We start from the raw sequence: 95,190 nt of genomic DNA, 5'->3' as shown, positions 1-95,190 counted from the left end.
GTCACCGACCGGTCCGCACCGGGCTGGACCACCGGACGGGTGGAGGCGACGACGCCGACGGTGACGGTGCCGGCGCGTAGACCGTGCCCTCTCCGCAGAGCTGGTAGTACCGCGAGGCGCAGAAGACGACCCGGTATCCGGTCGGCTGGAGCCCGGCGTTCTGCGGAGGCTCAGTCACCGTCAGTTGTGTCCCGGCCGTCACGGAGTCCGGCAGCGTGGCACGGGTCTGCACCGGGCGCAGCCCGCCCACCGTGGAGCCGTCCCCGCAGAAGTTGGACGTGCTGTCCGCGCAGGCCACCACGGTCACGCTCACCGTCGAGCCGAACGCGGCACCGGTGACCCAGGAGCCGTTCCCGCCGAAGGACACGAGGCCGCCGCCGTTGACCGAGTAGGCGTAGTGGTCGATCGATCCGTTGGGGCTCGGCTGGGCGCGCGGGTTCCGGATGCGGATCGCGTACGTGCCGTCGTCCTCGCTGAACCGCTCGACGCCGATGTCGGCCGACGCGGTCCCCGGAGCGGAGTACCCCTGCACGGTCGCCGCACGGCTCGGCGTGCAGAACAGACCGTTGTCGGCAAGCGCGACGTACTGGAAGTTGCCGTTCGAGTTCAGCGTGTCGTTGGCGCTCCCGCCGTCCCAGCGCTTGTCCGAGCCGGTGGTCGAGCAACCGCTCGGAATGTTCACCCCGGGCGGGTACCGCACGATCGTGAGCGTTCGACCGCCCCCGGCCCAGTCGTTCTCGGCCGCACTGAGCGACACGTTGGTCCGCCCGGGCGACACGTCGCGCGACGCGTTCAGCGTCGGGACGCCCGGCGTCCCGACGGCACTGCCGGTGGCGAACGCGGAGTTCCACTGCACGACGGTGCCGTTGCGGTCGGCGTCGTTGCGAGCGGACACGGTGACCTTGTACTGGGCAGCGCTCTGGGCGCCGGTGAACGAGGTGTTCGTGGCGGTACCGGTGTGCCGCGTGGTCGACAGGCCCGGGCCCTCGATCGTGACGATGTAGTCGTCGACCGCGCTGCCGTTGTTCGGCGCGGACACCTTGCCCCACTTGACGTCGAGCTGGTTCGGTGTCGCCTTGCTCGGCGTGACCGTGATGCCCTTCGGGGGCGCCGGCACGAAGTCCGCACTCATCGGACCCGAACGGGACGAAGGCTTCGAGTCACCGATCGCGTTGGTCGCCACGACCTGGAACCGGTACGACGCCTTCGGGTCGAGTCCGGTCAGCGTGCACACCGTCGCGGTCCCGCAGTTCTTCGAGACGCCGTTGGTCCCGACGACCCGGTAGCCCGTGATGGGCGAGTTGTTGCCCTGCGGGGTCGACCACGTGAGCGTGACCTGACCGCCGTCGTAGGAACCGGTGCGGGTGGGCGCACCCGGAGCGTCCGGGACGTCCTGCACCGAGATTGTGACGTCGCCCCAGACGTACCGGTCGGGGTCGTTCGTCGCGTCCGCCACCTGGTACTGCAGGTGGGCGTCGCCGGGCTTCGCGGTGTCGGCGACCGAGACCTGCAGGCGCGTGCGGTCACCACTCGGTGTGACGGTGACGCCGCTCGGCAGCCCGCCGGACAGACCCCGGATGTTCACGACGCGCAACCGCTCACCCGGGAACGGGTTGGTCGGCTGGTCGTTCGTGAGCACGTCGATGGTGGTGGTCGCCCCGCGCTTCGTCACCGACCGGTCCGCACCGGGCTGGACCACCGGACGGGTGGAGGCGACGACGCCGACGGTGACGGTGCCGGCGCGACCGGTGTTGGCGTCGTCCGCGACACCGATCCCGATCGACGCGGTGGTGTTCTTCTTCGCGGTGTCGGCGACCGAGATCGTGAGCTGCTGCTTCGCGATCGACGCGGTCGTCCCCGCGGCGGGCCGGCCGACGATCGAGTACCGGAGCTCGGGCAGGTCCCTGGGGTACGGGTAGTCAGTCAGCTTCGTCAGGTCGATCTTGCGCGTTTCGCCCGGCTGCATCTCGACCGAGGATCCCGTGAACGCCGGCGGCTGGTTCGACCGGGGCGTGACCGTGATCGGGAGCACGAGGGTGGCGACGCGCCCCTTGCCGCCGTTCGCCGACGAGCCGTCGGTCACCTCGAACGAGATCGACGCCTTGCCGTAGTAGAGCTTCGACGACGTGAACTGCAGCGTCGACGAGTCCACCACCAGACTCTGCCCGTTGGCGTGGGTGGCCTTGACCGTGCCACGGTCGGTGATCTTCGCGGTCTCACCGTTCGCCGTCACGACGAAGTCCTGCAGCGGGATGCGGACGGTGGCCTCGCTCTTCACCGTGACCGCACCGGCGCTGCGGTTGATCTGCGGCAGGGCGTCGTCGAAGCCCGGCACGTTGATGAAGCCGTAGGAGACGATGTCCGGGTGGTCGGCCCGGGCGACCGAGAACGGGATCACCTGCGAGTCGTCGGTCAACCGGACCGTGATGCGGCCGTCGTCCGTGGGCGTCGCGGTGTCGCCGTAGCCGGGGACGACCCCGACCCGGAGGTCGGCCGCGGTGCCCTCGGCGAAGAAGACGTTGTCGAGCACGTCGACGGTCACGCTCTGCCGGTGCAGGATGTCCTGCAGGTCGAGGGTCGTGTCGTCGACCTCGGGCCGGAGCGGCTGGGCGTCGGGGTCGACGGTCACCGTGAGGAAGGCCGTGCTCGACCCCCCGCTGCTGTTCGCGACGGTGTAGAGCACCGCGAAGTCACCGCTCTTCGCCGACTCCGGAGGCGTGACGCGGATCTGCTGCTTCCGGAGGACCTTGGCGGTGACGTCCTCTGCCGTCGGCTCGGCCTGCGCGACGGTCAGCTGCCCGCCTTCGGGGTCGGAGTCGTTCTGCAGGACGCGCACCGTCACCGACCCACCGGGGCGGATCGTGACGTGGTCGGCCTCGGCCACGGGGTTCGAGGCCTGCTCGGCGCGGGGCGCGATGCCGACCCGCACGGTGCCGGTGGCGCGGGCCCCGAGGGCGTCGACGACGGTGTAGGTGAACTCGTCGGTGCCGGCCGAGTAGTCGCCCGCCTCGTAGGTCAGGGCGTCCGAGGCGACGTCCGAGACGGACCCCTTGTCGGGGTTGGAGCCCACGCCGACCAGCTGGACGGAGTCGCCGTCCGGGTCGATCCCGTTCAACGGCACGCTGACACGCACCGATGACCCGGCGACGACACGCGCGGTGACGGTCTGCGGGACGGGCGGGTTGTTCGTGGCGGCGTCGCGTTCGCGCACCGAGATCGACACCGCGGCGTCGGCGTACTGGCCGTCCGGGCCGGCGACCCGGTAGACGGCGGTGTAGTTGCCCGGCGTCTTCGGGGCGAGGTACCGCAGGTGGTCGCCGGAGACGAACAGCAGGCCGCCGTCACCGGGGACGTTCTGCACCAGTTCGGGCTGCAGCGTCAACGGCTCGCCCTCGGGCTGGGTGTCGTTGTCGAGCACGTCGACGTTCGCGACGTCGCCGACACGCACGGTGGCGCTGTCCGGCTGGGCGACCGGTGGCTGGATGCGGTCGGGCTTCGGGATCTCGACGACCGTGATCGTGCCGGGTGACGACGCCAGGCCGTTCGTCTCCGTGTACCCGAACGAGACCGGGCCGTCGAGGGGCGCCGTGAGCGTGACACGGACCGTGTGCTGGTCGAGGATGCTCGCCTGCACACCGCTGCCCCGTGGAGGTCCGTCGAGCCCCGTCACGAGCAGCACGCCGCCCGCCGGGTCGATGTCGGTCGCGGTGACGTCCGTGTCCTTGGTGGACAGGGTGTTCACGAACACCGTCTTCGGCGTGGTGATCGGCGCCGTCGAGGCGTCCGGTGGCGCGAGGACGGTCACCCGGACGATGCCGCTCGAGGTCTTCACGCCGTCGGTCACCGTGTACTCGAGCTGGTGGTCGCCCGCCCGCTCCCCCTGCACCCGGAATGTCCCGGCGTCGTAGCTCGGGGTGACGGTGAGCCCGGACGCCGACGACACGCTCGTCAGCGTCACGGTGCCGTTGCCACCGCGCACGTGGTCGAGCGGCTCGACCGTGAAGGCCTTGCCGGCGTACCCGGACACCGGGAACGGATCGGCGCGCAGCGGGACGGTGCCCTGCTTGGCGACCCGGACCGTCACGGCACCCCGACCGTCGGCGCGACCGTCGCTCACGACCAGCTGCACCGAGCGCTCACCGGTCCGGCCGCTGTCGTTCCGGAAGTCGAGCAGGCCGTCCGGTGTGGTGGACACCCGGTCACCGTTCGACGCGGTCGCCGACTCCAGGTACACCGGGTCGCCGTCCGGGTCGACCCAGTCGCCGAGGACGTTCGAGACGACGTGCCCGTTCTGGACGACGTCGGCCGAGGTGTCACGGACCTGCCGCGGCGCCTCGTTCTGACTGTCGGGGCGCACGCTGATCCGGACGGTCGCGGTGTCCGATCCGCCGTTGCCGTCGGTGATCGTGTACGGGAACGTCACGGTCCCGGTGGCGCGCGACGACAGCGTGACCTGCAGGCGTTGACCGTCGCCGACGATCGCGACGCGGCCGGCGGACTTCGAGATGGCGCCGACCTCGCTCACGATGATCGGGTCACCGTTCGGGTCGTAGTCGTTCAGCAGGACCGGGAGGCTCGTGGTGCGTCCCGGACGAGCGCCCAGTTCGTCGTCCACCGCCACCGGTGGCTTCTGGTCCTTGTCGACCTCGGGGTCGTCGTCGGAGACCTGCTCCTGCTGCTGGTCGTCGTCCTGCTTGATCAGGTCGGCCCAGTTGTCGATGAGCTGCCCGCTCCGGTCGATCGCCCAGGAACGGCCGCTCGTCGGGTCGTTGGCGACGACGGTGTCTCCGTTGTGCAGGATCTGCAGTTCGCTCGTGCCGCCGGTGCTCGCCAGCCGCTGCAGCGCGTTGCCGTCACACGTGTCGATCGCCTGCCCGCCCGCCCACGCCGCGTACGTGCAGGAGCCGTCGACGTAGGGCCGCGCGGCTCGTCCGGCCACCTGGAGCGCGGTGGCGTCCACGGTGCCGGAGGCGCTGACACGGACCAGGCCCGCCGTGCCCGCGACCGTGACCTGGGCCGTGCTGTCGGAGGACCGCTGGAGGGCCGGCGACGACCCGACCCGGTCGCCGAGTTCGACGGTGCGGCCGTCGACCGACAGGGCACCGCTCGTGCGGTCGAGCACGGCGAGGTGCCCGTCGAACGTGGCGACCTGGAAGTCGTCGCCCCGGTCCATGTCGACCTTCCACCGTTCGGCGACGGTGAGTGTCGTGCCGACGTCGACCAGCGACGCCGTCCCGGTCTTCGCGGAGTAGACCGCGACGTGGCCGTCGGAGGCGTCGAAGACGGTGTCGGCGCCCAGGGTCAGGTCTGCCTTGGCCGACGCGTCGAACTCGGCGAGGTCGTTCGCGGGGGTCGCCCAGAGCTCGCCCGTGTCGGCGTTGCCGATGACCGCGGTGTCGCCCGCGAAGAAGACCTGCGGCGTCCCCGCCGGCAGCGTGATCGCATCACCCACGGTGGCGTCGGCGACGTCGACCCGGGCGACCGTGCCCTTGGTCTCGTCCACGCTGTAGACGGTGGAGCCGCGCTGCAGCACGGACAGGTCGTCGCTGGCCGTCTCGACGGCGGTGTTGAGTTGCAGGATGCCGGTGTTCGCCCGGCCGACCGCGCCGTACTCGGCCGAGGGCACCCAGACCGTGCCGTCGCCGAGGTCGACGCGTTGCGTGTGGTACCCGGTGGAGACGATGGCGGTGGTCGCGACGACGGCGGCGACGAGCACCGAGGCACCGGTCGTCACGGCGGCGGAGCGGTGCTTCGCGAGGAGGGCGCGGATCACCCGGCGCTCCCGATCGTCGCGCACTTCTGCGCGCTCGCGGCACCCGTCTTGCCGTCGCGGTTCACGGCGACGGCGATGCACTCCTCGTCGCCGCGCTCGCCCGAGACGACGAACGTCGTGCCGGTCTGCTGGCTCGACGACCCGTTGGACGAGATGACGTACGTGTCGCCGCTGCGCAGCCCCGGGTCGGACCAGCTGAAGGACACGGACTGCGGCGACGGCTCGGCACGGACCTCGGCCACGACCGGGATCGCCCCGGCGCCGAGCCGACCGACGACGACGACCGTGGCGATCGCCAGTGCGGCGACCACGACGACGGCCAGGGACGTCGCCCAGACCAGGGTCGAACGGGTCCGGCGCCGGGCACGCGTCACGGACCCGGTGCGGTGCACGGTGCCGACGCTGTGCGAACCGCCGGCCACGACCCCGCCCTGCACCGCACGGCGGGTCCGACGACGCCCGCCGACCCGGGTGGGTGGCTGCAGCTCACGGATCACGGTGCGCTCACCGTGCGGGGTCGGCGTCGAGATCGCCCAGGCCTCGACCGCGACGTCGGCGGACGTCTGCGGGATGCCGAGTTCGGCCTCGACCTGCTGGAACCCCCGGACGAGTTCGATCACCGTCGCGGGGCGGCCCTGCGGCTTGCGGGACAGCGCCGAGGCGAGCAGGCGCTCCAGCGAGGGCGGCACGTCGGTGCGACCGGTGGGCTTCACGCCGCCCTTGTCGATCCGGTGCATCAGGTCGTTCGCACCGTTCTTGCCGCCGCGGATCTCGAACGGGCTGCGCCCGGCGAGGAGCGAGTACACGGTCGCCGCGAGGGAGTACACCTCGGACTGGATCGTGCCGCGCGACTCGTCGATCAGGACCTCGGGCGCGGACCACGGGATCGACATGCCGATCGGCTCGTCGGGGTCGGTACCCCCGATCGTCGCGGCGATGCCGAAGTCGGAGAGCACGGGGTTGCCGTAGGCCGTCAGCAGGATGTTCGACGGCTTGATGTCGCGGTGCAGCACGCCCTCGCGGTGTGCGGTCTCGAGCGCCGACCCGATGCGGATGCCGATCGACAGCACCTCGGACACGGGGATCGGTTCGCGGCGGTAGCGCTCACTGAGGGACGAGGAGCAGAGCTCCATGACCAGGTACGGCCGACCGTCGGCGGCGACGCTGGCCTGGAGGACGGTGAGGATCGACGGGTGCGTGCTGAGCCGGGCCATCAGGTTGGCCTCGGCCTGGAACATCTGCCGGACGCGGTCGTCGACGACCTCGTCCAGCAGCACCTTCACCGCGACCTGTCGTCGGGGCATGTCCTGCTCGTAGAGGAAGACGTCGGCGAAGCCACCGGACCCGAGGACGTGCACGGGACTGAAACCGCCGATCACGGGCGGGTTGGACGGCAGGCGTCTCGCCATGGTCCTCTCCTCCCCCGGCCGAGCGGCCAGCTCTCTCGACGTGGCCATGTCATTGTACGAAGCGTGGGTGACCAACATTCCGCACGCCGATCCCCCACAGCTCGACGTGTTCCCCCAGTTCGGGGGCCAGCTAGTGGCGCGGCAGCGTGTCCTCGAGGTCGCCGTCGTCCGGTGCGGCATCGACCTGCAGCACCACCACGGTGACGTTGTCACGACCGCCGGCCACGACGGCGTCGCCGACGAGGCGCTCTGCCAGGTCCTGCGCGCCCGGCTCACGTGCCGCGATGCGCGCGATCCCGGCGTCGCCGAGCTCCTTGGTGAGCCCGTCGGAGCAGACGATGTAGCGGTCGCCGGCCCGCAGGGGCAGGGTCCACCAGTCCGGCGCCGGCGGTTCCCCGAAGCCGACCGCACGCGTGATGACGTTGCTGTCCGGGTGCTGCTCGGCGTCCTCGGCACGCAGCAGGCCGGCGTCCACCATCTCCTGCACCACCGAGTGGTCGACGGTGACGCGGCGGAGCACGCCGTCCTCGATGCGGTAGGTGCGGGAGTCGCCGACGTTGAACACGAGCGCCGCGGGCTGCCCGAGCGACGCCACGAGCGCGATCCCGGTGACGGTGGTGCCCGCGCCGATGGCGTTGCCACCGGCTGCACGCTCGATGTCGGCGGTCGCGAGGAGCAGCGCACGTTGGATGCCCTGACGCGTGGTGAACGGTTCGGCCGTCACCTGCTCGAGCCGACGCACGACCGCGTCACTGGCACGGTCGCCTGCGAGGTGTCCGCCCATGCCGTCGGCGACGACGAAGAACGGCGCGCCCACGATGTAGCTGTCCTCGTTGTGGTCACGCCGCCGACCGACGTCGGTCGCGGCTCCCCACGAGAGTGTCAGGGTGGCGCCGTCGGCACCGGGGACGTCGATGGCGTGCGCAGTGGCTGCTCGGCCGAGTTCGGTCACGTGTCAGGATCGCTCTCTGGTGGGTCGGGGCGTGCCGTGTGCTGTCTGATCGGAGGGCCACGGGGGAACCGGAGGCAGCCCCTCTGCCGTCGGTGCGACCCGGAGGTACGGCGAGAGGACCTCGATGGCGTTGCCGTCACCGATCTCGACTACCGTACCCGTCAGCGCGACGATCGACGCACCCGACGCCATGCGGTAGGCGGGTGCCCCGGCCGGGCGGACGACGGTCCCGTTGGTGGACCGGAGGTCCTGCACGACGACGGCTTCGCCCTCGGCGTGCATCCGGACGTGGGACGACGACACCTGCCCGTACGTCGACCGCACGGTCACGAGTTCGGGCTGCGGGCCACGGGTGACCCGCGGCAGTGACGGCCGTCGCCCGATGACCACCGGGTGGTCGAGCCGGAAGGTGCGGTCGCCGATGCGGATCGAGGGCACGCGTATCGTGGGAGCGGCGGGCACCGCCGGGACGGCCGGGAGGCCCGGGGCGGCACCCAGGAACGGGCTCGGCCCGGCACCGGGTCGCGCCGGCACCCGGACGACGGTGTCCTCCGGATCGACGTCGTCCACCGCTGCGGGGGGCTGGTCGGTTGCCCCGGCCGCGGGCCGGATGACCGTGTCACCGAGGACCCCGTCGTCGGAACCGGGGTCGGAGTCGGAGTCGGGACCGGCTCCCGGGACGACGGGACCTGCGCGCCGGATGACGGTGTCGTCGACGGCGTCCGCCGTCCGGTCGCCCAGCGATCGTCGGGGTCGCCGGATGACGGTGTCCTCGATGTCGTCGTCGTACAACCGGAGCCCTCCCAGTGTGGTCTCCCCCACCGTAGACGATCCGGTCGACCCCACGTCATCGACGCTCCCACGACGGCCCGCTGCCCGCGACGACCGAGCGCAGGACGAGCCCCGCGAGCGGGTCGTCCGCGCGGGTCTCGAGGGCGTACCGGGCACGCGTCTCCGCCCGGGCCCACGACCCGAGCGCCCACGCACACCAGGCGCCGAGCGACAGGGCGCCGGCAGCGCCCGACGATCCGTCGAACGGGCCGTCCTGCGCCCGCCACACGCGCCACGCATCGGCACACCGGTCACCGGCGAGCCGCACGCGGGCCCGATCGGGAGCCGGGCCGAAACCGTGGAGCGCCGGCGGTGTCGGATCCGCGAAGGGGTCGAACACCCGGATCGACCGGGGATCGGGTGTGCCCTGCGCCGCGATGAACGGCACCAGGGCCATCCGGGGCGCGAGTGCGCCGCACGCGGTCACCACGGCCGTCGCAGCGGCCGTCGACAGGTCGGCGCGACCGGGCGCGACCAGCGCGGCCGCCGCAGCGGGGAGGGTGACCGCCGCGGCGATCTCGCGAGGGAAACGGACTGCGGAGCCGGGGCCGGACTGTGCCGTGAGAGGGATCATGCACGCCATCGAAACGTGCTTGGAGCCTCCAGGCAGGGTCGCCCCGACCATCTGTGGACCGGAGCGAGCCCGCTCACGCCTGTGGAGGACGAGCCGACCCGGCACCCAACCCGGCACCCGCTCAGGCGACGACGGGCTCCAGGCTCTCGGCGACCAGGTCCCAGCCACCCTCGTTGCGCTCGACGACCACGCCGTTCGCGGCCGCCCAACCGACCAGGTCGTCCATGCTGCCGATGCTCGCGCCGGTGCGGGCGAGCAGCGCCACCAGGCGACCCTTCGCGGTCTTGTTCCAGTGGTTCAGCGCACGACGACGACCGGAGCCGTCGACGCTCACCACCCGTGGTGCCACTGCTCCGGACACGGGACCGAGCTGCCGGTACCCCTCGGACCGCAGGTCGAGCACCAGGCCGTCCGCACGGGTCAGCAGGGAACGGGTTGACACCGCGGGCCAGTGCGCGGCCAACCGGATCGAGCCGAGCCGGGAGTCGTGTGAGAGCCGGTACGCCGGGATCGGGTCACCGGCACCGATCGGACCGAACATCGCGGACTGCACGATCACGTGTTCCGCCCACCACGCACGGGTCGCCGCATCCGCGTCCTGCGCGCCCAACGGGTCGTAGAGGACCCCGGTGTACCGCTCGATCGCGGGCATGGTGCCCGAGGTGTCGAGCTCGAGGTTCCGGAGCCGCTCGGCGATCGACTTCGGACCGAGCTTGAGCGCCGTCCTGGCCGAGGACTCCTCGGAACTGACGAAGCGGGCCGCGGTGATCACCGCGGCCCGCTCATCGGCCAGTTCCGGGAACGAGAGCGCACGCAGATCGAGCGTGCGGCTCGTGTCCCCGCCCTCCCGCTTCGTCTCCGAAGGCGGGAGCAGGACGGTCAGTCCGGTCAGGACGCCAGCGCGGCCTGCCGCGCGACGATCGTCACCGTGTCGTGCTCGACCGACAGGAAGCCGTCCTCGGCGTCGACCGCGACGGTCGACCCGTCGGCCCGCGTGATGCGGACCTGACCCTGCGCCAGGATCGCGAGCATCGGCTCGTGTCCGGCGAGGATGCCGATCTGGCCCTCTGTCGTCCGTGCGACGACCATGGTGGTGTCGCCCGACCAGACCTCACGGTCCGCCGAGACGACGCTCACGCTGAGACCCGCCATGTCAGCGGTTCTCCTTCTGGATCTGAGCCCACTTCTCTTCCACGTCGTTGATGCCACCGACGTTGAAGAACGCCTGGGTCGCAACGTGGTCGAACTCGCCGTCGGCGATGGCGCGGAAGGACTCGATGGTGTCCTTGAGCGGCACCGTGGAGCCCTCGACACCCGTGAACTTCTTCGCCATGTAGGTGTTCTGCGAGAGGAACTGCTGGATACGACGAGCGCGCTCGACCGTGATCTTGTCCTCTTCGGAGAGCTCGTCGACACCGAGGATGGCGATGATCTCCTGCAGTTCCTTGTTCTTCTGGAGGATCTGCTTGACGCGCGTGGCCGTCTCGTAGTGGTCGGCACCCAGGTAGCGCGGGTCCATGATGCGCGACGTCGAGGCCAGCGGGTCGATCGCGGGGTACAGACCCTGCGATGCGATCTCACGGGAGAGCTCGGTCGTCGCGTCGAGGTGCGCGAACGTGGTGGCCGGAGCCGGGTCGGTGTAGTCGTCAGCCGGCACGTAGATCGCCTGCAGCGAGGTGATCGAGTGACCACGCGTCGAGGTGATGCGCTCCTGGAGCACACCCATCTCGTCGGCGAGGTTGGGCTGGTAACCCACGGCGGACGGCATGCGGCCGAGCAGCGTCGAGACCTCGGAGCCGGCCTGCGTGAAGCGGAAGATGTTGTCGATGAAGAGGAGCACGTCCTGCTTCTGGACATCGCGGAAGTACTCCGCCATCGTCAGCGCCGACAGGGCCACGCGGAGACGCGTTCCCGGCGGCTCGTCCATCTGGCCGAACACGAGGGCCGTCTTGTCGAAGACACCCGCCTCTTCCATCTCACCGATGAGGTCGTTGCCCTCACGGGTGCGCTCACCGACACCGGCGAACACCGACACACCGCCGTGGTCCTGCGCGACGCGCTGGATCATCTCCTGGATGAGGACGGTCTTGCCGACGCCCGCACCACCGAAGAGGCCGATCTTGCCACCCTGCACGTACGGGGTGAGGAGGTCGATGGACTTGATGCCGGTCTCGAACATCGAGGTCTTGGACTCGAGCTGGTCGAAGGCCGGGGCCTTGCGGTGGATCGGCCAGCGCTCGGTGATCTCGAGCTTCTCGTCCGTGTTGAGCACGTTCCCGAGGACGTCGAAGACCTTGCCCTTGGTGACGTCGCCGACGGGGACCGAGATCGGAGCGCCCGAGTCACGGACCTCCTGGCCACGGACCAGGCCGTCGGTCGGCTTCAGGGAGATGGCACGGACGAGGTCGTCGCCGAGGTGCTGCGCGACCTCGAGGCCGATCTCCTGCGACGAGTCACCGATGGTGATGGTCGTGAACAGGAGGTTGTACATCTCCGGGATTGCGTCGTGGGGGAACTCGATGTCGACGACGGGGCCCGTGACACGGGCGATCCGGCCGACACCGGGCGCCGACGACGTCTCGACCGCGGTGGTTGCGGTGTCGGTCATGGCTGGTGCCTTCCTGAGGGTGGGTATCTGTCCGCGAACGACGCGGACTACTTCTTCTTCGACGAGAGGGCGTCGGCGCCGCCGACGATCTCGGAGATCTGCTGGGTGATCTCCGCCTGACGCGCGTTGTTCGCGAGTCGGGTGAAGTCACGGATCAGCGAGTCGGCGTTGTCGCTGGCCGCCTTCATCGCCTTCTGACGCGCGGCGTGCTCGGAAGCAGCCGACTGCAGCATGGCGTTGAAGATGCGGCTCTCGATGTAGACCGGGAGCAGCGAGTCGAGCACCGCATCGGCGTCCGGCTCGAACTCGTAGAGCGGCAGGGGCTCGTTGCCCTCGGGCTCGTCGATGCCCTCGACGACCTCGAGGGGCAGCAGGCGAACGACCTGCGGCTCCTGGGTCGCCAGGCTGATGAACCGGTTGAACACGATGTGGATCTCGTCCACGCCGCCCTCAGCGGTGTCCTGGAGGAACTTCGCCACGACGGCGTCGCCGATCTCCTTGGCCGTCGAGAACTCCGGCTGGTCGGTGTTGCCGACCCACTGCTGCTCGGACGGACGCTCACGGAACGCGAAGTACCCGACGGACTTGCGGCCGACCAGGTAGTAGACGACGTCCTTGCCCTCGCTGCGGAGCAGGGAGGCGAGCTCCTCGCCCTGCTTGAGGACGTTCGTGCTGAACGCGCCGTTCAGGCCGCGGTCCGAGGTGAAGAGCACGACGGCTGCACGGGTCGACGACTCCGGCTCGGTGGTCAGCACGTGGTCGACGTTCGAGAACGTCGCCACGGCCGACACCGCACGCGTGACGGCCCGCGAGTACGGACCGGACGCAGCCATGCGGGCCTGCGCCTTCTGGATCCGCGACGCCGAGATCAGCTCCATGGCGCGGGTGACCTTCTTCGTGGTCTTCGCCGACTTGATCCGCTGGCGGTAGACCCGGACCTGCGCTGCCATCTAGCGACGACCCTTGACGATCTGCTCCTGGTCGACGTCCTCGGCGTCAGCCGCGTCGAACTGCTCGGAGCCGAGGGTCTTGCCGTCGCTCGTCTGGAAGCTCTTCGTGAACTCGTCGATCTGCTTGTCCATCTCGGCGACGGTCTCGTCGCTGAGCTGGTTCGTCTCGCGCAGGGTCGTGAGGACGTCGGAGTTGCGACGCAGGTGGTCGAGCAGTTCGGACTCGAAGCGGAGCACGTCCGGCACCGGGACGGTGTCGAGCTTGCCGTTCGTGCCGGCCCAGATCGAGACGACCTGCTCCTCGACCGGGTACGGCGAGTACTGCGGCTGCTTGAGGAGCTCGGTCAGACGCGCACCGCGCTCCAGCTGACGACGCGACGCCTGGTCGAGGTCGGACGCGAACATCGCGAACGCCTCGAGCGAGCGGTACTGCGCCAGCTCGAGCTTCAGCGTGCCGGAGACCTTCTTGATCGACTTCACCTGGGCGTCACCACCGACGCGGGACACCGAGATGCCCACGTCGACGGCCGGACGCTGGTTCGCGTTGAAGAGGTCCGACTGCAGGAAGATCTGGCCGTCGGTGATGGAGATGACGTTGGTCGGGATGTACGCCGAGACGTCGTTCGCCTTGGTCTCGATGATCGGGAGACCCGTCATCGAACCGGCGCCGAGCTCGTCGGACAGCTTCGCGCAACGCTCCAGCAGACGGGAGTGCAGGTAGAAGACGTCACCCGGGTAGGCCTCGCGGCCCGGCGGACGACGCAGGAGGAGCGACACCGCACGGTAGGCCTCGGCCTGCTTCGACAGGTCATCGAAGATGATGAGGACGTGCTTGCCCTGGTACATCCAGTGCTGGCCGATGGCCGAACCGGTGTACGGGGCGAGGTACTTGAAGCCGGCCGGGTCGGAGGCCGGAGCGGCGACGATGGTGGTGTACTCCATCGCACCGGCGTCCTCGAGCGCACCCTTGACGGAGGCGATCGTGGAGCCCTTCTGACCGATGGCGACGTAGATGCAGCGAACCTGCTTCTCCTCGTCGCCGGACTCCCAGTTGGCCTTCTGGTTGATGATCGTGTCGATCGCGATGGCCGTCTTGCCGGTCTGGCGGTCGCCGATGATCAGCTGACGCTGACCACGGCCGACGGGGATCATCGCGTCGATGGCCTTGATACCGGTCTGCAGCGGCTGGTGGACCGACTTGCGGGCCATGACGCCGGGAGCCTGGAGCTCAAGGGCACGACGGCCCTCTGCGGCGATCTCGCCGAGACCGTCGATCGGGGCGCCGAGCGGGTCGACGACGCGACCGAGGAAGGCGTCGCCGACGGGGGCGGAGAGGACCTCACCCGTGCGGGTGACCTCCATGCCCTCCTCGATGCCGCCGAACTCGCCGAGCACGATGGCACCGATCTCGTCTTCATCGAGGTTCTGCGCCAGGCCGAGCGTGCCGTCCGCGAAGCGGATGAGCTCGTTCGCCATGACGCCGGGGAGACCCTCGACGTGGGCGATGCCGTCACCGGCGTCGGTGACGTGCCCGACCTCGGCCGTGGAGGCCTTCGTCGGCTCGTAGTTCGAGACGAAGTCCTTCAGGGCATCACGGATCTCATCGGGGCTGATGGTGATGTCTGCCATGGGATTTTCCTTGTGGTTTTCCGGGGCCCTTCGGCTCCGAGAGGGTGACGCTGCCGGACTCGGCAGTTCCCGTTGTGGACTTGGGGAGGAGCGGCTTCGACCGTACGCCTAGCCGGCGAGCTGGAGCCGGAGCTCCGAGAGTCGCGTGGACACGGTGCCGTCGATGACGTCGCCGCCGATCTGCACCCGGACCCCGCCGACGACCGTGGGGTCGACGACCTGGTTGATGCTGATGTCCTTGCCGTACCGCTCGGACAGACCGCGCGTGACGCGGGCCGACTGGGCGGGGGTCAGTGGCGTCGCCGTGACGACGGTCGCGACGAGCTTGCCGGCCTGCTCGGCCACGATGCGCGAGGCATCACGGACGATCTCACCGATGCGGCGGCCGCGGGGCTGCTGCACCAGGGCCGACACGATCGTGATCGTCTGCTCCGAGGCCTTGGCACCGAGGAGCCGCTCGACGAGCGCGCCCTTCTGCTCGGGGCTGCCGAGCTTGGTGCCGAGCGCCAGCTCGAGGCCGGCGTCCGAGCGGACGGCGGTCTCGAAGGCGAACAGCTCCGACTCGATCGACGAGTCCGGACCCGCGGTGGCGGCGACGGCGCGGATGCCCGCGTCCTCGATGCCCGCGAGCAGGTCCTGCTGCGAGGACCAGCGCGAGCCGGCCACCGCGGTCAGGACCGCACGCGTCGCGTCCGACTGTCCGGCGAAGACACGGTCGATGAGGACCTTCTTGCCGGCCGCGTCGGCCGTGGGGTCGGACAGCAGCCCGAGCAGCTGCGGCGCACCGGCGATCGCACGCCCGGAGGCGAGGATCTCGGCACCCGCGGCCAGGCCGGCGCTCGGACCGAGGTCCGACAGCACCGCCCTGGTGGACGCGAGTGCTTCTCTGGTAGCGCTGCGCATGCTCAGTGCTCCCCCGTCTTCGTGGCCTGCGAGGCCTCGAGGTCGGCGAGGAAGCGGTCGACCACTGCGGTCGACTTGGCGTCGTCCTTGAGGGATTCACCGATCACACCGGACGCGAGGTCCAGCGCGAGGGTGCCCACTTCGGACCGGAGTGCCTGGACGGCGCTCTGGCGCTCGGCCTCGATCTGCGCCTGGGCATTGGCCGTGATGCGTGCTGCATCGGCGGCCGCCTGCTCGCGGACCTCGTTGCCGATCGCCGTGGCGTCGGCGCGGGCCTGCTCACGGATGCGCGAAGCCTCGGCGCGTGCATCGGCGAGCTGCTTGTTGTACTCGTCGAGCGCAGCGGCGGCCTGCTCCTGAGCGGCCTCGGCCTTCTTGATGCCGCCCTCGATGGCCTCGGTGCGCTCATCGAGCATCTTCGTGATGCGCGGTGTGACGACAAGCCACATCACCACGAAGATGATGACGAAGGCAAGCGCCGACCAGACGACGTCGTACAACGGCGGGATCAGCGGGTTGTGCGTCTCCTCCGCCGCGATGATGAGTGCGTTGTGCATCGAGGAGCCTTAGTTGGTGCCGGTGAAGATGAAGTACGTGGCGATACCGATGAAGGCCAGGGCCTCGGTGAAGGCGATACCGATGTACATGAGGGTCGTCAGGCGGCCCTGGAGCTCGGGCTGGCGAGCGACGGACTCGATCGTCTTACCGACGACGATGCCGACACCGATGGCCGGGCCGATCGCTGCGAGGCCGTAGCCAACCGTCGCGATGTTGCCGTTGATCTCCGCGAGAACGGTCGTTGCGTCCACGTGTTTTCCTTTCGAGGTGCGGGTCCGACGGTCGCCGGTCCCGTAGGGGGTCAGTGAGGAATCAGTGCTCGTCAGCCAGCGCCAGCTGGATGTAGACGGCGGTGAGGAGCATGAAGACGTAGGCCTGCAGCAGCGCGACGAGGACCTCGAAGAAGCTGAACGCGATGCCGAACGCGATGGTCCCGACGCCGAAGGCCTTGAAGCCGAGCGAAGCGTCGAAGAAGAAGAACTGCGTGGCCGAGAAGAACAGCACGAGGAGCAGGTGCCCCACGACCATGTTCATCAGGAGTCGCAGCGTCAGGGTGACGGGACGGAGCACGAAGGTGGAGACGAGCTCGATCGGCGTCACGATGATGTACAGCGGCCACGGCACCCCGGGCGGGAAGAGCGAGTTCTTGAGGAACGTGCCCGGGTGCTTGCGGAGACCGGCGTAGATGAAGGCGAGGTACGCGACGATCGCCAGGATCATCGGCATCGCGATGCGGCTGGTGCCGGCGAGGTTCATGAACGGGACCAGACCGGTCAGGTTCATGAAGAGCACGCCGAAGAAGATCGTCGCCAGGAGCGGCAGGAAGCGCTTGCCGTCCTTCTCTCCGAGGTTGTCGAAGGTGTTGCGACGGACGACGTCGAACGCGTACTCGATGAACGCCTGACCGCGGTTCGGCACGAGCTTCAGTGCACGGGTGCCCACGAACGCGAACACCAGGAGCACGGCGACGGCGAAGAAACGGATGAGGACGAGCCGATCGATCTCGAACGGCGTCCCGGCGAAGAAGATCGCATCCGGGAAGAACTCGTTGATCGACGGACCATGGAACTCGGCGGCCTTGCTGCTCCCCGCCGCGACGGTGTCAACCGCAGCGGAGAGGGACAGGGGAAGAGCGTGGGATAGCAGCGCTGTCTCCTGTGTCGGCGCGCGCACATCATGGCACGCGATGGTGGACGTTGTGGAGGCTCGTCCGCCCCGAGCGAAAGGCTCCGGTAGCGGACTTGAAGAAGCCTATCAGGTGCGAGAGGCTTCCCGGCTTCTCAGACGCGGGGGGTCGGGTTCCCAGCGTCCGCGGAGTCGTCGAGGCCGTCGCCCGGCAGCCGGACGCCGATCGGGGTGCGGGCCTTCGCGACGGCGACGACGTCGATCACCAGGGAGCCGACGACCCCCGCGATGATCACGATCGCCAGCACCGGGAAGTCGACCCAGTCGCGGTCCTTGAGCAGGACCAGCAGCACGATGAAGACGATGAACTTGAGCAGCCAGGTGCCCATCACGATGCCGAAGAAGGCACCGGAGATCATCTGGCCCTTCGAGACGCGCAGCGCGACGAGGACACTGACCGCGGTGAGCCCGAGGAACACGACGCTCAGCACGGCGCCGAGCAGTCCCCCGACCAACCCCGGGCCGTCCGCGACGAGGAACCCGATGAGCCCGCCGACCACCGCGAGGGCGACGGCGAGGACCGCTCCCCAGGTGATGATGCGGCGGAACACCGGCCGGACGTGGTCGAGCGCGTTCGGTGCGGTCACGTGATGTCTCCAGGGATCGTGCGGTCGTTGGCGGCCCGGTCGAGCGGGTCGAGGCTGGCGTCCACCACGGCGGCGGAACGGTTGGCGGTCTGGGCGGCGATCTCGGTGCGTTTCCGGCCGAGCGGCGCGAAGGTCGCGACGGCGCAGACGGTGAAGCCGACGGACACGAAGACGACGACCCAGTACCAGTCCACGAAGAGGAACAGCAGGCACCCGAAGGCGACGGTGGCGGTCCACGCGTAGAAGATCAGCACCGCGTGGAAGTGCGAGTGCCCCATGTCGAGCAGGCGGTGGTGCAGGTGCTTCCGGTCGGCCGAGAACGGCGACTTGCCCGCGCTGAGCCGTCGGGTGACCGCGAGACCGAAATCCAGGATCGGGACGATCAGGATCGCGAACGGCAACAGGATCGGGATGAACGCCGGCAGCAGCGCCTGGCGTGTCTGCACCGCCGCCGGGTCGATGTTGCCCGTGACCGAGACCGCGCTCGTGGCCATCAGGAACCCGACGAGCAGCGCGCCGGCGTCCCCCATGAAGAGCTTGGCGGGGTGCCAGTTCAGGATGAGGAAGCCGAAGCAGGCCCCGACGAGGACGGCGGTGAGCAGCGAGGGCAGGTTGAAGAAGAACTCGGTCTGGACGACCACGCGGTTGATGAAGAACGTGTAGAGGAAGAAGACCCCGCCGGCGATGATCGCGACGCCGGCCACCAGGCCGTCGAGCCCGTCGATGAAGTTCACCGCGTTCATCACGAGCACCACCGCCAGCACGGTGAAGATCAGGCTCATGTACGACGAGCCGACGCCCAGCGTGTTGCCGATGGGCAGCGAGACGATCGCGACGCCCTGCCAGGCGAGGATGCCCGCCGCGATGATCTGCCCGGCGAGCTTCGTCATCCAGTCGAGGTCCCAGATGTCGTCCGCGACACCGAGGACCACGATGATGGTCGCTCCCCCGAGCACCGCGAGGACGCGGCCGGGTTCGGAGAACACGAGCCGGAAGTAGTCGGTCCCCGCGATCGACGGGAACAGGAACCAGGCCGCGAGCAGCGAGACGATGACGCCGATGTACATCGCGATGCCACCGAGCCGCGGCGTCGGGGTGCGGTGCACGTCCCGCTCGCGGACCTGCGGGTACCACTTGTACTTCAGCCCGAGCTTCCAGACGATCAGGCTCATCACGAAGCTCACGACCGCGGCGATGGCCCCGGCGAGCAGGTAGTACTTCATGTGACGAGGTCGGCTCCGACGACCCGGATGATCTCCTCGTCGGGGATCACCCCGTGCCGGACGATGCGGAGCTTCCCTCCGTCCGACAGCCCGGTGGCGTCGACGATCGTCGAGCCGGTGCTGGCCTCGAAGCCGTCGTGAACCTCGACGGGTCCGCCGTCCAGGTAGATCGCGACGCTGTCACCGAGCATCCGCTCGGCGGCGTCGACGTCCATCGCGGCCGGGTCACCCGTGGAGTTCGCGGACGAGACCGCGAGGGGCCCGACCTCCTGCAGGAGCTCGAGGGCGATCCGCGAGTCCGGCATCCGGAGCGCGACCGTGCCGCGCGTCTCGCCGAGGTCCCAGTCGAGCGACGGCTGTGCGTGCAGGATGACGGTCAGCCCGCCCGGCCAGAACTCGGCAACCAGGTCGCGAACCGGCTGCGGGACCTCGCTGGCGAGGGCGTCGAGCGTGGGCGGACCGGGGATGAGCACGGGCGGCGGCGACTGCCGCGTGCGGCCCTTCGCGTCGAGCAGCCGCTGCACGGCCGTCGCGCTGAAGGCGTCCGCGGCCAGGCCGTAGACGGTGTCGGTGGGGACCACGACGAGCTCTCCGCGTCCGAGGGCGGCACGTGCGAGCCGCATCCCGGTCAGGAGCCCGTCGGAGTCGGTGCAGTCGTATCGGGATGCCATGACTCGACGATGATAGTGCGACACAATGGTGGACATCGTGAACGAGACGCCCGCACCCCCGCTCCTGTTCCTCTTCGACATGGACGACGTCCTGGTCCGGTACGACTGGCAGGTGCGCATGGCCGCACTCTCTGAGTTCACCGGACATGAGTTCCAGGAGCTCCGTCGCCGCTGGTGGGACTGCGGTCACGAGATGCGTGCCGAGGCCGGTGGGTTCGCCGACGGCGACGAGTACCTCGCCGCGTTCGAGCGCGCGATGGAGTGCGACGTCCCCGAGGCCGACTGGGCCCGGATCCGCGGATCCGCCATGACCGAGCTGCCGGAACGCATCGAGGCGGTCCGGATCGCGAGCGAGCACGGGCGTGTCGGGCTGCTCACCAACAACGGTCCGCTCGCCGGCCGCTGGATCCACGAGTGGGCGCCGTCCCTGCCCGAGGTCTTCGGCGAGCACCTGGACACGTCGAGCAACTTCGGCGCACGGAAGCCCGAGCCGGAGGTCTTCCAGCGCGCGATCGCCCACCACGGGGTCCCCGCGGAGCGCACCTTCTTCGCCGACGACATGCCCGAGAACATCGCGGGTGCGCGCAGCGTCGGCATCCACGCGGTCCTGGTCGAGCACGACACCGACCTGCGGGAGCACGTCCGCGCTTTCGTCGCGGCGCAGCAGCGCGAGGCCTCCCCCGTCGCGTAGCCCGCCACGCCCATTCCTTCCCATCGCGGTCGCGCTGGAGAGCAAGAACGGGCACACCTGGTCATCCCGAACGACCCGGTACGCCCGATCCCACCCGGTACGCCCGTATTCTCCCGGCACACGCAGCACGGCCGAGCGACGGGAGGCCCGCCCCGCGCCCGCAACGCCCGTTCCTTCCCATCGCGGTCGCGCTGGAAAGCAGGAACGGGCATACCTGGTCATCCCGAACGACCCGGTACGCCCGATCCCACCAGGTACGCCCGGATCCACCCGGCACACGCACGCGCGGCCGAGCGACGGGAGGCGCGGCTCGCCCCCGGCTAGCGCGTCGCGGTGGTCGTGCGGTCGCGCCCCGTCAGGTCGACGTGCGTCTCCGGGGTGCGGAACCCCCGGCGCGCCAGGACCTCCCGGACTCCGGCGCCCTGCGGCTCGGCGTGCTCGACGACCAGGACTCCCCCGGGCACGAGCAACCGCCAGGCCGTCTCGGCGAGAGCCCGGACGGCGTCGAGGCCGTCCGGCCCGCCGTAGAGGGCCATCGCCGGGTCGTGGTCACGGACCTCGGGGTCGATCGGGATCGCGTCGTCCGGCACGTACGGCGGGTTCGACACGACGACGGACACGGTGCCGTCGAGTTCCGGCAGTGCGTCGGCGAGGTCACCCTCGACGAGTCGGACCGTGCCACCGTGGGCGTCGACGTTCCGCCGGGTCCAGGGCAGGGCCTCGGCCGACCGCTCGACGGCGTAGACCACGGCGTTCGGCACCTCGGTGTCCATCGCGATCGCGATCGCACCGCTGCCGGAGCCCAGGTCCACGGCGATCGGCTCGGGGACCGCGGTCGCCCGCAGCGCATCGATGCCGAACTGCACGACGCCCTCGGTCTCCGGACGGGGCACGAACACGCCCGGACCGACGGCCAGGGTGAGCGCACGGAAGTACGCCTGCCCGGTGATGTGCTGCAGCGGCTCACGGGTGGCCCGACGGGCGACGGCGTGCCGGAAGCGCTCGACGTGCTCCGGGGCGATGCCGCCGCCGATCAGCGCACGGGCTTGGACAGCTCCGCGCGAGGTGTCGGTCGCCCACGCGAGCAGCAGCTCCGCGTCGACCCGGGGCGTCGGCACGCCGACGGCGACGAGCGCCGCGGTCGCCTGCTCGAGCAGGCGATCCGCGGCGTACGTGAGGGGCGTGTCGGCGGTGATCCGGGCCTCCAGGCTGGGTGTGCGCTTACGCGTCCTGGTCGCCGATGGCGGCCAGACGTGCCTCTTCGTCCGCCTGGATGGCGGACTGGATGACGGGCTCGAGGGCACCGTTCATCACGCGGTCGAGGTCGTACGCCTTGTAGCCGGTGCGGTGGTCCGCGATCCGGTTCTCCGGGAAGTTGTACGTGCGGATGCGCTCCGACCGGTCCATCCCGCGGATCTGCGACTTGCGCGCGTCCGAGGCGATCGCGTCGAGCTCCTCCTGCTGGCGCGCGAGGATGCGCGCGCGGAGCACGCGCATGCCGGCCTCGCGGTTCTGCAGCTGCGACTTCTCGTTCTGCATCGCCACCGTGATGCCCGTGGGCAGGTGGGTGATGCGGACCGCGGAGTCCGTCGTGTTGACGGACTGCCCGCCCGGGCCGGAGGACCGGTAGACGTCGATCTTGAGGTCGTTCTGGTTGATCTGGACCTCTTCGGGCTCGTCCACCTCGGGGAACACCAGCACGCCGGTGGTCGAGGTGTGGATGCGCCCCTGCGACTCGGTCTGCGGCACACGCTGGACGCGGTGCACACCGCCCTCGTACTTCAGGTGCGCCCAGACGCCCTGGGACGGATCGGTCGTGTTCGACTTGATCGCGACCTGGACGTCCTTGTAGCCACCCAGGTCGGACTCGGTGCGCTCGAGGAGCTCGACCTTCCAGCCCTTGGTCTCGGCGTAGTGCGAGTACATGCGAAGGAGGTCGGCCGCGAACAGCGCCGATTCCTCGCCGCCCTCGCCGCCCTTGATCTCCATGATGACGTCACGGCCGTCGTCGGGGTCGCGTGGGATGAGCAGCCGGCGGAGACGCTCCTGGCGCTCCGACAGCTGCTCCTCGAGCCCGGGGACCTCGTCCGCGAACGCCGCGTCTTCACGCGCGAGTTCCTGGGCGGCGGCGAGGTCGTCCCCCGCCGCCTGCCAGGCCTCGTACGCGGACTTGATCTGGTTGAGCTCGGCGTACCGCCGGTTCACCTTCTTCGCCCGGGCCGCATCGGCGTGGAGCGCGGGGTCCGACAGCTGCTGTGTCAGGTCCTCGTGTTCCGCCAGCAGCCCCGCTACCGACTCGAACACGCGTTACTCCTGGTGGCCGTTGTGGTGGGCGCCGGTCGAGGGGACCGACTTCTGCACCTGCACCAGGAACTCGACGTTCGACTGCGTCTCCTTGAGGTTCCGCAGCACGATCTCGAGGGCCTGCTGCGGGTCGAGCCCGGCGAGGGCCCGGCGCAGACGCCAGGTGATCTTGACCTCGTCGGCGGAGAGCAGCTGCTCCTCGCGACGGGTGCCCGAGGCGTTCACGTCGACGGCGGGGAAGATCCGCTTGTCGGCGAGGTGACGGTTCAGGCGGAGCTCCATGTTGCCGGTGCCCTTGAACTCCTCGAAGATGACCTCGTCCATCTTGGAGCCGGTCTCGACGAGCGCGGTCGCGAGGATGGTCAGCGAGCCACCGTCCTCGATGTTGCGCGCGGCACCGAAGAAGCGCTTCGGCGGGTAGAGCGCCGCCGAGTCGACGCCACCGGAGAGCACACGGCCCGACGGCGGGGTCGACAGGTTGTACGCACGGCCCAGGCGGGTGATCGAGTCGAGCAGCAGCACGACGTCGTGGCCCAGCTCCACCAGGCGCTTCGCACGCTCGATGGCGAGCTCCGCGACGGTGGTGTGGTCCTCGGCGGGACGGTCGAAGGTCGAGGCGATGACCTCGCCCTTCACCGTGCGCTGCATGTCGGTGACCTCTTCGGGCCGCTCGTCGACGAGGACGACCATCAGGTGCGCCTCGGGGTTGTTCTTGGCGACGGCGTTCGCGATGGCCTGCAGCACGACGGTCTTGCCGGCCTTCGGCGGGGACACGATGAGACCGCGCTGGCCCTTGCCGATCGGCGACACGAGGTCGATGATGCGGGTCGACAGCTTGCCCGGCTCCGTCTCGAGGCGCAGGCGCTCGTTCGGGTACAGCGGGGTGAGGTCGTTGAAGTCGACGCGGGCCGCGGCCTCGTCGGCGGACTGGCCGTTGATCGACTCGACGGCCACGAGCGCGTTGTACTTCTGGCGGCTCTGCTGCTCGCCGTCACGCGGCTGCTTGATCGAACCGACGACGGCGTCGCCCTTGCGCAGGTGGTACTTCTTCACCTGGCCGAGGGAGACGTAGACGTCGCTCGGGCCCGGCAGGTACCCGGTGGTGCGGACGAAGGCGTAGTTGTCGAGGACGTCGAGGATGCCCGCGATCGGGATCAGGACGTCGTCCTCGGTGACCTCGGGCTCGAAGTCGTCGTTCTGGCCGCCACGGCCGCGCTTGCGGTCGCGCTGGCGACGGCTGCGGCCGCTCTCGGCCTCGTCGGCGTGCTGTTGCTGCTGCTGCTTCTGCTGGCCGCTCGTCTGCTGCTTCTGCTGACCGGCATTCTGCTGCTGCTTCTGGTCGGCCTTGTCGTCCTGCTTGGCCTCGGCCTGCTTCGGCTGGTCGTTCTGCTTCTGGCCGCCGTTCTGCTGACCGTTCTGCTGCTCGCCGCCGTTCTGCTTCTGCTGGCCGCCGTTCTGCTGGCCGCCGTTCTGCTGGTCGGCACCGTTCTGCTTCTGCTGGCCGGCGTTCTGGCCGCCGTTCTGCTGCTCGGCGCCGTTCTGCGGCTCGCCGTTCTCGGCGTTCTGGCCACGGCCACGACCGCGACCACGGCTGCGACGACCGCGACGCGAGCCGCCCTCGCCCTGCTCGGAGTTCTGGTCGCCCTGGTCGTTCTGGTCGCCGGACTCGTTCTGGTCCTGGTCGGCCTGCACGGCGGACGTCGGAGCCTGCTGGCCCTGCTGGCCCGCCTGGCTCGGCTGCTCGGCCTCGGCGGGTGCCGACGCCTGCTGGCCCTGGTCGGCGGCGCGCTGCTCGGTGCCACGCTGGTCGGTGCCACGCTGCTCGGCGTTCCGCTGGCCACGGCCGCGACGCTGCGAGCCGGACTGCGCGGCTTCCTGGGCGTCCTTCTCGGCGCGGACCTGGTCGAGCCCGGCGAGGAGGTCCTCGGTGCCGGTCTGGCCGTGGTTGGTGTGCTCGGCGGCCGAGGTCGGCGCGGCGTTCACGGTGCCGCCGGACGATGCGCGGCGCGAACGACGGGCACGGCTCGGGGCTGCCGACTCGGCGGGTGCCTCGGAGTCGGCGACGGGTGCCTCGGCAGCGGGCTGCGCGGGGGTCTCGGCGGGCTCCGGCAGGGTCGGCTGCTCGGTGGCGGCCGGCTCGGCGGGGGTCTCGGCGACGGCGGCGGCGGCCGGGGCGGCCGGCGTCTCGTCGACGGGACGCTTGTCCTCGATGGAGGCGATCAGGTCGCCCTTGCGGAGCTTGGAGAGCCCGGTGATGCCGAGCGAGGAGGCGATGCGCTGGAGCTCCGGGAGTCGGAGGGCACGCAGGTCGCTGGGGATCTCCACCTGGGCGGAGTTGTTGTCGGTCAAGGTCGGTGTTTCCTTTCGAACCGCAGAACGCGGAGAGTTTCCACCGTCCCGGATGCAGGGTGAGCATCGACCGCCGTTCAGACGACGGATCGGGATTCGGTGATCAGAAAGAGATGCACACTCGCGCACCGGACCCTGCGACGTCGCAGGAGCTGTCCTGAGGACGAGCGATCCGTACGGTTACGCGGGTTCGGCTTCGAGCGCCGAGTGCGCTGCCACTGTAGCACCACCGAGATCGACGGCCAGCATGAGCGGCCGCCAGTCGGATTCGGCGTGTCGCTGCACCAGTTCGGCGGCGGTCAGGCGCTGTGCCGGGTCGCTGCCGAGGACGAGCAGGCTCGGCCCGGCACCGGAGACCACCGCGGCGAGGCCGTGCTGTCGGAGCAACCGGATCAGGGCGTCGGTCTCGGGCATGGCGCTGGCGCGGTACGCCTGGTGCAGACGGTCCTCGGTCGCGGCGAGCAGCAGCTCGGGGCTCTGGATGAGCGCCGCGACGAGCAGCGCCGAGCGGGAGACGTTGAACGCGGCGTCGGCGTGCGGGACCTGCTCGGGCTGCAGGGAGCGCGCGAGCTTGGTCGAGAGCGTCGAGGTCGGCACGAACACCACCGGGGCGACACCGCGGTGCACCAGGAGCCGCTTGTAGGCCGGGCCCTCGGCGGTCATCCACGCGATCGTGAGCCCGCCGAAGAGCGCTGGCGCGACGTTGTCCGGGTGGCCCTCCATCTCGGTGGCCAGGGTCAGGAGCGTCGAGGCGTCCAGGTCGACGACGCCCTCGAGCAGACCACGGGCAGCCATCAGCCCGGCGACGATCGCCGCGGCGGAGGAACCGAGACCGCGGCCGTGCGGGATCGCGTTCGTGGCGTGCAGCTCGAGTCCGGGCTGGTCGACACCGGCGTGCTCCAGGCCACGGCGGACCGCACGGACGACGAGGTTCGTGTCGTCCGTGGCGACCTCACCGGCACCGACGCCCTCGACCGTGACGGTCGCGCCGGGTTCGGAGCGCACGCGCACCACGACCTCGTCGTAGAGCGAGAGCGCGAGGCCGAGCGAGTCGAAGCCGGGGCCGAGGTTCGCCGACGTGGCCGGCACCCGGACGCGGACCGCCGATCCGGTCGGCAGCGCACGGACCGCCCGTCCGGCCGGTACAGCACTGCGGGCGGTCATGCCCTCTCCCGGTCCGGACGAGCGGTCGGAGATCACTGCTCGCTGACCAGACCGAGCACGTCGGCGATCGACTTCGTGTCGACCGGCACGCTCGTCGGGGTGACCTCGCCGCCGTCGGGCGTGCGGAGCGCCCACTGCGGGTCCTTCAGGCCGTGGCCCGTGACCGTGATGACGACCTTCGCGCCCTTCGGCACGACACCGGCGTCGGCACGCTCGAGGAGCCCGGCGACACCGATGGCCGATGCGGGCTCGACGAAGACGCCGACCTCGGCAGACAGGATGCGGTGTGCGGCGAGGATGGCCTCGTCGGTGATGGCACCGAAGTAGCCGTCGGTCTCCTCCCGCGCCTCGAGCGCGAACTGCCACGAGGCCGGGTTGCCGATGCGGATCGCCGACGCGATGGTGTCCGGGTGCCGGACGACCTCGCCGTGCACGATCGGGGCGGAACCGGCGGCCTGGAACCCGAACATGCGGGGCAGCTTGGTGCTGCGGCCGGCGGCGACGTCCTCGCGGTAGCCGCGCGAGTACGCAGTGTAGTTGCCCGCGTTGCCGACGGGCAGGAAGTGGAAGTCCGGTGCGTCACCGAGGACGTCGACGACCTCGAACGCGGCGGTCTTCTGCCCCTCGATGCGGTCGTTGTTGACGGAGTTGACGAGGTGCACCGGGTAGTTCGCCGCCAGGTCGCGGGCGATGTCGAGGCAGTCGTCGAAGTTGCCCTGCACCTGCAGCAGCTGGGCGTCGTGGGCGACGGCCTGGCTGAGCTTGCCCATGGCGATCTTGCCCTCGGGCACGAGCACCGCAGCGGTGATGCCGGCGTGCGTGGCGTACGCGGCGGCCGAGGCGCTGGTGTTGCCGGTCGAGGCGCAGATGACGGCCTTCGCGCCGTGCTCGACGGCCTTCGAGATCGCCATCGTCATGCCGCGGTCCTTGAACGAACCCGTCGGGTTCATGCCCTCGAACTTCACGTAGACCTCGGCGCCGGTGCGCTCGGAGAGCCGACGAGCCGGGATGAGCGGCGTGCCGCCCTCACCGAGCGTGACGATGGGCGTCGCCTCGGTCACGTCGAGTCGGTCGGCGTACTCGCGCAGGACTCCCTGCCACTGGTGGGCCATCAGGCTTCTCTCTCTGTCCGGTGGGGTGGATCTGGTGGTGGTGCGGCTCGGTGGGCCTGCAGGTCGGCCTGGACGCCCGTGGTCGCGTCAGCGACCGACGACGCGCAGGACGCTGGTGACGTCCAGGACGACGTCCTCGCCACGGAGGGCGACGACGGTGTCCGCCAGGTCGGCCTCGCGCGCCAGGTGGGTGCCGATGACGAGCGTCGCGGTCCCCTCGGCTGCGCCGGTGGTGGTCTGTTCGACCGTCTCGACGCTGACGCCGTGCTTCGCCAACACGCCGGCGACCGTCGACAGCACGCCGGGGGCGTCCGTGACGTGCAGGGTGATCTGGTAGCTCGTGCGGACGGTGCCGATCGGGAACACCGGCAGCTCGGACTGCGTCGACTCGGCGACACCCGGGCCGCCGATGACGTGCCGGCGGGCCGCGGAGACCAGGTCGCCGAGGACCGCCGAGGCCGTCTCGACGCCACCGGCACCCGCGCCGTAGAACATCAGGTCGCCGGCGGCCTCGGCCTCGACGAACACGGCGTTCTTCGCACCGTGCACGCTCGCGAGCGGGTGCGACTCGGGCACGAGGGCCGGGTAGACGCGGGCGCTGACGCCCTCGCGGCCGTCCTCGTCGGTGAGTCGCTCGGCGGTCGCCAGGATCTTCACGACGTAGCCGGCCTTGCGGGCGGCGCGGACCTGGTCGATCGTGACGTGGGTGATGCCCTCGCGGTGCACGGCGGCGAGCGGCACCGAGGTGTGGAACGCCAGCGAGGCCAGGATCGCGGCCTTCTGCGCGGCGTCGTAGCCCTCGACGTCGGCGGTCGGGTCGGCCTCGGCGTAGCCGAGCTCCGTCGCGGTGGCCAGGGCGTCCTCGAACGTGGAACCCTTGCGGTCCATCAGGTCGAGGATGAAGTTCGTGGTGCCGTTGACGATGCCCATGATCCGGACGATGCGGTCACCGGCGAGCGAGTCGTGCAGCGGACGGATGATCGGGATCGCCCCGGCCACGGCGGCCTCGTAGTAGAGCTGCGCGCCGACCTGCTCGGCCGCGGCGAAGAGCTCCGGGCCGTGGGTCGCGAGCAGCGCCTTGTTGCCGGTGACGACGTCCGCGCCCGACTGCAGGGCCTGGAGCACGAGGGTGCGCGCCGGCTCGATGCCGCCGATGAGCTCGACGACGATGTCCGCGCCGAGGATGAGCGATGCCGCGTCCGTGGTGAAGAGCTCCGCCGGCAGGTCGACGTCGCGCTGCGCGTCCACGTCGCGCACGGCGATTCCGACCAGCTCCAGCCCGGCACCGGCGCGCGAGGCCAGCTCGTCGCTGTGCTCGAGGAGCAGTCGCGCGACCTGGGAACCGACCGAGCCGGCCCCGAGCAGCGCGACACGGACGTTGCGGTATTCGATCATCTGGTAGCGGTTCCTGTCGGTGGGGGTGCGCCCTGCGGGGTGGGCGGACCCGGTCGGGTCGGGGGTCAGCGGCCGGTGCCCTCGGCGGGCACGGCGGCGACCCCGGTGTCACGGGCGAGGAGGTCGTCGATCGTCTCGCCCCGCACGAGGATACGGGCTGCGCCGTCCGCGACGGCGACGACCGGCGGGCGGCCCACGTGGTTGTAGTTGCTCGACAGCGCCCAGCAGTAGGCACCGGTGGCCGCGACGGCCAGCAGGTCACCGCGCTGCACGTCGCCGGGCAGGTACTCGTCGTTCACCACGACGTCGCCGCTCTCGCAGTGCTTGCCGACGACGCGGCTCAGCACCGCCGGGGCGTCGGAGGTGCGGCCGAGCCGGGCCGTGTAGTCGGCGCCGTACAGGGCGGGACGGATGTTGTCGCTCATCCCGCCGTCGACCGAGACGTACGTGCGGGTCGCGCTGCCGCCGTCGTCGGTCTCGAGCGTGACCGGCTTGATCGTGCCGACGCGGTAGAGCGTCACCCCGGGCGGGCCGATGATGTAGCGGCCCGGCTCGACGGCGATGTCCGGCACCGGGATGCCGCGCTCGGCGCAGGCCTCGCCGATGATCGTGGCCAGTGCGTCGGCGACGTCCTCGGGGGCGAAGGCCGAATCGGCCTCGGTGTAGTCGATGCCCCAGCCGCCGCCGAGGTTCAGCTCGGGCACCGGCCCGGAGGCCACGAGCGTCGCGTGCACGTCCATGAGTCGACGTGCGGCCTCGCGGAAGCCGGCGTCGTCGAAGATCTGCGAGCCGATGTGCGAGTGCAGCCCGACGAAGGCGAGCGAGGGCTCGGCGCGGGCGGCTGCTGCGGCCTCGACGGCCTCGGACAGCGGGATGCCGAACTTCTGGTCCTCGCGGGCGGTCGCCAGGTACTCGTGGGTGGACGCGTGCACACCGGTGTTGATCCGGATGCGCACGCGCTGCACGACCCCGGCGTCGGCGGCGGCACGGGCGACGCGCTGCACCTCTTCGTGGCTGTCGAGCACGATCGTGCCGATGCCGACCTCGACCGCGCGGGCGATCTCGGCGTCGGACTTGTCGTTGCCGTGGAAGCCGAGCCGGCCGGGGTCAATGCCGCCGGCCAGGGCGACCGCGAGCTCACCGGCGGTGCAGACGTCCACGCGCAGGTCGGCCTCGGCCATCCACGCGACGACCTGCGTCGTCAGGAAGGCCTTGCCGGCGTAGTAGACGTGCGCGTGGCTGCCGATGCGCTCGAACGCCTCGGCGAACGCGTTCCGCACGCGGACGGCGCGGGACTGGACGTCACGCTCGTCGACGACGTACAGGGGCGTGCCGAACTGCGCGACCAGGTCCGTCGCGCTGATGCCGCCGATCGCCAGGGTGCCGTCGTCGGTCCGCGTCGCGGACGCGGGCCAGATGCGGTCCACCAGTTCGGAGGCGTCCGTCGGGAACCGCAGCCGCGGCGGTGCAAGGGGGTTCTCGCTCACGGGACCCGATCCTACCGACGCGAGCCGTTCCTCCAGGCCGCGTTACGCACCCGTCCGCTCAGCCGCAGGTGCCGACCGTCCGCAGGCCGTCCTCGTTGAGCGGCAGCGCATCCGCGGTGATGCGGACCGTCGCGTCCGACTTCGACACGTCGAGCGAGCGCACGCGCAGCGCCTCGGGCAGGAACTGCGCGGTGCAGACCTGCACCGGGACACCGGTGACGCCCGGGATCGAGTCGACCTTCAGGCCGAGGTCGGAGTTCGTGATCCGGACGCTCTCCGGGGTGATCGAGATGCCGCGGCCGTCGTCCTGCGCGACGACGGCGCCCTTCGCCGCGTAGGTGATGTCGTAGCCGAGCACCGATGACGACCCCGTCAGTTCGACGCCGCCGTCGACCAGGTTCATCCGGTCGAACAGCGGGCTGTACTTCGCCAGGTCCTTGACGCTCGACGACGCCAGGGTGACCGTGCCGTCGACGTCGCGGACGTCACCCTTGCCGTCCACCGGCACGTCCTGCGCGGTGACGTCGGCGGCGAGCGGGATGCCGTCCACCGTGAGCTTCGCCGAGGAGATCTCGACGCGGTCGAGCGTGCCGCTGATGAGCTGCGGGATGACGATGCCCTCGGCGTGGGCGTCGACCTCGCCGGTCGTGCCGTCCGGTAGCGACTGCTCGACCTGCTGGGCGATGATCCGGTCGACGACGCCGCGCAGCACGAACTCGGCGACGACGACGAGGGCGGCGAGCACGACGACGACCACGAGCAGGACGACGGGCCAGCGGCGGCGCGTGGTGGGGCGTTCGGTGGCTGCGGGCATGCGTCCTACCCTGCCAGTCCGGTCTGCGGCCCAGCTGCGGCCGGGCTGCGGCCGGGATGCAAAACACCGGTGTTCGCGCTCGACACCGCGGAATGCGGGTGTTCGGTGCGCGAACACCGGTGTCTTGCGGAAGGAGTGCCGCTACATGCGGGACGGCGCCGACACGCCGAGCAGGCCGAGGCCGTTGCGGACGACCTGGCCGGTGGCGTCGTTCAGCCACAGGCGCGTGCGGTGCAGGTCGGTCACGGGTTCGTCGCCGAGGGGCGTGACACGGCAGGAGTCGTACCAGCGGTGGTAGAGGCCGGCGAGCTGCTCGATGTACCGCGCGATGCGGTGCGGCTCGCGCAGTTCGGCGGCGTGCCGGACCACCCGCGGGTACTCGGCGAGGGCTCCGAGGAGCGCGCTCTCCGACTCGTGGGTCAGCAGCGAGGCGTCGAACACCGACCGGTCGACCCCGGCCGCCGCGGCGTTCCGGGCCACCGACTGCGTGCGGGCGTGGGCGTACTGCACGTAGAAGACGGGGTTGTCGTTCGTGCGCTTCGTGAGCAGGTCGAGGTCGATGTCGATCGCGGTGTCGCTGGCGAACCGGACCAGGGCGTACCGGCCGGCGTCGACACCGACGGCGTCGACGAGGTCCTCCATCGTGACGATGGTGCCGTTGCGCTTCGACATGCGCATCGGCTCGCCGTCCTTGAGCAGGTTGACCATCTGCCCGATCAGGATCTCGAGGTTCTTGCCCGGCTCGTCCCCGAACGCGGCGCACATCGCCATCATCCGGCCGACGTAGCCGTGGTGGTCGGCACCGAGCATGATCAGGTTCCGCTCGAACCCGCGCTCGCGCTTGTCGAGGTAGTACGCCAGGTCGCCGGCGATGTACGCGGGCTCGCCGTCCGACTTGATGACGACGCGGTCGCGGTCGTCGCCGAAGTCGGTCGTGCGGAGCCACTCGGCGCCCTCGGCCTCGTACATCACGCCGGCCGACCGCAGTCGGGCGATGGCACGCTCGACGGCCTTCGACTCGTGCAGGGCGTTCTCGTGGAAGTAGACGTCGAAGTCGACGCCGAAGTCGTGCAGCGACGACTTGATGTCGGCGAACATGAAGTCGACGCCCTCGCGACGGAAGAGTTCCTGCGCCTCGTCGCGCGGCAGGTCGCGGACGTCGATGCCCGGCTCGAGGGTCGCGATGACCCGTGCCGCGATCTCGGCGATGTAGGCGCCGCCGTAGCCGTCCTCGGGCGTCGGCTCACCGAGTGCGCTGGCGACGAGGGAGCGGGCGAACCGGTCGATCTGCGCGCCGTGGTCGTTGAAGTAGTACTCGCGGGTGACGAGCCCACCCTGCGCCTGGAACACGCGGGCCAGGCTGTCGCCGACCGCGGCCCAGCGGACGCCGCCCATGTGGATCGGGCCGGTGGGGTTGGCGGAGACGAACTCCAGGTTGATCCGGACGCCGTCGTACAGGTCGCCGGTGCCGAAGGACTCGCCGCCGTCCACGATGGTGCGCGCGATCTCGCCAGCGGCGGCCGCCTCGAGCGTGATGTTGATGAAGCCGGGGCCGGCGACGTCGACGGAGTCCACACCGTCGAGCTCGGTCAGCTCGCCGGCGATCTCGGTCGCGAGCTCGCGCGGGTTCGTGCCGAGCCGCTTCGCGAGCTGCATGGCGGCGTTCGAGGCCCAGTCGCCGTGGGCGCGGTTCTTCGGACGCTCGAGCACCACGTGGGACTCCTCGATCGTCACGGTCTCGGACGCGCCTCGGCGCTCGACGATCCCGGTCAGGATCGACAGGTACGCGGCGGAGAGTTCGGCAGGAGTCACGAGGATCGATCCTACCGGGACGCCCAGGTCCGCACCGGTCGATGCAGCATCATGTCGGGATGACCCCCCGCAGCCGCGCCCGGGCGCTCACCGTCGCCACCCTCACCACCGCAGCAGCCGTCGTGCTCGCCGGGTGCTCGGGCGGCGGTGACAGCACCCCGTCGGCCACCGCGACCCCGGCGGGCAAGCCGGTGTCCGAGACGTGCGCGGAGCTCCTGCCGACCAGCGCGCTGTCGGTGTACGGGCAGACCTTCGAGCTCGACGACTCCTTCACCCCGGCGAAGGGCTCCCCCGCTGCGACCATCGCGAAGCAACAGGGTCGCGTGTGCCGGTTCGTCAGCACCGACGCGGACGCCACGGCGATCACGCTCGCGGTCGCCGACCTGCCTGAGAAGTCGCTCACCAACCTGAAGGACGCCCTGTACGAGCGGGGCGGGTCCGTCCCCACCTACCGCGTGGAGGGCTACTTCGCCCTGAGCGGCGACGTCGGCCGCGCGGACGCCTTCGCCGACCCGTACTGGATCACCGCGCAGTCGACGCTGTTCACCGAGCCGGGAGGGGCGCAGCCCGTCGTGGACGCGGTGCGGGCCGCGCTGCAGCCATCCGCGTCGGCGACGGCGACGCCCGCGGGCTGACGCGCTCGCTCTGGCACGGTGCGGGCTCCGCCGTCTGGTGCGAGGTTGCGCGCCTGGTGCGCGCTTGCAGCGCCGCACGGAACGCGGAACCTCGCACGGGATCGCGACGGTCGCACCGTGCGGACGGGAGGCCCGGGGCGGGCCCGCACCGCGCCTCCCGGCCCGGCGGCGGCAACGCACGGTGCGAGGCCGCCGTCCGGTGCGAGGTTGCGCACGTGGTGCGCGCTTGCTGCGCCGCACGGAACGCGGAACCTTGCACGGGATCGCGACGGACACACCGTGCGGACGTGAGGCCCGTGGCGGGCCCGCACCGCGCCTCCCGGCCGGCGGCGGCCACGCACGGTGCCGCGTCCGCCATCGGGTGCGAGGTTGCGCACGTGGTGCGCGCTTGCAGCGCCGCACGGAACTCGGAACCTCGCACGGGATTGCGACGCTCGCACCGTGCGGACGGGAGGCCCGTGGCGGGCCCGCACCCCGCCTCCAGCCCGGCGGCGGCCACGCACGGTTCGGGGTCCGCCGTCCGGTGCGAAGTTGCGCGCGCGGTGCGCGCGGTGCGCGCTCCGAGCGCCGCACGGAACGCGGAACCTCGCACGGGAACGCGACGCTCGCACCGTGCCGAGTCGGCCGCCCGGTGCGCGGTTGCGCGCGCGGTGCGCGCTCCGAGCGCCGCACGGGACACGGAACCTCGCACCGGCTCGCGACGCTCGCACCGTGCGGCCTGGAGGCCCGTTTCGGGCCCACACCGCGCCTCCAGGCCGCCCGTCGCGACGTCCACGCCGCGACACGCGCTGTCCAGGACCACCCGGCGGACCTGCTACGGTTGTTCACACCCCTTGGCCCCCATAGCTCAGGGGATAGAGCACTGCCCTCCGGAGGCAGGGGCGGAGGTTCGAATCCTCCTGGGGGCACAGTCGCATTTCCGCGCAAGCAGTTGTCTTCGCTTCGCTCAGTCAGCTGCGCGCGATGTCGCCTGCGGCGACCTTTCCCCGTTGAGACTCCTCCGGGTTCGTCGCCGGTCTCGTGGCTGGGTGCCTCGAGGGTGAGCAGCAGGACGGACCATGTGCTCCTCGAGGGTGAGCAACAGGACGGACCGCGCGGCGTGCAACGCGCCCGCCCGGTAGCGTTCCGGCATGACGATGACGTTCCCGGTGCCCGGAGTCCACGCACTGCGGGGCGGCCCCGTGCTCCGGTGGGGTGTGATCGGCCCCGGGGAGATCGCGAACGACTTCACGACGACGCTGCACGCGAACTCCGACCAGCGCGTGGTCGCCGTGGGCTCCCGCTCCCCCGAGCGTGCCGAGGCCTTCGCCGCCCGCCACGGCGTGTCCGGTGTGCACGGCTCGTACGAGGCCCTCGTGGCGGACCCCGCCGTCGACGTGGTCTACGTCGCCTCGCCGCACCCGCAGCACCTCGGGCACGCACTGCTCGCGATCGCCGCCGGCAAGCACGTGCTCGTCGAGAAGCCGATGACGACCTCGGCGGCGGACACCCGCACCCTCGCCGACGCCGCGCGGGCCGCGGGCGTCCTCGCGATGGAGGCGATGTGGACCCGGTACCTGCCGGGCACGACCGTCGTCGCGCGTCTGCTCGCGGACGGGGTCCTCGGCGACGTCCGCCTCGCGACGGTCGACGTCGGGTGGCCGCACGAACCGGACCCGGCGGACCGGATGTTCGACCCCGCCGCTGGTGGGGGTGCGCTCCTCGACGCCGGCGTGTACGCGCACTGGTTCGCACGGTTCGCCACCGGCGCCCCGGTGACCAGCAGCACGACGGGGGCGGTCTCGGATCGCGGGGTGGACCTCCAGTCCGTCACCGTGTCGACGGCAGAGGGTGGCGCGCAGGCGGTGGTGACCACGTCGATGACGGCGTGGTCGCCGGGGCTGGCGGTGATCGCCGGGAGCCGGGCCACGGTCCGGTACACCGACCACTTCGTGTTCCCGGCGTCGTTCGCGGTGCACCACAGGGGTGGGGAGGACCACTGGGCGGAGCCGACGGAGCTGCGGGGTCGTCAGGGACTCGTGTGGCAGGCGGCGGCGCTCGCGCAGTACGTGGCGGAGGGTCGCACGGAGTCCCCGGTGCACTCGCTGGACGACTCGGTCGGGATCGCGACGGCGCTCGACGCGGCCCGTGCGGCACTCGAACCGTCCGCTGCGGCACTCGGACCGACCGGTACGGCACCGACCGTTCCCGAGCAGGACACCTCGACCCTCTAGGATCACGGGCCGGTCGTCCCGCACGCGACCGGGAAGAGGCCTCGATGACCATCGGCACCGGGAACGCGCAGCTCGAACTCGCCCGCGGCGGCGACGCACCCGCCCCACGGACCCTGTTCGACGTCCTGGCGGCGACCGCGGCGACCCACCCGGACGCGACGGCGCTCGAGGACCCCGCCGGCAGCGTCGACTACGCCGCCCTGCTCGACCTCGTGCGCGCGCAGGCCGACGACCTGGCCCGCCGCGGTGTCCGACGGGGCGACCGGGTCGGGGTGCGGATCCCCTCCGGTGGGCGTGACCTGTACCTGTCGATCCTCGCCGTGCTCGCCGCCGGGGCGGCCTACGTGCCGGTCGACGCGGACGACCCCGAGGAGCGCGCCACCCTGGTGTTCGGCGAGGCCGGTGTCGTCGGGGTGATCGGCGCGGGCGGTGTCCTGCGCGACCGCGACGGCACGGAGCTGCCGGTGACGGACCCTACGGCGAGCGCCGAACTCCCCCGTGAGACCGACGACGCGTGGATCATCTTCACGTCCGGGTCGACCGGGGTGCCGAAGGGTGTGGCGGTCACCCACCGCAGTGCTGCGGCGTTCGTGGACGCCGAGGCGCGGATGTTCCTGCAGGCGGCGCCGATCGGTCCGAGTGACCGGGTGCTGGCGGGGCTGAGCGTGGCGTTCGACGCGTCGTGCGAGGAGATGTGGTTGGCGTGGGGGCACGGTGCCGCGCTGGTGCCGGCGCCCCGGTCGTTGGTGCGGACGGGGGTGGACCTGGGGCCGTGGCTCATCGCGCACACGATCACGGTGGTGTCGACGGTGCCGACGCTGGCGGCGTTGTGGCCCGACGATGCGCTCGAGCAGGTGCGGCTGGTGATCTTCGGTGGTGAGGCGTGCCCGCCGGAGCTGGCGGCGCGCATCGCGAGTCGTGACCGTGAGGTGTGGAACACCTACGGGCCGACCGAGGCGACGGTGGTGGCGTGCGGGTCCCTGCTCGACGGGAGCCAGCCCATCCGGATCGGGTTGCCGCTGGACGGGTGGGACCTGGCGGTGGTGGACGGTGCCGGGCAGCGGGTGGAGCCGGGCGGCGTGGGTGAGCTCGTGATCGGCGGGGTCGGGCTGGGGCGGTACCTGGACCCGACGAAGGACGCGGAGAAGTACGCGCCGTTCCCGGAGCTCGGGTGGGAGCGGGCGTACCGGAGCGGAGACCTGGTGCGGTACGAGCCCGAGGGGCTGGTGTTCCAGGGGCGTGCGGACGACCAGGTGAAGCTCGGCGGCCGGCGGATCGAGCTCGGGGAGATCGATGCGGCGCTGCAGGCCCTGGACGACGTGGCGGGTGGGGCCGCGGTGGTGCAGCGGACCCCGGCGGGCAACCAGGTGCTGGTCGGGTACGTGGCCCCGGTAGCGGGGGCGACGGTGGACGTGGCCGCGGCGAACGCCCGGTTGCGGCAGGAGCTGCCGGCGGCGCTGGTGCCGTTGGTGGCCGTGGTGGAGTCGCTGCCGACGCGGACGTCGGGCAAGGTCGACCGCGCGGCGCTGCCGTGGCCGTTGCCCGGTGCCTCGGACGCAGCGATGCTGCCGGACACGGTGGCGTGGATCGCCGAGCGGTGGTCGGCGATCCTCGGGGTGCCGGTGGCGAGCGTCGACGACGACTTCTTCGCCCACGGCGGTGGGTCGTTGACGGCGGCGCAGCTGGTGTCGGCCATCCGGGAGCGGTTCCCGACGACGACGGTGGCGGACGTGTACGACCACCCGCGGATCGGGGCGTTGGCGGCGGCGCTGGACGAGTCCGGCCCGGTCGAGGCGTCGTCGCGTGACGTCACGCCGGTGCCTCCGACGACGGGGTTGCTGATGACGCTGCTCGGGCTGCCGGTGCAGGTGCTCCGGGGGTTGCGGGTGCTGACGTGGACGGCCCTGGTGGCCGCGGTGCTGCACGCGACGACGCTGCCGTTCCTGCCGGTGCTGCCCTGGCCGGTGCTGGTGCTGGCGCTCCTGGTGTTCGTGACGCCGATCGGCAAGATGGCGCTGACGGTGGTGCTGGCGCGGCTGCTGCTCGCCGGGGTCCGGCCGGGGTCGTACCCCCGTGGCGGTTCGGTGCACCTGCGGGTGTGGCTGGCCGAGCGCATCGCCGAGGCGGTCGACGCCCCCTCGACGGCGGGTGCCCCGTGGATCAGCTACTACGCCCGGGCACTCGGCGCGCGGATCGGCAGGGACGTCGACCTGCACACGCTGCCGCCGGTGACGGGGATGCTCACGATCGGCAAGCGTGCGTCGATCGAGCCCGAGGTCGACCTGGCCGGGCACTGGCTCGATGGCGACGTGTTCCACCTGGGGCACGTCCGCGTCGACGAGGACGCCGTGGTGCGCAGCCGGACGACGCTGCTGCCGGGGGCGCACGTCGGTGCGGGTGCCGAGATCACGGCGGGTTCCGCCGTCGGCGGCCCGGTGCCCGCGGGCGAACGCTGGGCAGGGGCGCCTGCGGAGCGCACCGGGTCGGCTCGTGACGACCGGGAGGCCCGTCCCGCGACCCGACGACGCTGGCTGCTCGCGTACGGGGCCGGGTCCCTGGCCGTGGCCGGGTTGCCGGTGGTCGGTGTCGCGGTCGGACTGCTGGTCGCGCTCGCCCTGGTCGGGCGGGCACCGACCCTGGGCGACGCGGTGCTCCGTGCGCTGCTGACGGTCCCCCTGACGACGGTCGTCGCCGGTACGGTGTACGCGCTGCTGGTGGTGGTCGCGGTGCGGCTGCTCGGCATCGGCCTGCACGAGGGGCGGCACCCGGTGCGCTCCCGGATCGGCTGGCAGGTGTGGTCGACCGAGCGGGTGCTCGACGCGGCGCGCACCCTGCTGTTCCCGCTGTACGCCTCGCTCGTGACGCCGGTTTGGCTGCGGCTGCTCGGCGCCCGGGTCGGTCGGGACACCGAGATCTCGACGGTGCTGCTCATCCCGGCGCTGACGCAGATCGCGTCGGGGGCGTTCCTGGCCGACGACACGATGGTGGCGACGTACGAGCTCGGCGGCGGTCGGGTGCGGATCGGTCGCTCGAAGGTCGGCCGTCGCGCGTTCCTCGGCAACAGCGGCATGACGGGTGCCGGACGCTCGGTGCCGCGCGAGGCCCTGGTGGCGGTGCTGTCCGCGGTGCCGAAGAAGGCCAAGCGCGGGTCGTCGTGGCTCGGGTCGCCCCCGGTGCGGCTGCGGCGCGCGGCGACGGAGTTCGACGAGGCGCGCACGTTCCGTCCGTCCCGGCGGCTCAAGGTCGCCCGCGGCTGCTGGGAGCTGCTGCGCCTGGTCGCCCCGATGGTCTCCGCCGCCATCGCGCTCGGCGTGGCCGGAGCACTGCTGGCGCTCTGGTCGGCCGTCGGGATCGGGTGGACGGTGCTGCTCGCCGGACCGGTGCTCATCGCCGCCGGTGCCGTCGCCGCCGTCGTTTCGACGATCGCGAAGTGGGCGTTCGTCGGCCGGATCACCGCCCGGGAGCACCCGCTGTGGTCGTCCTTCGTGTGGCGCAACGAGGTGCAGGACACCTTCGTCGAGACCGTCGCGCGCCCCTGGTTCGCCGAGCAGGCCACCGGCACCCCCGCGCTGGCCGTCTGGCTGCGGAGCCTCGGTGCGACGATCGGCCGCGGCACCTGGCTCGAGACGTACTGGCTGCCCGAGGCCGACCTGGTCACCATCGGCTCCGGGGCGTCGGTGGCGCGGGGCACGGTCGTGCAGACGCACCTGTTCCACGACCGCGTGATGCAGCTCGACACCGTCCGGATCGACGCGGGTGCGACCCTCGGGCCGCACAGCGTGGTCCTGCCGGCGGCCGGCATCGGTGCCGGGGCGACCGTCGGGCCGTCCTCGCTCGTGATGCGCGGTGAGCAGGTGCCGACGGGTTCCCGCTGGTCCGGCAACCCGATCGCTCCGTGGACATCGGCAGCCCCCTCGGTGACCGCCCCACCGGCGCCATGAGGTTGACTGTCCCCGTGCCCTCCGATCCCGCCGCAGACCCGTACACCCCGCACAGCGGCGACCGACGGTGGAGTGCCGAGCACTACGAGCTCCGTCTCGACTACCGCGTCGCCACGAATCGTCTGGACGGCACCGCCACGATCACCGCGCGCGCCCTGGAGCCGCTCGAGAAGGTCGTGATCGACCTGCACGGGCTCACGGTCGACCGGGTCGACGTCGACGGACGCCGGGCGAAGAAGGTCTCGACCGCGACGCACAAGGTGACGGTCACCCCGGCCGACCCCATCGCCGCCGACACCGTGTTCAGCGTGCACCTGCGGTACCGCGGTACCCCGCACCCCGTCCGGAGTGCGTGGGGGCAGCTCGGCTGGGAGGAACTGTCCGACGGTGTCATCGTCGCCGCGCAGCCCACGGGAGCGCCGTCGTGGTTCCCGTGCAACGACCGCCCCGACGACAAGGCCACGTACCGGATCGAGATCGCGGCCGAGGCGGCGTACGACGTCCTGGCGAACGGGGAGCTGCTCGCCAAGGAGCGCGACCGCGTCGGCACCCGCTGGACCTACGCCACCACCGAGCCGATGGCGACCTACCTGGCGACCGTGCAGATCGGCCGGTACCGCACCACGAAGCTGCGCACGAGCGGGGTCCCCGTCACGCTGCACCACCCCGCCGACCTCGCCGCCGCCGCGAAGACCGACTTCGGCCAGGTGCCGGAGATGCTCGCGCTGTTCGGTGAACGGTTCGGCCCGTACCCGTTCGCGGCGTACGGCGTCGTGGTGACCGACGACGACCTCGAGATCCCGCTCGAGGCCCACGGCCTGGCGGTGTTCGGCCGGAACCACATCGACGGCGAGCACGGCACCGACCGCCTCATCGCTCACGAGCTCGCCCACCAGTGGTTCGGCAACTCCGTCACGGTCACCCGGTGGCAGGACATCTGGCTGCACGAGGGGTTCGCCTGCTACGCCGAGTGGCTGTGGTCCGAGGACCGCGGCGACGACACCGCCGACCAGCTGGCCGAGCGGTACCGGCAGGGACTGCTCGAACAGCCGGAGGACCTGGTCGTCGGTGACCCGGGCGCGAAGGACATGTTCGACGACCGCGTCTACAAGCGCGGCGCCCTCGCCCTGCACGCCGTCCGCCGCACGTTCGGCGACGACGCCTTCTTCGCCGGGCTGCGGAGCATCACCGAGCAGCACCGGCACGGATCCGTCACCGTGCCCGACGTGCTCCGTGCGTTCGCGGACGCCGCCGGTCGCTCGGTCGCGGACGTCGGTGCGGTGACCGGGCCCTGGGTCGACGAGGCGTCGGTGCCGGCGCTGCCCGCTGGCTAGCAGGCGCCGCCGGCGCGTCGATCAGCAGGCTCCGCCGCCGCGCCGGACAGCAGGCTCTGCCGCCGCGCCGGCTAGCCCGCCAGCTCGCCGTCGGCCGGGTCGCAGCTGACCTCGGACCACACCGCGTCGAGCGACAGCCCGACCACGCCCGCGACCGACGCGATGGTCGAGAACGCCGGCGTCGCGATGCGGCCGGTCTCGATCTTCCGGAGCGTCTCCGGCGAGATCCCCGCGGCCAGGGCGGTGTCCACGATCGATCGCGGACCACGGGCACGACGGAGCAGCGCACCGAGGCGACGACCGCGCGCGACCTCGTCGGGGCGGAGTGGGAGACGGACCATGACCACATAGTAATACCGGTATGATCATCGGCGTGATCGAGATCCTCACCCCCGCCGAGGTCGACAAGGGCCGCGCCACCGGAGCCCTCGTCGGCACGATCCTGCAGACCCTGCGCGAACGCACCCGCGTCGGCACGAACCTGCTCGAGATCGACCGGTGGGCGAAGCAGATGATCGAGGCCGCCGGTGCCGACTCCTGCTACGTCGACTACGCACCCTCGTTCGGCCGCGGCCCGTTCGGCCACCACATCTGCACGGCCGTGAACGACGCCGTCCTGCACGGGCTGCCGCACGACCGGGTGCTGCAGGACGGCGACCTGCTGACCCTCGACCTCGCGGTGTCCCTGGACGGCATCGCCGCCGACGCCGCGATCAGCTTCGTCGTCGGTACCGCACGCCCCGAGGACCTCGCACTCATCGACGCAACCGAACGCGCGCTGGCCGCGGGCATCGCCGCGGCCGGACCGGGCGCCCGCATCGGTGACCTGTCCCACGCGATCGGCACCGTGCTCGAAGCCGCGGGCTACCCGGTGAACGTCGAGTTCGGCGGGCACGGCATCGGCTCGACCATGCACCAGGACCCGCACGTGTCGAACACCGGGCGGCCCGGCCGCGGCTACACGCTCCGGCCCGGGCTCCTGCTCGCGCTCGAACCGTGGGTGATGGCGGACACCGACGTCATGGTCACCGACGCCGACGGGTGGACCCTGCGGAGTGCCACCGGAGCGCGGACCGCCCACACCGAGCACACCATCGCGATCACCCAGGACGGCGCCGAGGTGCTCACGCTCCCCCGCTGACCGCCCCGACGACCTCGACGTGCAGGCCACCCGCCGCCACCACGAGCACCACATCTGGCGCGGGGTACAGCACGGTGAGCGGTTGTTCGGCACCCTCCGACCGGGCGGTACCGGCGGCCACGTCGACCTCCACCGCGAGCGGGTCGACGCGCAGCCCGCGTCCGTCGCGTTTCAGCACGGCTTCCTTCGCCGCCCACGCTGCGGCGAGGAGCACCGGGTCTCCGTCAGCCCGGAGCAGCTCCCCCGGAGTGAATGCATCGAGCGGCGCGGCGGCGACCCGCGACACCCGTTCGACGTCGACACCGAGTGCCGACGGTCCGACCGCGAGGGCGACGACGCCCGGTGCGCGCGACAGGCTCACGCCGACCGTGACGCCCGCGACGGTCACCCACGGACGACCGTGGTCGGTCCCCGCGCAGTGCGGGCAGACGCGCCCCGCGCGCACCGCGACCGGCTCGGCGCCGGTCGCCGACACGACGGCGGCGACCAGGGCCTCCCGGTCGTCCGCGCGGTCAGCAGCCGGCGTCCGGAGCGTCACCGTGACGGTCTGGAGGCGCGACCCACCGACCGGGGCAGCGCCCGTCGGTCGTGTGGTCGCGCCCAGAGCGGATCAGGCGTGCGTCAGCGCGATGAGCGCGACGTTCATGGTGCTGTACTGCCCCTCGGAGCGGGTCGCCTGGCGAACTCGTCCGCGCAGGACCTCGTAACGGCCATCGTGCTCGCGCACGAAACCGATCACACCCGTCGCCGGAGTCGACACCCGGTGGTAGCCGTCCTCGAGCGGGACGACCTCGGTGCTCGTGGTGCGTTCCATCGTTCTTCCCCTTCCGTTCATCCTCGAACAGTGGCGCCAGCATACCCCGGTACGGGGGACAAGACGTCCACAGGAAGCACGGTCCGGAGCGTTCCCCCAGAGTCTGGCGGTGCCCCTGCGTGGCCTGGATAGACTCCGGGCGACAGCGCACTCGTGGCGCGGTCCGGTGCGGTGCCACGGGGTACCGGCCGCCGACGGACGGAGGACGGATGCGAGCGGTCCAGCACGGATCGGGCACGGACGGATCGAGCGGGCACAGGGGGACAACGCGGCTGTGGAGCCGTGTGACGGCCGCCCTCGTCGCGATGCTGATCGTCCTGGCTCCGGCAGCGACCGCCCACGCCACGGCGCCCGTCGATCTGGGCGGCGCGTACGTCCTCGACGAGGCCGACGCGCTGACCGCATCCCAGCAGTCGAAGGTCGAGCAGGCCGTGCAGGACCTGTACGCCGAGACGCAGACGCAGCTGTACGTCGTGTTCGTGCCGTCCTTCACCGATCCCACCGACCACACCGAGTGGGGCCGGGCGGTGCTCGAGCAGAACCAGATCGACAGCGACGGCATCCTGCTCTCGGTCGCGGTCACCGAGCGCAACTACGACGTCCAACAGACGAACGAGACCGCGATCTCTTCGTCCGACGTGCAGAATGCCGTCGACGATTCGCTGCTGCCCCGGCTCAAGCAGGATGACTGGTCCGGCGCCGCCGTGGCCTTCGCCGACGGGCTGACCCAGTCGCAGGCCCCGGTGGACCTGACCTGGCTGTGGATCCTGCTGCTCGTCGTGGTCGTCGGGCTCGTCGTCGTGGTCCTGGTCATCCGGACCCGGAACAAGCGCCGCACCGCCGCAGCGACCGAGGCGCAGGAAGCCTCGCTCGTCGACCTCGAACGCACCGCCGGCGGCGCCCTGGTCACCATCGACGACGAACTCCGAACCGCCGAGCAAGAGGTCGGGTTCGCGAGCGCGCAGTTCGGCCCCGACGCCGCCAAGCCCTTCGCCGACGCCGTGCAGGCCGCACAGCGCGAGGTCCGCAAGGCCTTCACGATCCGGCAGCAGCTCGACGACGAGATCCCCGACACCCCGCAGCAGCGCGCCGAGTGGGCGAACCAGATCATCGTCATCTGCGAACGTGCGCACGCCGCGATCGAGGAGCAGACCGAGGCGTTCGACCAGCTCCGCTCGCTCGAGGACGGCATCGAGGACGCGGCCGCATCGCTCGCCCAGGCCGTGGCCGCCGCGCCGGCATCGGTCGGAGCCGCCGCCGCTGCACTCGACCGCGTCCGCGCCCGCTACACCGGCCGCACCCTCGCCACCGTGGCGAACAACGTCGACCAGGCCCACCAGGTGCTCGCCTTCGCCACCGAACGCTCGAACGCCGCCACCGCCTTCATCGCCGCCGGCGACAAGGGCGAGGCGGTCGTCGCCGTGCGGGACGCCCAGCACGCGCTCGCCCAGGTGCAGCAGCTCACCGACGGAGCACTCGCCGCCGAGCAGTCCTTCGACGAGGCCACCGCCCGCGCCGAGGCGATGCGCATCGACATCCAGGGCGACGTCGCCGCCGCCCGCAGCCTGCGCTCGGGCGGGCCGGACCTCGCCGCAGCGGTCACCCGCGCCGAGGCCGTGCTCCGCCAGGGGCTCGACCCGAAGGACCCGGTGGCGGCCGTCGACGCGCTGACCCGGGCGAACACCGAGATCGACCAGGCCATCGCCGCGGCACGGGGTGCCGAGGAACAGCGCCAGCGCGCCACCCAGGCGCTCGACGCAGCCCTGCGCGACGCCCGGAACCGGATCAGCCAGGCCCGCGACTACGTCTCCCTGCACCGCGGCGGCATCGGCCCGACCGCCCGGACCCGGCTGTCCGAGGCCCAGCGCGCCTACGACGACGCCGTCGAACTCGCCCCGAGCAACCCCGGCCAGGCGCTCAACGCCGCCCGCGCGGCCGAGCAGTACGCGGCCGCCGCGATGGACGCCGCCAACGACGACCTCGGCGGCTGGGGTGGCGGCCAGGGCGGTGGCGGAGGCGGCGCCCAGCTCGGCGGCCTCGTCACCGGTCTCGTCCTCGGCGGCCTGCTCGGCGGACGCGGCGGCAGCTACGGCGGCGGCTTCTCCGGCGGCGGCCGCTTCTGACCCGACGCACTCCCCCGGCACCCAGAACCAGACACGACCCGACCCGACCCGACAACACCGTCCACAGGACTTCCACGAAAGGGAACAGCAATGGCCAAGCAGACCATCTTCGGACGCATCTCCACCCTCGTGCGCGCGAACATCAACCAGATCATCGACGACGCCGAGGACCCGCAGAAGATGCTGGACCAGCTCGTCCGCGACTACACGAACAACATCGCCGACGCGAAGACCGCGATCGCGCAGACCATCGGCAACGTGCGCCTGCTCGAGCAGGACCACGAAGAGGACAAGAAGGCCGCGGTCGAGTGGGGCCAGAAGGCCGCCAACGCCTCCGCCGCCGCCGACAAGTACCGCTCCGAGGGCAAGTCGGCCGAGGCGGACAAGTTCGACAACCTCGCCAAGATCGCGATCGGCAAGCAGATCGCCGCCGAGCAGGAGGTCAAGGACGCGGAGCCGAACCTGGCGTCGCAGAACGAGGCCGTCGAGAAGCTCAAGACCGGTCTCGCCGGCATGGAGCAGAAGCTCGAGCAGCTCCGCGCGAAGCGGGACAACCTCGTCGCCCGCTCGAAGACCGCCGAGGCGCAGTCCCGCGTCAACGACGCCCTCGGCAACATCGACGTGCTCGACCCGACGAGCGACCTCGGCCGCTTCGAGGAGAAGGTCCGCCGCGAAGAGGCGAAGGTGCTCGGCCAGCAGGAGCTGCAGTCGTCGAGCCTCGACGCACAGTTCGAGAGCCTCGAGGACGTCGGCAAGGACGCCGAGGTCGAGGCACGGCTCGCCGCGCTGAAGTCCGGCGGATCCTCGAGCATCTGACGAACGCCCTGACGACGCCGGACCCCAGCTGACAGACTGAGACGATGCACTTCCTCGTGGTCGGTCAGTGGCAGGGTTCGGCGTCGTCGCGCGCGATGCGCCTCGGGGACGGTGCGTCGGCGATCGCGGCCGACCTCCCCCGGGCGTCCACCACCGTGGTCGACGTCCCGGCCGGAGCGGGTGACCGCCTCGAGACCGCCGTCGCCCGCTACACCTCGGTGCTCGCCGTCGCCGAACGCGTCGCCGAGGAAACAGCCGTCGCCACCGAACCGGTGCTCGTCGTCGGCGGTGACGGCGCCAGTGTCCTCGGCGCGACCGCCGCCCTCGCACCGGACACCGCGTTCGTCCGCATCTCCGGGTCCAGCGGGTACCGCGCGCTCAACCGGGCACAGCCCGTCGCCGCCGAGACCGCCGCCCTGCGCCTGCTGGTCGACCGTCCCGACGACCTGTTCCCCGGACTGCCGGTGGTGCCGGCGTCCTCGGTCGTCGTCGCCGGGGTCCGCGGGGTCGAGGACGCCGAACGAGCCGCCCTCGACAAGGCCGGGATCGTGCACCTCGACGTCGACGCCGCCACCCCGGACGCCCTCGCCGCAGCGGTCGAGCGGACCGGTGCCTCGTCGGTGTTCGTGCACGTCGACCTCGACGTCCTCGACCCGTCCGAGGTCGACGGACTCCTCGAACCCGTCCCGTTCGGCCTCGACGGCGCAGCGCTCGTCGAGCGCATCCAGGCCGCGACGCGCGGGCGGCGCCTCGTCGGCGCCGCGCTCACCGGATTCGCCCCCGTCGACCCGGACCGGGCGGTGGACGACCTCGGCGTGATCCTGCGCGTCGTCGGAGCGGTGACCAGCGCCTCCCGGGTGGGCTGACCACGGGCACGACGCGACCGGCGGACCCCCTGCCGGTCCGCGTACGCTCGGCAGCATGACGGACTACGACCTCATCGTGATCGGAGCCGGCGCTGTCGGCGAGAACGTGGCGGACTACGCCAGGAAGCGCGACCTGTCGGTCGCGATCGTGGAGGCCGAGCTCGTCGGCGGCGAGTGCTCCTACTGGGCGTGCATGCCCTCGAAGGCGCTCCTGCGCAGCGGACACGCCCTCGCCGCCGCCAAGCGGCTCGACGGTGCGAAGCAGGCCGTGACCGGCACGCTCGACGCCGCCCACGTGCTCGCCCGCCGCAACTCGTTCACCTCGGACTGGAAGGACGACAGCCAGGTCTCGTGGCTCGAGTCCGCCGGCATCGCCCTGATCCGCGGGCACGCCCGCATCACCGGCCCGAAGACCATCGACGTCGACGGCGAGACGCACACGGCGCGCGCCGCCGTCGCGGTCGTCACCGGTTCCCTGCACACGCTGCCCCCGGTGCCCGGTCTCGCCGAGGCGAAGCCGTGGGGCACCCGCGAGGGCACCAGCGCCCAGCAGGTCCCCGAGAGCCTGCTCGTCATCGGCGGCGGCGTCTCCGGCTCGGAGCTCGCGACCGCGTGGGCCTCCCTCGGCGCGAAGGTCACCCTCGTCGCCCGGCACGGTCTGCTCGGCGGCATGGAGCCCTTCGCCGGGGAACTCGTCGCCGACTCCCTGCGCGAACTCGGTGTCGACGTCCGCACCGGCGTCAACCCGGTCCGGGTCGACCGCGATGAGCACGGTCTCGTCACCACGGAGCTCGACGACGGCACCACCGTCATCACGAGCGAGGTGCTCGCCGCCACCGGCCGCGCCGCACACACGCGTGACCTCGGGCTCGAGACCGTCGGCCTGACCGCGGGCGACTGGCTCGACGTCGACGACACCATGCTCGTGCACGGCACCGACTGGCTGTACGCCGTGGGTGACGTCAACCACCGCGTCCTGCTCACGCACCAGGGCAAGTACCAGGCGCGTGCCGCCGGCGAGGCGATCGCCGCCCGGTACCAGGGCACGCCGCTGCACGCCGAGCCGTGGGGTGCCCACGTCGCCACCGCCGACCACGCCGCCTCGCCGCAAGTCACCTTCACCGACCCCGAGGTCGCGAGCGTCGGCCTGACCGAGGCGAAGGCCCGCGAGCAGGGGCTGAACGTCCGCGCGGTCGAGTACGACCTCGGTGCGATCGCCGGGTCCTCGCTGCAGGCGGACGGTTACACGGGCCGCGCGAAGATGGTCGTCGACGAGGACCGCGGGGTCGTCGTGGGCGTCACGTTCGTCGGCCAGGACGTCGCCGAGATGCTGCACGGTGCCACCGTCGCGGTCGTGGGCGAGGTCCCGATCGACCGTCTGTGGCACGCGGTCCCGGCCTACCCGACGATGAACGAGATCTGGCTCCGCCTGCTCGAGACGTACGGCCGCCCGGCCTGAGCGTGCGCAACCCGCTGCTCGACTCCCCCGTGTCCCGTGCGGGGTGGGTCTTCGCGACCGCCGTCGGGCTCGCCGTGGGCGTCCCCCTGTCGACCGGGCGGATCCGGGTGGAGGACGGGCTCGTCGTCTGCACGGGGCTGCCGCGCTGGGTGTTCCGGCGCGGCGGCACCTGCGTCGGTTCGGTGTACCTGACCCGCGACAACGACGGCCCGCGGGTGCTCCGGCACGAGCGGGTACACGTCGAGCAGTGGCGCCGGTACGGCATGCTCATGCCGCTGCTCTACGCCGTCGCCGGGCGGGATCCCCTGCGGAACCGGTTCGAGGTCGAGGCCGGCCTGGAGGACGGCGGCTACCGCTGACGCGGGCTCGGCTGGTCGCAACACCCTGCCGAGCGCGCGGCGAGCGGTCGCAGACCGTCGCCTGCGGCGCCGCCAGCAGACAGTTCGTGACCACACGGCGCCTGCCCGACGACGAGTCGTGACCACTCCGCGGCGGGCCGGCCAGGCGGTGGGACGCGACCGGTCGACGGCCTGGAGGCGCGTGGCGGCGCCGCCCCGAGCCTCCAGGCCGACGCGCCACAACCCCACTGCACCCGCCGGCCGGTCGCAACACCCCGCCTACCCCGCGGCGAGCGGTCACGAACCGTCGCCTGCGGCGGCGCCAGCCGACAGCCCTTGACCACACGACGCCCTGCCGACGACGAGTCGTGACCGCCCGGCCGCGGGCCCGCCAGGCGACGAGACTCGACCGGTCGACGGCCTGAAGGCGCGTGTGGAACCGGAACAGGGTCACGGCCGGTCACAACACCCCGCCGAGCGCGCGGCGAGCGGTCGCAGACCGTCGCCTGCGGCGCCGCCAGCCAACAGCCCTTGACCACACGACGCCCCGCCGACGACGAGTCGTGACCACTCGGCGGCGGGCCAGCCAGGCGACGAGACGCGACCGGTCGACAGCCTGGAGGCGCGTGCCGGCGCCGCCCCGAGCCTCCAGGCCGACGCGCCACAACCCCACTGCACCCGCCGGCCGGTCACAACACCCCGCCGAGCGCGCGGCGAGCGGTCGCAGACCGTCGCCTGCGGCGCCGCCAGCCAACAGCCCTTGACCACACGACGCCCCGCCGACGACGAGTCGTGACCACTCGGCGGCGGGCCAGCCAGGCGACGAGACGCGACCGGTCGACAGCCTGGAGGCGCGTGCCGGCGCCGCCCCGCGCCTCCAGGCCGCCGCGCTACAACCCCACTGCACCCGCCGGCCGGTCACAACACCCCGCCGAGCGCGCGGCGAGCGGTCGCAGACCGTCGCCTGCGGCGCCGCCAGCCGACAGTTCGTGACCACACGACGCCCTGCCGACGACGTGTCGTGACCGCCCGGCCCCAGCGCCGCCCGCGCGTCAGGCCGCGCGCCGCCGCGGCACCACGAGGGGCGTGCCGGTCTCGGGGTCGGGGACGACGACGCACGGCAGGCCGAAGACGTCCTCGACGAGGTCCGCGGTGAGCACCGACGACGGCTTCCCCGCCGAGACGATCGCCCCGTCGCGCATCGCGATGACGTGGGTGGCGTAGCGGGCGGCCTGGTTCAAGTCGTGCAGCACCGCGACGACCGTGCGACCGGCGGCGTGCAGCGTGGAGGCCAGTTCGAGCACGTCGTACTGGTGGGCGATGTCGAGGAACGTCGTCGGCTCGTCGAGCAGCACGATGTCGGTCTGCTGCGCGAGCACCATCGCGATCCACACCCGCTGCCGCTGCCCGCCGGAGAGCTCGTCGACGCTCCGGTCGGCCAGTTCCACCGTCGACGTCTGCTCGAGTGCGGCCTGCACCGCCTGCCGGTCGGACCCGGACGACGGGTGCAGCAGGTCCTGGTGCGGGAACCGGCCCCGGGACACCAGGTCACGCACGGTGATGCCGTCGGGGGCGATCGGGGTCTGCGGGAGCATCCCGACGCGCCGGGCGACGGCCTTCGGGCGGTACGAGTCGATCGGCGCCCCGTCGAGGAACACCGTGCCGGCGCGCGGCTTCAGGGTGCGGGCGAAGGACTTCAGCAGCGTCGACTTGCCGCAGGCGTTCGGCCCGACGATGACCGTCAGTTCGCCGTCGGGGATGTCGACGTCGAGCGTGTCCACCACGACCCGGTCGTCGTACGCCAGGGTCAGCCCACGGGCCCCCAGCGCGGTGGTCGGGACCGGACCGAGCGCGGTGCCCGAGGTCGGCATCAGTGCTCGGCCTTGCCGTGCCGCCAGTAGCCCATGAACGCGACCTGCTTGCGGTCGATGCCGACGCCGCGCACCAGGTGACGGCGGAGTTCCTTGACGCAGCCGGCCTCGCCCGCGATCCACGCGTAGACGGGGCGCTCGTCGACGGGCGCGGGGACGTCCCACAGCACCTGCTCGTCGACGTCGACGTCGGTGAGCTCGGCGGCCGGCTCGCACGCGGCGGCGGACGGCGGCGCGACGGTGGAGGCCCAGGCGTGCACCTGGTCGGTCATCCGGACCCCGTGGGTGGCGCCGTTGCGGGCGATCCAGCGGACCTCGACCCCGGCCGGCGCGGTGACCGGCAGCCGGTCGGCGTCGGTGGGTACCTCGATGAAGACGTGGCCGACGGTCGAGACGTCGAGGGCTTCGAGGATGGCGCAGATGGCCGGTGCAGCGGTCTCGTCCCCGGCGAGCAGGATCCGGTTCGCGTGCCCGGGAGCGAACTCGGCGGCCCCGGTCGGCAGGTCCTCCGGCGACTCGGGGACCCGCGGCCCGACGATGCGCAGCTCGTCACCGACGCGGCAGGCCGACACCCAGCGCGATGCCGGACCGGTGTCGCCGTGGGCGACGAAGTCGATGTCGAGCTCGCGGGCGTCCGGCCGGAACGAGCGGACCGTGTACGTGCGGAGGGGGTTGCGGGCGTCGTCCGGCAGCGCGCGCCAGGCGGCGTACCAGTCCTCGTCCTCCGGCAGTTCGGAGAAGCCGATGCCGGGCAGGGGCAGCACGATCTTGATCCGCTGGTCGAGACCGACCGAGGAGAAGTCGGCGAGCGCGTCGCCCGTCAGCGTCACCCGGACGAAGTTCGGGGTGAGCGACGTGACGGCGGCCACACGGACGGAGAAGACGCGATACCGGGTTGCCACAGAATCGAGTATGGCATGCCTTACCTAACGTCTCCAGGCCCCCGGAACGGTGCGAGGATCGTCCTCGTGTCCGAAGCCCCCGACGACGAATTCGCCGACCTGCCCGCCCTCGCCAGCGCGAGCGGCGTGACCACGCCGCTCCGCGCCTCCAGGCAGGTGGTCCGCACCGCGGACGGACAGGAGACCTCCGCGATCCGGTGGGGCGACGACGGCCAGGAGGCCCGGATCACCTACCTGCACGGGCTCGGCATCGACGCCCACAGCTTCGACACCACGGCACTCGCCGTGGGCGAGCCGGCGGTCGCCCTCGACCTGCCCGGCCACGGCCGGTCGTCGTGGCGGGAGGACGCCGACTACGCGGCGGCCGCGACGGCGCCGAGCGTGCTCGCCGCGCTCGACGCGCTCGCGGTGCCGCCGGGCATCGTCGTCGGGCACTCGCTCGGTGCCATCCTGTCGGCTCGACTCGCGGCCACCGCGCCGGAGCGGGTCACCGGACTCGTGCTCGTCGACATGTCGCCGGACTTCGCGCAGCGTGCCGTCGACCGGATCGCCCGCGCGCTCGAGGCCGAGGAGCCGTTCGAGTCGCTCGAGCAGGTCGTCGACCGGGCGATCGAGGCGCGGGTCGGCGACGACCGGCAGGTGCTGCTGCGCGAGGCCCGGCACACGACGGCCCTCGGTGCGGACGGGCGACTCGTTCGCCGTCACCACTTCCCGCACCTGCCCGCCGGGCGGACGTCGTCGGTGGGGCGCTTCGCCGATGCGTGGCCGGACCTCGAGGCCCTGCGCGTGCCGATCCTGCTCGTCCGGGGTGACCGTGGGTACGTCTCCCCGAAGCTGCACGCCGGGTTCGCCGAACGCCTGCCGGACGCCGAGATCGTGACGGTCACCTCGCGGCACGCGGTGCAGAACCAGGCACCCCTCGAACTGGCTTCGGCGATCCGGGCATGGGCGGAGCGGCACGGATTGTTGCACCCGATCGAAGAACCGTCGCCGGACGGCACCAGCCGCCGGTACCCTCGTGCGAGCGCGAGGCCCGATCCCAGCCCTCGTGCCCGGAAGGAACCCACCACCCCATGAGTCCGCTCCTGCCCCGTCGCACCGCGCGCACCTCGCGCATCGGGCGCGCTGCCCTCGCCGCCACCGCCGTCGCCGTCGTCTCCGCCCTGGCGCTGACCGGCTGCTCCGGCTCGTCCGACACCACCGGGGGCAAGGACGCCACGGTGCGCGTCGGGCTGGTGCTCGAGCCGACGAGTCTCGACATCCGCACCCAGTCCGGGGCGGCGCTCGACCAGGTGCTCATCGACAACGTGTACCAGGGGCTCGTCGGCCGGACCGCCGACGGCGAGATCCGTGACGTGCTGGCCTCGTCGCACGAGGTCTCGAAGGACGGCCTGACCTACACGTTCACGCTGCGGGACGGCACGACGTTCCAGGACGGCAAGCCGGTCACCGCAGCCGACGTCGTCTGGTCGCTCGAGCAGGTCAAGTCGAACGACTCGTACGTCGACTCGGCCAAGCTCGCGGGCGTCACGTCGATCACCTCGCCTTCGGACGACTCCGTCGTGCTGCAGCTGGCGAAGCCGGACTCCGACCTGCTCTGGAACCTGACCGGCCGCTCGGGCCTGGTACTCGAGAAGGCGGCCGACAACGACCTGTCCGACAGCGCCAACGGCACCGGTCCGTTCGAGGTCGCGAGCTGGAAGCAGGGCGACTCGCTCACCTTCGACCGCAACGAGGACTACTGGGGCACGAAGGCGAAGGTCGCGAAGATCGTCTTCCGGTACATCACGGACCCGTCGACCGCCGTCAACGCGATGGCGAACGGTGACCTCGACGTCCTGAACCCGGTCGACGGCACGCTCAAGAGCCAGCTGCAGGGCAACGCCGACATCGCGCTGCACAGCGGCAAGACGACCGACAAGTACACGCTGGCGTTCAACAACCGCAAGGAACCGTTCACGGACGAGCGCGTGCGCCGGGCCATCAGGCAGGCGATCGACGCGAAGGCGCTCATCAAGGCGATCGGCGGCACCGGCGTGGAGCAGGGCGGCCCGATCCCGGAGCTCGACCCCGGCTACGAGGACCTGACCGACATCGACGCGTACGACCCCGCGAACGCCAAGAAGCTCCTGGCCGCCGCCGGCCAGCAGGACCTGAAGCTGACGCTCACCTACGCGAACATCTACCCGACCACGATCGGCGACGTGCTGAAGTCGCAGCTCGCCGACGTCGGGATCACCCTGACGGTCAAGCGCGTCGACTTCGCCACCTGGCTGTCCTCGGTGTTCCAGGCACCGAAGTCCGGCGAGCGGGACTTCGACCTGTCGATGGTCGACCACGTCGAGGCCCGTGACTTCGGCAACTGGGCGAACCCGGACTACTACTTCGGCTACGACAACCCGAAGGTGCAGGCCCTCTACGCCCAGTCGATCGCGGCGACCGACGAGGCCACGAAGACCGAGGCACTCCGCAAGGCTGCACGCATCGTCAGCGAGGACGCGGCCGGCGAGTGGCTCTACACGGCGACCGAGATCACCGCGGTGCGCTCCGGCGTGACGGGCTTCCCGGTCGACGGCGGCAACTCGCGCCTCGACCTGGCGAAGCTCGCGGTCAAGTGACCCGGAGCGGCCGCGGCGGGGTGTCCGTCCCCGTAGCATCGGTGTCGTGACCCGGTTCCTCATCGGGCGGGTGCTCCTGCTCGTCGTCGGCCTGCTCGTGGCGAGCGTCATCATCTTCGCCACGCTCCGCGTGCTGCCCGGTGACGTCGCCCAGGTCGTCGCCGGCACGCAGTCGACCCCCGCGCAGGTGGAGCAGCTCCGGCAGCAGCTCGGACTCGACCGGCCCGTCGTGGTGCAGTACCTCGACTGGATCGGCGGGGTGTTCCGCGGCGACCTCGGTCGCTCGCTGGTGACGAACGGTGCCGTCGCAACGGAGATCGCGCAGAAGCTCGCGATCACCCTGCCGCTCGCCGCGATGTCCCTGGCGACCGCCCTGGTGATCGGCGTCCCGCTCGGGGTGGTCGCCGCGGTGCTCCGTCGTCGCCCGGGTGGCGCGGTGATCGGGTTCGCGGCGCAGGCGGTCGCCGCCGTGCCCGTCGTGTGGGCCGGCATGCTCCTCGTCGCCCTGTTCGCGGTGACGCTGCACTGGCTGCCGACGCAGGGCTTCCCGCTCGACGGCTGGTCGGAACCCGGGCGAGCGTTCTCGTCGCTCGTGCTGCCCGCGCTGACGATCGGTGCCGTCGAGGGCGCCGTGATCCTCCGGTTCACCCGGTCCGCCACGCTCTCCGTCCTCGACGCCGACCACCTGCGCACCGCCGCCGCCGTCGGGCTCACCCGCACGCAGGCGCTGCTCCGCCACGGCCTGCCGAGCGTCGCCCTCACGGTGCTCGCCGTGCTCGGCGTCCAGATCGCCGGGCTGCTCGTCGGTGCCGTCGTCGTCGAGCAGCTGTTCTCCCTGCCCGGGGTGGGCCGGATGCTCGTGACCGACGTCGGCCGCCGCGACATCACGAAGGTGCAGTCGGAACTGCTCGTGCTCACCGGACTCGTGCTGCTCGTCGGGTTCGCCGTCGACGTCGTGCACCGCACCCTCGACCCCCGACAGCGCGAGGTGCAGGGATGATCCGCCGTCTGGTGTCCCGACCGACCGGGGTCTTCGCCGTCGTCGTGCTCGGCCTGCTGCTCGTGCTCGCCGCCGTGTCGCTCGTCTGGACGCCGCAGAACCCGTTCCGCGCCGATCCGTTCCACCAGTGGGAGGGCCCGAGCGCCGCGCACTGGTTCGGCACCGACGCCGCCGGCCGCGACATCGCGAGCTACCTGCTCGCCGGCACCCGCACCACCGTGCTCGTCGCCGTCGGCTCCGGGGTGATCGCGAGCGTCGTCGGCATCGTCCTCACCGCGATCGGTTCGCTCACCGCCCGCTGGGTGCGCGAGGGCACCGCGGTCCTGCTCGACATCCTGGTGGCGTTCCCGACCCTGCTCACCGCGATGCTCCTGACCGCGGTGTTCGGCGGGTCGCTCGGCGTCGTGATCGTCAGCGTCGGGCTGTCCTTCGGCGTGACGATCGCCCGCGTGGCCCGCGGTGAGATCCGGCGGATCGCCCGGAGCGACTACGTGACCGCGGCCCGGGCGTCCGGCGTCGGCGGTGCCGGAGTGCTCTTCCGTCACCTGGTGCCGAACGCGGCGCCGCTGTTCACCGTGCAGCTGTCACTCGCGATGGCCACGGCCGTGCTCGCCGAGGCCGGACTGTCCTACCTGGGCTACGGCGCCGGATCGGACACCGCGTCGTGGGGCAGCCTGCTGTCCGACCTGCAGACCTACATCGGGGTCCACCCGTGGAGTGCGACCTGGCCGGGAGCCGCCATCGCCCTCGTCGTCGCGGCACTGTCGTTGCTCGGCGACGCGGTGCGGGACGCCTCGGACCCGCGGCTGACGACGAGCGACCGGAGCGCCGACCCGGCGACGACCGACGGCACCGCGAGCGACCGGAGCGCCGACCCGGCGACGACCACGCCGGGGGTGACCGCATGACCGACCACGCAGCACGCCCCGACCACGCCGCCGACGCAGCCGGCACCACCCACGCCACCGCAGCCTCCGGACTCGAGGTGCGCGGGCTGTCGGTCCGCATCACGGGACGGACGATCCTCGACGACGTCAGCTTCACCGTGCCTCCCGGCCAGCGCGTCGGCGTGATCGGCGCGAGCGGATCCGGCAAGTCGATGACCTCGCTCGCCCTGATGGGCCTGGAGCCCACCGGTGCCGTCGTGACCGGCAGCGTCCGCCTGGACGGCACCGAACTCGTCGGCCTGCCCGACCGCGAGCGCGCGCGCCACCGTGGATCGGGCATCGCGATGGTGTTCCAGGAGCCGGGCACCGCGCTCGACCCGCTGCGGCGGGTCGGCGCGCAGATCGCGGAGCCGCTCCGGCTGCACCGCGGGCTCGACCGACGCGCGGCGCGCGCGGCAGCCGTCGACCTGGCGGAGTCCGTGGGCCTGCCCGACCCGGAGTCGCTGCTGCGGCAGTACCCGCACCAGCTGTCCGGCGGGCAGCGGCAGCGGATCTGCATCGCGATGGCGATGGCGGGTGAGCCGTCGTACCTGGTGGCCGACGAGCCGACCACGGCGCTCGACGTCACGACCGAGGCCCGCATCCTCGACCTCTTCGAGCACCTGCCGGCGGGCATGGTGTTCGTGACCCATGACCTCGCCGTGCTCGCGCGCATCGCCGACACCGCCGTGGTGCTCGACGCCGGCCGGGTGGTCGAGCAGGGCCGCGTCGCAGACCTGCTCGCCGCACCGCGGCACCCCGCAACGGTCGCGCTCGTCGACGCCGCCCGCGCCACCGCCAGGAGGACCGCCCCGTGACCCTCCCCGTCCTCGAGGCCACCGGTCTCCACCGCACCTACCGACTCCCCCGCCGCGGCCCGTTCGAGCCCGGGCCGGTCCGCACCGCCGTCGACGGTGTCGACCTGACGGTCGTCCCCGGCGCACGGCTCGGCATCGTCGGCGAATCGGGATCCGGCAAGTCCACGCTGGTCCGCCTGCTCGCCGGCCTGGAGGCCCCTTCCGCCGGTACCGTCGCCGCCTCCGGCCGTCCGGTGGTCGCGTCCCGGTCCGCGCGTGCATTGCGCTGGTTCCGTCGCGAGACCGGGGTGGTGTTCCAGGACCCGTACGCGTCCCTCGACCCGCGGATGCGCGTCGGCGCGATCGTCGCCGAGCCGCTGCGGGCCCTGCAGGTCCCGGGGTCGCACGACGAGCTCGTGCGTGCCGTGCTGGAGCGCGTCGACCTGCCCGCCGACACGGTCGACCGGTACCCGCACGAGTTCTCCGGCGGCCAGCGGCAGCGGATCGCGATCGCCCGGGCCGTGGTGCACTCGCCCCGGATCCTGTTCGGCGACGAGCCGATGAGCGCTCTCGACGTGGTGGTCCGTGCCCGGGTGATCGAGCTGTTCCGGTCGCTCGCCGACGACCTCGGTCTGACGCTCGTGCTGGTGTCGCACGACATCGGCGTCGTGCAGCGGCTGTGCGACACGGTCGCGGTGATGTCCGACGGCCGCATCGTCGAGCACGGGCCGGTGTCGCTGCTCGACGCGCCGCAGCACCCGGTGACGCGGGCGTTGGTGGCGGCGGCGCCGACGCTGCCGTAGGCGGACTGCGGCGGGCGGCGGGCGCGTTCCGCCACTCGGTGCGGGCTTGCCCGCACAGAGCCGGCCTACAAGGCCGCACCGAACAAGCAACGCCACACCACATGCACGAAACCGCACCGTGCGCCAGACAGGAGGCACGACACCAGCCCGACCCGCGCCTCCAGACCAGACGCACACGAGTCCACCGCACCGTGCGCACCCCGCCACTCCGTGCGGGCTTGCCCGCACGGAGCCGGCCTACAAGGCCGCACCGAACAAGCAACCCCGCACCACACGCACCAAACCGCACCGTGCGCACCCCGCCACTCCGTGCGGGCTTGCCCGCACAGAGCCGGCCTACAAGGCCGCACCGAACAAGCAACGCCGCACCACACGCACGAAACCGCACCGTGCGCCAGACAGGAGGCACGACACCAGCCCGCCCCGCGCCTCCAGGACAGACGCACACGAGTCCACCGCACCGTGCGCACCCCGCCACTCCGTGCGGGCTTGCCCGCACGGAGCCGGCCTACAAGGCCGCACCGAACAAGCAACCCCGCACCAGCCTGACAACGCCGCACGGTGCGCCGCGCGCCCGCGCACCGGAGCGTCCCCGGGCCTCCCGTCAGGCGGTCCAGGCAGCCGGGTGCCGCCGCTGCCAGCGCAACCGGCGCTCGAGCTGCGCGCCGATCGCGAGCAGGACGCGCTCGCCGCCGGGGCGCCCGATCAGCTGCACGCCCATCGGCAGCCCGCCACCGTCGGGGTGGTCGTCGTCGGTCACGCCGACCGGCAGGGTGATCGCGGGGAGCCCGGACACATTCGCCATCGACGTCCACGGCGAGTACGCGCACTGGCGGCGGAAGTCCTCGTCGGGATCGTCGCCGTACCAGCCGAGGGGCCGCGGCGTCATCGCGAGGGTCGGCGTGAGCACCGCGTCGAACCGGTCGAACGCGCCGATGAGCGTCGTCGAGAAGGTGTCGAGCGTCGACATCGCGTCGAGGACCTGCGTGCCGGACAGCGCCTGTCCGCGCGCCACGAGCCACGCCACGAGCGGGGTCAGCGCCGACAGGTCGATCCCGGGCATCTGCGGCAGGCGGGCGGCCGAGCTCTCCCACGCCACCCGGAACGCCTCCGCGTACGGCACGCGGGGCATCCGGACGTCCTCGACGCCGTGCCCGACCTCGCCGAGCACCCGCACGGCGGTCTCCACGGCGGCCCGGGCCGCGGGGTCGACGACCACGTCGACGGTGTCGTCCCACGGCGAGCCCTCGAGCACCCCGACGACGAACCGGCCCTCGCCACGGACGGCGGCCGCGGTGAACGGCCCCTCACCGACGTCGGGGGTGACGAGCGCGTAGGGCGAGGCCTCCGGCAGCCCGGTCGGCGCGACCAGCGCGTCGAGGAGCATGCCCGCATCGGCGACGGACCGGGTGAGCGGCCCGGCGACGGACAGGCCGCCGACGCCGGAGCGGCCGGGCATCGACGGCACGCGGCCGCGGCTCGGCTTCAGGCCGACGAGCCCGGTCGCCGCGGCGGGGATCCGCACCGATCCGCCGCCGTCCGACCCGACCGCGGCGGGCACGAGTCCGGCGGCGACGGCGACGGCCGCACCGCTCGACGACCCGCCCGGCGCGCGCGTGGTGTCGTAGGGGTTCCGCGTCACGCCGAGCCGGGTCTCCGACGACGAGGACATGCCGAACTCCGGTGACGCGGTCTTGCCGATGCTGACGGTACCGGCCGCGTCGAGCGCGGCGACGAGCGGGTGGTCGGCCGACGCGGGCCGCTCCGGCAGGCTCGCGGTGCCGTTCCGCGTGGGGACGCCGGCGCGGTCGTACAGGTCCTTGTCGGCGGACGGGAGGCCCCACAACGGTCTCGACGTCGGCACCAGGTGGCCGAGGCGATCGGCTCGGGCCCGGGCAGCGTCCGCGGTGACCGTCACGAAGGCACCGAGTCCGGCGTCCAGGCGTTCCACGCGGGACAGGTAGTGCTCGGTGACCTCGAGGGCGGTCGCCTCGCCCCGGCGGATCCAGTCCCAGAGTTCCTGTGCGGAGAGGTGGTGGAGTTCGAACACGGCTCCGAGCCTAGGCGGCGGTGGCCCGTATCCTTCGACGGTGGACACCACTCTCCCCTCCGGCACGACGAAGCGCCGGATCGAACTCCGGCTCGTCCGGCCCCTGTTCGCCTGGTTCGCCCGGCCGACCGTCACCGTCGACGGGGTGGGGCACCCGGCGCAGTGGGGCACCGGCACGTGGGCGGTGCCGGACGACGGCGACACGGTGATCGGCGTGTACCTGTTCAACCGAGCGTGGCGGTTCGGGGCGGCCTCGGTGTCGGTCGGCGGCGCGACGGCGCTCGAGTACCGGGGCGGGCTGCTGCCGGTGGGTGCGGGTCGGTTGGTGCCGCGGGGCTGAGGGTCGCGCCGGGCCGGGCAGGGTCTGCTCGGGCGACTACTCGAACATCTCGGCGAGGAGCGCGTGCGGGTCACCGTCGACCACGTGCGCCGATCGTCGCTCCGGCCAGTGCGTCGTGGCGTCGTCCGGCCAGCACGGCACGACGTGGAGGTGCAGGTGCGGCACGCTCTGGCCGGCGTCCGCGCCCGATGCCTGCAGCACGACGGTCCCGGTCGCGCCGAGCGCCCCCTTCATCGCACGGGCGACGCGCTGCGCCAGTGCCGTGGTGGCGGCGAGTGCCGTGGGTCCTGCACTGAGCAGGTCGGCGGTGTGCTCGACCGGCACGACCAGGGTGTGGCCGGGAGCCAGCGCCGAGTCGGGCAGGGGTGCGAAGGCGACGGCGTGCTCCTCGCGTTCGACCCACACGGCGGGTTCGTCACCGGCGATCACGGCACAGAAGACGCAGGAGTCCATCGGCCCAGTCTGCTGCACGTGGGGTGCCCGCTCCGCGTGGGACGATGGGCGCATGACCGCCACGCTCGTCGCCAAGGGCCTGTCCGGCGGGTACGCCGCTCGCACGCTGTTCGACTCCCTCGACCTGACGGTGGCGCCGGGCGACGTGATCGGGGTCGTCGGCGTGAACGGTGCCGGCAAGTCCACGCTGCTCCGGCTGCTGGCCGGAGTCGACGAGCCGCTGGCCGGCACGGTGTCCCTGGCGCCGACGGACGCGTTCGTGGGGTGGCTCCCCCAGGAGCACGAGCGCATCGTGGGCGAGACCGTCGCGGCGTACCTCGGGCGGCGGACCGGCTGCTCCGAGGCGACGGCGACGATGGACACGGCGGCGGCGGCGCTCGGGGAGCCCGACGCCGGCGACGCCGCGGCCGACCGGTACTCGGCGGCGCTCGACCGCTGGCTCGCCGCGGGGGCCGCGGACCTGGAGGACCGGATCCCGGCGGTGCTCGCCGACCTCGGCCTCGAACCCGGCACCGGCGACTCCGGTGGGGACGGCGTCGGCCCGGACTCCCTGATGACCGCGCTGTCCGGCGGGCAGGTCGCCCGCGTCGGGCTCGCCGCGCTGCTGCTCTCGCGGTTCGACATCGTCCTGCTCGACGAACCGACCAACGACCTCGACCTGGACGGCCTCGACCGCCTTGAGGCGTTCGTGCGCGGGCTGCGCGGCGGGGTGGTGCTCGTCAGCCACGACCGTGAGTTCCTGGCGCGCTCGGTGACCTCGGTGCTCGAACTCGACCTGGCGCAGTCGTCGAACCGGCTGTTCGGCGGCGGGTACGACTCGTTCCTCGAGGAGCGCGAGATCGCCCGGCAGCACAAGCGTGACGCGTACGACGAGTTCGCGTCGACGAAGGCCGACCTGGTCTCACGGGCACGGACGCAGCGCGAGTGGTCGAGCCAGGGTGTCCGGAACGCCATGAAGAAGAGCCCGGACAACGACAAGATCCGCCGCCGTGCCGCCTCGGAGTCGAGTGAGAAGCAGGCGCAGAAGGTCCGGCAGATGGAGTCCCGCATCGCCCGGCTCGACGAGGTCGAGGAGCCGCGCAAGGAGTGGCAGCTCGAGTTCACGATCGGCAGCGCACCCCGGTCGTCGGCCGTCGTGGCGACGCTGTCGAACGCCACGTTCACCCAGGGCGACTTCACCCTCGGCCCGGTCTCGCTGCAGGTCGACGGCGGTGACCGGATCGGCATCACCGGACCGAACGGCGCCGGTAAGTCCACCCTGCTGCGGGCGCTGCTCGGCAAGCAGGCGCCGACGACGGGCACGGCCTCGCTCGGGTCCAGCGTCGCGGTCGGCGAGGTCGACCAGGCGCGTGCTGCGTTCACCGGTGACCAGCCCCTGGCAGCGGCGTTCGAGGCGATCGTCCCCGAGTACACCACCGCCGACGTCCGGACGCTGCTCGCGAAGTTCGGGCTGAAGGCGGACCACGTCGGCCGACCAGCCTCGGCGCTCTCCCCCGGCGAGCGCACCCGGGCCGGACTCGCGCTGCTGCAGGCCCGCGGGGTGAACGTGCTCGTCCTCGACGAACCGACCAACCACCTCGACCTCACCGCGATCGAGCAGCTCGAGCAGGCACTGGAGTCCTACGACGGGACCCTACTGCTCGTCACACACGACCGGCGCATGCTGGAGACCGTCCGACTCGACCGGCAGTGGCGGGTCGAGGGCGGCACCGTCACCGAACGCTGACGGATCGACCGAGGGGGAAGCACCATGCGACGCAACACCTGGATCGCGACGACTGCCGGGGTGGTGGTGCTCGCCGTCGCTGCCGTCGTGGTGGGGGTGACCGTCGGGTCGCCGACACCGGAGCCGACCCGCGCGGCCCGGGCCACGACGACACCGACCCCGAGCGCCACGCCGAAACCGAAGCCGACGCTCGCGGCCGTCCCCGCTGCACCGTCCGACGCGACCCTGGCCGCGCTGCCGTTGGCGTTCCACGACGCCGTCGTGCCGCAGTTGCTCGACGGCGGGGACGTCGAGCCCGAGGCCACGTGGCAGATCGCGACCCCGCGCACGCAGCTCGTCGCCCTGTACGCGAGCCCATCGAGCCGCGCCCGGCCGGTGGCGACCCTGTCCCACCTGGTGTCGACGATCAACCGGCCAGCGGCGACCGCGGTGTGGGGTCGCTCCCCCGGCAAGGACGGCGGGATGCTCCTGGTGTCGACGCCGTCCCGCAACCGCACCCCCGGTGACGGCGGCGACCCGGACGCCCCGAGCGCGACGTTCGCCTGGGCCCGGGCCGCCGACTTCACCGTGACGCGCACCGACCGGATGATCACGGTCGACGTCGCCGCCAGCACGGTGTCCGTCGTCACCCGGAAGGGGAAGATCACCGCCACCGAGGCCGCGCGGCTCGGCACCCCGCAGGACCCGACCCCGGCCGACACCGCAACCTACGTCGAGGCGGCGTACGTCGACACCCGCGTCGCGTACACGCAGGGCAACCCGATCATCCTGACCGGGGCGCACTCGTCCCGGATCCCGTCGTACGGCGGCAACGCGGCACTGACCGCGTTGCACTACTACCCGGACCCGACTGGCAGCTCGCACGGCTGCGTCCGGATCTCGGCGGAGATGACCCGCACCCTGGCGGCGCTGCCCGTCGGCACCCCGATCCGGTTCAGCTGAGCCCGGGTCAGCTGAGACCGGGTCAGTGGAAGGGGCAGCGGCCCCGGACCTCGCCGCCCGATGCCGGCTTCGTCGGCAGTCGGCGGCGGTCGGCCTGGAGCCCGTCGTCGAGGATCGTCAGCCGCGGGTCGCTCAGCACCGAGACCGCGGCCGCGAGTGCGGCGATCGCGACCTTCTCGCCGGGGCACCGGTGCCCCGTGGCGACGTCGGCACCGCCGTGCGGGACGAACGTCGTGATGGACTCGAAATCGTCCACGCCGAGGAACCGCGACGGGTCGAACTCGCCCGCACGGTCCCACGAGCGCTCGTCGGTGTCGGTCCCGGTGATGTCGAGCACCACGCGCCCGCCGGCGGGCAGGTGCTGGCCGTCCAGTTCGACGTCCGTGGTGGCCCAGGCAGGCAGCATCGGCACGAACGGCGCGGTCCGGCGGATCTCCTGCGCGAAGGCGACGGCGAGCGGGCCGTCGACGCGCGGACCGACGGCGAGCGGGCCGTCGACGCGCGGGCCGTCGACGCGCGGCCCGTCAGCGGTGTCGGCCGCCGCGCTCTCGGCGGCGATCCGTTCCCGCCACTCCGGCCGGTCGTGCAACTCCTTCGCCGCGAACGCCACGAACCGGGCCACCGCGATGGCCGGCCGGATGCTGTTCTGCAGTTCGATGCCGGCCAGCCGCGCCGGCAGCAGCGCCCCGGAGGGGTCCCGGTGCCACGCCCACTCGTGCAGGGCGGTGTGCGGCTCGGGGGTCAACCGGCCACCGCGCACGGCCTCGACCAGCCGCCGGGCATGCCGGTCCGACCAGTGCCGGTTCAGGACGGCCTGCAGGTACTCCGGTGAGTAGGGCACCCCGAAGCCGTCGACGACCTGGGCGAGCCGCGCCGCCCAGCGGGTCTTCGCCGCCGGCGTCCCCGGCAGCCCGGCCCACCGCATGACGGCGCGGCCGATCGCACCGACGGCCGCGTCGTACGCCGACCGGGTGCCACCGGTCAGCCACGCGTCGCGTTCGGTCGCCCACTCGTGGGTCAGCAGGGGTGCGAGGCGCCGGACCTGCTCGTCCTCGTACGCGACGTCGACGAACGTCGCCTTGCGGTGGTGGTGCTCCGCCCCGTCGAGACTGTGCACCGAGCCGACGCCGAAGAGCGTCCGCTGCACGATCGCCGGCATCGCGCCGTGGCGTGCCGTGCGGTCGCCGTCGTAGAACAGCCCGACGCCCTCGGCACCACGCACGAGCAGCGCCGGACGTCCGAGCAGTCGGAAGCCCACCGCCCGCGCCCCCGGACGGGTCCGGCGCCACAGGTGGGCACCGAACCCGTAGCCGCGGGTCAGGAGCGAGAGGGAGTCGTCGATCGCCATGCGGCCATGCTGCCGAGCGCCGCCCGATCAGGCTCTCGGGATCCGGACCAGCCCGAGCCGCGCCACGACCTCGGCGCTCTCCTCTTCCGGGGTGCGGTCGGCGGCGATCGTCAGGTGGGCTTCATCGGACTGGGGCGGCTCGAGCGTGGCGAGCTGCGACTGCAGCAGCGACGTCGGCATGAAGTGCCCGGAACGCTGCGACATCCGCTCCTCGATGAGGGCACCGTCACCGGCCACGTGCACGAACACCACCCCGGGGGCCCGCAGCACGTCGCGGTACGAGCGCTTCAGGGCCGAGCAGGTCACGACGCCGTTCGTGCCGGCGTCCAGGTGTCCGCGGATCCATCCGGCGACGACGTCGAGCCACGGCCAGCGGTCCTCGTCGGTGAGCGGGGTGCCGGCGTGCATCTTGTCGACGTTCGCCGGCGGGTGCATCGCGTCGCCCTCGGCGAACTCCCACCCGACCTGCTCCGCCACCATGGCGGCGACGGTCGACTTGCCGGACCCGGAGACCCCCATCACGACCAGGACGCGGGCGTCCAGCCCGGCGTCGGCCGCACCGGCAGCAGCAACTCCTCCTGCGCCGCTCATCGGATGAACACCCCGGCCAGCAGGACCCCCAGCAGACCGAACACCGAGATGAGGCACTCGAGCACCGTCCACGTCTTGAACGTCTGCCCCACCGTGGTGCCGAGGTACCCCTTCACCAGCCAGAACCCGGCGTCGTTCACGTGCGACAGGAACACCGAGCCGGCACCGATCGCGAGCACGAGCAGGGAGGTCATCGGCGTCGACAGGTCGGCGGCGATCGGCGCCATGATGCCGGCGGCGGTCACGGTGGCGACCGTGGCCGACCCGGTCGCCACGCGGACCAGGGCCGAGACGACCCAGGCGACGAGCAGCACCGAGACGCCGGAGTCCTTGACGGCGTCGGCGATCACGCCGCCGATGCCGGTGTCGATGAGCACCTGCTTGAACCCACCGCCGGCGCCGACGATGAGCAGCACGCCGGCGATCGGGGGCAGCGCGCTCTCGAGCGACTTCGACACGGCCGAGCGGTCCATCCCGCCGCCGATCGCGAAGAAGACCATCGCGTAGACGGCGGCGATGCCGATGGCGATCATCGGCGAACCGAGGAAGTCGAGCAGGCTCACCCACGAGCCGGCGGCGTCGGGGGCGGTGGCCTCACGGATCGCCTGGGCGAGCATGAGCACGACCGGCAACAGGATGCCGATCAGGGCGACGGTGAACGACGGGCTGCGCGGCTCGCTGATCACGCGCGTGAAGTCGCTCTTGCCGTTGGGCAGGGACGCGGTGTCCTGCGTGGCGGGGCCGCGCCGGGCCTCCCGTCCGGGGTGTGCCGGGTCGTCGGCGAAGGAGGCGGACCCGGAACCCGACCCCGAACCCGGGCCGGCGGTGGCGACCGCCCCACGCGACCCGAACATGTCGGGGACGGGGATGTCGACCCAGCGGGCCGCGAAGCGGGCGAAGAGCGGCCCGGCCAGGATGATCACCGGGATCGCCAGCACGATGCCGAAGGCGAGCGTGGTGCCGAGGTTCGCGCCGACGGTGGAGATCGCGACGAGCGGGCCGGGGTGCGGTGGGACGAACGCGTGCATCGTCGACAGGCCGACCAGCGCGGGGACGGCGATCTTCATGATCGGCACCTCGCTCCGCTTGGCGACCAGCACGATGATCGGGATGAGGAGGACGAGGCCGACCTCGAAGAACATCGGCAGCCCGATGAGCGCGCCGATCAGGGCCATCGTCCACGGCAGCGCCGCCTTCGACGACTTCCGCACCAGGGTGTCCACCACGCGGTCCGCTGCGCCGGAGTCGACGAGCATCTTGCCGAACATCGCCCCGAGCCCGACGAGGATGCCGACGCTCGTCATGGTCGCGCCGAAGCCGTCACCGAAGCTCGTGACCGCCTTGTCCGGCGCCAGGCCCGCGCCGATGCCGACGCCGAGCGCGCCGATCGTGAGCGCGATGAACGGGTGCACCTTGAGCCAGGTGATGAGCGCGATGATCACCACGATGCCGACGAGCGCCGCGATGATCAGCTGCGGGATCGAACCGGACGGGTCGACCGTCTCGGTGGTGCCACCCGCGGCGAGCAGGTGGTCCGGGAGAGCGTGAGGCATCAGCGCCCCTTCCTGGAGTCGCTGCTGCGCGGCTCCGTCGCCTTCGTGTCGAGGGTGGAGTGGCGCGACGAACGCCGACCCTCAATAATCTGATTAATCAGACTATACGCCGTCGTCCCGCGCGCCAACCGCCCGTCCCCGGAGTCTGCCGCTTCGATGGGACCGGCGTCACGGCGACCGCGTGACCCGTACTGCACGGAGGAAACGATGCCCACCGCACGCGGACTGCACGCCCACGTGCTCGACACCCTGGGCCAGCGGATCGTCGACGGCGACCTGGCCACGGGTTCCGTCGTGCGACCCGAACTGGTCGCCGACGAGTTCGGGGTGTCCCGCTCGGTCGTCCGCGAGGCCCTGCGCGTCCTGCAGTCCCTCGGCCTGGTCGAGCCCCGGCAGCGGGTCGGCACGCTCGTCCGCGACATCACGGCGTGGGAGCTGCTCGCCCCCACCGTGATCCGGTGGCGCGGTACCTCACCGGCGTACTTCGTGCAGCAGCGCGAGCTCGTCGAGCTCCGGCTCGGCGTCGAACCGGTCGCGGCGTCCCTGACCGCCGGCTCCGATGGTGCTGACGCCGTGCTCGCCGCCGCCGAGGACATGCTCGACGCCTGCGGACGCGAGGACAGTCGCGCCTACCTCGAGGCCGACGTCCGCTTCCACCGTGCCCTGCTCACCGGGTCGGGGAACGCCGTGTTCGCGCACTTCGCCGGCACGGTCGAGGCGCTGCTCCGCACCCGCACGTCGGAGTCGCGCGACCCCATCACGCGCTGGACGCGCGAGGCGGCGCTCCGGCACCATGCCGTCGGGCGCGCAGCGGTCGACGGTCACGCGGACGCCGCGGCGGCGGCGGCCACCGCGCTGCTCCGCGTGACGCGCGACGAGTTCATCACCGAGGCGCCGGCAGGCTGACGCGACCGGGCGACGGCCTGGAGGCGCGTGCCGGGGCCGCCACGGGCCTCCCGTCCGCCCTGTGGCCGCGTCTCGAGCGTGACGCGCGTCGACCGCGTCGACCGCGTCGGCTCCGTCAGCGTCGTCGCGCGAACAGCCGCGGGCCGCGCAGGCGGAGCCGCATCGTGACGGTGCCGAGCCAGCGGTCGTACTTGTAGCCGACCTTGCCCATCCGGCCCACTTCCTCGAAGCCGAGCCGCTCGTGCAGCCGGATCGACGCCTCGGCCTGGCGGTCCGCGATGACGGCGACGACCTCGCGCACGCCGGCCGATCGGCACTCGTCGAGCAGCGCCTCCATCAGCGCGCGGCCGAGCCCCTTGCCACCGGACGCGGCGCCGAGGTAGATCGAGTCCTCGACGACGTGGTTCGAGCGGTCCCGCGGGTTCCACGCGTCGACCAGGGCGTACCCGAGGATCTGCCCGGCGGGGTTCTCCGCCACCAGGAACGGCAGGCGGCGCTTCCGGATGTCGTCGTAGCGCTTCTTCCACGCGGCGTACGTGAACGCCGCCGGGTCGAAGGTCACCGACGAGTTGCGGACGTAGTGCGTGTGGATCTCGCGCACGTGGGGCAGGTCCCCCACCTCGGCCGCACGGATGCGGTACTCGAAGGCCGTCTCGGTCGCCGCCGGGGCACGCAGGTGTCGCGGCAGGACCCGCCGTCGCTGGTATTCCTCCTCGAGCACGTGCCGAGCCTACTGAGCGGGCAGCGTCCAGTCGACGGGCGGTGCGCCCTGCGACTCGAGCAGCGCGTTCACCTGCGAGAACGGGCGGCTGCCGAAGAACCCGCGCGACGCGCTGAGCGGGCTCGGGTGGGCCGACGCGACGACCGGGGTGTCGCCGAGGAGCGGTCGCACCGAACCGGCCTGGGCACCCCAGAGCACGGCGACGAGCGGGGTGCCACGGGCGACCAGGGCGCGGACGGCCTGGTCGGTCACCGCTTCCCAGCCCTTGCCGCGGTGGCTGCCGGCCTCGCCCGCCTGCACGGTGAGCACCCGGTTGAGCAGCAGGACGCCCTGGTCGGACCACGCCCGCAGGTCACCGTGCGGTGGGGGCGTCACGCCGAGGTCGTCGGCGAGCTCGCGGTAGATGTTCGCCAGGCTGCGCGGCACCGGACGGACGGCCGGGTCGACAGCGAAGGACAGACCGATCGGGTGGCCGGGCGTCGGGTACGGGTCCTGCCCGACGACCAGCACCTTGACGGCGTCGAACGGGCTCGTGAACGCGCGCAGAACGTCGCCGCCCGCGGGCAGGTAGTGGCGACCGGCTGCGGTCTCCTCGCGGAGCCACGCTCCGATCCGGTGCACGTCGGGTTCGACGGGTGCGAGGGCATCGGCCCAGCCGGGGTCGACCAGGTCGGCGAGCGGCCGGGGTTCCACGTCGGCTACGCGCCCATGGTGGCGACGGCCACCGACTCCTCGCCGGCCATCACACGCCAGACGCTGCCGGTCCCGCGGACCTCGAGCGCGCCCTCGCCGACGACGAGCGTGGTGTCCTCGTCGATCGCGAGTCCGGCGGTGACGAACTCGGCCTCGGCGCAGGCGATGAGCCGCGCGAGCGTGCCGGCCTGCACCGCGTGCACGTCGATGGTCAGGTCGACCAGGCCGAGGCCCTCGCGGAGCTCGACCTCGTCCAGCCCCTCGGACGCCGCCTCGGGGCAGATCTCGACGCCGCCGATGCGCCAGCCGCCCACCAGGGCACGGTCGGCGGCGATCATCGCACCGGCCGAGTAGCCGAGGTAGGGCAGACCGTCGGAGACGAGCAGCCGGAGCTGGTCGACGAGCGGGGCGATCGCCGCCAGGTAGTCGGGGGTGACGCCGCCGCCGACCACCAGGGCGTCGACGTCGCTCAGGACGGTGGTGTCGAAGACCTGACCGGCCGCGACCTCGGTGACGAGCACCTCGGCCGTGCGCGGGCCGCCGAGGACCTCGGCGATGTCGGCCGTCGACGACGGGCTGCCGCCGTCCGGGCCCGCCACGGAGAGCAGGGCGATGCGCGGGATGCTCCGGCCGACCGCTGCCGAACGGGCGGTCGCCTCGGCGAGGAACGGTGCTGCGGCGTCCGAGGCGGCGAACAGACCGCCGCCGACCAGGTGGATGCTCACGACTCGGCCGTCACGGGGGCGAGGGCGCTCCACGGGAACGTGATCCAGCCGTCGACCCGGCGCCACACGTGGTCGGGCTCGAGGACAGTGCCGGGCTTCGAGTACAGGCAGGCGCTCCGGACGTCGGCACCGGCGTTCCGGATGATGTCGACCACCAGGCGCAGGGTGCGGCCGGAGTCCGACACGTCGTCGACGACGAGGACCCGCTTGCCGGCCAGGCTCGGGGCGTCGAGGGCGGGGGCGAGCACGACCGGCTCCTCCAGCCGCTGCTCGACGTCGGTGTAGAACTCGACGTTGATCGAGCCGCACTCCTTGGTGCCGAGGGCGTACGCCACGGCGCCGGCGATGATCAGTCCGCCGCGGGCGACGGCGACGACGACCTCGGGCTCGAAGCCGCTGGACAGGACGTCCTTGGCGAGCAGGCGTGCGGCGTCACCGAACTCGAGCCAGCCGAGTACCTCGGGCCCGCTCGTCACGGTCACGGTGGACGGAGCCGCGGGCTCGGGTTCGCTGCTGATCGGCATCCGACCACGGTACCGGCAGGGAGCCCGCGCCCGCGACCCGCGGCAGCAGCCCGGGCGCTGCGCGGGTCCGGCGCGGGTCGGCTCAGCGGGGCGTCAGCGGGCCGCGCGCCAGCTTGTGCTGCGCCGACTGCGCCACCGGCCGGATCGTCACGAGGTCGAGGTTCACGTGTGCCGGCAGCTCCACCGCGTGCACGATCGCCTCGGCGACGTCGTCGGCCACGAGCGGCTCCGGCACGTCGTCGTACACCGCGGCGGCCTTCTGCTCGTCCCCGCGGAACCGGGTGAGCGCGAACTCGTCGGTCTTCACCATGCCCGGCGCGATCTCGACGACACGGATCGGCTCGCCGTTCAGCTCGAGCCGGAGCGCGCCGACCAGGGCGTGCTCGGCGAACTTCGCGGCGTTGTAGCCGCCACCGTTCTCGTACGCGACGAACCCGGCGGTGCTGGTCACCGTGACGATGTCCGCTCCCCCGGACGCGCGAGCGCGGTCGCGCAGGTGCGGCAGCAGCGCGGAGACGACACGCTTCGTGCCGATCACGTTGACCTCGAACATGGCGCGCCAGTCGTCGACGTCGGACTCCTCGACGCTCGCCGAGCCGAACGCCCCACCCGCGTTGTTCACGAGCACGTCGGCGCCGCCGAGGTCCGCGACCCGCGCGGCGAGCGTCGCCACGTCGTCGGCGTCCGTGATGTCGGCGACCAGGGTGTCGGCCCCGGTCTCCGCGGCGAGCGCCTCGAGCTTCGCGGCGCGGCGGGCCACGGCGAGCACGTCCCAGCCCCGCGACCGGAACAGCCGGACGGTGGCCGCCCCGATGCCCGAGCTCGCTCCGGTGACGACTGCGCGCCGTGCTGCCATGTGATCTGCCTCCTGCGTCGGTGACCGGGCGTGTGGTTGCCCGGTCCGCCCACCGTACCGAGCGGGACGCTTCCGGCACCGCACCGGGCCGTGCAGGTCACGATCCGGTAACGTGACCGGCGATGACGACGGATGCCGCCCCTCCCGCCCCCTCGGCCCCGGCGACGCAGCTCGAGCCCGGTCGAGCCCCGCGCCGGATCCCGATGTGGGACACCGCGCGGTTCGTCGCGGTCACGCTCGTGGTCATCGGCCACGCGATCCAGCGGCAGACGCCGGCGAGCGAGCACGCCCTGGCGCTCTACACGTTCATCTACGCGTTCCACATGCCGGCGTTCGGTGTGATCAGCGGCTACTTCTCGTCGGCCGACACCCCGACGGCGAAGCGGATGCGGCGGACGATCACGGACATCGTCGTGCCGTACATCATCATGCAGACGATCTGGACCGTGGTGCAGGGCATCGTCGAGGGCGGCAAGGACTTCAACCCGACGAAGCCGACGTGGACCCTGTGGTTCCTGCTGGCCCTGGGCATCTTCAAGCTGATCCTGCCGTACCTGGCGCAGCTGCGGTGGCCGCTGTTCTGGGCGGTCGTGTTCAGCATCGGCGTGGGCTACTTCGACAACGTCGACTCCACGCTCTCGCTGTCCCGCGCGATCAGCCTGCTGCCGTTCTTCCTGCTCGGCTGGCAGGTCAAGCAGTGGGGCGTCTTCGACCGCTGGTACGAGGCGTCCCGCCGCACGGTCGTCCGGGTGCGGATCGCCGCCGTCGTGGTGTTCGCGGCGTGGGCGGTGTCGTGCGCGGTCTGGATCCCGCAGTTCAAGGAGTTCGACCTGCACCACTGGTTCTTCTACGACGACTCCTACTCGGGGCTCGGCGAGGACGCCTGGTGGGCGGGTGCGGTGCGCTTCGGCCTGATGCTGCTCGCGACCTTGCTGACGGCGTCGTTCCTGGTGCTCATCCCCCGTCGGAACGTCTGGATCACGCAGTTCGGCGCGGCGACGATGTACGTCTACCTGCTCCACACGTTCGTGCTGTACCCGATCCGGGAGTCCGGCGTCCTGGCCGGCGAGCACTCGGCATGGCCGTTCGTGCTCCTCATGGTCGTCATCGCGTGTGCCGTCAGCCTCTTCCTGGCGCAACCCTTCGTGCGGCGTGGGATGCGGTGGCTGCTCGAGCCGAAGGTCGACTGGCTGTTCCGCCGCGACAAGGCGTAGCGGTGCCACCTCGCACCGTGCGCGTTCCTCCGGCCGGCGCGAGCTTGCCCGTTCGGTGCGGCGCGGCAGTGCCGCACCGAACCACCGACCTCGCACCGTCCGACGGTGACAGCACGGTGCGGACGGACGGGAGGCCCGTGGCGCGTCGGGCGGCTGCGTTACGTCCCGAGGCGGGTGCGGTGGTGCGGGCCCGGCCACCTGCGTACCGTGACACCCGACGCACAGCCGCGCCGCGCCTCCAGGCCGAGCGCAGGGCGACCCGACGACCAGCCGCACCGGACAGGAGCACCAAGATGACCGAGCACGACGCCGCGCAGTGGCAGTTCGAGACCACCCAGGTCCACGCCGGCGCACAGCCGGACCCGACCACCGGGGCCCGAGCGACGCCGATCTACAAGACGACCTCGTACGTCTTCGCGAACTCGGACGAAGCGCGCGACCTGTTCGCGCTCGCCAAGCCGGGCAACATCTACTCCCGGATCATGAACCCGACGAACGACGTCGTCGAGCAGCGGATCGCCGCGCTCGAGGGCGGGTCCGGGGCCCTGCTCGTCGCCTCCGGCCAGGCCGCCGAGACCTACGCGGTGCTGAACATCGCCGGGGCGGGTGACCACATCGTCTCGTCGTCGTCGATCTACGGCGGCACGTACAACCTGTTCAAGTACACGCTGGCGAAGCTCGGCATCGAGACGACGTTCGTCGAGGACCAGGACGACCTCGAGGAGTGGCGCCGCGCGGTCCGCCCGAACACGAAGCTGTTCTTCGCCGAGACCATCGGCAACCCGAAGATCAACGTCCTCGACATCACGGGCGTCAGCGACGTCGCCCACGAGTCCGGTGTCCCGCTGATCGTCGACAACACGATCGCGACGCCGTACCTGATCCGTCCGTTCGAGCACGGTGCCGACATCGTGGTGCACTCGGCCACGAAGTTCCTCGGCGGCCACGGCACGGTCATCGGCGGGATCATCGTCGACGGCGGGAAGTTCGCCTGGTCGCAGCACGCCGACCGGTTCCCGGAGTTCAACACGCCCGACCCGTCGTACCACGGCGCGGTCTTCGCCGAGGCGGTCGGCAACGAGCTCGCCTACATCGTGAAGGCCCGGGTGCAGCTGCTCCGCGACCTCGGTGCGTCGAACTCGGCGGACACGGCGTTCGCGCTGCTGCAGGGAATCGAGACCCTGTCGCTCCGCATCGAGCGGCACGTGTCCAACGCGCAGGAGATCGCGGAGTGGCTCGACCAGCACCCCGACGTCGCCACGGTCGCCTACGCCGGGCTGCCGACGTCGCCCTGGTACGCGGCCGCGAACCGGTACGCGCCGAAGGGCGTCGGTGCTGTGCTGTCGTTCGAACTCAAGGGCGGGGTCACCGCGGGCAAGGCGTTCGTCGACAACCTGCAGCTCTTCTCGCACCTGGCGAACATCGGTGACGTCCGCTCGCTCGTGATCCACCCGGCATCGACCACGCACTCGCAGTTGACCCCCGAGCAGCAGCTCACCACCGGGGTCACGCCCGGCCTGGTGCGCCTGTCGGTCGGCATCGAGAACATCGCCGACCTGAAGGCCGACCTCGAGGCCGGGCTCGCCGCGGCCCGGGCGACCGCGCAGGAGAGCCAGCGCGCGTAGGGCCCGCGGGCGCTGCCTGTCGATGCGCGTGCATGTTGCGACGTCCCACGTGTCGATCGACGCGTGGGACGTCGCTCGTTGCACACGCATCCGGTACGTGCGCATGGTGCGACGATCCACGAGTCGAACGACGCGCACGATGTCGGAACATGCGCGCGCACGGAACGGCGAGCGCGGCCTGAAGCCCGGCCACGCGCCGGGCGTGACGTAACACGGCGGCGGCGACCCGCGCCTCCCGGCAGACTGGACGCACGATGGACTGGCAGACGACCCCCGAGGACTCCGTGCCGTCCACCCTGGTGCCCGGCACCGAACTCGGCACCCTCGGCAAGCCGCCCGTGACCGGTGCCTGGCGTCCCGGTGACCACCCGGGTGCACGCCACTTCGAGTCCCTCGGCGAGCAATGGGTGCGCGGCGGCCGCCTGCCGTCCGTGCGCGTGGCCTACGAGACGTGGGGCACGCTCAACGCCGCCCGCGACAACGCGGTGCTCGTCCTGCACGCCCTGACCGGGGACTCGCACGTGACCGGTGCCGCCGGCCCGGGCCACCGCACCGCCGGCTGGTGGGGCGACGTCGTCGGCCCCGGCCGGGCGATCGACACCGACCGGTGGTTCGTCATCGCGCCGAACATGCTCGGCGGCTGCCAGGGCACCACCGGGCCGTCGTCGGTGTCGCCGACGGGCGCGGAGTGGGGCTCGCGGTTCCCGTTCGTGACGGTGCGCGACCAGGTCGAGGTGCAGGCGCAGCTCGCCGACCGGCTCGGCATCGAGACCTTCGCGGCCGTCGTCGGCGGGTCGATGGGCGGTATGCACGCCCTCGAGTTCGCGGTCTCGCACCCCGCGCGCGTGCAGCGGCTGGCGGTCCTCGCGTCGACGGCACAGACCACCGCCGACCAGATCGCGGCGAACTCGCTGCAGCGAGCCGCGATCCAGATGGACCCGGCGTTCGCGGGCGGCGACTACTACGAGGCCGACGTCGGCGAGGGCCCGCACCGCGGGCTGTCGCTGGCCCGACGGATGGCGTTGATGACGTACCGGGCCTCCGACGAGCTGAACAGCCGTTTTGCGCGGTCCTGGCAGAGCGACGTCTCCCCGCTCGGCGACGACGGCCGGTTCTCCGTGGAGAGCTACCTCGACTTCCACGGCAACAAGTTCACCCGGCGGTTCGACGCCTCGAGCTACGTGACGCTGACGTACGCGATGGACTCGCACGACGTCGGCGCCGGGCGCGGCGGGGTCTCGGCGGCACTCGGGCTGGTGACCGCACGGACCCTGGTCGTGGGGATCTCGAGCGACCGGCTGTTCCCCGTCGAGGACCAGCACCGGATTGCCGCGGGCGTGCCGGACGCGCTCGACGGGGACACCGCAGCGGTGATCGAGAGCGAGTTCGGACACGACGGGTTCCTCATCGAGCACGAGCAGGTCGGGGCGCACCTGCGGCGGCTGCTCGACTCCTGAGCGGGCCTGCCTGCCACCACGGCGCGCCGAAGACCCCCCAACGGGTGGCGCGCGTGGAATGATGGCGTGGAGCTCGGCACTGACCGACGCTCGGTTTCCCGCACCGCCAGATCGTCACCAACCAGGACATCGATGGACTTCATCGCACAGGAACGCGACCGCTTGCTGCGGTCGGCGACCCGTGTCGTGGGCATCGTCTGCGCGCTCGTCAGCGTCGTGGGCATCCTCTCCGCCGCCGCCGTGCCCACGCTGCCCCTCATCGGCGCACTCCTCTGCATCGCCGCGATGATCACCGCGCTCGTGTGCTTCGCTCGCGGCGGCGAAGTGTGGTGGACCGCCGCCATCGTCGTCGCCGGACTCGCCACGATGGTGCTGCTCTTCACCGGAGTCCCCGACTCGGCGCGGCCCCTCGTCGCCAGCGCCGTCATGCCCCTGGCCGCCGGCGGGCTCTCGGCACCGCTGATGGCCCAGCGCGGGCACCCGGTCGGTCTCGCCATCACCATCGCCGGGGGCGGCGCCGTGGTGGTGCTCATGGTGTGGGGATCGGGCTCGCTCCTGTCGACCCCGGTCAGCGGCGCACTGCTCGGGTGGGTCCTGATGGCCGTCGTGGCGATCTGGATCTCGCGCAGCATCCCCCGCGTCGCCCGCCGCATCTACAGCATCGGCACCGCCCATCGCGCCGAACGGCAGGCCAGCGAGACCGAGGCGCAGCGCCGCCAGGGTGCCCGCCTGCTGCACGACACGGTGCTCGCGACCCTGACGCTGCTGGCGCACTCCGGCGTCGGCGTCTCCGAGCAGGCCATGCGCGAGCAGGCCGCCGAGGACGCCCGACTGCTGCGGCACCTGCGCCTCGGTGCGACCCCGCAGCCCTCGCAGTCCGGTGACTACTCGCTCACCCGTGAAGAAGAGTCGCCCCTCGGGCAGACCCTCGAGTCGGTCAAGCAGCGCTTCGGCCGGATGGGGCTCGAGGTCAGCTGGCACGGCACCGGGCAGGTCCTGCTGCCGTCGAACGTGCTCGACGCGTTCCTGCTCGCGCTCGGCGAGTGCCTCGAGAACGTCCGTCGGCACGCCGGGGTCGGCGAGGCGCACGTCACGATCGTCCACGACAACGAGGTCGTCCGTGCGATGGTCACCGACTCCGGCGTCGGCTTCGACCTCACCACCGTCAGTGCCGAGCGACTCGGCTTCAAGGAGAGCGTCGTGAACCGCCTGCGCGAGGTCGGCGGCGACGCGAAGCTCTTCTCCGCGCCGGGCTCCGGCACCACCGTCGTCCTGGAGGCACCGCGATGACCCGGGTCCCCGAGGACACCATCGGCCGCAGCCTGCCCGGCGAGACCGCTCCACCAGCCCCCCGCACCCGACGCGAGGCGCGCGAGCGGTACCGCACGAGCGAACGTCGCCAGGCCAGGGGGCTCCCGTCGACGTCCACCGGTGCCCGGTCCCTGCGGCAGGCCGCCAAGCCCGGGGCCTCGCTCGGTGCCGGGTACCTCGGCCTCGGTGCCGCGGTCCTCACCGCGATCGAGGCCGTCGCCGGCATCGCGTTCTTCCTGGTGCGCTGGAACGAGTACTCCGACCCGTGGTTGCCCGCGGTCGCCTGGGGGCTCTACGTCGTCGCCGCCGTCGGGGTCGGACTCAGCGTCCTGACCTACGGCGAACGGCTGACGGGTCCGGCCTTCGCGCTGATCTGCGTCGTGCTGGCCTGCGTGGTCACGCTCGACTTCATCGGCATCTGGCCCGAGCACGACATCGCGCACACCGCGACCGCGTCGATGGCCGCCGGGTTCGCCCTGTTGCCGATCGCCACGCTCCGCCCCGCCCGCGAGGTCGCCGTCGCCATCGGTGCGCTCGGCATCGCGTTCATCGTGATGGCCGTCGCGTCGACGCCGATCACGAACGACACCATGCCCGGCATCGTGTCCCTGCTGTCACTCGTCGTCGTGCCGCCGGCGCTCGCGCTGTACGTCGTGCAGCGGTTCCGCCAGCTCGTGCAGCGGGAACTCGACCGGGTGCTCGTGCAGAGCAACGTGCAGGCGCCGCAGTTCGCTGTCGGCATGCTCGCCTCGGACGAGCTCGCCCGGCTCGACCTGGCCGCCGAGAAGCTGCTCGACGCCGTCGCCAACGGCACCGACCCGCTGCCGCTGTCCGACGCCTCGAGCTCCGTCGCCGCGTCGCTCGCCACCGAGCTCCGCCTGCACCTGATCGAGGGCCGTCGCGAGACCTGGCTCTACCACGCGATCACCGAGTCCGACCACCTCGGTCGCTCGGTGAGCGTCGCCGACCCGACCGCCCTGGCGGGGCACCTCTCCCCCACCCAGCGCGACGGGCTGCTGCAGGCGATCTGGCAGATGGTCGGCGACGGCCGCACCGCGCAGCCCGGCATGCCCGTCGTCTCCGTCACCCTCGGCCCCATCGGTTCCGACGGTCACCCGGTCAGCGACGACACCATGGACGTCCCCGTCGTCATCGAGTCCCGAGGGGTGCCCCGGCGCAGCCTCGGCCCGACGGCGTGGAGCGCCCTGCAGCGCATCGGCCCGTACACCGAGACCGTCCGCGACGGCGCGCTGCACATCGTCGCGCACTGCGTCGTGAACCGACATCCGTCGATGTAGCTGCCGGACACCCGCACGCCTGACCGACTTCCGGCCCGCATCCTCCTAGGATCGGCCGAGCAATCCGCACCGAGAAAGGACGCCAGCATGGCGACTCCAGAGGAACCGATCCGACTCGCACTGGTCGACGACCACAGGATGCTCCTCGGCGCGCTCACGGAGTGGATCCGGAACGCGGCCGACGACATCACCCTGGTGGCCGCCGTCACGACCTGGCCCGAGCTCCTGACGAGCCCGGCGTTCCCGGTCGACGTGGTGCTGCTGGACCTGGACCTCAAGGACTCCATCCCGGTGTCGCTGAAGATCTCGACGCTCAAGACCGCGGGCGTCAAGACCGTCGTCATGAGCACCTACTCGGAGCCGAACGTCGTGCGCGAGGCCCTCGGCGCCGGCGCGCTCGGGTACCTCGTCAAGAGCGAGGACGCCGACATGATCGTCGAGGCGATCCGCTCCGCCCAGCGCGGCGAGCAGTACGTCTCGGCCGAGCTCGACCTCGCCATCAACAGCGGTGACGTCGGCGGTGTCCCGAAGCTCAGCGCCCAGGAGCGTCGCGTGATGGCCCTGTACGGCGGTGGCGAGCCCGTCAAGAGCGTCGCCTACCAGCTCGGCATCTCCGAGGAGACCGCGAAGAGCTACCTCAAGCGCATCCGTGAGAAGTACCGCGTCGCCGGCTTCGATGTCGGCACGAAGGTCGCGCTGCGGAAGCGTGCGATCACCGACGGCATCATCGTGCAGGACGGCAGCCCCCTGGGGCTGTAGCGCGCGGCGCGCTTCGCGCGGCGCGCTTCGCGCGGCGCGCTTCGCGCGTTGCGCTTCGCGCGTTGCACTTCGTGAGCAGCAATGGTCGGGTCCCGTCACGGGACCCGACCATTGCTGCTCACCATGTGCGGTGGCCGCGCCATACGACGGACGGGAGGCCCGTGGCGGCGTCGCCACGGGCCTCCCGTCCGGTGGGTGGGTGCGCACACCCCGCGGGTCAGGCCGTCGGGACCGGTGCGGTGATCGGACCGGTGGACGGTGACGAGGAGCGGACCGCGGCACGGCGGGTGCTCCGCCGCTCGACCGCGTAGCTGACCATCGTCACCAGGACGCCGAGCAGCGCCAGGCCGATGCCGAGCCAGCCCGGCGCGAGGAACCCGAAGCCGGCCGCGATGACCGCGCCGCCCAGGGCAGCACCGATCGAGTTGCCGATGTTGAACGCCGAGTGGTTCAGCGCCGCCGCGATCGTGCGGGCGTCACCGGCGACGTCCATCAGGCGCGACTGCACCGCCGGCGGGATCGCCGACGACGTCGCCCCGAGCAGGAACGCGCCGAGCAGCATGCCCCAGAGCCACTGCGCCGTCAGGACGGTGACGAGCAGGGCGCCGATGAGCGCGAACATGCCGACGTAGATCGTGCGCTTCACGCTGCGGTCGGCCAGGTGTCCACCGAGCACCCCGCCGACGACCATGCCGATGCCCACGACGACGAGCACGATCGGCACGAACGACTCGGGCATCCCGGTGACGTTCTGCACGAGCGGCGAGATGTACGAGTACACCGCGAAGAACCCGCCGAACCCGACGGCGCCGAGGCCCATCACGATCCAGACCTGCGGCACGCGGAACGCCCGGAGCTCACGGCCGATCGTGGCGTGCTCGTCGCGGGCGCTCTTCGGCACGAAGGCCGCGACGGCCAGGAACGTCAGGGCGAACAGCGCGGCGACGACGCCGTACGCGACCCGCCACCCGGCCACCTGCCCGACCCACGTGATCGCCGGGACCCCGACGACGTTCGCGACCGACAGGCCGAGCAGCACCATGGCGATGCCCTTGCCGCGCTTCCCCGGGCCCATCATGTCGCCGGCGACGATCGACGCGATGCCGAAGTAGGCGCCGTGCGGCAGGCCCGCGACGAAGCGGGCGACGAGCACCAGGCCGAACGAGGGCAGCAGTGCGCTCGCGATCGTCGCGACGACGAACCCGACGAGCAGCACGAGGATCAGGCCCTTGCGCGGGAACCGTGCGGACATCGCCGCGATGGTCGGCGCACCGACCACCACCCCGAGGGCGTAAGCACTGACCAGCCAGCCGGCGTGGGCGATCCCCGCGTCGGGGTCGATGCCGTACTGCTCGGGGAGCAGGGCCTGCGCGATGTTCGGCAGCAGCCCCATCGCGACGAACTCGGTCGAGCCGATGGCGAACCCGCCGAGGGCGAGCGAGATGAGCGCGAGGGTGCGACGCGCAGGCGTGAGCTGTGACATGGGGCCTGTTCTCGTGCGGGCGGAGCGGGACGACGGTGCAGCACCCCACCGGACGGGGCGGCCGTGATGTCCTGGTCCGTCGAGTGTAAACCGCTCCAACGGACCAACGAAAGCCCGGTGGTGCTCAGCTCGGAGCGTTCAGACCGGCAGCGCTCGGGCCGTCGGCTCAGGCCGCCTGGCGCTCCGGGGTGCGGGTCCGTGCGGGGGCCTGCTCGGGCAGCTCGTCGCGGTGCACCCATCCGGTGCCGCACTCCGCGCAGGTCGCCCAGGCGTTCTCGCCCTGTTCGTCCGTGTCGATGACGACCGTTCGCAGGTCGCAGTCGGGGCACCAGCCGTCGTGCATCATCACGCGCTCCTCATCGTCGTCTCGCAGGCCACCGGAAGTGGCTCGATGCAGACCATGAGACACCCGGCCACCGACATCCGAGGGACCGCTCCGGCGTGTCGGTCAACGCTGCGGTGCAGGATGACGACGTGCCCACCGTCACGACCGTCCTGGCCTCCTGCGCCGCCGGCGCGCCCGCGAACTGCGAGGACGTCACCGACCCACTCGGGATCGTCGTCGTCGTGGTGTTCGCGGTCGCCGGCCTCGTCCTGCTGACGGTCGCCGCGGTCTTCGGCACCGACCCTCGTCGCCGTAGGCGTCCGCGTCGGCGCCGGTGACCGCTACTCGCCGAGCGCGGCCTCGAGCCGTTCGAGCTTGCCGTCGATCTCGCCGGTGTGCCCGGGTCGGATGTCGGCCTTGAGGACGAGCGACACCCGCGTGCCGTACTCGCCGACGGCCTCGGTGGCGCGCTTGACGACGTCCATGACCTCGTCCCACTCCCCCTCGATCTCGGTGAACATCGACGAGGTGCGGTTCGGCAGCCCGCTCTCGCGCACCACGCGGACAGCGGCCGCGACGGCGTCGTGCACGGACCCGTCGGACGTTGCAGCGGGACCACCGGACGGAGCGACGGAGAAGGCGACGATCATGCGTCCATCCTGCCCGGCTCGGGCTGGTCGCGCACGGACGGCGACGAGCGCGCCGACACCCGTCCGGACCCCGCAGCCCGTCCCATCCGCACCAGCACGACCACGCTCCACACCAGGATCGCCACCTCGAGCAGGTTCCGCAGCGTGAGCACCATGAGGATCCACGGCTGCACGCCGAGCAACTGGTCGTAGTAGCCCGGGTAGACCAGCTGCGTGAGCAGGGCCATCGGCAGCGCGAGCACCGCGATGGGCACGAACCGGCGCGCACTCAGGGTGCCGGCCGCGAGGCCCCAGACGATCGGCACCGCGAACCAGCCGATGTACTGCGGCGACCCCACCTTGTTCGTCGCGATGAGCGCCGCGACGAACAGCAGCGCGAGCACCGGCGCGAGCTCGGCCCGACGGGCACCCCGGCGCGCGGCCCAGAGCGCGAGCACGACCCCGGCCACCACCACGACGGCCATCAGCGGCGTCGACACGGCCGCGGTGGCGGACGTGCCGGCACCGGACACCTCGAAGGTCAGGATCTCCTGGTCGTAGAACACCGCTGCACCCGGGACGCCGAAGGCTGCGGCCCACATGAAGGGCGTCGCGAGCGGTGACTCGATCTGCAGCGCACGGCCGGTCTGCTCACCGACGAACGACAGCAGGTACGGCGCACCGCCCCACAGCACGTCGACGAGCACGATGAGGGCGCTCAGCACCAGCGCCCCGGCGAGCACACCCCGGCGGTGTCCGCGACGCAGGAGCAGCAGCACCGCGACGAGCGCCGCGGGCCACACCTTCGTCCACGCGCCGGCGGTGAAGAGTGCGGAGGCGACGGCCGGTCTCGAGGCCACGAACGCCACGCCCACCAGCGCGAACACCGTCGCGACGGTGTCGATCCGACCGAGCGCGATCGGCCCGAGCGCGAGCAGGAACAGCAGCCACCACCAGACGACCCGCACGCCGTGCACGCCGAAGCGGTCGGACGACCCCACGCGCGCCCGAAACCGCCACAGGAACGCGCACGCCACGGCGTCGAGCAGCACCATCAGCAGCAACCAGCCGGAGCCGATCGATGCGACTCCCCCGAGGGCCGCTGCCGCCATCGGCACGATCGCCAGGATCGGGTACACCCAGGCGCCGTCGATGCCGACCCAGAAGTCCGCGGTCCGCCCGGTCTCGATCCAGCGGCTGTAGGTGATGGTCACGTCACCGAGCGGCAGGTTCGCCGACACGAGGGTCAGCCACCACAGGAACCCGTGCACGGCGACGAACGCCAGGACGAAGCCGGCGAGTTCGAGCCACCGGGTCGAGGTCCTCTGCACCGGACGAGCGTAGCGGCCGGACCGAGGGCGATCGCTGCCACGGACTCAGGGTCTCCCGAGCATGACGTGTCACCGTTCTGCTCGTGACCTCCGACACACCGCGCAAGCGCCGCAAGGCCGTCATCTGGATCTCCGTCATCGCCGCCGTCGTCGTCCTCGGCGTCGTGGGCGCGGTGGTCTTCACGAACGTCTACACGAGCAACGAGAACGCGAAGGCCTCGGCTGCGCCGTCCGTCGCCGCTACCCGTGAGGCCTCCACCCTCGACGACACGGACCTGTCCGGCGAGTGGACGGTCGGCGGCGACTCCGAGGCCGGGTACCGCGTCCACGAGGTCCTGAACGGCTCCGACGTCACCGTCACCGGCCGCACCGACAGCGTCTCCGGCACCGCGACCGTCGACGGAACGAGCATCACCGCCGCCAAGATCGCGGTGCAGGTCGCCGACATCACCACCGACTCCGACCAGCGCGACGCCTACTTCCGCGACTCCGCGATGGACGCCGCGGCCTTCCCCGAGGCCACCTTCGAACTCACCGGACCGATCGCCGACGCGGTCCCGAGCGGCTCCGACACGACGACCGTGACGGCCCTGGGGAAGCTCACCCTGCACGGCGTCACGAAGGACGTCACCGCGAAGCTGCAGGTCGGCCTGAACGGCGACGGCGTCGACATCTCCGGCTCGGTCCCGATCACCTTCTCGGACTACGGCGTGCAGGCCCCGAGCCTGGGGTTCGTCAAGGTCGACGACGCGGGTTCCGTCGAGTTCCTGGTGCACGCGACCCCCGCGAGCTGACGTCCGCGACGCGGTTGCGACCTTGCACCTGTCGAACCCGTGGTGTCCCGTCGGAACATGCGCACGAATCCATTGCGTGCGCATCCTTCGACAGAACACGCGTCGATCCCCTCGTGGATCGTCGGAAGGTGCACGCGCACCGACCGCTAGCCGCGCGCGTCGCCGTCCACGACCAGGTCCCGCACGACCGCCGGCAGCTCGGCGATGAGCGTCGTCATCGGGAACGGTCCGCCGCCGGACGCCCGCCGCGCCGCGAGCCCGTGCACCACCGCGGCCGACGCGGCCAGGTGCGCGAGGTCCGACGGGGTGAGCGACGATCCGGCCGTCTCGACAGAGCCCTGCCGCGCGGCGACGAGCGCTCCGAGCACCCCGCCCAGCACGTCCCCGGCACCGGCCGCCGCGAGCCACGGCGTCGCCGAGGACGCCACGAGCCGCACCGACCCGTCCGGGGTGACCACGTGGGTCCGCTCCCCCTTGAGCAGCACGACGCTGCCGGTCTGCTCCGCCGCACGGAGCGCTGCGGCGGCCGGGTCCTGCTCGATCTCGGCGCGATCGGCTCCGAGGAACGAAGCGAGTTCACCGGCGTGCGGGGTGAGCACGGCGAGCGGCCCGAGGTCGACGAGCGGGATCGCCCCGGCGTCGACGACGACCGGGACGCCGTCGTCGGAGGCGTGCGCGAAGCCCGACGCCGTCGTCGTGTCCAGGTCACGGAGCGACGGCGCCGAGATCCCGGAGCCGACGAGCCAGGCCTGCACGCGGCCGACGCCGGACACGACCTCGGGGCGGCGGGCGAGCACGTGGTCGGTGGCGCGCGCGGGTCCGACGTACCGGACCATGCCGACGCCGGTGTGCACGGCGGAGTCGACCCCCAGCACCGCGGCGCCGGGGTACTGGTCGGACCCGGTGGCGATGCCGAGGACCCCGCGGCGGTACTTGGTGGACTCCCCCGTCGGCGCGGTGACCCACGCGGCGGCATCGGACGGTCGGACGAGCACGAAGTCGTTCACCGGCCCCACGTTACGGTGGAGCACATGAGCCTGTTCCTGCCTGGTCGCGTGGTGGTCTTCGACTACGGCGAGGTGATCAGCCGGACGCCGCACGCCTCGCGGGACGCCCTCGTGGCCGCCACCGGGGTCCCGGCCGACGAGCTGTTCCCGGTGTACCAGGAGCTCCGGCACGACCTGGACCGCGGCGACCTGTCGGTCGTGGCGTACTGGCGTGCCATCGCGGAACGGACCGGACGGACCTGGAGCATCTCCGAGATCCACCGGTTCTGGGCGATCGACTTCACCGGGTGGTTCGAGGTCGAGCCGGAGACCCTCGAGATCGTCGAGGAGCTGCACGAGGCCGGCACCCGTGTGGCCCTGCTCTCGAACGCGGGCTTCGACTTCGGCGACCCGTACCGCCGCTCCCCGATGGGCTCGCTGTTCGAGACCGTCGTGGTGAGCGCCGAGGAGCACGTCCTGAAGCCCGCGGCATCCATCTACCGCGACACCTGTGCGCGCTTGGGAATCGACCCGGGTCAGATGGTGTTCGTGGACAACAGGGCCGAGAACGCCACCGGTGCGGAAGCGATCGGGGCGGTCGGCCACCACTACACGTCGCCGGCGTCACTGCGGTCGTTCCTGGCGGAACTGGCCGAGGCGCCGGCACCCGTCCTCTGAGGAGCCCGCGTGACGCACGCCCTGTTCGACCCGATCACCGTCCGTGACCTGACCGTCCGCAACCGCATCTGGGTCTCCCCGATGTGCCAGTACTCGGTGGACCAGCAGGACGGCGTCCCGACGACGTGGCACCTCGTGCACCTGGGCGGCTTCGCCAAGGGCGGCGCCGGCGCGGTCGTGGTCGAGGCGACGGGCGTCGTGCCCGAGGGACGGATCACCCCGCAGGACCTCGGGCTGTGGAACGACCAGCAGCGCGACGCGTTCAAGCCGATCGTCGACTTCCTGCACGAGCAGGGGGCCGCGGCGGGCATCCAGCTCGCGCACGCCGGGCGCAAGGCGTCGACCTACCGCCCCTGGGACACCACGCATGGCACCGTCCCCGCCGACCAGGGCGGCTGGACCACGGTCGCGCCGTCGGCCGTGGCCTTCGACGGCTACGACGTCCCGCGCGAGCTCGCGGTCGAGGACATCCGCGTCGTCGCCCTCGCCTTCGCGCAGTCCGCCCGCCGCGCGGTGGAGGCCGGGTTCGACCTGGTCGAGATCCACGCGGCCCACGGCTACCTGCTGCACCAGTTCCTCTCGCCGCTGAGCAACCAGCGCACCGACCAGTACGGCGGCTCGCTCGAGAACCGTGCCCGCGCGCTGCTCGAGGTCGTCGACGCCGTGCGCGCCGAGGTCGGCGAGGGCTTCCCGATCGTCGTCCGGTTCTCGGCCACCGACTGGGTCGACGGCGGGCTCACGCTCGACGAGACCACCGTCGTCGCCCGCTGGGCCGCGGAGCACGGTGCCGACCTGGCCGACGTGTCGACCGGCGGCAACGTCGCGAGCGCGCCGATCCCGGTCGGCCCCGGCTACCAGGTGCCGCACGCCGCGGCGATCAAGCGCGACGCCGGCATCCCGACGATCGCCGTGGGCATGATCTCCGAGGCGTTCCAGGCCGAGCAGATCGTCGCGACCGGCCTCGCCGACGTCGTGATGATCGGTCGCGAGATGCTCCGCGACCCGTCGTTCGCGCTCCGTGCCGCCGTCGAACTCCGCGTGCCGGTCGACTACGAGCCGCAGCAGTACCACCGCGCTCGGATCACGGCCTAGGCGCGGTCGGTTCTGTACGGATTCACGGTTCAGCGACCGCGCAGGCAGTACGATTGGCAGCACTGTGGACGATCCCCCGAATAGTTCTTCGCCTCACTCATCCGCCGCTCACTCGGTGAGCTGCACGTCATCCCTGTGCGCGAACGGGGGTGAATCATGAGTCCGATCGACATCGTCATGCTGATCGGCGGCATCCTGCTGACCCTCGGCACGGGTGTCTTCGTCGCGTCCGAGTTCGCGCTGGTCAACCTCGACCGCGCGGACGTCGAAGCGCGGCGCGACCGCGGTGAAGCCGGCCTCGCGCCGGTCATCGGCGCGCTGAAGGTCACCTCGACGCACCTGTCCAGCGCACAGCTCGGCATCACGCTGACCACGCTGCTGACCGGCTACCTGCTCGAACCCTCGATCGCGAAGCTGCTCGAGGCGCCGTTCCTGGCGATGAACCTGCCGGAGGGCATCGTCGAGACCGTCGGATCGATCGTGGCGCTCGTCATCGCGACCCTGCTGTCGATGATCCTCGGCGAGCTCGTGCCGAAGAACTTCGCGCTCGCGCTGCCCCTGCAGACCGCCAGGCTCGTGGTGCCGCTGCAGATCGCGTTCACGACGGTCTTCAAGCCCGCCGTCGCACTGCTGAACGGCACCGCGAACGCCGTGCTCCGATCGCTGGGCATCGAGCCGCAGGAGGAACTCTCCGGTGCGCGCAGCGCCGAGGAACTCACCTCGCTGCTGCGCCGGTCGGCGTCCGAGGGCTCGCTCGAGCAGGACACCGCGACGCTCCTCGAGCGCACCATCTCGTTCTCCGAGCTGAGCGCCAGCGACGTGATGACCCCGCGCCCGAGGCTCTCCACCATCCGCGTGTCCGAGTCCGCCGAGGACGTCATCGCCCTCGCCCGCAAGACCGGCTTCAGCCGCTTCCCCGTCATCGAGGAGGACGCGGACGACGTGGTCGGCATCGTGCACGTCAAGCAGGCCGTCGCCGTGCCGCGCGAGAAGCGTCCGGAGGTCCCCGTCGGGGCACTCATGACCGACGCCGAACGCGTGCCGGAGACCATGCCCGGCGACACCCTGCTCGCCGAGGTCCGTGGTCGCGGCTACCAGATGGTCATCGTCGTCGACGAGTACGGCGGCACCGCCGGGGTCGTCACGCTCGAGGACCTGATCGAGGAGATCGTCGGCGAGGTCTCCGACGAGCACGACCGCGCCCGCATCGACGTGGTCCGCTCCCGCGACTGGCTGACCTTCCCCGGTCTGCTGCGTCCCGACGAGCTCGAGGACCGCGCCGGCGTGAAGGTGCCCGAGGAGGGCCCGTACGAGACCGTCGGCGGGTTCGTCATGTCGACGCTGGGCCGCCTGCCCGTCGTCGGCGACGAGGTGCCCCTGGACGGCGGGGTGTTCCGGGTCGAGCGGCTGGACGGCCGTCGGATCGACCGCATCCGCTGGACCCCGACGCGCCCGTCGACCGACACGGCGGCGACCGCGATCATCATCCCGTCCACCAAGAGCACCCCGACCACCACGACGAAGGGCAGCACCCGATGAGCTCCGACTCGATGATGGGCGCAGCGGGATCTTCTGGCTGCAGGGAGGGACTGCGATGAGTTCCGATTGGTGGGGCATCTTCTGGCTCGTCGTCCTGTTGATGGGCAACGCGTACTTCGTCGCGGCGGAGTTCGCGGTCATCTCCGCACGCCGCTCGCAGATCGAGCCCCGCGCGGAGGAGGGCTCGAAGGCCGCGCAGATGACGCTCTGGGCGATGGAGCACGCCACCCGCATGCTCGCCACGACCCAGCTCGGCATCACGGTCTGCTCGCTGCTCATCCTGAACGTGTCCGAGCCGGCGATCCACCACCTGCTCGAGGTCCCGCTGCACCTGACGGGCTGGAGCGCCGAGGTGATCGGCACCGTGGCCTTCGTGTTCACGCTGCTGCTCGTCTCGTTCCTGCACGTGGTGTTCGGCGAGATGGTGCCGAAGAACATCTCGTTCTCGATGCCGGACCGCGCCGCGCTGCTGCTGGTCCCGACGCTCTGGTACATCGGTCACGGCCTGCACTGGGTCATCGTCGGCCTGAACGAGGTCGCGAACGCCGTGCTGCGGCTGTTCCGCGTCGAGCCCAAGGACGAAGCGGTGAGCGCCTTCACGGTGGAAGAGGTGCAGACCATCGTGGAGCAGTCCCGACGCGAGGGCACCCTGACCGACGACGGCAAGCTCGCCCTGGCGTTCGAGTTCACCGAGAAGAAGGTCCGTGACGTCGCCGTACCGATGGCCGAGCTCGTCACCCTCCCCGACGACGCCACCCCGGCCGACGTCGAGCACGCCGTGGCACAGCGCGGGTTCTCCCGCTACGTGCTCGTCGGCGAGGACGGCTCCCCCACCGGCTACGTGCACGTGAAGGACGTCATCGACCTGCGGCCGGACGAGTTCGACGACCCGGTGCCGCCGAAGCGCATCCGCCAGCTCATCTCGCTCTACACCGAGATGGACCTCGAGGACGCGCTCGCGACCATGCGGGCCGCCGGCCGCCACGTGGCCCGCGCCTTCGACGCGGACGGCCGCACGATCGGCGTGCTGTTCCTCGAGGACATCCTCGAAGAACTGGTGGGCGAGGTCGAGGACGCGACCCGACGCCGGTAGACGCACCGAAGAGCGGACGGGAGGCGCGGTGCCAGCTGGCACCGCGCCTCCCGTCCGTTCGTGGTCGCGACCAGGGCGACGCGCGCCCGTCCGCGCTACCAGCTGACGGGCAGGGGCTTGCCCTCCTCGTACCCGGCGGCGGACTGGATGCCGACCAGCGCGCGCTCGGAGAACTCGGCGAGGGACGACGCACCCGCGTAGGTGGCGGAGCTGCGGACGCCGGTGGTGATCATGTCGAGCAGGTCCTCGACGCTCGGACGCTCCGGGTCGAGGTAGATCGTCGACGACGAGATCCCCTCGGCGAAGAGCGCCTTGCGGGCCCGCTCGTACGGGTCGAGCCGCTCGAAGCGCTCACGGACGGCCTTGGCCGACGCCATGCCCCAGCTCTCCTTGTACGCCTTGCCCGCGGCGTCGCGGCGCAGGACACCGGGGGCCTCGAGCGTGCCGGCGAACCACGAGCCGATCATGACGGCGGACGCGCCGGCTGCCAGCGCGAGGGCGACGTCGCGCGGGTAGCGCACCCCGCCGTCCGCCCAGACGTGCGCACCGAGCGAGCGGGCCGCCGCGGCGGTCTCGAGCACGGCGGAGAACTGTGGGCGACCGACGGCCGTCATCATGCGGGTGGTGCACATGGCACCAGGGCCGACGCCGACCTTGATGATGTCCGCTCCGGCCCCGACCAGGTGCGCGACGGCGTCGGCCGTGACGACGTTGCCGGCGACGAGCGGGATGCCGAGCTGCAGCGACGCGACCGTGCGGAGCGCGCGGAGCATGCCGTCCTGGTGGCCGTGCGCGGTGTCGAGGACCAGGACGTCCACGCCCGCGGCGGCCAGCGCCTTCGCCTTGGCGGCGACGTCGCCGTTGATGCCGAGCGCGGCGGCGACCCGGAGCCGCCCGGAACCATCGACGGCGGGCGTGTAGATGTCGGAGCGGATCGCGCTCGTCTGGCTCGTGGTGCCGACGACCCGGCCGTGCCGCATGACCGGCGCGAAGTCGACCTCGGCAGCCGAGAGCACGTCGTACACGTGGCGGGGTGTGCCGGCGTCCTCGGCGTCGATCGCGGTCGAGGCGCCGTGCAGCAGGTCACCGAGGACGGCGTCGGGGCCGGCGGTGCCGAGGCGGGTCGCGGGCACGCAGCCGAGGTACTCGCCGTCGGCGTCGCGGACGACCACACCACGGCCGGCCACCGGCAGGAGCTGCTCGAGGGCCTCGGCGACGGTGGTCTGCGCGCCCATGTCGTAGGCGGTGTCGAAGTCGACCGGCTGGTCCTTCACCCAGCGGATCGCGGCGTCGAGGTCCTGCAGGTGCATGTCCTGCGGCAGCACGCCCAGACCGCCGCGGCGGGCCAGGGTGGCGGCGAGCCGAGGGCCGGTGACGGAGTTCATGTTGGCGCTGACGATCGGGATCGTGGCACCGCTGCCGTCGTTCGCCGCGAGGTCGACGTCGAAGCGGCTCGTCACGCCGGAACGGCTCGGGACGAGGAAGACGTCGGAGTAGGTCAGGTCGTGCGTCGGCCGCGTCTCGTAGAACCTCATGCGCTCCACTGTACGGCTCCCGTCAGGGCCCCGACCGGGTGCTCGGGGGCTGCCGACTCGCGCCGCGGCTGACACGGAACGGACATGTCGGAGCGGCTAGGCTTGGCACCTGTGCGGCGCAGGGTTGCTCCGCACGACACACACGAGCATCTATCGACGGAGAGTGGGCGATCGGCTGTGTCGAGCCATCTGACCGGAACGGACGAGACCGCGGGCGAATTCGGGGCGAACGAGTGGCTCGTCGACGAGCTCTACGAGCAGTTCGTCGCGGACAAGGAGTCGGTCGACAAGTCCTGGTGGCCGGTCCTCGAGAGCTACCACCGCACGCAGGTCGGTGACGCGCCGGCTCCCGCAACTCCGACGGGGTCCCCCGCCCAGCAGGTCCCGACCCAGCAGCAGCAGTCGTCAACGCAGCAGCCCGCCACCGGCGACACCCCGGGCGAGGCGAAGTCGGGCCCGATCCAGGCGAAGACCACCTCGCGTCAGCCGGCACCGCAGCCGATCCCGGCCGAGGCGAACGACGCCGCCGACGACCACGAGGAGACCCACGAAGACGTGGCGACCCCGCTCCGGGGCATGGCCAAGACGCTGGCGTCGAACATGGACGCCTCGCTGACCGTCCCGACCGCCACGAGCGTCCGGACGATCCCGGCGAAGCTGATGATCGACAACCGGATCGTCATCAACAACCACCTGCGACGTGCCCGCGGCGGCAAGATCTCCTTCACGCACCTGATCGGGTGGGCGATGGTGCAGGCCGTCAAGGACTTCCCGAGCCAGAACGTCTTCTACGAGGAGCGCGACGGCAAGCCGTTCGTCGTCGCCCCGGCGCACGTGAACCTCGGCATCGCGATCGACGTCCCGAAGAAGGACGGCACCCGCTCGCTCCTGGTGCCGAGCATCAAGCGCGCGGAGACCCTGACGTTCGGCCAGTTCCTCTCCGCCTACGAGGACCTCGTCAAGCGCGCCCGCGACAACAAGCTCACCCCGGCGGACTTCCAGGGCACGACGATCTCGCTCACCAACCCGGGCGGCATCGGCACCGTGCACTCGGTCCCGCGTCTGACGAAGGGGCAGGGCTCGATCATCGGCGCCGGTGCCCTCGAGTACCCGGCGCAGTTCCAGGGATCGGCGTCGAAGACCCTGGTCGAGCTCGGCATCGGCAAGACCATCACCCTGACGAGCACCTACGACCACCGCGTCATCCAGGGCGCCGGTTCGGGCGAGTACCTCAAGCACGTGCACGAGCGCCTGATCGGCGAGCACGGCTTCTACGACGGCATTTTCGCCGCGCTCCGGATCCCCTACAAGCCGATCCAGTGGGCGAACGACATCAACGTCGACCTGGCGCACCGGGTGAACAAGACCGCCCGCGTGCAGGAGCTCATCAACAGCTTCCGCGTCCGTGGGCACCTGATGGCCGACATCGACCCGCTCGAGTACCGCCAGCGCACGCACCCCGACCTCGAGATCGAGAGCCACGGGCTGACCTTCTGGGACCTCGACCGCGAGTTCGTCACCGGTGGGCTCGCCGGCACCACCTCGGCACCGCTGCGCGACGTCCTGGGGATCCTGCGCGACGCCTACTGCCGCACGGTCGGCATCGAGTACATGCACATCCAGGACCCGGAACAGCGTCGCTGGGTGCAGGAGCGCATCGAGGTGCCGTACTCGAAGCCCTCGAAGGAAGAACAGCTCCGCGTCCTCGGCAAGCTCAACGAGGCCGAGGCGTTCGAGACCTTCCTGCAGACCAAGTACGTCGGCCAGAAGCGCTTCTCGCTCGAGGGCGGCGAGTCCACCATCGCCTTCCTCGACACCCTGATCCAGCACGCTGCCGGCGTCGGGCTGGCCGAGGTCGCGATCGGCATGGCCCACCGCGGCCGCCTGAACGTCCTGACGAACATCGCCGGCAAGACCTACGGGCAGATCTTCCGTGAGTTCGAAGGGTCCTCGCTGCCGGGCACGGTGTCCGGTCAGGGCTCCGGCGACGTGAAGTACCACGTCGGCACCGAGGGCGTGTTCCGCACGTCCGACGGCTCGAGCATCCCGGTGACGATTGCCGCGAACCCGTCCCACCTCGAAGCCGTCGACGGCGTACTCGAGGGCATCGTCCGCGCCAAGCAGGACCGCGAGGCACCCGGCAGCTTCGGCGTGCTCCCCGTGCTCGTGCACGGCGACGCAGCGATGGCCGGTCAGGGTGTGGTCGTCGAGACGCTGCAGATGTCGCAGCTCCGCGGCTACCGCACCGGCGGCACGGTCCACCTCGTCATCAACAACCAGGTCGGGTTCACCACCCCGCCCGAGTCGGCGCGCAGCTCGGTGTACTCCACCGACGTCGCGAAGACGATCCAGGCACCGATCTTCCACGTGAACGGCGACGACCCCGAGGCCGTCGCCCGCGTCGCCGAACTCGCCTTCGCCTACCGCGAGGAGTTCCACCGCGACGTCGTGATCGACCTGATCTGCTACCGCCGTCGTGGGCACAACGAGGGCGACGACCCCTCGATGACGCAGCCGCTGATGTACAACCTCATCGAGGCGAAGCGCTCCGTCCGCACGCTGTACACCGAGGCCCTCGTCGGCCGTGGTGACATCACGCAAGAGGAGTACGACGAGGCGCACCGCGACTTCCAGGACCGCCTGGAACGCGCCTTCGCCGAGACGCACGAGGCACAGACCGGCACCATCCCGGTCATCGAGGTCGACGACGACGGTGCGGTGCAGGGGCTCGAACGCCCGGCCGCGCAGCGCGACGACTCCGAGGTCGAGGTGCACGAGACCGCCGTCTCCGAAGAACTCGTCCGGGCGATCGGCGACGCGCACAGCAACCCGCCCGCCGGGTTCTCGATCCACCCGAAGCTGCAGCAGCTGCTGACCAAGCGCACCGAGATGACGCGCAACGGCGGCATCGACTGGGCGATGGCCGAGCTCATGGCGATCGGCTCGATCCTGGTCGAGGGCAAGCCCGTCCGCCTCGCCGGACAGGACGCCCGCCGCGGCACGTTCGTCCAGCGCCAGTCGGTGTTCCACGACCGGGTGAACGGCCAGGAATGGCTGCCGCTGTCGAACCTCACCGAGGACCAGGCCCGGTTCTACGTGTACGACTCGCTGCTGAGCGAGTACGCGGCGATGGCCTTCGAGTACGGCTACTCGGTGGAGCGCCCCGAGTCCCTCGTGCTCTGGGAGGCCCAGTTCGGCGACTTCGCGAACGGCGCCCAGATCGTCATCGACGAGTTCATCTCGTCCGCCGAGCAGAAGTGGGGACAGCGCTCCGGCCTCGTCCTGCTGCTGCCGCACGGGTACGAGGGCCAGGGGCCGGACCACTCGTCGGCACGCATCGAGCGCTACCTGCAGCTGTGCGCCGAGGACAACATGATCGTCGCGCGCCCGTCGACCCCGGCGTCGTACTTCCACCTGCTCCGCCGACAGGCCTGGGCCCGTCCGCAGAAGCCGCTCGTCGTGTTCTCCCCGAAGGCGATGCTCCGGCTCCGCCAGGCGACGAGCGCGGTCGAGGACTTCACGACCGGAACGTTCGAGCCCGTGCTGGACGATGCGCGGATCACCGACAAGAGCGCCGTGCGCCGCGTCGTGCTGCACTCCGGCAAGGTGCACCACGACCTGCGTGCCGAGGTCGACAAGCGCGGCATCACCGACGTCGCACTCGTCCGCCTCGAGCAGCTCGCCCCGCTCCCCCTCGACCGCATCCTCGAGGTCCTGGCGGGCTACCCGGACGCCGACGTCGTGTGGGCGCAGGAGGAGCCGGAGAACCAGGGCGCCTGGCCGTTCGTCTGCATGAACCTGTCGCCGCACCTGGGCGGTCGCCCGTTGTCCGTCGCGGCCCGCTCGGCGAGTGCCGCACCGGCCACGGGGTCCTCGAAGCGCTCCGCGCAGGAGGCCGCCGACGTCATCGACACGGCGTTGAGCGCGTCGGCCTAGGCACGTCGAAGCGCCCCGTGCGGGAGTCCGAGGGACTCCTGCACGGGGCGCTTCGACGTTCGCCAGGAAGGTGGCGCTACGCGATCTTCGTGTACCGCACCCCGGCGTCGTGGTACCCGCGCTTCTGGTAGAACCGGTGCGCGCTGTCCGTCGCGGCCGCACTGACGGCGCTGAGGCGACGTGCGCCCTGCTCGACCGCCCATGCTTCGAACGTGCCGATGAGCGCCGAACCGGTGCCGAGCCTCCTGGCCGTGTCGTCGACGACCAGCAGCAGCAGCTGCGCCGTCGGCTCGTCGCTCGCGTACGCCCAGGTGACCTGGGCACCCGCGACGGCGACCACGCGACCGTCGTCACCCCGCACCACCCAGGTCCGGTGGCCGGCTTCGGGTGTGAGTCGAGCGAGGCGCGCACGCATCGACGCATCGTCGACGTCGTGACCGAGCAGACGGACGAGGGCGGCGACGTCGGCGACGTCCGTGTCGGACCAGGTGGAGGTCGACTCGACGGAGAGGGTCATGTCGGCCAACCTACCCGTGCGTTCGGTCGTGTTGCGACGGGGTTCCGTTGCAATTGATATTCATATACCCTGTTTGCATATCACCCGCCGGGTGATCCCGACCGACAGGACAGCCCGGCACATCACCTCCCGCCACGGTCGCACCGCAGCCTGGATCGCGTTCCCGCTCGCCGTCGTCGCCAGCGGCGCACTCATCGCCACCGCCTCGTACGCCGCCTTCTCGAGCAGCACCGACAACGCCGCGAACAGCTGGCGCACCGGTGCCGTCTCGCTCACCGACGACGACCAGGGCCTCGCGATGTTCGACGTCGACGACCTGGTGCCCGGGTCCGCCGGCTCCAACTGCATCACCGTCACGGCGAACACCACCAACGCCTCGACCGTGAAGCTCTTCACCGCCGACCAGGCCGACGACGACGCACTCGCCGAACACGTCGGGCTGACCGTCGAACGTGGCAGCCTCGCCACCGCCGGAGACTGCAGCACCTTCACCACGGGGACGACCGTGCACGACGGCACCCTCGCCGGCCTGATGGAACGCGAGTCGTTCGGCACCGGGGTCGATGCGTGGCAGCCCACCAC

Annotated in this window: 83 protein-coding genes and 1 tRNA gene (1 of these 84 cut by a window edge); 36 read left to right on the top strand and 48 right to left on the bottom strand. The window is 71.8% G+C overall.

Translation table 11 applies throughout. The features are described from left to right. Position 1: 1 nt before the first annotated feature. From DEJ03_RS07195 to DEJ03_RS07115, 17 genes are all read right to left on the bottom strand, one after another. Entirely contained in the window at positions 2 to 5,773 is a 5,772-nt protein-coding gene (locus DEJ03_RS07195; protein ID WP_146237668.1) for an Ig-like domain-containing protein, read from the bottom strand. Continuing rightward, positions 5,770 to 7,182, bottom strand: coding sequence for a serine/threonine-protein kinase (locus DEJ03_RS07190; protein WP_110864053.1), 1,413 nt, complete (start codon positions 7,180 to 7,182; stop codon positions 5,770 to 5,772). Before DEJ03_RS07190 ends, DEJ03_RS07195 begins: the two co-directional genes overlap by 4 nt. 130 nt (positions 7,183 to 7,312) lie before the next feature. Further along, positions 7,313 to 8,134: a PP2C family serine/threonine-protein phosphatase gene (locus DEJ03_RS07185; RefSeq protein ID WP_017885739.1), complete on the bottom strand. Its 822-nt coding sequence runs from the start codon at positions 8,132 to 8,134 to the stop codon at positions 7,313 to 7,315. 3 nt (positions 8,135 to 8,137) lie between these two features. Then, a complete protein-coding gene (locus DEJ03_RS07180; protein WP_110864052.1) occupies positions 8,138 to 8,926 on the bottom strand; it encodes an FHA domain-containing protein in 789 nt (262 codons plus the stop codon). A gap of 55 nt (positions 8,927 to 8,981) precedes the next feature. Then, positions 8,982 to 9,539 carry a hypothetical protein gene (locus DEJ03_RS07175; protein ID WP_027465775.1) on the bottom strand — a complete coding sequence of 186 codons (558 nt, stop codon included), beginning with the start codon at positions 9,537 to 9,539 and terminating at the stop codon, positions 8,982 to 8,984. A 121-nt stretch (positions 9,540 to 9,660) separates the two neighbouring features. Then, positions 9,661 to 10,413, bottom strand: a complete 753-nt coding sequence (locus DEJ03_RS07170) for a YaaA family protein (protein WP_258370650.1) — start codon at positions 10,411 to 10,413, stop codon at positions 9,661 to 9,663. A gap of 14 nt (positions 10,414 to 10,427) precedes the next feature. Next, positions 10,428 to 10,691 carry a F0F1 ATP synthase subunit epsilon gene (locus DEJ03_RS07165; RefSeq protein WP_027465776.1) on the bottom strand — a complete coding sequence of 88 codons (264 nt, stop codon included), beginning with the start codon at positions 10,689 to 10,691 and terminating at the stop codon, positions 10,428 to 10,430. A 1-nt stretch (position 10,692) separates the two neighbouring features. Further along, positions 10,693 to 12,147 (bottom strand): F0F1 ATP synthase subunit beta, encoded by a 1,455-nt coding sequence (gene atpD / locus DEJ03_RS07160; RefSeq protein ID WP_017885744.1) that lies wholly within the window; start codon positions 12,145 to 12,147, stop codon positions 10,693 to 10,695. A 47-nt stretch (positions 12,148 to 12,194) separates the two neighbouring features. Further along, positions 12,195 to 13,097 (bottom strand): F0F1 ATP synthase subunit gamma, encoded by a 903-nt coding sequence (locus DEJ03_RS07155; RefSeq protein ID WP_110864050.1) that lies wholly within the window; start codon positions 13,095 to 13,097, stop codon positions 12,195 to 12,197. Then, positions 13,098 to 14,726: a F0F1 ATP synthase subunit alpha gene (gene atpA, locus DEJ03_RS07150; RefSeq protein WP_027465778.1), complete on the bottom strand. Its 1,629-nt coding sequence runs from the start codon at positions 14,724 to 14,726 to the stop codon at positions 13,098 to 13,100. It abuts the gene before it with no gap. Positions 14,727 to 14,834: 108 nt separating this feature from the next. Beyond that, a complete protein-coding gene (locus DEJ03_RS07145) occupies positions 14,835 to 15,629 on the bottom strand; it encodes a F0F1 ATP synthase subunit delta (RefSeq protein WP_027465779.1) in 795 nt (264 codons plus the stop codon). 2 nt (positions 15,630 to 15,631) lie between these two features. Continuing rightward, positions 15,632 to 16,186, bottom strand: coding sequence for a F0F1 ATP synthase subunit B (locus DEJ03_RS07140; RefSeq protein ID WP_110864049.1), 555 nt, complete (start codon positions 16,184 to 16,186; stop codon positions 15,632 to 15,634). 9 nt (positions 16,187 to 16,195) lie between these two features. Continuing rightward, the gene (gene atpE, locus DEJ03_RS07135) at positions 16,196 to 16,438 is read right to left on the bottom strand and encodes an ATP synthase F0 subunit C (protein WP_017885749.1); all 243 of its coding nucleotides are present in this window, start codon (positions 16,436 to 16,438) and stop codon (positions 16,196 to 16,198) included. A gap of 61 nt (positions 16,439 to 16,499) precedes the next feature. Next, a complete protein-coding gene (atpB, locus tag DEJ03_RS07130; RefSeq protein ID WP_241660362.1) occupies positions 16,500 to 17,360 on the bottom strand; it encodes a F0F1 ATP synthase subunit A in 861 nt (286 codons plus the stop codon). 107 nt (positions 17,361 to 17,467) lie between these two features. After that, complete coding sequence (locus tag DEJ03_RS07125; protein ID WP_217499674.1) at positions 17,468 to 17,959, bottom strand: hypothetical protein; 492 nt, start codon at positions 17,957 to 17,959, stop codon at positions 17,468 to 17,470. Next, positions 17,956 to 19,182, bottom strand: coding sequence for an MraY family glycosyltransferase (locus tag DEJ03_RS07120; protein ID WP_027465783.1), 1,227 nt, complete (start codon positions 19,180 to 19,182; stop codon positions 17,956 to 17,958). Before DEJ03_RS07120 ends, DEJ03_RS07125 begins: the two co-directional genes overlap by 4 nt. Then, positions 19,179 to 19,853 (bottom strand): L-threonylcarbamoyladenylate synthase, encoded by a 675-nt coding sequence (locus tag DEJ03_RS07115; protein ID WP_027465784.1) that lies wholly within the window; start codon positions 19,851 to 19,853, stop codon positions 19,179 to 19,181. The genes DEJ03_RS07120 and DEJ03_RS07115 overlap by 4 nt, the downstream gene beginning before the upstream one ends. 37 nt (positions 19,854 to 19,890) lie before the next feature. Between DEJ03_RS07115 and DEJ03_RS07110 the strand changes: the two genes are divergently transcribed. Next, positions 19,891 to 20,544, top strand: coding sequence for an HAD family phosphatase (locus DEJ03_RS07110; RefSeq protein WP_139196861.1), 654 nt, complete (start codon positions 19,891 to 19,893; stop codon positions 20,542 to 20,544). Positions 20,545 to 20,864: 320 nt separating this feature from the next. On the opposite strand, the gene prmC is transcribed toward DEJ03_RS07110, so the two are convergent. The 9 genes from prmC to argS form a co-directional block, all read right to left on the bottom strand. Beyond that, positions 20,865 to 21,662, bottom strand: coding sequence for a peptide chain release factor N(5)-glutamine methyltransferase (prmC, locus tag DEJ03_RS07105; protein ID WP_375334823.1), 798 nt, complete (start codon positions 21,660 to 21,662; stop codon positions 20,865 to 20,867). A gap of 103 nt (positions 21,663 to 21,765) precedes the next feature. Beyond that, entirely contained in the window at positions 21,766 to 22,848 is a 1,083-nt protein-coding gene (gene prfA / locus DEJ03_RS07100; protein ID WP_017885756.1) for a peptide chain release factor 1, read from the bottom strand. Positions 22,849 to 22,851: 3 nt separating this feature from the next. Then, complete coding sequence (rho, locus tag DEJ03_RS07095) at positions 22,852 to 25,197, bottom strand: transcription termination factor Rho (RefSeq protein WP_110864048.1); 2,346 nt, start codon at positions 25,195 to 25,197, stop codon at positions 22,852 to 22,854. Positions 25,198 to 25,377: 180 nt separating this feature from the next. Then, on the bottom strand, positions 25,378 to 26,361 hold the full coding sequence (gene thrB / locus DEJ03_RS07090) for a homoserine kinase (RefSeq protein ID WP_181422633.1): 984 nt from the start codon (positions 26,359 to 26,361) through the stop codon (positions 25,378 to 25,380). Between the two features lie 32 nt (positions 26,362 to 26,393). Then, complete coding sequence (gene thrC / locus DEJ03_RS07085) at positions 26,394 to 27,473, bottom strand: threonine synthase (RefSeq protein ID WP_071404606.1); 1,080 nt, start codon at positions 27,471 to 27,473, stop codon at positions 26,394 to 26,396. 87 nt (positions 27,474 to 27,560) lie between these two features. Further along, positions 27,561 to 28,868: a homoserine dehydrogenase gene (locus DEJ03_RS07080; protein ID WP_110864047.1), complete on the bottom strand. Its 1,308-nt coding sequence runs from the start codon at positions 28,866 to 28,868 to the stop codon at positions 27,561 to 27,563. 65 nt (positions 28,869 to 28,933) lie between these two features. Continuing rightward, entirely contained in the window at positions 28,934 to 30,355 is a 1,422-nt protein-coding gene (lysA, locus tag DEJ03_RS07075; RefSeq protein WP_110864046.1) for a diaminopimelate decarboxylase, read from the bottom strand. 58 nt (positions 30,356 to 30,413) lie between these two features. Further along, positions 30,414 to 31,169 carry an LmeA family phospholipid-binding protein gene (locus DEJ03_RS07070; RefSeq protein WP_110864045.1) on the bottom strand — a complete coding sequence of 252 codons (756 nt, stop codon included), beginning with the start codon at positions 31,167 to 31,169 and terminating at the stop codon, positions 30,414 to 30,416. A 141-nt stretch (positions 31,170 to 31,310) separates the two neighbouring features. Continuing rightward, entirely contained in the window at positions 31,311 to 32,981 is a 1,671-nt protein-coding gene (argS, locus tag DEJ03_RS07065) for an arginine--tRNA ligase (protein WP_056068838.1), read from the bottom strand. Between the two features lie 59 nt (positions 32,982 to 33,040). On the opposite strand from argS, the gene DEJ03_RS07060 reads away from it, so the two are divergent. The 5 genes from DEJ03_RS07060 to DEJ03_RS07040 all read left to right on the top strand — a co-directional run bounded on the left by DEJ03_RS07060 (position 33,041) and on the right by DEJ03_RS07040 (position 41,104). After that, on the top strand, positions 33,041 to 33,616 hold the full coding sequence (locus DEJ03_RS07060) for a hypothetical protein (protein ID WP_027465794.1): 576 nt from the start codon (positions 33,041 to 33,043) through the stop codon (positions 33,614 to 33,616). A gap of 836 nt (positions 33,617 to 34,452) precedes the next feature. Continuing rightward, positions 34,453 to 34,524 (top strand) — tRNA-Arg (locus DEJ03_RS07055). Between the two features lie 222 nt (positions 34,525 to 34,746). Next, the gene (locus DEJ03_RS07050; RefSeq protein WP_258370645.1) at positions 34,747 to 35,829 is read left to right on the top strand and encodes a Gfo/Idh/MocA family protein; all 1,083 of its coding nucleotides are present in this window, start codon (positions 34,747 to 34,749) and stop codon (positions 35,827 to 35,829) included. A 44-nt stretch (positions 35,830 to 35,873) separates the two neighbouring features. Further along, positions 35,874 to 39,770: a Pls/PosA family non-ribosomal peptide synthetase gene (locus DEJ03_RS07045; RefSeq protein WP_110864044.1), complete on the top strand. Its 3,897-nt coding sequence runs from the start codon at positions 35,874 to 35,876 to the stop codon at positions 39,768 to 39,770. A 14-nt stretch (positions 39,771 to 39,784) separates the two neighbouring features. Next, on the top strand, positions 39,785 to 41,104 hold the full coding sequence (locus DEJ03_RS07040) for a M1 family metallopeptidase (protein WP_258370643.1): 1,320 nt from the start codon (positions 39,785 to 39,787) through the stop codon (positions 41,102 to 41,104). Positions 41,105 to 41,175: 71 nt separating this feature from the next. Here DEJ03_RS07040 and DEJ03_RS07035 read toward each other — a convergent pair whose 3' ends face one another. Then, entirely contained in the window at positions 41,176 to 41,445 is a 270-nt protein-coding gene (locus DEJ03_RS07035) for a helix-turn-helix domain-containing protein (protein WP_027465796.1), read from the bottom strand. A 32-nt stretch (positions 41,446 to 41,477) separates the two neighbouring features. Here DEJ03_RS07035 and map point away from each other — a divergent pair, with 32 nt between their 5' ends. Then, positions 41,478 to 42,245 carry a type I methionyl aminopeptidase gene (map, locus tag DEJ03_RS07030; RefSeq protein WP_110864063.1) on the top strand — a complete coding sequence of 256 codons (768 nt, stop codon included), beginning with the start codon at positions 41,478 to 41,480 and terminating at the stop codon, positions 42,243 to 42,245. Here map and DEJ03_RS07025 read toward each other — a convergent pair. Both DEJ03_RS07025 and DEJ03_RS07020 read right to left on the bottom strand, forming a co-directional pair. Next, on the bottom strand, positions 42,229 to 42,783 hold the full coding sequence (locus DEJ03_RS07025; protein ID WP_110864042.1) for a 4'-phosphopantetheinyl transferase superfamily protein: 555 nt from the start codon (positions 42,781 to 42,783) through the stop codon (positions 42,229 to 42,231). The two genes, map and DEJ03_RS07025, sit on opposite strands and share 17 nt — an antisense overlap. A 72-nt stretch (positions 42,784 to 42,855) precedes the next feature. Beyond that, complete coding sequence (locus DEJ03_RS07020) at positions 42,856 to 43,059, bottom strand: hypothetical protein (RefSeq protein WP_017885770.1); 204 nt, start codon at positions 43,057 to 43,059, stop codon at positions 42,856 to 42,858. Positions 43,060 to 43,343: 284 nt separating this feature from the next. On the opposite strand from DEJ03_RS07020, the gene DEJ03_RS07015 reads away from it, so the two are divergent. The 5 genes from DEJ03_RS07015 (at position 43,344) to DEJ03_RS06995 (ending at position 48,682) form a co-directional block, all read left to right on the top strand. Further along, a complete protein-coding gene (locus DEJ03_RS07015) occupies positions 43,344 to 45,182 on the top strand; it encodes a TPM domain-containing protein (protein WP_181422632.1) in 1,839 nt (612 codons plus the stop codon). A 90-nt stretch (positions 45,183 to 45,272) separates the two neighbouring features. Next, a complete protein-coding gene (locus DEJ03_RS07010) occupies positions 45,273 to 45,998 on the top strand; it encodes a PspA/IM30 family protein (RefSeq protein WP_110859024.1) in 726 nt (241 codons plus the stop codon). 44 nt (positions 45,999 to 46,042) lie between these two features. Beyond that, entirely contained in the window at positions 46,043 to 46,864 is an 822-nt protein-coding gene (locus DEJ03_RS07005) for an arginase family protein (RefSeq protein ID WP_110864040.1), read from the top strand. A gap of 55 nt (positions 46,865 to 46,919) precedes the next feature. After that, positions 46,920 to 48,323 carry an NAD(P)/FAD-dependent oxidoreductase gene (locus DEJ03_RS07000; RefSeq protein WP_110864039.1) on the top strand — a complete coding sequence of 468 codons (1,404 nt, stop codon included), beginning with the start codon at positions 46,920 to 46,922 and terminating at the stop codon, positions 48,321 to 48,323. Between the two features lie 2 nt (positions 48,324 to 48,325). After that, complete coding sequence (locus DEJ03_RS06995; RefSeq protein WP_175330772.1) at positions 48,326 to 48,682, top strand: Fe-S oxidoreductase; 357 nt, start codon at positions 48,326 to 48,328, stop codon at positions 48,680 to 48,682. A gap of 1,031 nt (positions 48,683 to 49,713) precedes the next feature. On the opposite strand, the gene DEJ03_RS06990 is transcribed toward DEJ03_RS06995, so the two are convergent. Together DEJ03_RS06990 and DEJ03_RS06985 are read right to left on the bottom strand one after the other, a co-directional pair. Continuing rightward, positions 49,714 to 50,532 (bottom strand): ABC transporter ATP-binding protein, encoded by an 819-nt coding sequence (locus DEJ03_RS06990; RefSeq protein ID WP_110864038.1) that lies wholly within the window; start codon positions 50,530 to 50,532, stop codon positions 49,714 to 49,716. Next, positions 50,532 to 51,434: a siderophore-interacting protein gene (locus DEJ03_RS06985; protein ID WP_258370641.1), complete on the bottom strand. Its 903-nt coding sequence runs from the start codon at positions 51,432 to 51,434 to the stop codon at positions 50,532 to 50,534. The genes DEJ03_RS06990 and DEJ03_RS06985 overlap by 1 nt, the downstream gene beginning before the upstream one ends. 66 nt (positions 51,435 to 51,500) lie before the next feature. Between DEJ03_RS06985 and DEJ03_RS06980 the strand changes: the two genes are divergently transcribed. Genes DEJ03_RS06980 through DEJ03_RS06955 form a run of 6 tightly spaced genes read left to right on the top strand, consistent with a single transcriptional unit; the run spans position 51,501 to position 57,578 of the window. Continuing rightward, complete coding sequence (locus tag DEJ03_RS06980; RefSeq protein WP_163343553.1) at positions 51,501 to 52,511, top strand: alpha/beta fold hydrolase; 1,011 nt, start codon at positions 51,501 to 51,503, stop codon at positions 52,509 to 52,511. After that, positions 52,508 to 54,052, top strand: coding sequence for an ABC transporter substrate-binding protein (locus DEJ03_RS06975; RefSeq protein ID WP_110864035.1), 1,545 nt, complete (start codon positions 52,508 to 52,510; stop codon positions 54,050 to 54,052). Before DEJ03_RS06980 ends, DEJ03_RS06975 begins: the two co-directional genes overlap by 4 nt. 46 nt (positions 54,053 to 54,098) lie before the next feature. Further along, a complete protein-coding gene (locus DEJ03_RS06970; protein WP_110864034.1) occupies positions 54,099 to 55,052 on the top strand; it encodes an ABC transporter permease in 954 nt (317 codons plus the stop codon). Further along, positions 55,049 to 55,960 carry an ABC transporter permease gene (locus DEJ03_RS06965; protein WP_110864033.1) on the top strand — a complete coding sequence of 304 codons (912 nt, stop codon included), beginning with the start codon at positions 55,049 to 55,051 and terminating at the stop codon, positions 55,958 to 55,960. The genes DEJ03_RS06970 and DEJ03_RS06965 overlap by 4 nt, the downstream gene beginning before the upstream one ends. Beyond that, a complete protein-coding gene (locus tag DEJ03_RS06960) occupies positions 55,957 to 56,796 on the top strand; it encodes an ABC transporter ATP-binding protein (RefSeq protein WP_258370640.1) in 840 nt (279 codons plus the stop codon). Before DEJ03_RS06965 ends, DEJ03_RS06960 begins: the two co-directional genes overlap by 4 nt. Next, complete coding sequence (locus DEJ03_RS06955; protein ID WP_110864032.1) at positions 56,793 to 57,578, top strand: ABC transporter ATP-binding protein; 786 nt, start codon at positions 56,793 to 56,795, stop codon at positions 57,576 to 57,578. Before DEJ03_RS06960 ends, DEJ03_RS06955 begins: the two co-directional genes overlap by 4 nt. A gap of 604 nt (positions 57,579 to 58,182) precedes the next feature. Here DEJ03_RS06955 and DEJ03_RS06950 read toward each other — a convergent pair. Beyond that, the gene (locus DEJ03_RS06950; protein ID WP_110864031.1) at positions 58,183 to 59,628 is read right to left on the bottom strand and encodes an amidase; all 1,446 of its coding nucleotides are present in this window, start codon (positions 59,626 to 59,628) and stop codon (positions 58,183 to 58,185) included. 40 nt (positions 59,629 to 59,668) lie between these two features. Here DEJ03_RS06950 and DEJ03_RS06945 point away from each other — a divergent pair, with 40 nt between their 5' ends. After that, the gene (locus tag DEJ03_RS06945; protein ID WP_110864030.1) at positions 59,669 to 59,968 is read left to right on the top strand and encodes a hypothetical protein; all 300 of its coding nucleotides are present in this window, start codon (positions 59,669 to 59,671) and stop codon (positions 59,966 to 59,968) included. A 36-nt stretch (positions 59,969 to 60,004) separates the two neighbouring features. Here DEJ03_RS06945 and DEJ03_RS06940 read toward each other — a convergent pair whose 3' ends face one another. Next, positions 60,005 to 60,421 carry an HIT family protein gene (locus DEJ03_RS06940; RefSeq protein WP_110864029.1) on the bottom strand — a complete coding sequence of 139 codons (417 nt, stop codon included), beginning with the start codon at positions 60,419 to 60,421 and terminating at the stop codon, positions 60,005 to 60,007. Positions 60,422 to 60,473: 52 nt separating this feature from the next. Here DEJ03_RS06940 and DEJ03_RS06935 point away from each other — a divergent pair, with 52 nt between their 5' ends. After that, positions 60,474 to 62,147, top strand: a complete 1,674-nt coding sequence (locus DEJ03_RS06935) for an ABC-F family ATP-binding cassette domain-containing protein (RefSeq protein ID WP_110864028.1) — start codon at positions 60,474 to 60,476, stop codon at positions 62,145 to 62,147. A gap of 24 nt (positions 62,148 to 62,171) precedes the next feature. Continuing rightward, on the top strand, positions 62,172 to 63,089 hold the full coding sequence (locus DEJ03_RS06930) for a L,D-transpeptidase (protein WP_110864027.1): 918 nt from the start codon (positions 62,172 to 62,174) through the stop codon (positions 63,087 to 63,089). A gap of 22 nt (positions 63,090 to 63,111) precedes the next feature. Here DEJ03_RS06930 and DEJ03_RS06925 read toward each other — a convergent pair whose 3' ends face one another. The 3 genes from DEJ03_RS06925 to DEJ03_RS06915 are packed head-to-tail and all read right to left on the bottom strand — an operon-like array spanning position 63,112 to position 66,581. Beyond that, complete coding sequence (locus DEJ03_RS06925) at positions 63,112 to 64,437, bottom strand: cytochrome P450 (protein ID WP_110864026.1); 1,326 nt, start codon at positions 64,435 to 64,437, stop codon at positions 63,112 to 63,114. 27 nt (positions 64,438 to 64,464) lie between these two features. Next, positions 64,465 to 65,028 carry a gluconokinase gene (locus DEJ03_RS06920; protein WP_110864025.1) on the bottom strand — a complete coding sequence of 188 codons (564 nt, stop codon included), beginning with the start codon at positions 65,026 to 65,028 and terminating at the stop codon, positions 64,465 to 64,467. Beyond that, on the bottom strand, positions 65,025 to 66,581 hold the full coding sequence (locus DEJ03_RS06915; RefSeq protein WP_071244816.1) for a GntP family permease: 1,557 nt from the start codon (positions 66,579 to 66,581) through the stop codon (positions 65,025 to 65,027). The genes DEJ03_RS06920 and DEJ03_RS06915 overlap by 4 nt, the downstream gene beginning before the upstream one ends. A gap of 207 nt (positions 66,582 to 66,788) precedes the next feature. On the opposite strand from DEJ03_RS06915, the gene DEJ03_RS06910 reads away from it, so the two are divergent. Then, positions 66,789 to 67,487, top strand: coding sequence for a FadR/GntR family transcriptional regulator (locus DEJ03_RS06910; RefSeq protein WP_181422631.1), 699 nt, complete (start codon positions 66,789 to 66,791; stop codon positions 67,485 to 67,487). A 115-nt stretch (positions 67,488 to 67,602) separates the two neighbouring features. Here DEJ03_RS06910 and DEJ03_RS06905 read toward each other — a convergent pair whose 3' ends face one another. The 5 genes from DEJ03_RS06905 to DEJ03_RS06885 all read right to left on the bottom strand — a co-directional run bounded on the left by DEJ03_RS06905 (position 67,603) and on the right by DEJ03_RS06885 (position 71,006). Continuing rightward, positions 67,603 to 68,208 carry a GNAT family N-acetyltransferase gene (locus DEJ03_RS06905; RefSeq protein ID WP_027465815.1) on the bottom strand — a complete coding sequence of 202 codons (606 nt, stop codon included), beginning with the start codon at positions 68,206 to 68,208 and terminating at the stop codon, positions 67,603 to 67,605. A 9-nt stretch (positions 68,209 to 68,217) separates the two neighbouring features. Then, on the bottom strand, positions 68,218 to 68,901 hold the full coding sequence (locus DEJ03_RS06900; protein ID WP_110864023.1) for a uracil-DNA glycosylase: 684 nt from the start codon (positions 68,899 to 68,901) through the stop codon (positions 68,218 to 68,220). Positions 68,902 to 68,906: 5 nt separating this feature from the next. Beyond that, entirely contained in the window at positions 68,907 to 69,626 is a 720-nt protein-coding gene (locus tag DEJ03_RS06895) for a Type 1 glutamine amidotransferase-like domain-containing protein (protein ID WP_110864022.1), read from the bottom strand. Further along, complete coding sequence (locus DEJ03_RS06890; RefSeq protein ID WP_051596753.1) at positions 69,623 to 70,150, bottom strand: phosphoribosyltransferase; 528 nt, start codon at positions 70,148 to 70,150, stop codon at positions 69,623 to 69,625. Before DEJ03_RS06890 ends, DEJ03_RS06895 begins: the two co-directional genes overlap by 4 nt. 82 nt (positions 70,151 to 70,232) lie before the next feature. After that, positions 70,233 to 71,006: an SDR family oxidoreductase gene (locus DEJ03_RS06885; RefSeq protein ID WP_110864021.1), complete on the bottom strand. Its 774-nt coding sequence runs from the start codon at positions 71,004 to 71,006 to the stop codon at positions 70,233 to 70,235. Positions 71,007 to 71,128: 122 nt separating this feature from the next. Between DEJ03_RS06885 and DEJ03_RS06880 the strand changes: the two genes are divergently transcribed. From DEJ03_RS06880 to DEJ03_RS06855, 6 genes are all read left to right on the top strand, one after another. Beyond that, complete coding sequence (locus tag DEJ03_RS06880; RefSeq protein WP_110864020.1) at positions 71,129 to 72,220, top strand: acyltransferase family protein; 1,092 nt, start codon at positions 71,129 to 71,131, stop codon at positions 72,218 to 72,220. Positions 72,221 to 72,513: 293 nt separating this feature from the next. Further along, positions 72,514 to 73,845 (top strand): bifunctional o-acetylhomoserine/o-acetylserine sulfhydrylase, encoded by a 1,332-nt coding sequence (locus DEJ03_RS06875; protein WP_110864019.1) that lies wholly within the window; start codon positions 72,514 to 72,516, stop codon positions 73,843 to 73,845. Between the two features lie 254 nt (positions 73,846 to 74,099). Further along, positions 74,100 to 75,302: a homoserine O-acetyltransferase gene (locus DEJ03_RS06870; protein ID WP_110864018.1), complete on the top strand. Its 1,203-nt coding sequence runs from the start codon at positions 74,100 to 74,102 to the stop codon at positions 75,300 to 75,302. A gap of 132 nt (positions 75,303 to 75,434) precedes the next feature. Then, entirely contained in the window at positions 75,435 to 76,592 is a 1,158-nt protein-coding gene (locus tag DEJ03_RS06865) for a sensor histidine kinase (RefSeq protein ID WP_110864017.1), read from the top strand. Continuing rightward, entirely contained in the window at positions 76,589 to 77,911 is a 1,323-nt protein-coding gene (locus tag DEJ03_RS06860) for a hypothetical protein (protein WP_084740710.1), read from the top strand. The genes DEJ03_RS06865 and DEJ03_RS06860 overlap by 4 nt, the downstream gene beginning before the upstream one ends. Positions 77,912 to 77,998: 87 nt before the next feature. Next, positions 77,999 to 78,670: a response regulator transcription factor gene (locus DEJ03_RS06855; protein ID WP_017888182.1), complete on the top strand. Its 672-nt coding sequence runs from the start codon at positions 77,999 to 78,001 to the stop codon at positions 78,668 to 78,670. A gap of 217 nt (positions 78,671 to 78,887) precedes the next feature. On the opposite strand, the gene DEJ03_RS06850 is transcribed toward DEJ03_RS06855, so the two are convergent. Continuing rightward, on the bottom strand, positions 78,888 to 80,153 hold the full coding sequence (locus DEJ03_RS06850) for an MFS transporter (RefSeq protein WP_110864016.1): 1,266 nt from the start codon (positions 80,151 to 80,153) through the stop codon (positions 78,888 to 78,890). A 166-nt stretch (positions 80,154 to 80,319) separates the two neighbouring features. Next, a complete protein-coding gene (locus tag DEJ03_RS06845) occupies positions 80,320 to 80,499 on the bottom strand; it encodes a hypothetical protein (RefSeq protein WP_071404570.1) in 180 nt (59 codons plus the stop codon). A gap of 128 nt (positions 80,500 to 80,627) precedes the next feature. Between DEJ03_RS06845 and DEJ03_RS06840 the strand changes: the two genes are divergently transcribed. Continuing rightward, positions 80,628 to 80,816 carry a hypothetical protein gene (locus DEJ03_RS06840; RefSeq protein ID WP_146237667.1) on the top strand — a complete coding sequence of 63 codons (189 nt, stop codon included), beginning with the start codon at positions 80,628 to 80,630 and terminating at the stop codon, positions 80,814 to 80,816. 3 nt (positions 80,817 to 80,819) lie between these two features. On the opposite strand, the gene DEJ03_RS06835 is transcribed toward DEJ03_RS06840, so the two are convergent. Next, complete coding sequence (locus DEJ03_RS06835; protein ID WP_071404568.1) at positions 80,820 to 81,128, bottom strand: thiamine-binding protein; 309 nt, start codon at positions 81,126 to 81,128, stop codon at positions 80,820 to 80,822. Continuing rightward, positions 81,125 to 82,438, bottom strand: coding sequence for a glycosyltransferase 87 family protein (locus DEJ03_RS06830; RefSeq protein WP_110864014.1), 1,314 nt, complete (start codon positions 82,436 to 82,438; stop codon positions 81,125 to 81,127). The genes DEJ03_RS06835 and DEJ03_RS06830 overlap by 4 nt, the downstream gene beginning before the upstream one ends. Before the next feature lie 83 nt (positions 82,439 to 82,521). Here DEJ03_RS06830 and DEJ03_RS06825 point away from each other — a divergent pair, with 83 nt between their 5' ends. Then, complete coding sequence (locus tag DEJ03_RS06825) at positions 82,522 to 83,232, top strand: YceI family protein (protein WP_110864013.1); 711 nt, start codon at positions 82,522 to 82,524, stop codon at positions 83,230 to 83,232. Positions 83,233 to 83,378: 146 nt separating this feature from the next. Here the strand turns inward: DEJ03_RS06825 and DEJ03_RS06820 are convergent, their stop codons facing one another. Beyond that, positions 83,379 to 84,239 (bottom strand): ADP/ATP-dependent (S)-NAD(P)H-hydrate dehydratase, encoded by an 861-nt coding sequence (locus tag DEJ03_RS06820; RefSeq protein WP_110864012.1) that lies wholly within the window; start codon positions 84,237 to 84,239, stop codon positions 83,379 to 83,381. A gap of 24 nt (positions 84,240 to 84,263) precedes the next feature. Between DEJ03_RS06820 and DEJ03_RS06815 the strand changes: the two genes are divergently transcribed. From DEJ03_RS06815 to DEJ03_RS06800, 4 genes are all read left to right on the top strand, one after another. Continuing rightward, the gene (locus tag DEJ03_RS06815; protein WP_146237666.1) at positions 84,264 to 84,896 is read left to right on the top strand and encodes an HAD family phosphatase; all 633 of its coding nucleotides are present in this window, start codon (positions 84,264 to 84,266) and stop codon (positions 84,894 to 84,896) included. A gap of 9 nt (positions 84,897 to 84,905) precedes the next feature. Next, a complete protein-coding gene (locus tag DEJ03_RS06810) occupies positions 84,906 to 85,988 on the top strand; it encodes an NADH:flavin oxidoreductase/NADH oxidase (RefSeq protein WP_110864010.1) in 1,083 nt (360 codons plus the stop codon). A gap of 156 nt (positions 85,989 to 86,144) precedes the next feature. Then, positions 86,145 to 87,527, top strand: coding sequence for a hemolysin family protein (locus DEJ03_RS06805; RefSeq protein WP_027465831.1), 1,383 nt, complete (start codon positions 86,145 to 86,147; stop codon positions 87,525 to 87,527). Positions 87,528 to 87,582: 55 nt separating this feature from the next. Beyond that, positions 87,583 to 88,620 (top strand): hemolysin family protein, encoded by a 1,038-nt coding sequence (locus DEJ03_RS06800; RefSeq protein WP_027465832.1) that lies wholly within the window; start codon positions 87,583 to 87,585, stop codon positions 88,618 to 88,620. A gap of 95 nt (positions 88,621 to 88,715) precedes the next feature. Here DEJ03_RS06800 and DEJ03_RS06795 read toward each other — a convergent pair whose 3' ends face one another. Next, positions 88,716 to 90,155, bottom strand: a complete 1,440-nt coding sequence (locus DEJ03_RS06795; RefSeq protein ID WP_110864009.1) for a GuaB1 family IMP dehydrogenase-related protein — start codon at positions 90,153 to 90,155, stop codon at positions 88,716 to 88,718. A gap of 177 nt (positions 90,156 to 90,332) precedes the next feature. On the opposite strand from DEJ03_RS06795, the gene DEJ03_RS06790 reads away from it, so the two are divergent. Further along, on the top strand, positions 90,333 to 94,091 hold the full coding sequence (locus DEJ03_RS06790) for a multifunctional oxoglutarate decarboxylase/oxoglutarate dehydrogenase thiamine pyrophosphate-binding subunit/dihydrolipoyllysine-residue succinyltransferase subunit (protein WP_181422630.1): 3,759 nt from the start codon (positions 90,333 to 90,335) through the stop codon (positions 94,089 to 94,091). A 76-nt stretch (positions 94,092 to 94,167) separates the two neighbouring features. On the opposite strand, the gene DEJ03_RS06785 is transcribed toward DEJ03_RS06790, so the two are convergent. Further along, positions 94,168 to 94,608, bottom strand: a complete 441-nt coding sequence (locus DEJ03_RS06785) for a GNAT family N-acetyltransferase (protein WP_110859058.1) — start codon at positions 94,606 to 94,608, stop codon at positions 94,168 to 94,170. A 91-nt stretch (positions 94,609 to 94,699) separates the two neighbouring features. On the opposite strand from DEJ03_RS06785, the gene DEJ03_RS06780 reads away from it, so the two are divergent. Continuing rightward, on the top strand, positions 94,700 to 95,190 hold the 5' portion of the coding sequence (locus DEJ03_RS06780; RefSeq protein WP_110864008.1) for a hypothetical protein. 115 nt of this gene lie beyond the right edge of the window; the window shows 491 of its 606 coding nt (coding positions 1-491); the start codon lies at positions 94,700 to 94,702; the stop codon falls past the right edge of the window.

Source organism: Curtobacterium sp. MCLR17_043 (assembly GCF_003224215.1).
Classification (GTDB): Bacteria; Actinomycetota; Actinomycetes; order Actinomycetales; family Microbacteriaceae; genus Curtobacterium; species Curtobacterium flaccumfaciens.
Note: the sequence above shows the minus strand (reverse complement) of the source record. Positions and strands in the feature narration are given on the sequence as shown.

Excerpts from the sequence above, each read along its gene's own strand:
- DEJ03_RS07190 (WP_110864053.1), bottom strand. The coding sequence starts at position 7,182 with ATGGCGAGACGCCTGCCGTCCAACCCGCCCGTGATCGGCGGTTTCAGT.
- DEJ03_RS07175 (WP_027465775.1), bottom strand. The coding sequence starts at position 9,539 with ATGATCCCTCTCACGGCACAGTCCGGCCCCGGCTCCGCAGTCCGTTTC.
- DEJ03_RS07165 (WP_027465776.1), bottom strand. The coding sequence starts at position 10,691 with ATGGCGGGTCTCAGCGTGAGCGTCGTCTCGGCGGACCGTGAGGTCTGG.
- atpD (WP_017885744.1), bottom strand. The coding sequence starts at position 12,147 with ATGACCGACACCGCAACCACCGCGGTCGAGACGTCGTCGGCGCCCGGT.
- DEJ03_RS07155 (WP_110864050.1), bottom strand. The coding sequence starts at position 13,097 with ATGGCAGCGCAGGTCCGGGTCTACCGCCAGCGGATCAAGTCGGCGAAG.
- atpA (WP_027465778.1), bottom strand. The coding sequence starts at position 14,726 with ATGGCAGACATCACCATCAGCCCCGATGAGATCCGTGATGCCCTGAAG.
- DEJ03_RS07145 (WP_027465779.1), bottom strand. The coding sequence starts at position 15,629 with ATGCGCAGCGCTACCAGAGAAGCACTCGCGTCCACCAGGGCGGTGCTG.
- DEJ03_RS07140 (WP_110864049.1), bottom strand. The coding sequence starts at position 16,186 with ATGCACAACGCACTCATCATCGCGGCGGAGGAGACGCACAACCCGCTG.
- DEJ03_RS07120 (WP_027465783.1), bottom strand. The coding sequence starts at position 19,182 with ATGAAGTACTACCTGCTCGCCGGGGCCATCGCCGCGGTCGTGAGCTTC.
- DEJ03_RS07115 (WP_027465784.1), bottom strand. The coding sequence starts at position 19,853 with ATGGCATCCCGATACGACTGCACCGACTCCGACGGGCTCCTGACCGGG.
- thrB (WP_181422633.1), bottom strand. The coding sequence starts at position 26,361 with ATGACCGCCCGCAGTGCTGTACCGGCCGGACGGGCGGTCCGTGCGCTG.
- thrC (WP_071404606.1), bottom strand. The coding sequence starts at position 27,473 with ATGGCCCACCAGTGGCAGGGAGTCCTGCGCGAGTACGCCGACCGACTC.
- DEJ03_RS07080 (WP_110864047.1), bottom strand. The coding sequence starts at position 28,868 with ATGATCGAATACCGCAACGTCCGTGTCGCGCTGCTCGGGGCCGGCTCG.
- DEJ03_RS07070 (WP_110864045.1), bottom strand. The coding sequence starts at position 31,169 with ATGCCCGCAGCCACCGAACGCCCCACCACGCGCCGCCGCTGGCCCGTC.
- DEJ03_RS07060 (WP_027465794.1), top strand. The coding sequence starts at position 33,041 with ATGACCCCCCGCAGCCGCGCCCGGGCGCTCACCGTCGCCACCCTCACC.
- DEJ03_RS07050 (WP_258370645.1), top strand. The coding sequence starts at position 34,747 with ATGACGATGACGTTCCCGGTGCCCGGAGTCCACGCACTGCGGGGCGGC.
- DEJ03_RS07045 (WP_110864044.1), top strand. The coding sequence starts at position 35,874 with ATGACCATCGGCACCGGGAACGCGCAGCTCGAACTCGCCCGCGGCGGC.
- DEJ03_RS07035 (WP_027465796.1), bottom strand. The coding sequence starts at position 41,445 with ATGGTCCGTCTCCCACTCCGCCCCGACGAGGTCGCGCGCGGTCGTCGC.
- DEJ03_RS07020 (WP_017885770.1), bottom strand. The coding sequence starts at position 43,059 with ATGGAACGCACCACGAGCACCGAGGTCGTCCCGCTCGAGGACGGCTAC.
- DEJ03_RS07010 (WP_110859024.1), top strand. The coding sequence starts at position 45,273 with ATGGCCAAGCAGACCATCTTCGGACGCATCTCCACCCTCGTGCGCGCG.
- DEJ03_RS07005 (WP_110864040.1), top strand. The coding sequence starts at position 46,043 with ATGCACTTCCTCGTGGTCGGTCAGTGGCAGGGTTCGGCGTCGTCGCGC.
- DEJ03_RS07000 (WP_110864039.1), top strand. The coding sequence starts at position 46,920 with ATGACGGACTACGACCTCATCGTGATCGGAGCCGGCGCTGTCGGCGAG.
- DEJ03_RS06990 (WP_110864038.1), bottom strand. The coding sequence starts at position 50,532 with ATGCCGACCTCGGGCACCGCGCTCGGTCCGGTCCCGACCACCGCGCTG.
- DEJ03_RS06975 (WP_110864035.1), top strand. The coding sequence starts at position 52,508 with ATGAGTCCGCTCCTGCCCCGTCGCACCGCGCGCACCTCGCGCATCGGG.
- DEJ03_RS06965 (WP_110864033.1), top strand. The coding sequence starts at position 55,049 with ATGATCCGCCGTCTGGTGTCCCGACCGACCGGGGTCTTCGCCGTCGTC.
- DEJ03_RS06960 (WP_258370640.1), top strand. The coding sequence starts at position 55,957 with ATGACCGACCACGCAGCACGCCCCGACCACGCCGCCGACGCAGCCGGC.
- DEJ03_RS06940 (WP_110864029.1), bottom strand. The coding sequence starts at position 60,421 with ATGGACTCCTGCGTCTTCTGTGCCGTGATCGCCGGTGACGAACCCGCC.
- DEJ03_RS06935 (WP_110864028.1), top strand. The coding sequence starts at position 60,474 with ATGACCGCCACGCTCGTCGCCAAGGGCCTGTCCGGCGGGTACGCCGCT.
- DEJ03_RS06930 (WP_110864027.1), top strand. The coding sequence starts at position 62,172 with ATGCGACGCAACACCTGGATCGCGACGACTGCCGGGGTGGTGGTGCTC.
- DEJ03_RS06925 (WP_110864026.1), bottom strand. The coding sequence starts at position 64,437 with ATGGCGATCGACGACTCCCTCTCGCTCCTGACCCGCGGCTACGGGTTC.
- DEJ03_RS06920 (WP_110864025.1), bottom strand. The coding sequence starts at position 65,028 with ATGAGCGGCGCAGGAGGAGTTGCTGCTGCCGGTGCGGCCGACGCCGGG.
- DEJ03_RS06915 (WP_071244816.1), bottom strand. The coding sequence starts at position 66,581 with ATGCCTCACGCTCTCCCGGACCACCTGCTCGCCGCGGGTGGCACCACC.
- DEJ03_RS06910 (WP_181422631.1), top strand. The coding sequence starts at position 66,789 with ATGCCCACCGCACGCGGACTGCACGCCCACGTGCTCGACACCCTGGGC.
- DEJ03_RS06890 (WP_051596753.1), bottom strand. The coding sequence starts at position 70,150 with ATGCCGATCAGCAGCGAACCCGAGCCCGCGGCTCCGTCCACCGTGACC.
- DEJ03_RS06885 (WP_110864021.1), bottom strand. The coding sequence starts at position 71,006 with ATGGCAGCACGGCGCGCAGTCGTCACCGGAGCGAGCTCGGGCATCGGG.
- DEJ03_RS06880 (WP_110864020.1), top strand. The coding sequence starts at position 71,129 with ATGACGACGGATGCCGCCCCTCCCGCCCCCTCGGCCCCGGCGACGCAG.
- DEJ03_RS06875 (WP_110864019.1), top strand. The coding sequence starts at position 72,514 with ATGACCGAGCACGACGCCGCGCAGTGGCAGTTCGAGACCACCCAGGTC.
- DEJ03_RS06870 (WP_110864018.1), top strand. The coding sequence starts at position 74,100 with ATGGACTGGCAGACGACCCCCGAGGACTCCGTGCCGTCCACCCTGGTG.
- DEJ03_RS06865 (WP_110864017.1), top strand. The coding sequence starts at position 75,435 with ATGGACTTCATCGCACAGGAACGCGACCGCTTGCTGCGGTCGGCGACC.
- DEJ03_RS06860 (WP_084740710.1), top strand. The coding sequence starts at position 76,589 with ATGACCCGGGTCCCCGAGGACACCATCGGCCGCAGCCTGCCCGGCGAG.
- DEJ03_RS06855 (WP_017888182.1), top strand. The coding sequence starts at position 77,999 with ATGGCGACTCCAGAGGAACCGATCCGACTCGCACTGGTCGACGACCAC.
- DEJ03_RS06850 (WP_110864016.1), bottom strand. The coding sequence starts at position 80,153 with ATGTCACAGCTCACGCCTGCGCGTCGCACCCTCGCGCTCATCTCGCTC.
- DEJ03_RS06845 (WP_071404570.1), bottom strand. The coding sequence starts at position 80,499 with ATGATGCACGACGGCTGGTGCCCCGACTGCGACCTGCGAACGGTCGTC.
- DEJ03_RS06835 (WP_071404568.1), bottom strand. The coding sequence starts at position 81,128 with ATGATCGTCGCCTTCTCCGTCGCTCCGTCCGGTGGTCCCGCTGCAACG.
- DEJ03_RS06815 (WP_146237666.1), top strand. The coding sequence starts at position 84,264 with ATGAGCCTGTTCCTGCCTGGTCGCGTGGTGGTCTTCGACTACGGCGAG.
- DEJ03_RS06805 (WP_027465831.1), top strand. The coding sequence starts at position 86,145 with ATGAGTCCGATCGACATCGTCATGCTGATCGGCGGCATCCTGCTGACC.
- DEJ03_RS06800 (WP_027465832.1), top strand. The coding sequence starts at position 87,583 with ATGAGTTCCGATTGGTGGGGCATCTTCTGGCTCGTCGTCCTGTTGATG.
- DEJ03_RS06795 (WP_110864009.1), bottom strand. The coding sequence starts at position 90,155 with ATGAGGTTCTACGAGACGCGGCCGACGCACGACCTGACCTACTCCGAC.
- DEJ03_RS06785 (WP_110859058.1), bottom strand. The coding sequence starts at position 94,608 with ATGACCCTCTCCGTCGAGTCGACCTCCACCTGGTCCGACACGGACGTC.